Origin of the sequence: Vibrio sp. Y42_MX_L11 (assembly GCF_024181785.1) — a bacterium.
Taxonomy (GTDB): domain Bacteria; phylum Pseudomonadota; class Gammaproteobacteria; order Enterobacterales; family Vibrionaceae; genus Vibrio; species Vibrio diabolicus.
Genome location: NZ_JAMZAP010000018.1, coordinates 1 through 96238 on the forward strand (window position 1 = coordinate 1; position 96238 = coordinate 96238).

General features: G+C 45.3%; 89 protein-coding genes, 1 tRNA gene, 2 rRNA genes, 3 pseudogenes and 1 riboswitch. Of the genes and pseudogenes, 24 read left to right on the forward strand and 71 right to left on the reverse strand.

Features of this window, described 5'->3' with window-relative positions:
• Positions 1 to 573: 573 nt before the first annotated feature.
• On the forward strand, positions 574 to 1029 hold the full coding sequence (locus NL643_RS16895) for an RNA-binding protein (protein ID WP_031780357.1): 456 nt from the start codon (positions 574 to 576) through the stop codon (positions 1027 to 1029).
• On the opposite strand, the gene murI is transcribed toward NL643_RS16895, so the two are convergent.
• From murI to btuB, 3 genes are read right to left on the reverse strand one after another with little or no spacing between them, the layout of a single operon-like run.
• Entirely contained in the window at positions 992 to 1795 is an 804-nt protein-coding gene (murI, locus tag NL643_RS16900) for a glutamate racemase (RefSeq protein ID WP_046874611.1), read from the reverse strand. The genes NL643_RS16895 and murI overlap by 38 nt on opposite strands.
• A gap of 40 nt (positions 1796 to 1835) precedes the next feature.
• Positions 1836 to 2519 carry an adenine nucleotide alpha hydrolase gene (locus NL643_RS16905; protein WP_253644871.1) on the reverse strand — a complete coding sequence of 228 codons (684 nt, stop codon included), beginning with the start codon at positions 2517 to 2519 and terminating at the stop codon, positions 1836 to 1838.
• A gap of 60 nt (positions 2520 to 2579) precedes the next feature.
• Positions 2580 to 4415, reverse strand: coding sequence for a TonB-dependent vitamin B12 receptor (gene btuB / locus NL643_RS16910; RefSeq protein ID WP_253644872.1), 1836 nt, complete (start codon positions 4413 to 4415; stop codon positions 2580 to 2582).
• 55 nt (positions 4416 to 4470) lie between these two features.
• Positions 4471 to 4671: riboswitch (cobalamin riboswitch) on the reverse strand.
• Positions 4672 to 4855: 184 nt separating this feature from the next.
• Between btuB and trmA the strand changes: the two genes are divergently transcribed.
• Positions 4856 to 5965 (forward strand): tRNA (uridine(54)-C5)-methyltransferase TrmA, encoded by a 1110-nt coding sequence (gene trmA, locus NL643_RS16915; protein WP_253644873.1) that lies wholly within the window; start codon positions 4856 to 4858, stop codon positions 5963 to 5965.
• Positions 5966 to 6156: 191 nt separating this feature from the next.
• Here the strand turns inward: trmA and NL643_RS16920 are convergent, their stop codons facing one another.
• From NL643_RS16920 to NL643_RS16930, 3 genes are all read right to left on the reverse strand, one after another.
• Entirely contained in the window at positions 6157 to 7380 is a 1224-nt protein-coding gene (locus NL643_RS16920; RefSeq protein ID WP_069537229.1) for a RelA/SpoT domain-containing protein, read from the reverse strand.
• Positions 7377 to 7844 (reverse strand): Panacea domain-containing protein, encoded by a 468-nt coding sequence (locus NL643_RS16925; protein ID WP_005378671.1) that lies wholly within the window; start codon positions 7842 to 7844, stop codon positions 7377 to 7379. The genes NL643_RS16920 and NL643_RS16925 overlap by 4 nt, the downstream gene beginning before the upstream one ends.
• Positions 7845 to 8172: 328 nt before the next feature.
• Positions 8173 to 8844, reverse strand: a complete 672-nt coding sequence (locus NL643_RS16930) for a hypothetical protein (RefSeq protein WP_064376998.1) — start codon at positions 8842 to 8844, stop codon at positions 8173 to 8175.
• Between the two features lie 144 nt (positions 8845 to 8988).
• Here NL643_RS16930 and NL643_RS16935 point away from each other — a divergent pair, with 144 nt between their 5' ends.
• Together NL643_RS16935 and NL643_RS16940 are read left to right on the forward strand one after the other, a co-directional pair.
• Complete coding sequence (locus NL643_RS16935) at positions 8989 to 10005, forward strand: hypothetical protein (RefSeq protein WP_242521337.1); 1017 nt, start codon at positions 8989 to 8991, stop codon at positions 10003 to 10005.
• Positions 10006 to 10187: 182 nt separating this feature from the next.
• Positions 10188 to 10829: an inovirus Gp2 family protein gene (locus NL643_RS16940; RefSeq protein ID WP_046874607.1), complete on the forward strand. Its 642-nt coding sequence runs from the start codon at positions 10188 to 10190 to the stop codon at positions 10827 to 10829.
• A gap of 40 nt (positions 10830 to 10869) precedes the next feature.
• Here NL643_RS16940 and NL643_RS16945 read toward each other — a convergent pair whose 3' ends face one another.
• Together NL643_RS16945 and NL643_RS16950 are read right to left on the reverse strand one after the other, a co-directional pair.
• The gene (locus tag NL643_RS16945; protein WP_069537236.1) at positions 10870 to 11316 is read right to left on the reverse strand and encodes a hypothetical protein; all 447 of its coding nucleotides are present in this window, start codon (positions 11314 to 11316) and stop codon (positions 10870 to 10872) included.
• Between the two features lie 110 nt (positions 11317 to 11426).
• A complete protein-coding gene (locus tag NL643_RS16950; RefSeq protein ID WP_069537239.1) occupies positions 11427 to 12416 on the reverse strand; it encodes a GTPase family protein in 990 nt (329 codons plus the stop codon).
• 77 nt (positions 12417 to 12493) lie between these two features.
• On the opposite strand from NL643_RS16950, the gene NL643_RS16955 reads away from it, so the two are divergent.
• The gene (locus NL643_RS16955; RefSeq protein WP_005378664.1) at positions 12494 to 12715 is read left to right on the forward strand and encodes an AlpA family transcriptional regulator; all 222 of its coding nucleotides are present in this window, start codon (positions 12494 to 12496) and stop codon (positions 12713 to 12715) included.
• Here NL643_RS16955 and NL643_RS16960 read toward each other — a convergent pair.
• On the reverse strand, positions 12712 to 13680 hold the full coding sequence (locus NL643_RS16960; RefSeq protein ID WP_069537242.1) for a YafY family protein: 969 nt from the start codon (positions 13678 to 13680) through the stop codon (positions 12712 to 12714). The genes NL643_RS16955 and NL643_RS16960 overlap by 4 nt on opposite strands.
• Positions 13681 to 13860: 180 nt before the next feature.
• On the reverse strand, positions 13861 to 14112 hold the full coding sequence (locus NL643_RS16965) for a hypothetical protein (protein ID WP_004724214.1): 252 nt from the start codon (positions 14110 to 14112) through the stop codon (positions 13861 to 13863).
• Positions 14113 to 14251: 139 nt separating this feature from the next.
• On the opposite strand from NL643_RS16965, the gene NL643_RS16970 reads away from it, so the two are divergent.
• Positions 14252 to 14590 (forward strand): YkvA family protein, encoded by a 339-nt coding sequence (locus NL643_RS16970; protein WP_017821281.1) that lies wholly within the window; start codon positions 14252 to 14254, stop codon positions 14588 to 14590.
• A 7-nt stretch (positions 14591 to 14597) separates the two neighbouring features.
• On the opposite strand, the gene NL643_RS16975 is transcribed toward NL643_RS16970, so the two are convergent.
• From NL643_RS16975 to NL643_RS17030, 12 genes and pseudogenes are all read right to left on the reverse strand, one after another.
• Entirely contained in the window at positions 14598 to 15029 is a 432-nt protein-coding gene (locus NL643_RS16975; RefSeq protein WP_017821282.1) for a DUF2787 family protein, read from the reverse strand.
• A 38-nt stretch (positions 15030 to 15067) separates the two neighbouring features.
• Positions 15068 to 15517, reverse strand: a pseudogene (locus NL643_RS16980) (DUF2787 family protein).
• Complete coding sequence (gene radC, locus NL643_RS16985) at positions 15514 to 15981, reverse strand: DNA repair protein RadC (protein ID WP_253644874.1); 468 nt, start codon at positions 15979 to 15981, stop codon at positions 15514 to 15516. The pseudogene NL643_RS16980 and the gene radC overlap by 4 nt, the downstream one beginning before the upstream one ends.
• Positions 15982 to 16235: 254 nt before the next feature.
• Positions 16236 to 17137: pseudogene (locus tag NL643_RS16990) on the reverse strand (type I restriction enzyme endonuclease domain-containing protein); the annotation flags it as partial.
• Positions 17138 to 17162: 25 nt separating this feature from the next.
• Entirely contained in the window at positions 17163 to 17735 is a 573-nt protein-coding gene (locus tag NL643_RS16995; protein WP_031847719.1) for a DJ-1/PfpI family protein, read from the reverse strand.
• An 8-nt stretch (positions 17736 to 17743) separates the two neighbouring features.
• The gene (locus tag NL643_RS17000) at positions 17744 to 18400 is read right to left on the reverse strand and encodes a bifunctional 4-hydroxy-2-oxoglutarate aldolase/2-dehydro-3-deoxy-phosphogluconate aldolase (RefSeq protein WP_069537246.1); all 657 of its coding nucleotides are present in this window, start codon (positions 18398 to 18400) and stop codon (positions 17744 to 17746) included.
• Entirely contained in the window at positions 18390 to 19370 is a 981-nt protein-coding gene (locus NL643_RS17005; protein WP_052708170.1) for a sugar kinase, read from the reverse strand. Before NL643_RS17005 ends, NL643_RS17000 begins: the two co-directional genes overlap by 11 nt.
• Before the next feature lie 103 nt (positions 19371 to 19473).
• Positions 19474 to 20328 (reverse strand): tagatose bisphosphate family class II aldolase, encoded by an 855-nt coding sequence (locus tag NL643_RS17010; RefSeq protein ID WP_031847721.1) that lies wholly within the window; start codon positions 20326 to 20328, stop codon positions 19474 to 19476.
• A gap of 109 nt (positions 20329 to 20437) precedes the next feature.
• Positions 20438 to 21919, reverse strand: coding sequence for a DUF2264 domain-containing protein (locus NL643_RS17015; protein ID WP_069537248.1), 1482 nt, complete (start codon positions 21917 to 21919; stop codon positions 20438 to 20440).
• An 81-nt stretch (positions 21920 to 22000) separates the two neighbouring features.
• Positions 22001 to 23608: a sulfatase gene (locus NL643_RS17020; protein WP_069537250.1), complete on the reverse strand. Its 1608-nt coding sequence runs from the start codon at positions 23606 to 23608 to the stop codon at positions 22001 to 22003.
• A gap of 50 nt (positions 23609 to 23658) precedes the next feature.
• Positions 23659 to 24912, reverse strand: coding sequence for an anaerobic sulfatase maturase (locus NL643_RS17025; RefSeq protein ID WP_046874367.1), 1254 nt, complete (start codon positions 24910 to 24912; stop codon positions 23659 to 23661).
• Between the two features lie 252 nt (positions 24913 to 25164).
• On the reverse strand, positions 25165 to 27621 hold the full coding sequence (locus NL643_RS17030; protein ID WP_052708171.1) for a polysaccharide lyase 8 family protein: 2457 nt from the start codon (positions 27619 to 27621) through the stop codon (positions 25165 to 25167).
• 344 nt (positions 27622 to 27965) lie between these two features.
• On the opposite strand from NL643_RS17030, the gene NL643_RS17035 reads away from it, so the two are divergent.
• The gene (locus tag NL643_RS17035; RefSeq protein WP_046874368.1) at positions 27966 to 31046 is read left to right on the forward strand and encodes a chondroitinase family polysaccharide lyase; all 3081 of its coding nucleotides are present in this window, start codon (positions 27966 to 27968) and stop codon (positions 31044 to 31046) included.
• Between the two features lie 61 nt (positions 31047 to 31107).
• On the opposite strand, the gene NL643_RS17040 is transcribed toward NL643_RS17035, so the two are convergent.
• The 12 genes from NL643_RS17040 to agaR all read right to left on the reverse strand — a co-directional run bounded on the left by NL643_RS17040 (position 31108) and on the right by agaR (position 42906).
• On the reverse strand, positions 31108 to 32718 hold the full coding sequence (locus NL643_RS17040) for a sulfatase-like hydrolase/transferase (RefSeq protein WP_367651910.1): 1611 nt from the start codon (positions 32716 to 32718) through the stop codon (positions 31108 to 31110).
• Between the two features lie 230 nt (positions 32719 to 32948).
• Positions 32949 to 33998, reverse strand: a complete 1050-nt coding sequence (locus NL643_RS17045; RefSeq protein ID WP_046874369.1) for a glycoside hydrolase family 105 protein — start codon at positions 33996 to 33998, stop codon at positions 32949 to 32951.
• A 38-nt stretch (positions 33999 to 34036) separates the two neighbouring features.
• A complete protein-coding gene (kduD, locus tag NL643_RS17050; RefSeq protein WP_031847725.1) occupies positions 34037 to 34792 on the reverse strand; it encodes a 2-dehydro-3-deoxy-D-gluconate 5-dehydrogenase KduD in 756 nt (251 codons plus the stop codon).
• A gap of 84 nt (positions 34793 to 34876) precedes the next feature.
• On the reverse strand, positions 34877 to 35707 hold the full coding sequence (kduI, locus tag NL643_RS17055; protein WP_046874370.1) for a 5-dehydro-4-deoxy-D-glucuronate isomerase: 831 nt from the start codon (positions 35705 to 35707) through the stop codon (positions 34877 to 34879).
• 40 nt (positions 35708 to 35747) lie between these two features.
• Positions 35748 to 36908, reverse strand: a complete 1161-nt coding sequence (nagA, locus tag NL643_RS17060) for an N-acetylglucosamine-6-phosphate deacetylase (RefSeq protein ID WP_031847727.1) — start codon at positions 36906 to 36908, stop codon at positions 35748 to 35750.
• Positions 36909 to 36910: 2 nt separating this feature from the next.
• Positions 36911 to 37354: a PTS galactosamine/N-acetylgalactosamine transporter subunit IIA gene (agaF, locus tag NL643_RS17065; RefSeq protein ID WP_031847728.1), complete on the reverse strand. Its 444-nt coding sequence runs from the start codon at positions 37352 to 37354 to the stop codon at positions 36911 to 36913.
• A gap of 59 nt (positions 37355 to 37413) precedes the next feature.
• Positions 37414 to 38307, reverse strand: coding sequence for a PTS system mannose/fructose/sorbose family transporter subunit IID (locus tag NL643_RS17070; protein WP_031847729.1), 894 nt, complete (start codon positions 38305 to 38307; stop codon positions 37414 to 37416).
• Entirely contained in the window at positions 38297 to 39067 is a 771-nt protein-coding gene (gene agaW, locus NL643_RS17075) for a PTS N-acetylgalactosamine transporter subunit IIC (RefSeq protein ID WP_031847730.1), read from the reverse strand. Before agaW ends, NL643_RS17070 begins: the two co-directional genes overlap by 11 nt.
• 35 nt (positions 39068 to 39102) lie before the next feature.
• Positions 39103 to 39603 (reverse strand): PTS N-acetylgalactosamine transporter subunit IIB, encoded by a 501-nt coding sequence (gene agaV, locus NL643_RS17080; RefSeq protein WP_031847731.1) that lies wholly within the window; start codon positions 39601 to 39603, stop codon positions 39103 to 39105.
• Between the two features lie 15 nt (positions 39604 to 39618).
• Positions 39619 to 40782, reverse strand: a complete 1164-nt coding sequence (locus NL643_RS17085) for an SIS domain-containing protein (protein WP_031847732.1) — start codon at positions 40780 to 40782, stop codon at positions 39619 to 39621.
• A gap of 10 nt (positions 40783 to 40792) precedes the next feature.
• The gene (gene kbaZ / locus NL643_RS17090; RefSeq protein WP_069537261.1) at positions 40793 to 42079 is read right to left on the reverse strand and encodes a tagatose-bisphosphate aldolase subunit KbaZ; all 1287 of its coding nucleotides are present in this window, start codon (positions 42077 to 42079) and stop codon (positions 40793 to 40795) included.
• A gap of 53 nt (positions 42080 to 42132) precedes the next feature.
• A complete protein-coding gene (gene agaR, locus NL643_RS17095) occupies positions 42133 to 42906 on the reverse strand; it encodes a transcriptional repressor AgaR (protein ID WP_069537264.1) in 774 nt (257 codons plus the stop codon).
• A 476-nt stretch (positions 42907 to 43382) separates the two neighbouring features.
• Here agaR and NL643_RS17100 point away from each other — a divergent pair, with 476 nt between their 5' ends.
• Both NL643_RS17100 and NL643_RS17105 read left to right on the forward strand, forming a co-directional pair.
• On the forward strand, positions 43383 to 44936 hold the full coding sequence (locus tag NL643_RS17100) for a sulfatase (RefSeq protein ID WP_031847735.1): 1554 nt from the start codon (positions 43383 to 43385) through the stop codon (positions 44934 to 44936).
• A gap of 48 nt (positions 44937 to 44984) precedes the next feature.
• A complete protein-coding gene (locus NL643_RS17105) occupies positions 44985 to 45707 on the forward strand; it encodes an oligogalacturonate-specific porin KdgM family protein (RefSeq protein WP_046874375.1) in 723 nt (240 codons plus the stop codon).
• A 402-nt stretch (positions 45708 to 46109) separates the two neighbouring features.
• Here the strand turns inward: NL643_RS17105 and NL643_RS17110 are convergent, their stop codons facing one another.
• The 3 genes from NL643_RS17110 to fabR form a co-directional block, all read right to left on the reverse strand.
• The gene (locus NL643_RS17110) at positions 46110 to 47378 is read right to left on the reverse strand and encodes a site-specific integrase (RefSeq protein WP_069537265.1); all 1269 of its coding nucleotides are present in this window, start codon (positions 47376 to 47378) and stop codon (positions 46110 to 46112) included.
• A gap of 283 nt (positions 47379 to 47661) precedes the next feature.
• Positions 47662 to 48027 carry a YijD family membrane protein gene (locus NL643_RS17115; protein WP_005378634.1) on the reverse strand — a complete coding sequence of 122 codons (366 nt, stop codon included), beginning with the start codon at positions 48025 to 48027 and terminating at the stop codon, positions 47662 to 47664.
• Positions 48027 to 48668, reverse strand: a complete 642-nt coding sequence (fabR, locus tag NL643_RS17120) for an HTH-type transcriptional repressor FabR (protein WP_005378632.1) — start codon at positions 48666 to 48668, stop codon at positions 48027 to 48029. The genes NL643_RS17115 and fabR overlap by 1 nt, the downstream gene beginning before the upstream one ends.
• A 263-nt stretch (positions 48669 to 48931) precedes the next feature.
• Between fabR and sthA the strand changes: the two genes are divergently transcribed.
• The gene (sthA, locus tag NL643_RS17125; protein ID WP_005389689.1) at positions 48932 to 50362 is read left to right on the forward strand and encodes a Si-specific NAD(P)(+) transhydrogenase; all 1431 of its coding nucleotides are present in this window, start codon (positions 48932 to 48934) and stop codon (positions 50360 to 50362) included.
• A 57-nt stretch (positions 50363 to 50419) separates the two neighbouring features.
• On the opposite strand, the gene dinF is transcribed toward sthA, so the two are convergent.
• The 3 genes from dinF to lexA all read right to left on the reverse strand — a co-directional run bounded on the left by dinF (position 50420) and on the right by lexA (position 53437).
• On the reverse strand, positions 50420 to 51769 hold the full coding sequence (gene dinF, locus NL643_RS17130) for an MATE family efflux transporter DinF (RefSeq protein WP_253644875.1): 1350 nt from the start codon (positions 51767 to 51769) through the stop codon (positions 50420 to 50422).
• Between the two features lie 55 nt (positions 51770 to 51824).
• On the reverse strand, positions 51825 to 52619 hold the full coding sequence (locus tag NL643_RS17135; protein ID WP_005393777.1) for a class I SAM-dependent methyltransferase: 795 nt from the start codon (positions 52617 to 52619) through the stop codon (positions 51825 to 51827).
• 194 nt (positions 52620 to 52813) lie between these two features.
• Positions 52814 to 53437: a transcriptional repressor LexA gene (lexA, locus tag NL643_RS17140; protein ID WP_005393778.1), complete on the reverse strand. Its 624-nt coding sequence runs from the start codon at positions 53435 to 53437 to the stop codon at positions 52814 to 52816.
• 368 nt (positions 53438 to 53805) lie between these two features.
• On the opposite strand from lexA, the gene plsB reads away from it, so the two are divergent.
• On the forward strand, positions 53806 to 56232 hold the full coding sequence (gene plsB, locus NL643_RS17145) for a glycerol-3-phosphate 1-O-acyltransferase PlsB (RefSeq protein ID WP_006742756.1): 2427 nt from the start codon (positions 53806 to 53808) through the stop codon (positions 56230 to 56232).
• Between the two features lie 68 nt (positions 56233 to 56300).
• Here the strand turns inward: plsB and ubiA are convergent, their stop codons facing one another.
• Positions 56301 to 57155, reverse strand: coding sequence for a 4-hydroxybenzoate octaprenyltransferase (gene ubiA, locus NL643_RS17150; protein WP_005393780.1), 855 nt, complete (start codon positions 57153 to 57155; stop codon positions 56301 to 56303).
• Entirely contained in the window at positions 57156 to 57695 is a 540-nt protein-coding gene (locus tag NL643_RS17155) for a chorismate lyase (RefSeq protein WP_080955994.1), read from the reverse strand.
• Positions 57696 to 57856: 161 nt separating this feature from the next.
• Here NL643_RS17155 and NL643_RS17160 point away from each other — a divergent pair, with 161 nt between their 5' ends.
• Positions 57857 to 58267 carry a flagellar basal body-associated protein FliL gene (locus tag NL643_RS17160; RefSeq protein ID WP_046874381.1) on the forward strand — a complete coding sequence of 137 codons (411 nt, stop codon included), beginning with the start codon at positions 57857 to 57859 and terminating at the stop codon, positions 58265 to 58267.
• A gap of 57 nt (positions 58268 to 58324) precedes the next feature.
• Here NL643_RS17160 and glpG read toward each other — a convergent pair whose 3' ends face one another.
• The 6 genes from glpG to ftsY all read right to left on the reverse strand — a co-directional run bounded on the left by glpG (position 58325) and on the right by ftsY (position 63891).
• Positions 58325 to 59167, reverse strand: a complete 843-nt coding sequence (gene glpG, locus NL643_RS17165; protein ID WP_253644876.1) for a rhomboid family intramembrane serine protease GlpG — start codon at positions 59165 to 59167, stop codon at positions 58325 to 58327.
• Positions 59167 to 59487 carry a thiosulfate sulfurtransferase GlpE gene (gene glpE, locus NL643_RS17170; RefSeq protein ID WP_005378691.1) on the reverse strand — a complete coding sequence of 107 codons (321 nt, stop codon included), beginning with the start codon at positions 59485 to 59487 and terminating at the stop codon, positions 59167 to 59169. Before glpE ends, glpG begins: the two co-directional genes overlap by 1 nt.
• A 493-nt stretch (positions 59488 to 59980) precedes the next feature.
• Entirely contained in the window at positions 59981 to 60838 is an 858-nt protein-coding gene (gene rpoH, locus NL643_RS17175) for an RNA polymerase sigma factor RpoH (protein WP_005378693.1), read from the reverse strand.
• A 177-nt stretch (positions 60839 to 61015) separates the two neighbouring features.
• Positions 61016 to 61984 carry a permease-like cell division protein FtsX gene (gene ftsX, locus NL643_RS17180; RefSeq protein WP_005393793.1) on the reverse strand — a complete coding sequence of 323 codons (969 nt, stop codon included), beginning with the start codon at positions 61982 to 61984 and terminating at the stop codon, positions 61016 to 61018.
• Positions 61974 to 62648 (reverse strand): cell division ATP-binding protein FtsE, encoded by a 675-nt coding sequence (ftsE, locus tag NL643_RS17185; RefSeq protein WP_005393800.1) that lies wholly within the window; start codon positions 62646 to 62648, stop codon positions 61974 to 61976. Before ftsE ends, ftsX begins: the two co-directional genes overlap by 11 nt.
• 22 nt (positions 62649 to 62670) lie before the next feature.
• The gene (gene ftsY, locus NL643_RS17190; RefSeq protein WP_253644877.1) at positions 62671 to 63891 is read right to left on the reverse strand and encodes a signal recognition particle-docking protein FtsY; all 1221 of its coding nucleotides are present in this window, start codon (positions 63889 to 63891) and stop codon (positions 62671 to 62673) included.
• A 230-nt stretch (positions 63892 to 64121) separates the two neighbouring features.
• On the opposite strand from ftsY, the gene rsmD reads away from it, so the two are divergent.
• Together rsmD and NL643_RS17200 are read left to right on the forward strand one after the other, a co-directional pair.
• Positions 64122 to 64721: a 16S rRNA (guanine(966)-N(2))-methyltransferase RsmD gene (rsmD, locus tag NL643_RS17195; RefSeq protein WP_005378702.1), complete on the forward strand. Its 600-nt coding sequence runs from the start codon at positions 64122 to 64124 to the stop codon at positions 64719 to 64721.
• A gap of 25 nt (positions 64722 to 64746) precedes the next feature.
• Complete coding sequence (locus NL643_RS17200; RefSeq protein ID WP_005378704.1) at positions 64747 to 65013, forward strand: DUF1145 domain-containing protein; 267 nt, start codon at positions 64747 to 64749, stop codon at positions 65011 to 65013.
• A gap of 57 nt (positions 65014 to 65070) precedes the next feature.
• Here the strand turns inward: NL643_RS17200 and NL643_RS17205 are convergent, their stop codons facing one another.
• From NL643_RS17205 to NL643_RS17220, 4 genes are all read right to left on the reverse strand, one after another.
• Positions 65071 to 65655, reverse strand: a complete 585-nt coding sequence (locus NL643_RS17205; RefSeq protein ID WP_005393807.1) for a YhgN family NAAT transporter — start codon at positions 65653 to 65655, stop codon at positions 65071 to 65073.
• 107 nt (positions 65656 to 65762) lie between these two features.
• Positions 65763 to 65984 (reverse strand): YecH family metal-binding protein, encoded by a 222-nt coding sequence (locus tag NL643_RS17210; protein ID WP_005393809.1) that lies wholly within the window; start codon positions 65982 to 65984, stop codon positions 65763 to 65765.
• Positions 65985 to 66053: 69 nt separating this feature from the next.
• Positions 66054 to 66674 carry a lysoplasmalogenase gene (locus NL643_RS17215; RefSeq protein WP_005393811.1) on the reverse strand — a complete coding sequence of 207 codons (621 nt, stop codon included), beginning with the start codon at positions 66672 to 66674 and terminating at the stop codon, positions 66054 to 66056.
• A gap of 1082 nt (positions 66675 to 67756) precedes the next feature.
• Positions 67757 to 68125 (reverse strand): hypothetical protein, encoded by a 369-nt coding sequence (locus NL643_RS17220; RefSeq protein WP_005393815.1) that lies wholly within the window; start codon positions 68123 to 68125, stop codon positions 67757 to 67759.
• A 328-nt stretch (positions 68126 to 68453) separates the two neighbouring features.
• Here NL643_RS17220 and NL643_RS17225 point away from each other — a divergent pair, with 328 nt between their 5' ends.
• A complete protein-coding gene (locus NL643_RS17225; RefSeq protein WP_005393817.1) occupies positions 68454 to 68783 on the forward strand; it encodes a DUF2500 domain-containing protein in 330 nt (109 codons plus the stop codon).
• Here NL643_RS17225 and NL643_RS17230 read toward each other — a convergent pair.
• From NL643_RS17230 to rhtB, 7 genes are all read right to left on the reverse strand, one after another.
• Positions 68780 to 69793 carry an acyltransferase gene (locus NL643_RS17230; protein WP_085344485.1) on the reverse strand — a complete coding sequence of 338 codons (1014 nt, stop codon included), beginning with the start codon at positions 69791 to 69793 and terminating at the stop codon, positions 68780 to 68782. The genes NL643_RS17225 and NL643_RS17230 overlap by 4 nt on opposite strands.
• A 278-nt stretch (positions 69794 to 70071) precedes the next feature.
• Positions 70072 to 71289: an organoarsenical effux MFS transporter ArsJ gene (gene arsJ, locus NL643_RS17235; protein WP_253644878.1), complete on the reverse strand. Its 1218-nt coding sequence runs from the start codon at positions 71287 to 71289 to the stop codon at positions 70072 to 70074.
• A 256-nt stretch (positions 71290 to 71545) separates the two neighbouring features.
• On the reverse strand, positions 71546 to 72040 hold the full coding sequence (locus NL643_RS17240) for a cyclin-dependent kinase inhibitor 3 family protein (RefSeq protein WP_005393822.1): 495 nt from the start codon (positions 72038 to 72040) through the stop codon (positions 71546 to 71548).
• Between the two features lie 12 nt (positions 72041 to 72052).
• Positions 72053 to 73054 carry an ArsJ-associated glyceraldehyde-3-phosphate dehydrogenase gene (locus tag NL643_RS17245; protein WP_005393824.1) on the reverse strand — a complete coding sequence of 334 codons (1002 nt, stop codon included), beginning with the start codon at positions 73052 to 73054 and terminating at the stop codon, positions 72053 to 72055.
• A gap of 42 nt (positions 73055 to 73096) precedes the next feature.
• Positions 73097 to 73432, reverse strand: a complete 336-nt coding sequence (locus NL643_RS17250; RefSeq protein WP_005393826.1) for a metalloregulator ArsR/SmtB family transcription factor — start codon at positions 73430 to 73432, stop codon at positions 73097 to 73099.
• A gap of 155 nt (positions 73433 to 73587) precedes the next feature.
• Complete coding sequence (locus tag NL643_RS17255) at positions 73588 to 74811, reverse strand: EAL and HDOD domain-containing protein (RefSeq protein WP_005393827.1); 1224 nt, start codon at positions 74809 to 74811, stop codon at positions 73588 to 73590.
• Between the two features lie 25 nt (positions 74812 to 74836).
• Complete coding sequence (gene rhtB, locus NL643_RS17260; RefSeq protein WP_005393828.1) at positions 74837 to 75454, reverse strand: homoserine/homoserine lactone efflux protein; 618 nt, start codon at positions 75452 to 75454, stop codon at positions 74837 to 74839.
• A gap of 65 nt (positions 75455 to 75519) precedes the next feature.
• On the opposite strand from rhtB, the gene NL643_RS17265 reads away from it, so the two are divergent.
• Positions 75520 to 76527, forward strand: coding sequence for an alpha/beta fold hydrolase (locus NL643_RS17265; protein WP_114324080.1), 1008 nt, complete (start codon positions 75520 to 75522; stop codon positions 76525 to 76527).
• 236 nt (positions 76528 to 76763) lie between these two features.
• A complete protein-coding gene (locus NL643_RS17270) occupies positions 76764 to 77588 on the forward strand; it encodes a Cof-type HAD-IIB family hydrolase (RefSeq protein ID WP_005393831.1) in 825 nt (274 codons plus the stop codon).
• A 53-nt stretch (positions 77589 to 77641) separates the two neighbouring features.
• On the opposite strand, the gene NL643_RS17275 is transcribed toward NL643_RS17270, so the two are convergent.
• Entirely contained in the window at positions 77642 to 78112 is a 471-nt protein-coding gene (locus NL643_RS17275) for an EVE domain-containing protein (RefSeq protein WP_253644879.1), read from the reverse strand.
• 47 nt (positions 78113 to 78159) lie between these two features.
• Between NL643_RS17275 and NL643_RS17280 the strand changes: the two genes are divergently transcribed.
• On the forward strand, positions 78160 to 79710 hold the full coding sequence (locus NL643_RS17280; protein ID WP_253644880.1) for a COG3650 family protein: 1551 nt from the start codon (positions 78160 to 78162) through the stop codon (positions 79708 to 79710).
• On the forward strand, positions 79710 to 80315 hold the full coding sequence (locus tag NL643_RS17285) for a tRNA-uridine aminocarboxypropyltransferase (RefSeq protein WP_253644881.1): 606 nt from the start codon (positions 79710 to 79712) through the stop codon (positions 80313 to 80315). The genes NL643_RS17280 and NL643_RS17285 overlap by 1 nt, the downstream gene beginning before the upstream one ends.
• Before the next feature lie 84 nt (positions 80316 to 80399).
• Here the strand turns inward: NL643_RS17285 and NL643_RS17290 are convergent, their stop codons facing one another.
• From NL643_RS17290 to NL643_RS17320, 7 genes and pseudogenes are all read right to left on the reverse strand, one after another.
• A complete protein-coding gene (locus tag NL643_RS17290; protein ID WP_253644882.1) occupies positions 80400 to 82886 on the reverse strand; it encodes an EAL domain-containing protein in 2487 nt (828 codons plus the stop codon).
• Between the two features lie 138 nt (positions 82887 to 83024).
• On the reverse strand, positions 83025 to 83741 hold the full coding sequence (gene yigB, locus NL643_RS17295) for a 5-amino-6-(5-phospho-D-ribitylamino)uracil phosphatase YigB (protein WP_253644883.1): 717 nt from the start codon (positions 83739 to 83741) through the stop codon (positions 83025 to 83027).
• Positions 83742 to 83749: 8 nt separating this feature from the next.
• Positions 83750 to 84682 carry a tyrosine recombinase XerC gene (gene xerC / locus NL643_RS17300; protein WP_012841287.1) on the reverse strand — a complete coding sequence of 311 codons (933 nt, stop codon included), beginning with the start codon at positions 84680 to 84682 and terminating at the stop codon, positions 83750 to 83752.
• Complete coding sequence (locus NL643_RS17305; RefSeq protein ID WP_006743009.1) at positions 84648 to 85379, reverse strand: DUF484 family protein; 732 nt, start codon at positions 85377 to 85379, stop codon at positions 84648 to 84650. Before NL643_RS17305 ends, xerC begins: the two co-directional genes overlap by 35 nt.
• A complete protein-coding gene (gene dapF, locus NL643_RS17310; protein ID WP_006743008.1) occupies positions 85373 to 86203 on the reverse strand; it encodes a diaminopimelate epimerase in 831 nt (276 codons plus the stop codon). The genes NL643_RS17305 and dapF overlap by 7 nt, the downstream gene beginning before the upstream one ends.
• A 10-nt stretch (positions 86204 to 86213) precedes the next feature.
• Positions 86214 to 87467 (reverse strand): diaminopimelate decarboxylase, encoded by a 1254-nt coding sequence (gene lysA / locus NL643_RS17315; RefSeq protein WP_253644884.1) that lies wholly within the window; start codon positions 87465 to 87467, stop codon positions 86214 to 86216.
• A gap of 61 nt (positions 87468 to 87528) precedes the next feature.
• Positions 87529 to 87740 (reverse strand): annotated as a pseudogene (locus tag NL643_RS17320) (lipoprotein).
• Between NL643_RS17320 and cyaY the strand changes: the two are divergent.
• Positions 87720 to 88034 carry an iron donor protein CyaY gene (cyaY, locus tag NL643_RS17325; RefSeq protein WP_012841286.1) on the forward strand — a complete coding sequence of 105 codons (315 nt, stop codon included), beginning with the start codon at positions 87720 to 87722 and terminating at the stop codon, positions 88032 to 88034. The pseudogene NL643_RS17320 and the gene cyaY sit on opposite strands and share 21 nt — an antisense overlap.
• Positions 88035 to 88103: 69 nt before the next feature.
• Here cyaY and NL643_RS17330 read toward each other — a convergent pair whose 3' ends face one another.
• Positions 88104 to 90632 (reverse strand): class I adenylate cyclase, encoded by a 2529-nt coding sequence (locus NL643_RS17330; protein ID WP_253644885.1) that lies wholly within the window; start codon positions 90630 to 90632, stop codon positions 88104 to 88106.
• A 346-nt stretch (positions 90633 to 90978) separates the two neighbouring features.
• Between NL643_RS17330 and hemC the strand changes: the two genes are divergently transcribed.
• Genes hemC through NL643_RS17350 form a run of 4 tightly spaced genes read left to right on the forward strand, consistent with a single transcriptional unit; the run spans position 90979 to position 95058 of the window.
• Positions 90979 to 91917, forward strand: a complete 939-nt coding sequence (gene hemC / locus NL643_RS17335; RefSeq protein ID WP_005393847.1) for a hydroxymethylbilane synthase — start codon at positions 90979 to 90981, stop codon at positions 91915 to 91917.
• 2 nt (positions 91918 to 91919) lie between these two features.
• Positions 91920 to 92648 (forward strand): uroporphyrinogen-III synthase, encoded by a 729-nt coding sequence (locus tag NL643_RS17340; protein ID WP_053807593.1) that lies wholly within the window; start codon positions 91920 to 91922, stop codon positions 92646 to 92648.
• Positions 92649 to 92665: 17 nt separating this feature from the next.
• Positions 92666 to 93877, forward strand: a complete 1212-nt coding sequence (locus NL643_RS17345) for a uroporphyrinogen-III C-methyltransferase (RefSeq protein WP_253644886.1) — start codon at positions 92666 to 92668, stop codon at positions 93875 to 93877.
• Entirely contained in the window at positions 93877 to 95058 is a 1182-nt protein-coding gene (locus NL643_RS17350) for a heme biosynthesis protein HemY (RefSeq protein ID WP_203343720.1), read from the forward strand. The genes NL643_RS17345 and NL643_RS17350 overlap by 1 nt, the downstream gene beginning before the upstream one ends.
• A gap of 720 nt (positions 95059 to 95778) precedes the next feature.
• Here NL643_RS17350 and NL643_RS17355 read toward each other — a convergent pair.
• From NL643_RS17355 to NL643_RS17365, 3 genes are all read right to left on the reverse strand, one after another.
• Positions 95779 to 95869: transfer RNA gene (locus tag NL643_RS17355), tRNA-Ser, on the reverse strand.
• Between the two features lie 70 nt (positions 95870 to 95939).
• Positions 95940 to 96056 (reverse strand): 5S ribosomal RNA (gene rrf, locus NL643_RS17360).
• 91 nt (positions 96057 to 96147) lie between these two features.
• Positions 96148 to 96238: ribosomal RNA gene (locus NL643_RS17365) — 23S ribosomal RNA — on the reverse strand; the annotation flags it as partial.

The following is a 96238-nucleotide window of genomic DNA, read 5'->3' on the forward strand; positions in this document are numbered from 1 at the left end:
AATTTAAGATTTTGTTCGGCTCAATGAATACTGAACATTACATAAAGTAATGTTTGAATTGACTGTGCTGAATCCGAAGATTCAATGGTCACTTCGTTTCATTGAAACCTAATTTGAAACCCCTCTTTATTTAGAGAAATTTCTAATTGGATTATCATCAACGAGTGCCCACACAGATTGATAGGTTTATATTTTTAAAGAGCTTTTCTAACTTATCCAGCAACTTAGTTGCTCGTCGTTAGGGGTGCGTATCTTACTCCGCACCGTGAGAGAGTCAAGCATTTTTTCAAATTTCTTTTTCTCTCACTTCCGACTCGCTGTGTGACTTTCGTCTCACTCCGTGTCGGTGGATGCGCAGTATAGGGAGTTGAGAAATTAGTACAAGCGTTTTTTGCAAAAAAACTTTCAACAGGTCATTAGTTAGCCAAAAGCGTGATATTTGCATATTTCTTCGTCACATTTGAGACATATCACAGCAATTGGTTGGAAAAACACCAACCATATACGTAAGATTCATGTGTCTATTCTGTTAATGGACAATCGATCTCTTTATCACTATGTGTAGTAATTAAAATGACGTCTAAAAAAAATCTGATTTTATGTGCCGGGCTGGCCGTCGTTGGGGGAATCGTCTTCTCTCAAGTCACCATCCCACCAGCCTTGAGTTTTCTCATTGGTGTTATCGCTACTGCTTTTTTATTTTCATTTTCTAGCCAGACACCTTCTATTCAATCAACAGACTCGGATCCATCAACTAAAACTCTGTATGTCGGCAACCTTCCTTATAAGGCCAATGAGAGTCACGTTCGCGATTTGTTTGCTGAATATGGACAGGTCTATGCAGTACGCTTAATGAAAGATAAGCGCACTGGAAAAAGAAGAGGGTTTGGTTTTGTCGTGATGGCTGCGGCAGATGCCAAGCCAGCTATCGCTAAACTGAATGAAAAGGAATATATGGAGAGAACGCTAAAAGTGAGAATTGCGAACGATCCTAAACACCCGGATGGTGGTAAACCAGAACAGGATTAAAACCTAGCTTCTTTAAACAAATGTTCAGTGCATCTTCCTGCCAAGGAGTTGCACTGGCATAAATCGACTTACTTCCCTCTTCCGTATCCTCAATTTCATCACTTAATAGTAATGCTTTTACTCGACGTGCAATGGCTGCACCCGAATCAATTAAAGTAACGTCTCCACCCAAAGCTTGATGAATTTCCTCTTTGATTAAAGGGAAGTGAGTACAACCGAGCACCGCAACGTCTACTTTATCGCGAAGCGGAAGCAGGATTTTTGTCAGTTCGTCTAGAGAAACGCTGTTGCCTCGCAACTTCTCTTCGGCCATATCCACCAAGCGAGTTGATCCCAACAGCTCAACTGGTTTGCCTTGCGCAAAGTCTCGTATTAACTCGTGAGTATATTGGCGTGTTACTGTCGCCGGAGTGGCGATCAGCCCTACCCCTTTTGATGCCAAAAGCGATGCGGGTTTAATCGCAGGGACAACACCAACAACGGGAATCGATAGATTTTCACGTAAGGAAGGAAGCACTATGGTGCTTGCCGTATTACAAGCAATGACAACAATGTCGACTTGGTGTTCTTCGACTAATGAAGAGACCAGTTGGTTAACTCGTGAAATGAGTACCGCCTGATCGAGTTCACCATAAGGGTAAGCCTGATTATCGAATAAGTATAAGTAGTCAAGATGCGGCAATAGGCGATGTATCTCTTGGAATACAGAAAGACCACCAACACCGGAGTCAAAAACTAGGACTTTTTTCTTACTTGCTACTCGCACGAGCCTTACCTAAAGAACAGAAACGTTGCGATCATACTGCTTAGATTTGTTTTGGCAATGCTTTAGCATGGTATCTTTGATGGCTGAATCTATCTCCAGATTCTACATCTCGATTCGTCAGCTCGATATGCCCTTGAAAAGACGGCGAAGACGTGACCAATGTGTGAAATTCACCATTTTCCCCACAGGGATCAATTTGACTTGGTAATGACTCTATTAGGACTTTGTCATACCAGAGACCACACCATTCTGGAGGGAGAACACTTCCGTCGATGGTGATCAACATCGTTTGAATACCACGCTCTATGATTTCCATCGCTAGTTTTTCGCTGCTCTCCCCTAATAGAGGAAAGACGCACTCCCAGCCAGCAGGTTCAATATAGCTGCGTCGGTACTCGGCAATGCCATTGCAAAACATATCGCCAAATGCGACAGCTTCTATATTCAGACCACTACTTTGTAATGCATTAACGATGGTCGATTGATAAATGTCGTTACTCGGAAAGACTTCAGGCAGTTCGATAGTAATGAGCGGAAGCGCAAGTAAGTCTGCTTGCATTTGTACAACCTCAAGCGGAGTTGCTTGGAAAGGGACTTCTTTCCCTACGTAAGTCGTGTACAAACCGACAACTTGATAATTTGGATTCTCGTTAAGGCGCTCAAGCGTTAATGTCGAATCTTTACCACTGGACCAACTGACCACCACTTGCTTGGGTTTCGTCATTCGATTTTCCATCACAAAAATATTAAAAACCGCCCGAAGGCGGTTTGTGTTCATTCACGATTAGAATTCGTAGCCAACGTTTAGATAGTACGCTCGCTCCGCGGCAGGGTAACCTTTCGCCATCTCATACTCTTTATCAAATAGATTATCGATACGAGCGCTAATAGAGGTCGACTCATTCGGATAGTAAGTCACAGCCGTATCAACCAACGAGTAAGAAGAAAGCGTGATATCTTGTGAAGGCCAAGTGCTGTAATCCACATCTGGACGCTTACCTACATACTGATAGCTAACCGACCAGTCCACTTTATCGAAGCTCACTAAAGCGTTCCACTTATACATTTCTTTAGCGCGGCGCTGCAATTGATGCCCTTTATCGTCTTCAGCATCTTTGTAATCCGCACTCAACTGGTGCTGCACAATCCCTGTATCAAACTCAGCAACAAGCTCCACACCTTGGATATGTGTTTCACCATCGACATTCAAATATTTGTATGTGGTTGGATGGTAATCGATAAGATTCGTGATTTTATAGTCATAACCCGTTACGGACCAAAAAACGCCTTGGACATCACCGCTGAATGCTAGCTCCCAAGCATCTGACTCTTCCGGCTTAAGATCTTTCTCACCGTACGTTGGGTCATACTGTTGATATAGGTTTGGAGCCTTAAACGCAGTACCAAAAGAAGCTTTAACCCCAAACTCTGGCACAAACTGGTAACCAGCCGCTAAGCTGTAAGTGAACTCACTACCGTATTCTTCGTTATCATCCAAGCGAGCACTGCCCTCAAGCATTGCTTTATCAATACTAGTGGTTGCCATACCAAACAGAGCGCCATTGGTACGATCAAACGTTTTATTCGCACTCTTGTCTTTATAAGATTCGTTGCGCCAATCAATACCACCAGCAAACGTCGTATTGTTGTTTAGCAAGTAACTGTTGGTCCACTGGACATTTTGCTGCTCAAGTTCATCTTCAGTACCTGAGTGTTTACCTTTTGCTTGCTCATAGTTCCAAGACTTCTGTTTCTGTGCCGTTACTTGTAGTTCTGACATCACATTATCAGACTGATACTTACCGCCCAGAGTGACAGAAAGATCGTCTTTTTCTGCTTCGTAGTAACCGCGACTGCCGTAGCTGCTGTCATATTGATAAACATTTTCGTAAGCACGTAGGTTACCAAATGCAGACCACTGGTCATTGAAGTTATGCACGTAACCTAGCAGACCATTCTTTGTATCAAAGCCATGGCGATCGCCGTCATTAACTCCCGGTACAGGGCGAACGTTATAACCATCATCACTTTCACTACCAAGCGCGATATTTAGCTGGCCGCTCTCTGTGACTTTAATACCAGATGCCACACTCAATTCCTGGTAATCTAAGCTGCCTAAACCCGCACTTAACTTCGTTCCTTCTTCGTCAGCACGCGCAATGGTGATGATATTGATCACGCCACCAATCGCTTCTGAACCATAAAGTGACGCACGCGCACCACGCACGTACTCAATCCGTTGAACGTAAGTAAGTGGGATTTGGTTAAAGTCCACAGCGCCCTTCGCTGCACGCGCAAAACGTACGCCATCAACCAGTACTAGAACTTGGTCGGAACTGGTACCACGAACAAATAAAGACGCTAACTGACCACGACCACCATTTTGTGAAACTTGAATCCCCGTAAGACGGCGCAACACATCTGGTAGGGTTTTCGCTTGAATGCGATCAATGTCTTGTCGAGTAACCACTTCGACATCTGCCAACGTACGGCTTTCGGCTTGCTCAAAACGGTTTGCAGTAACAACGATGGTTTCGTCAGTGGAGGTTTCTTGGGCCTGTAGATAAGAGACAGGTGAAAGCAGCGATGCCAAAGTGATCGCCAGTGCGGATTTTCTCATTGTATTGTCCTAAATCGCGTAATTCCTTCCGAGCCCTGTCATCATGACAGTCCAGTGCTGTGGCTCAGTTGTTGGCAGGTATTCGGACTCAAGAGCACGGGTGTACCGCCTACTTGCTCGACTTCCCACATAAACTAATGCAGTGTCTGATGAGCGTTCGTTCTCTTTTACCGCTGCGCGTCAGCTCTGGATTCACACCAGATTCCCATTTCAGCCATCTAGATTGCTAGATAACACCAACTTGAGGCAAATATTATTCAGCTATTGATTATTTGTCCAGCCAATATTGCCCTTATAAGTTGTAACGTTTTGATTGATTTTGCTTTCTACTCTGTCTGTACGCACTATCTTTAAATCAATTCCAGTACAAAACTGGACATCCTATTGAGATTGAATAAAATCTGCGCTCTTAAATTGAATGCACCATAAAAGGTAAGATCATGGCTACTCTTGATGTAAATCCACAACGCTACCAAGAACAACTGGCTGAAAAAGTCGAACGTCTCACGGATATGTTCGCGCCATACAACATGCCAGAACTGGAAGTGTTTGAATCACCAGAGCAGCACTACCGCATGCGTGCTGAGTTCCGTGTTTGGCATGAAGGCGAAGATCTTTACTACATCATGTTCAACCAAGAAACTCGTGAGAAATACCGAGTTGACCAATTCCCTGCAGCAAGCCGTCTGATCAACGACCTGATGCCGCTATTGGTTGAAGCGATGAAAGACAACGACTCGCTACGTCGTAAACTGTTCCAGGTGGATTTCCTATCGACGCTAAGTGGTGAGATTCTGGTTTCACTCCTTTACCATCGCCAACTTGATGAAGAGTGGATTGAAAACGCGAAAGCCCTTAAACAGCGCTTAAATGATGAAGGCTTCAACCTAAACATCATTGGTCGTGCTCGTAAGATGAAGATTGTCCTAGACCGCGACTACGTGATCGAGAAGCTCGATGTAAATGGTCAAAGCTACATCTACCAACAAGTAGAGAACAGCTTCACTCAGCCGAACGGCAAAGTCGCAGAGAAGATGCTGGAATGGGCGGTCGACTGTACCCAAGAAAGCACTGGTGACCTACTAGAACTTTACTGTGGTAACGGTAACTTCTCGCTGGCCTTGGCACAGAATTTCGACCGCGTCCTGGCAACTGAGCTAGCAAAACCATCGGTTGTATCTGCACAGTACAACATCGCCGCCAATAAGATTGATAACGTACAAATCCTACGTCTATCAGCAGAAGAGTTTACTCAAGCAATCGAAGGTAAACGTGAATTCCGTCGTCTACAAGATGCAGGCGTGGATCTGAAGAGCTACAACTGCAATACGATTTTTGTCGATCCACCACGCTCTGGTATGGATGTCGACACTTGTAAAATGGTGCAAGGTTACGAGCGCATCATGTACATCTCTTGTAACCCTGAGACTCTAAAAGAGAACTTGGACATTCTATGCGAAACACACAACGTAACGCGTTTTGCTCTGTTTGACCAATTCCCTTATACCCACCATATGGAGTCTGGAGTGCTTCTAGAGCGCATAAAATAAGGGCCTGAACGGCTTTTATCTTTAGAAAAAAACACCCTGGGTACGGCTTGGGGTACGGGGACAATAAAGTCTAACCCTCAAGCCATCACAGGAAGCCATATTTTACACATACCAAATTCGATGACAGATTGGGCACGTTTTAACAAGCAGGATTAGATACAAGGGTCAATAACAACAAGAAAGGTTTGTATTTAACTTTCACCAGACAGCATTGCGTCTTCAAGCAGAGTGATGAATGAGGCACAATCGCCTAGATAGTTAGGGTAGGCTTCCGAAAGTTGGCCCATATTTTTTGTGGATATGAGAAGGGTATTGAGTCTCGAGGTTGCTCGTGAGTAGCTACGAGTGACTTTCTCAGCTGCGTTATAAACTGAAATTGCTTGGCTGTAATTTTCAAACTCTTCACTAAAGATCAATTCTCGTGAAGTTTCGTTAATAACTAGCAATACGTGCTCAATGGAACTATCACAGTAAGAATTAACCTTTTCAGATAAAATTTTAAAACTACTCAAGCGATTTAGCGCATTGATTTCGCGGTCCAAGACGACCAAACGCTTTGAAAAGTCTGCTTTATCGATATCACTTAGCTCTATAGCCCCTTCAGCATCAGCAATGTATTGGCTCATTATCGAAAGCAATTCTTCCCATTGAACCTGTAAACTGCTCTTGCCTTCATTTGAACTGTGAGAGTGAGTCTTAATCTTGGTACCTTCTAGGATGTCGACAATTTCCACTGTAGTAGCCCAAAGATGTTGAAGTCGAGTACGTAGCTGAGCCTCAATGTTAAAACTTTTACCACTAGCATGGTCATAGCGATAAATCACATGCAAGCTTCGGTAACCACAATCATTAGGTTTAGGACTAGTAATATAGTCATCAATATCTTTAATTCTAACTCGGCCTACCTTCTCAACTGTAAGTTGCAGTTGAGATTTCACCTTCTCCAATGAAATTAAATCCGGAAAAATCGCCCTGCAACCGCCAATATCATTCATATTGGTTACACAAGTAGCATTTGCCGTTTCACCATCAAGAGATTTACGCTGCAACTTATCTACGATTGTTTCTAAGCGCTTTAACCGTGTAACTGGTTTAACATCTATACCGAGCTCACGGCAACAGCGACCAACAAGATATGCGATAGTGTTTAATGGCTTTTCGTGTGCGGCTCGAAACTGTTGGATTGTAGCAGTAGCTGACTTGAGGTCGCCCTCTCTCTTGCGAAGCCGTCTTCCAGCTTTCTTTACTCCATTATTTGAGTACGAGAAGTCTTCAGCAGCACTTTCATTTACCGTTCTTTCTATAAAATCTTGAAAGTCCAGTTCGTAGTCGTCTTGGAAGGTTTTTGAAGCTTGTTCAGCTGTGGGGGTGTCGTCAATGTAAAAACTGACGACACTATTTTCTTTGTTACTCACAGGCTAGCTGTTCGTCCGGATTGTTTGATTTGAGTGTAATGGGCTTGAATCAAATGGTCCGGAATCACTTTTTGGTGTGTACCATCCCATACCTGATGCCATGGACTTCCTTCGCGGTGAGTTAAGTCTACAAGTTGAGGCCCCGTCAAATGGCCCAGCTTAGAGACTACATCTTTAACAATAGACTCACTTTCTTGGTCTAGTGCTACATCACATTGTTCAGTGATCACACTACTACCGTAAGATTTAAAGCGAAAGTAAACAGATGGCACCACTGGACCAAACTTCCAAGCAAATACATCATCTACGACGAGAGGACGCTGGAAGTGTGCCAATGATAAACCATGACAAACATAGGTAAGTTTTTGTAGCTGCAAATTGGAGAAGCATTTACCTTGCTCTTTCGCATGCTTGAGCAAGCTCCATGCAACGTCTACAGCACTGTATGTGTGATATGCTTTCATTTTTTATTCCAATTTCGTCCAAATAGTTTACATAATCCGGTTGATATAACGCAAAAAGTGTAAACCATCGCTGTATTTAAAGACAGTGATTTTATTAACTGTTAGATGCTAGTTCGCAAAAATAAGCAACATGTTCATGTGAATAGTCAGCGCTGACAGCGCGTTATATGCTCACATGCAGTAAGCAGACAATTTCCTTACATTAAGCACACAAAGTGTGTATTTTCACCCAAGCTGATCACTCAATAACCCGATCTCCTTCATGTTAATACTCACACCAAGCGCCTAGCCACCAGCTCTACTAGTGGTATTTATAGTGTAAAGATGCTTAGTCTTGGTCACTGTCCTTTGGCTGCATGTGAATAATTGAACGACCTTTTCTTTCTAGAGTCAGTTGTAACGGTTCATCTGCATGATGGTTAGTAGAAACATTGTCGCTTTCAGAGGGCTTGTGAAGGTTCTCTTTTTTAAGAGTCGCAATTTTTGACTCCAACTCTAAAATTTTTTTTCGAGCAGAGCCTAACTCCTTTTCTAACGTGGTATTGGCTGTAGCTTCTAGTGATAGAATTCTATCAGTTTCTTGTAACTTTCGAACTTCGAGCATTGATGTTAATGAACCATTTACAAGCTCTTCAAGAACCTTCTGCTGAGTCTGTCCCCTCTTTGTGGCTAAAGCTTGAAGATTTTGACCAAATTCTATCGTGAGTTCAAAATTATACTGTTTTTTCCCCTTCCGCTTTTGCTTTTCTCTTCTCGACCTTTTCCCCCAAGCTCCATGCATAAGTAACCAGATCTCTCTACCATCAGCTGAATTTTTACAATCTATAAAAAAATTTTGAAGCCGTTTTTTAGGTGATGCTGATAACTGAAACAACCCAAAGTAATGCTTTTCGACAATTGGATTAGTTTTGGCTTTTGCTAGATACGTATTTAACCATTTCACATGAGATTCATTGTTGAAGCTAAAACCTTCTAATGGACGTATTTTTTTCTCACTCATATCACTCTAGCTTCCAGCGTTTTCAATATAGTTGGCATCCTTCACACTATAACTATGTCTTTGGACGTAGTCCAAGGACATAGAAAGAAAAACCAAGTAATATACATACCAAAACGCCCTATAAATAAATATAAATGTGATTTTATGATTGTAAACTGGACTTTCCAAGAGAATGACAAACTAAACGCTGAAGCTAGAATGCTACTGCTGCTTATGTATTTGGATGCCGAATCGGACAATTTTTACAGAAAACCTGTTCTATATATGGCCCAAAAATACCAAGCCTCAGAACGCCTTATAAGGCGCTGTCTACGCTTATTGATAGAGGCAAAAGTTATTCTCTTGATACCTGAGAAAGAAGCACCTAGAAAACGAGGAAGACCAGTCACACGCTATCAACTTACAGGCATTGATTTTGATGAGTTGAGTAGTCAGTTTGAACAACGCCCCATCTATATGAGGAGGTGGATGAATCATCTTTGGTATAGTAATCAGCATGCTAAAGAGTTGACGCTGTCAAATCGCTTAATGCTTACCCATCTTTTAAGTGAGGCTACGGAATCTGGGATTGTTGATAGTATAAGCCTTAGAGATTTATGCAGATTTATGGGATGCACTGAACGTAAAGCTCAAGCAATGCTCAGCAAGCTTAGAAGACTTGGTTATATCAGGGGATATATCAAAGGTCTCAGCCACTCTGTTCTAAAGAAAAGAAAGTCAATAATTTTTCTGAACTTATCCATGTACGATCAAAAAAGCTACTACAGCTTTATCGCCCATTTAAAATCGTCTGGTGCGCTGAATCCCGTTTACAACCTCACAATACCTTTATTATTTCAAAAAGTTGCTGACGTAAAATGCAATAAAGAGTTTGCAGAACACATAGATTACTTTATTGAAAGTGAAATCATTAAGTTCATCAATGTCGAAGGAAAGGTTTGTATAGACATTGAGTGGTATGAGCGTGTTATACGTGAACATTTTGCCTGGGCAACACTTAAGCTTGAGAAAGAGAAAGTCAATAAGTTAATCGAATTTCTTGCTTATCGTGCATTGGACCTAGCACGTACAATCAAAGCCCTTGATGTTGTTGATGGAAAGCAATTTGCGATTGGTATCAATGAGAAAAATCAGAGACTCCTTCTCAAACGGGGGGCCTAACTTTTTATCAGAGTAACTTTTGCAAGTTTTGAAGCCACAGGAATACTTGCTGAACAAAGGCACATGGCTGGAAGGGGTGAGTGAAAAACCGTCGGTAATAATAGTATTTATATGAATCTTATCTAATTAATTACAACAACCTATCTACCTATTGAGAACACTAACCAATAGGAATGATAGAAATGAACAACAACTGTACAGACAAACGTTACATCGGCGGTATGCTACTAAGCTGCAACTCGAATAACGGCCCTCTTGACGATAACTACTTAGCCTCAATAAAACGAACTTTCGATTATGCACTAAGCCAATACTCTCGAACCCGGCTAATGCGATTTGATTTACATTACCCAGATGGTTATCCGGTTAACGAGATAACTGGCAAACAGATTACTAAGTTCCAAGAGTCCTTCAAAGCAATCATGTGTGCTTATATAAAACGTAAGAAGCACAACCGCCACTCTAAGCCACGATTTATCTGGTGCAGAGAGATCGTCACTTCAGAGTATCCTCACTATCACGTTGCTGTGTTGCTTAATGGTGATGTTTTTCAAGGAATGGGACCATACGATGATATTACGGGCGAGTACATTTCGGGGATGATAGCGAAGGCCTGGGCAAGTGCAATTGGTCTTTCGGTCGAACAAGCAAGCCGTGCGATTTACTTCCCTAACAACGGCACGTATGAAATCAACAAGCGAGGCAATGCAGAGACCTTTTACAATCAATACAATCAGGCCTTTTACCGTGTCAGCTATTTTGCAAAACTAGAAAGCAAGCTTTTTGGAAACAGAGGAAGAAACTTCGATAGTAGTCGTCATTAACAAGACAAAAAAAGAAAGGCCCCTGCGGCCTTTCTGTCATCTAATCCGTCGTATAGCGAAACTCACCTTCACTGGAGAAGACCGTTATCTCTAAGACTCGACAGCGCGTTGTGGTGACGTATCCGGTTGAATCACCGTACTTCAAGTCCACTTCAGGATAACGGTGCCATATAACACCATTCGCTTTGCTATCGCTAGATGGCTTTTTGTAATCGGGATTACTCAGATTATTGAGTAAGTCATCGGATTGGCTGTATTTATTCTTGTTTATAGTCACCTTGGGCATCTCTGGCCAAGCGACCTCACAATTGCCTCGGTTTACTTCAATACCGAAGATGGTAGAGAAGTCAAAAAGAGCAGTCACAAAGATTTTCGTTTTCATACCCCATTGAGTATTGATGTCTTTATATTCCACTTTGTAGCCTTCAGCAGACGCATTAAAGGCCAATAGCACTGACAGTGCCGTTGTAAGCACAACTGGTTTCATGAGAAGTATCCTTTGAACGGTTATTCAACGAGTTGATATTAAAAGGTAGTTGCGACAACTTATGTCGAAGAGAGGTTGGCTTTGAGAGATGTAACCGTAACGGCGCTTATCTACCAGCCAAAGAGATAGCGTAAACCGCCTAAGCATGCCCCTAGCGCACCGCCTATAATTTTGCCCAGGTGCTTGCCTGTCGTGCCAAACACACTTCCTATTTCTTCGCCGTATTGCGCACCTTGAGTCGTCGTGTCGAAGATTGCCTCCCACAAACTAAGACTGGTTTTTTTGTTGTAATCACTGGCATCGTTGTCTTTCCAATTCTCATGTCGAGGGGAAAGCGTGCGATTTGCCAGTAAGAGCCGTTTATTTTTTGGTAAACGTTCAACAATCAAATACAGCAACTTGGAAAGGTTATAGGGCCGTTGCTTGGCCAATCCATCACAGTGCCCCGCAACGTAGTAGACGGGCTTTAGATAAACCCCTGTTGCGCGTAATACGCGTCGATGAACCGAGTGCACCATGGTTTCAAGATAAGTTTTAGACACGGGTGTCGGTGTATTGCTTTCGTAGTCCCAGGATTGATTTCCTTTTAACGCATTATCGGCTTGATTAATGGCGATAATTAAACGGTGCTGTGCGTCTTCGCCTAATGCTGGAATAAGCACATCATTAATCAAGGTGATAGGTGTGCCTAAATCGCGTGAGCCACCATCAAGAATCACAAGTACCAGGTCAATCACGAAACGGTTCTGCTCATCTCTCGCTCTCAGCGTATTTTTCAATAAGCGGGCATGGCGCTTGTCTTCTTCGATGCCATCCCCCAGACCAGGACTATCCCAAAGAATGAGGTTGTTCAGACGATATTGCGTAACACCCTGCGTGTGCGGCTCACAACTGATGCCCACCTCTGCAACACTCATGTCAAAGAGAGCGTTAATCGTTGAGCTTTTTCCTGCTCCGGTGGCTCCTGTAATGAGGATGTTGAGCTCGGTGGCTCTCATTTGTTTGAGGTTATCGAGTAACTTGGTGCGAGTACGCTCATTGAGGGATGCCTGGCGTATCTCACTTTCAAGCGTAGTGAAAAGATCGTGCTGTTCGGACATAAGCGCTCCTTAGTTAGCGTCCGGAAAAATTACAACTAGCTACCTCCTTATGACGAACAAATCATGAGGATAGAAAAATGAGACTAATTCGACTAAAAGAAGTGCTGGATAATACAGGTTTGAGCCGTGCGTATATGTACAAGCTCATGGCAGAGGGTAAGTTCCCTAAATCGGTATCACTGGGTTTTCGCAGCGTGGCTTGGGTAGAAAGTGAAGTGCAAGACTGGATATTAGAAAGAGTGGCAGAACGAGATGAGCGATTGGGTTTGCCAATGCTAGAACAAGAGGCAGTGGCTTAAGCAATTTTTGTGGTGCATTCCTCTTTTGTAATGCTCCAGACCTCATCACCAAACCCGCGTAACCATCGATCGAGCTGAAGTGAGTCAATCACCGTTGCCGTCACTTGATATCCACCATCGATTAATTCCACGTGCTGATCCATCGACAGCGGCGTTTCGAGTAAGTGATAACCGCTTTCTCTGCCAATACAAAACGACAGTCGTATTTCCTCCCCTTCACCAAAGTAAAAACGCCCATCTAAATCATACCGTTCCAAGTCAAAATCAGTTGGATAAGCAAAATCAAACGTAGAGATGCTTGCTTTATGGATACGATGCAATGCCAAAGAACGTTCGTTAGTGTGACCGCGAAAACGGCACACGAGATAAAGACGGCGTCCTTGTTGCGCTAACCCCAATGGCATCACCTCTTTGCTTTTCTGCTCTAGATTGGCATTGGTATAACAAAGGGACAAATAACGATTGTGGAAGAGAGCGTAACTGACCTTCTCAAAAATCTCATTGTCGATGTGGGGAGGAAGCAACGGTACGCCCTCACTAACAAAGCGCACTTTCTTTAGCCATTGACGCTCTTTCACATTGCTGGTGGTGGGAAATAGGTGTTGCTTGGCGTCATTGAAAACCGTGCCGAGAGTTTTTATCAAGTTCACAGGGAGAAGATAACGCAGATAATTTTCCGCCAAGCTCAATAAAACCGCCTCTTGTGGACCGTGTGAGAGCAAATGGCGCGAGCGACGACTATAGCCAAAAGGCTTGTCGCGCATATCCACGTCGACATCATCAAAGAACTGAGCGATATCGGTAAGATTGCGCTGAATGGTTCGCTCTGAACGCACAATGCCCACTTCACTCAGTTGCTGCTGGATCTCTTTGGCTGTGATTTTGCGACTGTTCGGAATGCGCTTATAAATCTCAAGAACCAGCTGGATGTAATGCTGAGAGCGATTAAGCTTAGTATCGTTCATAGATGGCTTTATTTTTAAGCGCACGAGCCCTCACCCATACAAGAGACGAGTAAAGACAATGAGCTAACGAATTGATTAAAGAGAGTTTACGAGGCGCTGCGTTGACTTATGTCGCAGCAGTTTTGCAAGGAAATAAAGAAAGCAGCGGACACGGCAAAGCGCCGTGTCCACTTACCATCATTAACGGTGACGGTTCACCAAGCTTTGAATGGCATCGTCACTATAGCCACGACTTTTAAGCTCCTGGCGAGCAGCCCCAATGGCCCATGTACCGCCTGAACGATTGGCAATAGTGCGCGCTAACTGATCATCACTCTTACGAGCAGCATCCGCTTGCGCTTCTTTCATATCACCGTACGTATCAGAAGCCATCTTCGCTCCCGCTTGTGCGCCTGCTTTAGCAAGCTTTCCAACGTTGTCCCAAAATCCCATTAGGTTATCCTTCTTATTAAGTGGTCAATTCCCATGCATAGTACGAACTGGTGCGTTAACTTATGTCGTACCGGATAAGGTTTGTCTTAAAAATGAGCGAGCTAGCCAGTATCCTGAAACCTCAACAGAGGGGCCTCTCATGCAAGACACTCAACACCAAGAACATTACAGTGAGCAATCCTTTTGGGATACGCTCAAACGCTACGCCAAGAAAGCTGGTCGTGAGGTAATTGAAACGGCCTTGATCCTTTACTACTGTGCGAAAGACAGCGATACGCCACGTTGGGCGAAAACCGCAATACTGAGTGCGCTGGGTTACTTTGTCTTACCTATTGATGCCATACCCGATGTATTGGTAGGGGTTGGCTATAGTGATGACATTGGTGTGTTGATGGCGGCTTTGACTTCGGTAGGGGCGCATGTAAAACAAGAACATAAGCAAGAAGCAAAGCAACAACTGGAAGTCTGGCTAGATTGATAAAAAGTTAATGAGAAATCTGAATGTCGTCGTAACACTCCCATTCGACGTACTGAAGAAAGTTTTGCTCCCACATTTGATACAGCTCATCGATACCTGGAGAGCGAATGCTTTGCCATCCCGTGGCGACGGTAAAAGCGACTTGATTGCCAAAGTCAAAATCAATGCATCGCTCTAGCTCCGGATAATAGTTCCCCATATACGCAAAATCGGTAATGTAGAGAATATCAATCGTTTTACCATTCACAATGTTGAGGCCAATCTCAACCGGATGGTATCCCCCTTCTTCCGCGCTATAGCTTTTGTCTCGAAAATGGATAGAGAGGGCATAGCTGGTGGACTGTGTTGATTCCATCGAGGCATGACAATGTTGGTTTAATAACGTCAGAAGCTTATTAGAAACAGGCAGCACTGACGGCGTAAAATTCAGTATAGACATGGCTAGATCTCCTAAAAGTGGCCGAAGTTAAAATGTGATCATGAGTGGTGTTCATCGAAGGTTTGAATCATCGATAACTGAATGTCATCAAAGAGGGACTGAGTAAGGTGTCGAGAGAGCGCGTTCAGCCAAGTATCTAACAGCGCTTTCACTTGCGGGTGTGCGAGACTTGCTGCACCGCTATCTGGTTGATAACACCAAAGATTGAAGAGATGAAAGTAGAGTTCAGGCTCCATCTCACTCGGTTTATTTTCCGAATAAGAAAAACTCGCTAAACAGACGACCTGCTAATCTTCACTGGCCGATGTTCGACGAAATTGAATTTCAATGGGATGAAGCCCCTGCCCCGTCTGGTAATAGCGTTTTTGTCGACAGTTCAGGACCATACGTTGAGCTTGTGGAGGAATCGAATAACGTTGGACTACCAAAAGCAATGCTCGATGAAAGCCATCCAACAGTTCCAGTTCACCCGATGTTTTCTGGATCATAGTAGCCCCCTTTCTGCAAAAGAGATGGCGCTATCACCAACCACGATATGATCAAGAACTCGAATGTCCACCTGCGCCAAAGCCTCTTTAAGCCTTTGCGTAATTTGTTTATCGGCTTGGGAAGGAGTGGCATCGCCAGAAGGGTGATTGTGAGCAAAGATGAGCGCGGCGGCATTGACTTTTAAAGCCGCTTTGAGGACTTCTCGGGGATAAACACTTGCTGAATCAATTGTGCCAAAGAACAGCTCTTCAAAGGCAATAAGGCGATGCTGATTATCTAGAAACATCACCGCAAACACCTCTCTTTCATGGTGTTTTAACTTGCAAGATAAATAGGTTTTTGTTGCTTCGGGATTGCAATATTGTTCGCCTCGGAGAGCCCGTGTGGCAAGGATTTCAGCGGCCGCGTCGAGCACCTTATCTGCTGTAACAGGACCATCAAAATAGTAGTTATTTTCGCGCATAAAAAGCTCCTAAAAATGAAACCGTTGAGGTATGCACGAAGATAATATCTATCTGAAATAAATTTAATTATTACTACGATAAATGAGATGGTCAGTTTGAGATAAAAGTGCGGCAACCTATTATCTCGCATCGTTGCTGATTAAGAGAGAAATATGATCACCGATTTCTTTTTGAAAGGGTTTTCATTTATACATCATGGAAGTTATGCCTAGATATGACAAAGCAAGGCTCTCAGGCCTCGCCTTTTATTTAATCATGCCGCATACCACCCGTCACCCATTACTTCAGCTTGATCCAGAACCAGCTTAATTGCCTCTTCTGCGGCATCAGGTGGGTACTTCCAGCGACGCAATAAACGGCGTACAAGGTTGCGATTATGATATTTCTGCAAAGTCGACATAATACGGTCGGAATATTTCTTTTCCTGCACCACATCGTTTTTCATTCTTGCTTTCACTTCGTCGCGCAGCAGTTTTTCTAGCAGCTCAACAGCTAAATTCTTCTCTTTCATATTGGTAACATCTTCCAAAAACTCAGGAGAGAGCAAGCCAATATTCGGTTTATCTAAACCAACCGTTTTAAAGATATCATCCACTCCATCGGCAACCACCGCGTTATTCAGGATCTGGCGCAAAGCAGAATTACGAAATCCATCACTGCGCTTTTTATCAACTGTTGAGTGTTTTAAGAAGGCTGTCTTGATCGCTCCGTAAAAGGCGATTTCACTCTTATAACCATCAACCTCATCCAAGGTATTACACAATGAGACGGCTTTTATCAACGCAGCCATAACATCAAGGAAACGGCGTTTGCCATCACGAACTTCTTCGCCTTTGCTGTTGCGGTGTGAGAGACCTGAGATATGGTTCACGGCTCCCGGAAGCAGTTGCAGCGGTTTGGTTTCAAAATCCGGACGATAGTTGAAGATGTCACCATCAACAGGCGTGGCAAACATACCGCGAATTACGTCGATTTTTTCCATAAAGACTGCGAAAGCTTCAGCGGTATCAACGGTTGGCTTTCCCTTACCTTGGCTATTGGTATAGGTCTTCAGTGCGTTTAGTCAACAACTAAACCTCCGGGCTTATCCTTAAACACGCGGTTCACTCGCGCTATCGCCGGCATCAGGTTATGACCTTTCATTGGCTTGTCGATACAGCAAAGAGCAATACGTACAAATTTACCAATGCTCAAAATAAATATGACTTGCTTGCCAATCGACTTTTTGAGGGTCATCCGTAAGTAGTGCTTTTGCCACGGTAAAAGCAAACTCAAAGCTAACGCCAAGCCCTTTACCGCTAATAAATTTACCGTCAATCACCACTTTCTGATCCACAAAATGACCGTCTGCAAATTTCTTCTCAAGACCACCACCTGTGGTGTAGTTACGTCCCTGTAACAAGTTGTGTGCTGCAAGCACTTTTGCGCCCGATGAACATAGCGCGCAAATATATTTATCAGCGGCAATGTGGCGTTGTAAAAACTCAATCACCATAGGGTTAGCGGAAAGGTTATCTGTTCCCTTTGGCCCACCCGGCATCATCACCGCATCATAAGTGTGGTGACATTTATTCGCTAAGGTATCATCAGCACTGATCCGTGTTTCAAAGTAGGTTTGCAGCGCCGTGGTTTCCATGCACGACAACACATCCACTTTGATATCGAGGCGGCGCATGATATCGATAAATACCACCGCTTCACCCTCTTCAAAGCCATCGGCCAATAGCACAGCTACATGTTTTTCCATTGTCATCACTCCTATTAGCTTTGGCTCTGGTTAGGGCTTTGGTCTAGCAACTTACAAGTTTCACGCACATTAGCCGCAATGCTTTGCCAGTCATTCGTTGCAATTGCCGCTGTTGGTGCAATCCATGTACCGCCACAGGCAAACACTTGTGAAATGGCAAGATAATCCATCAAGTTAGTTGGCTTTACCCCACCCGTTGGCATTAATTGAATATTGCCATAAGGGCCAGTGAGTGATTTCAGCATGCTGATCCCACCTGAGGCTTCGGCAGGGAAAAACTTCATCGCTTGAACGCCCATTTCAAGCGCTTGCTCAACTTGGCTAGGGTTATTAACCCCAGGGATGATTTTAATGTCGTTATCTAAGCAGTATTTAACTGTGGTCGGATTAAAGCCCGGGCTTACGACAAAATCTGCACCAGCGGCAATTGCTGCATCAGCCTGTTCTGGTGTCAGTACAGTACCCGCACACAAGGTGATTTCTGGGTATGCCGCACGAATATTGGCAATCGCTTGGGCAGCGGCTTGAGTTCGAAACGTAATTTCAGCGGCAGGAAGGCCATTTTCCACCAGCACTTTTGCTAACGGCACTGCATCATTCGCATTTTCAATTTGAATAACAGGCATCACACGTAAATCACGTAGCGCATCTATCCATGTATTAGTTTTCATTTTCTTCACTCATCGCTGTAGTTATATGATTGATTTCTTTAGAAGGAATAATGGCGCCTTTAAATTGAATCACTTGAGCAGCTAACTGATTTCCCCAATAGCACGACTCCGCCATCTCCATACCGCGACACCATGCCGCTAAATAAGCCCCGTTAAATGAATCGCCCGCCGCCGTCGTGTCGACCACTTGCTCAACACAGTTTCCAGCGACAACGCCATGCCCTGTATGATTCGACCACATGGCACCGTCAGCACCTAGTTTCACCACAACTTGCGCAATACCCAGCTTGTGAAGGCGCTCAGCAATTTGCACTGGTGGCGTATTACTTTGTTCGAGCAACAAGTCTTCATCATCCCCTGTCACTAAGGCAATATCACTCAGTTGGTAGAGCTGATCTAACCATTGCTTAGCAATAGAGGCACTTTCCCATAAGCGTGGGCGATAGTTGGAATCCACAGCAATAGTCACTCCGCACTGCTTAACCTTGCGCAGTGCCTCAAGCAATATGGCTTTACCTTCATCGGATAAAATCGCTAAAGAGATACCCGACAAATAAATAAGATCCATGGATTTAAGCTGTTCAACCACAGCAAAAAAGCCACGGTGTTCGCACAAATAACGCGCTGCTGAATCATTTCGCCAGTAATGAAAACTACGCTCACCAAAGTCATCAATTTGAATTGCGTAAAGCCCCGGTAACTTATCTTCGGTTGTCAGCACCAAAGAAGTATCAATCCCTTCCTGTTGCCACATGGTTTGCATTTGCTGACTGTAGCTATCGCTACCTAATGCAGTAACGTAAAAAGGTGTTAAATCGTGACTAAGTCGAGAAAGGTACGTAGCGGTGTTGAGGGTATCACCGCCAAAATGTTGGGATTGAGTTTCAAATGGTTTACCACTCAGCTCAATCATACATTCGCCAATGATAGCTATTTTTTTGTGGGGAGTTGGCTGTGAATTTTTCACCATTTTTCGCCCTAAAGAATCAAAATAAAAAAGGCTATGGTATTAGTTATGGGGGAACACCAATATTCATAGCCAGGAGCATTTGGTAGTGTTTTGACCAAAAAGGTTACAGTTTGCCTTCGCTGCCACACACTCGAATTTTATCGATGACCACTTGTTTCATTGCTGCCTTACCCGGAACAATGTAGTGACGAGGATCGTTTGCTGTTGGGTTGTCTAAGAAATACTGTTTAACCGCATCAGAGAAAGCAATTTTAAGCTCAGTTCCAACGTTAACTTTGGTGATACCCAATTCAATACAACGGTGAACATCTTGATCAGGCACACCCGATGCACCGTGAAGTACTAATGGCACGTCGGTTTTGCTACGAATAATGCCAAGGCGATCAAAATCTAAACACGGCTCTTCTTTATACATGCCATGCGCGGTGCCAATGGCAATCGCTAACGAATCAATCCCTGTTTTTTCAATGAACTCAATCGCGTTATCTGGATCGGTAAATAACGTATCTTTGCTATCAACGATCAGATCGTCTTCTTGCCCACCTAAACGACCCAGTTCAGCTTCAACCGAACAATCCCAGCGGTGACAAAAAGCCACAACTTGTTTCACTAATTTGATGTTTTGTTCAAATGGAAGGTGGGAGCCATCAATCATAGCAGACTTAATACCCGCCTCTATTTTTTGGCGAATGTCTGAATAGGACTCATGGTGATCAAGGTGTAAAGCAATTGGCATTTCATAACGCTTTGCTGCTTCTTTACAAATCCCTACTAAATAATCAGTACCCGCATAAGAAAAGGTGCCCGGTGTACCAGCCAAAATCACTGGCGATTGCATTTCTGCTGCCGTTTCTACGACTACCTGTATCGTTTCTAAGTTATGAATGTTGAATGCAGGCACGGCGTAACCGCCTAACTGCGCTTTATGAAGCATTTCTCGCGATGAAACCAAAAACATATAAAACCCCAAAATACCTTCGTTAACTTTCGATTTAATCTTATTCGAAAAGCAAAGAAAGTAAATAGATCAAGATCACACTGTGCTTTCAAAGTGAAAACTTACGAAACTAAAAGAAATGAGCCATTTTCGATGTATAACAGGTGATCCCTTTACGTAATAGGTTGTTTTTTGGTCGTGATGCACGTCCTGATATCACCTCCAACACCTTATTAGGCAAGCTCTGACGCAATAAACGGCGAGATAACGGCGTTTGATCTTGGGTATAATCAGTCGTGAAAAGCACTGTCACCTCTTTCGTTTTGAAAGTACCAATCACATGCGCATCAATTGCAGGTAGACGAAAATCAAAATCCCCCTTTTCGATCTCCAATGGTTGCTCTTCGGCTTGCCATAAACCTGTTCGTCCACCCATATATAACGCAAGGTTCAACGCTCGCAGCGACCAAAAACTACTGGCGGGGCCACTATAGTTATCGACTAGGCGAGCATCATCTTCGAAAACCCCTTGGGTGGGCGCTCCCGATTTAAGTGCACCATTCGAAATGAAATATTGGAGGTTAGTCTTAAACGCTCGCTTGGCCTGCCCGATTGTGATGGCATCGGATTGATAATCTATCGCCGCCAGTAGAGGCACAGCAGCAGACAAACGGTAGCATGCGCTACGCCCAAACAATGGCAACCCCTGAGGAGTAAAGAAGTAACGATAACCCGCCACAAACTCAGACATCGCTTGACGAATAAATTGCGGGTCATAATCAGGATCTATCTGATCGATCCAATACAATGAATAGAAGAACCCCCACACATTGTAATAATCGTAATTGCCATTCGCGCCATCACGAAACCAACCATCACCGACATAAAACTCTTTGATCCTGTCGTACTTAGCCGCATCTACCCACTCTTTACCCGTAAGATCTTTTAAAACGAAACTCACGGTTAACGTGAAAAGCTGCCAGTTATTATCAAGTGTTTTCAGCGGCGGAACCTGTTCAAACCAAGTTATAATTTGAAGCTGCTGTTTAGGGTTGAGGTGTTGCCAGATATAAGACTTAGTTAACCAAAACGTGAGCGCTAAGTCAGCGCTTTCACAAATCCGCTGATCATAATCATGCAATTTGCCCCAGTACCCTTTATGGTGAGGATCTGTACCAGCAAGTAGCGCAGAACGAATAATGCCAACCACATCAATAGGTTTACCATTTAACCCCGTTAATTGTGGCGCATCACTGTCTTGGGTATACAACCAAGTTGCCAGTGTCGGCAGCACTCGGCTGACTCCTTCAATAGCATCGGTACGGGCTGTCTGTTGGCTTGGGCGCCCAGGATAATACGCATGGCTGTAATCCCAAACCGCATAATGTTCAAACGCTTCTGCGGTGTAGCTCACCAGACTTTCGCATAAGGTGCGAAGCGACGCTTCCTCGTTAGCGAAACACTTGCGAATGGTGTCATCATGCTGTTGATATGCAGATTTACGGTGACGTAACCGGATGATATTTTCTTTGAATAACTTCATATACATCGCCGCATCGGGGTGTTCATAAGGAATCGTGGGACGAGGCGTCGCAGTAATGATCTTAGACATGGTCAATCTCTTGATAATTTATCGTATTAATTCAGCAATAAAGATAAAAAAGGCCTCCTAAGAGGCCTGTGGTGGGTGTGATTACTTCGCTGAGTCAGTCAATATCTGATAGCGATCTTGCCCCCACGCAATGGGTGCTGGCTTGGTTTTGATCCAATCGTAAAAAGCCATTTTTAGTTCTTTCACTTTTTCTGGATACTGCTTCGCTAAGTTCTTAGACTCCGCTGGATCTTTGGTGTAGTTATAAAGCTCATACTCACCTTTGCCATCATCGTAATAATGCAACGACCAGTTTTGATCTTTAATCGCCCATTCACCTTTTGAATGCTTTTCAATGTAAGGGCTTGGAATGAATTCATTGGTTTCAAAAGTGATCCATTTCCAGTAGTTACTCCAAAAATCAGCATTGCTTGAATCGTAGTGCAGTGCGCGTGGACCCGCCCAGTACAGGTATGGGTGAGGCTGCTGTGGTTTCCCTTTTAGCAGCGGCATAATGTCTTTACCGTCCACTTTCATTTCTGTCGGGATCTTAATGCCAGCAGCAGCCAGTGCAGTTGGCAGAATGTCCATCGCAGAAATCATAGTATTGTCTGAACGACCTTCTGGAAGGTGCCCTTTCCAATGAGCAATGAACGGAACATGCACACCACCACGGTAACGCTGGCCTTTAAATGCGCGATCCATACCGTTCATTGGCATTGGTGATTCATGCACGGCGCCGTTATCTGAAAGGAAGAAAATCAAGGTGTTCTCGTACTCACCCATTTCTTTCAATTTAGCGATGATTTTGCCGATGCCTTCATCCGACGCATTCACATGGGCATAGTATTTATCGACTTCAACATTACCGGTATTAAAGCGCTCCATGAATTTTGCTGGCGCTGGCTGTTCCAATGGAATATGCGGCACACTAAAGGCTAAGTTGATAAAGAAAGGTTGCTTTTCTTTATCCGCTTTTTCAATAAACTGGATAGCCTCATTGGTCAGGTTATAAGTAAGGTAGCCCGGCGCTGGAATGTTTTCCCCATTACGAAATACCGTTGGCGAGTTGTAAAGCGCGGCACCAGAAACGTAGTAACTGTAAGAATAATCAAAACCTCGCTCTTCAGGACCATAGCCCGGCTCGGCGATCGAGATTTGATTGTCGTGATAGTCACGACTTTGTTCATCTTTCGGAATAAACTCTTTACGCACCTTCGCGTTATGGTATTTACCAATGTTAGCGGTGGCATACCCATTTTCATTCATTAGCGCTGGCAACAATTTGATATCGAGTGGGATACCCAATTTAGCGTCGTCATTACTATAGGTACCAAAACTATGTGGGAAGCGCCCAGTCATCATCCCCGCCCGTGAAGGGCCACAAACTGGTGTCGCCACATAGGCGTTTGTCATACGCACGCCTTCATTCGCCAACTTAGTGATATTTGGCATCGAGCGCTTAGCAGCATCATAAAGCTGATCAAAATTGCCATCGTAACGTTCAGGTACCGGACGTTTAACCAACTCTTCTTTATTGATGTTATCCATCGCAAAATCCAGCTGTGCTGAACCTAAATCATCCATCACGATCAATAACACATTGGGCTGTTCCACTTTCTCTGAGGCCTGACTCAGCGCCGGAGTAAGTGTACAAGCAGCCGCAACAAAACCAGCAAGTATGGTTTTTTTCGGCAGTAACAGATCCATTTTCCACTCCTTTATTTGGGATATAACTGTTGATTTGTAACCGAGTAAAACTAACGAGGATGTTCGCTATGCTTTAAATTTTTAAGGATCGGCATTACGCTTGCTGCGACACCACCACGTTGGATCTCTTGACTCATTAGGTGCATTGCCGGTGCTGTATGATGAAAAATACTTTGATAGGAGGAACATAAGTAATTCTGCTTATGTTTCTCACCTGAGATAGGCGTAATACGATGTTTTGGGCATCCGCCATAGCAAAGCGCATGAACATCACATTGCTGACACTGGGTCGTTAATTTGCTGTGTTTCGCTTTACCAAAGCGCTGTTGTTGTTTACTGGTCGCTAATGCTGCGATATTTGTCGTCGCAATATTGCCCAGCTTATTGGCGGGATAGACATAATGGTCGCAAGAATACATATCACCGTTCGCTTCCAAGATCATGGCTTGACCACACTCTTTGGATTGCACGCACACAGACGCTGGATACCCCATCCAAGTGGCGAGAATACTGTCGAACATCCGAACAAAAATACGTCCAACATCTTCTTTCACCCACTCATCAAACACGTCAGTCATGAACTGACCATAACCGTCTTCGGGCACAGAAAATGGGGCTAATGTTGCTGTCGGCGTTGGTGTGTAATGACCGCTGTCGGCGCTTTGACAACTAGGCTCAACTTCAACGATAGGAATGAACTGCATAAACTCGGCACCCAGTTGTTTGAGTGCATGATAAGTCTCTTTACCACGGTACCAGTTCTTATCGTTAATCACCGTGAGGGTATTGAACTCAACCTGATACTCTTTAAGTAAATCAATCGCTTGCTTTACACGTTCAAAGGTTGGTTTTCCGTTTACCGAAATACGATACTGATCGTGTACTTCCGCTACACCATCAATCGATACCCCAATCAAAAAGTTGTGCTGCTTAAAAAATGCCGCCCATTGGCGATTAATCGCAATCGCATTGGTTTGAAAACTGTTGGTAATGATTTTACCGTTGGCATACTGTGCTTGGTATTTCACAACCGATTCATAAAATGCTAGTCCCGCCAGTGTTGGTTCACCACCTTGCCACGCAAAGTCGATGGTATCGGCATCTTGAGATCGAATGTAATCACGCACATAGCGTTTTAGCATTCCATCCGACATACGCTCAGATGACATGCCCGCAGGCGTAGCCTCACCGCTATCGAGCATGGTTTCTTTTTCAAGATAGAAGCAATAGTCACACTTTAAGTTACAACGATAACTCGCAGGTTTTGCCATCATATGAAAACGGGCTTGCTGTGTAGGCTTCATCTTGACACCATTTCTCTAAATCGAAGAAGTTTTAAAATACTACGAAAGAAATCGTAAATATAAAATGACAGGAGTCACAATAAAGACCATACCAAAAGAATTTGAAAGAAAGGGAAAAGCTAAATGTCGATACAAAGCGAAAATGAAAGACATTGATAGGCGTAAATGAAAGCTAAAACACTAACTCAAGAACAAAAGTTAACGTGAAGAAGAAAGACCGATAGCACCCACTATCGGTCTCAAATACACAGTTTATCGTACAGAGAATTGGTAACTCAGCCCTTTTAACCCACTAACGTCCACCACTACTTCGTGTAGGCCATTCACTTGAACACGGTTGTGTGGATCGTTCACCACATTTACTGGACGAGCAAATTTCAAGCGCAAGCTTGTTTGTTGTTGAGTTGGATCGGCAATTGCCACTTTTTGAGTCGCTTGAGCAGCAGGTTGTATCATCACAGACATCGGATTAAACACGGTCAATTGATCAGTAATTTTTACTTCAGCATCTTGCCATGCATTCACCGCGAGCAAATCTAGCTTCTTATCTAGAATCGCATGGGCAAAAGCATCATTTTTCACCACCGTCAGCATTGGATTCTTCGTGTAACTCGCGGTTTGCTGAGTATTAGCATTAGGTAACAACACATAAGCATACTGACTTTGACTATTACCATGCTCCAATAGCGCTGTAATAAACTCACCAGTAACAGCACCTTTACGGGTACCAATATCAGACCAATTACCCTGTCGCTGTTCACGTTTCATCGCAACAGTCGTCGGATTAAAAAAGACATAACTAAGATCGCTATTTGCCAATTGGTTGTTACGAATACTCAACGAGCTTACACCTGTCACAGCACCGCTGTTTCCACTCCATGCAGCGCCATTAACCCACACACTGGTACTACCTTTAGACGCAACTTTTCGATTGGTTAATACCGTCGTCAAAGGTGCCGCTGTCGATGATACTAAATCTGAACCTAGCATCACGACTTCTTCATCAAGCATAAACCAAGACTTCTTAGCTGAAAGCGTGTCATCCCAGTTGGTAAATGCCATACCCGCAGCGCCATAATTACCAAGTTTGACAGATCCTACCCAATGCATACTAGATTTACGCCCACCTTTAATCTGGTTGCGTTGACCTTTGCACTCTTGCATGACTTGATTATCGACAGTGGTGCCCGCTAAATACTGGCTATCCACAACAGGCCAATAATCTTCATAATGATCTTGTTGTCCGTTATACAGGTATGTCATACCATCACCAGTAAACCACCCCTTACGGTTTTCACGATTCATGCACTCAAAATTACCCAGACGGCTTGAATGCATAGCTAACGCAAATACCCAACCAGGACGACGATGCACGGAGCGATCCATAGCAGGGAAATTATAATGCCCAATCAATTCAGAGCGTGGCGTCACTGAACTGCTTTGTACTATCGCCCGCGCTTTTTGGTAATTTGCAATATTTGATGGCGACGCAAAAAAGTCTTTATAAGTATCTTCTTGGATCAAAGCTTTAATCATTGATTGAAGACGCTCTTTGTATTGCACTGGCGCCCCATCGATATAGTAAAGAATAGAGCTCATTACATGATGACCAACATCGTGGTCTTGTTCGCTATTACGTGAAATTGCACGCCCATTCACAAAATCTAGCATCATGCCTTGGTACAAGAGTGGTTCATAACTTTTGACAATGATCGGATAGATTTCTTGCAATGCAGGATCATTGGCAGGCCACTTTGAACCCGCCATTAGGTTTATCTGTAACCCTAGTCCACCCAGCAACACGTTACCGTAAGTACCGTTGTAAGCAATATCACCGTGTTGAATAAAAGAACCGTCCTGATAGAAACCATCATGGCTAGTGACATACTCCAATACAGGTGGCAAACCACTAATTGCCGCATTCACTTCCGCTTCATTATTCGACAGAATACCGCGGATCAACACAACTTGAGTATTATCAGTTCTATTACCACCAGTTGATTCACGGTATCTCGGATTTGACGAATATTTCGCACCCGGCCCAACACCAAGATGGGTTGCTTTAGGGGTAAAATAACTTGTTGCTGCTAAATGATCTGTTACTAATTGCGCTGGTACATCGTCATAAATCAAAGAAAGCGTATTATGAATATCTCGTGGAATAGCAAGCTCCCAATGCCACCAATTCCCCCATTCTTTACCACCAACTTGATAGTAGTTTTGGTTAAGGAATGTCATACCATCAACAATAGCGGCCAATAGATGGGTATTCCCCGCCAATGCTCCATTACGAAGGCGATAAGCTTTCGCCATAGTAAATAAACGCTGATAAGAAGAACGAATTGCGGCTCCCAGCTTTTTCTGACCATCTGGCGTCACTTTATCAAGTACCAAATCATCCCATAGGTTTTGGCGATTCGGACCAGTATTCATTGCAGTCCATTGTTTTTGTGCACTGTTGTTCGTGCTTACTACCATTTTTTGTAGCGTTGCATCAAAAGGGGCATTCGGGTCACCTAAGAAATTCTGTGCCCAACGAGTACGTAATCGCTGAAACTCTTGTGCAACATCAGCAGTAACAGCATGAACTACAGGCTGGGATGAGGATATTGTCGTAACACCACTAAGGGATTGATCGGCATAAACCCAATTCGACGTCGACACTAAGGTTAAAGAGAGCAGCACGCTCAATGTGGAAGGTTTTATCATTTTTATCTCCGTTTATTTTCGTTATTGGCATAAGCACCCTAACAAAAGCTACAAACCGAAAAACAACAGAGTTCAAATAACCAACAATACAGCCTATAATCTTTTAAAACACATGCAAAATATCACTCTCGAAAGTCATCCTAAACTAAAATCGAAAGCACACAAGTCTAAAAATGCCAACAAAAACCAACAATGAAACACTATGAAATGTGACGATCGATCAAACAACCAAAAATGAAAACACTTGAAAGCCAGTAATAGCTCCTCACTGTGAGATCGCTCAATAAAACACCCAGAAACTTTCATTACCCTTCGTTATCAAGTAACGTAAGTAAGGAAAAACAATGAACACAACAAAATGGTGTAAACCAAGCTACCTCGCAGTGAGCTTGTTATTGGCCTTAACGGGCTGTAATAGCGAAAATGTTGAAAGCAACAAAGGCGGAGCAGGAAAAACCGAACCCGGCGGGTATATGTATTTTTTTGAACAGGGACTCCCCTCGTCGATTACAACAACGTCGATAAAGCCATTAACGATCAGCAATAAACACTTCAAAGATGGTAATAATGCTTTGCAGTGGCGTTTTAACCCTAATAGCCAATTAGTTTTCTCCCAAGATATTGGCTATAAAACCGATGACAGTGACATCACCCCCTACACTTTCATGGCGTGGATCTACAACGAAACACCATCCGATAAGTCACTGACATTTCAATTTGGCACCGATGACAACCAGCAGAGTCAATTTAGCTATGGCTTAAACTTCAAAGGATGGCGCGGTATATCAGTGCCGTTTAGGGATATGAAAGGCACGCCTAGCGCAGGCATGAACCGCTTAACCGTCACAGCTCCCGACACCGACGGCACGCTCTATTTTGATCAAGCAATGATGGCTGTTCCTGTCGATAACCGCTGGCCAACCGCCGATATCCAGCAGCCTTTTGTTAACCCTAATGTCGTTAACATGGCCAGTAAAAACTGGACGGCATTATTGATGTACGATCAAATGCTGCGCGACCAACAGCCAAGCTTTAACTACGATCTTGCCTTTGATGACAGCCAAGGTGATACCGCTGTCTTGTATCAAAACTTCGATAAACACTTAGGGGTAAATAGTCAGCAAGTCATTTCCCAACAAAAGATTGATGATAACTTAGCGAAATACCAAGCGTTTATGATCAGCCAAAACAATGATGGCAGCTATGTGGGTAAACCACTCGATCACCCCAAAAGACACAACTTCCTAAAAACAGGCATAGTGAGTGACGATACTCTGGCTATGCTCACTGACACCATGAGTATTCGGACGCTGGGTAAAACCATGCTGGAAACCGCTAAATACCTTCGCACTCAGTCACTCTCAAGCGAAAATAAAGCGGCGTTAGAAAAAGCCTTCACCGACGCAGCGCGATACGCCTTTGACCAAGGTTGGGAAGGTGGCTCTGGTTTCCAAATCATCACTCATGTTGGTTACCAGACACGGGAGTTCTTTGACGCGCTATTTCTTAGCCGCAAACTGTTGGCAAAAGAGAAGCTACTGCAACAAGCTCAGCAATCCATGATGTGGTTTAACGCGACAGGCCGCGTATACGAACAAGAAAAAGACATTAACTCTTCTAACGTGGATATTCTTAATACCCAATTGCAATGGATGACAAAGAGCTTTTTGTTACTGCCCGATCAGGCGCAGCGCCAAACCATGCTTCATCAGTTGCAGTCATGGTTAAGCACCACGCTATTAAGCTCTGATGGTTTAGGCGGTGGCTTTAAACCCGATGGCAGTGTATTCCATCACTCACAACATTACCCAGCCTATGGCAAAGATGCTTTTGGTGGCTTATCTGGGGTTATTTTTGGTTTAAGTCACAGTAACTACCAGATCTCTCAACAAGCGCATGAAAGGATCAAAGACGTCTTACTCAAAATGCGGGTTTACACCAAAGAAACTCAAACCCCGATTGTATTAAGTGGTCGTCACCCAGACGGTAAGCAAAAGATATCTGCGACCCCATTTAAGTGGATGGCACAATCTGGTGCTCCTGATCAATCCGATGCTATCGATCACGAACTTGCTGCTGCCTACGCGAACTTAACCAACAAGCCGAGCTTTGAAGGAATCCCTGCCGAAAAAGAACCGACTGGGGTATGGGCGATAAACTACGCGTCTATGGCGATCGCACGAGGCGCTAATCCTGTTGATACCACACAGTCTTGGCTTGCGACCGCCAGAGGATTTAGTCGCTATTTAGTGGGCAACGAAACCTATGCTGCCAACAACCTTTATGGACGTTACCTGCAATATGGTCAACTTGAGATCACGCCAGCCGATCTGAGCAAACGGGCGTTTAGCCATGATGGCTGGGACTGGAATCGCTACCCGGGCACAACCACGATTCAAATGCCAAATAACGAACTTCGTGCTCAGTTGAACCAATTGCCCGGGGCTGGCATTGAGGAGATGCTGTTATCTACTGAAAGCTACTCAGGTGCCAATACTCTAGGCTACGACAATGCAATGTTTGCGATGACGCTGCACGGGCATAAAAAATACCAACAGCAGAGCTTCTACGCCCATAAATCCTATTTCATCTTTGGGAATAAGGTAGTCGCGCTGGGGTCTGGCATCAAAAACGATATTGCTGAGCACGAAACCCAAACGACGTTATTCCAGCACAGTGTAAAAAACCTTGAGCCAGTCGAAATCAATGGACAACAGATTGATACGCTTGGTACCGATTCTATCTACGCCAACGACACCACTTTGCTAGACCCAGCAGGCAATCGCTACTTTGTGACCAGCAGTGCGGGACAGCAAGTTCACTTCACCTATCAAATGCAGCAATCCAATGACGAAGATGATGGCGCACCAACAACAGGTCAATTTGCGACCGCTGTGATAGAGCATGGCAAAGCACCGACCAATGGCAACTATGAGTATGCGATTAAGATCGCCGCTCAAGATGCTGTGAAACCAATCTATACAGTGCTGCAAAAAGACCAAAAACTGCACGCGGTAAGAACAGAGCAAGGTGTCGAAGGCTATGCGTTCTTTAGCCCAACAACAACCAATCAAGCGGGTTGGGTGTTGTCATCGGCAAGCGCAAGCCAAATCATGCTTCAAGCAAATCCAACTCAAGATCAATTGTCACTGAGTGTGGTTAATCCAGATCTCGCGCTCTACCAAGGGCAAGATCCTGAGCAAGTGGACGCCAATGGCGAGCAAGTCGAAGTCAGTATTTACGATAGAGATTGGCGCTTTAACCTATCGCAACCCGTCAGCAGCGAGTTTACGCTCAAAGGGCAATGGCAATTGATAGGTAGCAACGGTCAAATCTCTGTCCAATCTACTACCGAAGGAAACACCAAAGTACGTGTTACCACCAAAGACGCAAAACCTGAAAAATTCATGCTGAAAAAAGTATAAGTAAGAAAAAACCAGCAGCTATTACAGCTGCTGGTTATATTTATTAGGATCGAAGCTAGCCTCACACTTTACAAGTGGACGCTCTCGCCTTGGCGATAACCTCTCTTTTCGCTTTTTCAACTGCCGCATAATCTTGCTGCTTCTCTAACGGCCGAATATTACGTAGATAAAGATCAATTGATGAATCACCTTTATGGTGTTTATAACCAACTGGATGAGCTCGCCAACGTTGATCAATAACAGCTTCTTGAGTGAGAAATGGATCCACTTGCTCTGCCAAATAGGATTTAAACTGAGCTCGCATTTGCATTAACAGCGGATAGAACTCACTCATCTTGCTCAAATTTGTCTTTTCACCGGGATCCGTCAATAAATCATAGAGTTCTTCGTCATTATCTTCTTGATACACTATGTACTTGTATCGTTCCGTGCGCATCATTCTGCCCGGTTGAATGGTCATTTCCCGATTAGTATGCCATTGAGATACCACTTCTTGACGCCAATTTTCGACCTTTTCTCCACGTAACAGCGGCAACAGTGAGCGGCCATAAAGCTGGGCTGGCGGCGCTATTCCAACATAATCACATAATGTTGGCAATAAATCACACAAGGAAACCAACTCATTATGAGTTTGACGCGCAGTAATACCTGGACCTGAAAAGACGAGAGGTACATTCGTGGTTTCTTGATAAAACCAATTCATTTTCGTCACTAAACGATGCGCTCCCATTGAGTCACCATGATCAGAAAAAAATACGACTAATGTTTCGTCTTCAAGCCCTCGCTGACGCAAAGTCTCTAATACTTGTTCAATACACTCATCAGCCAACTGGGTATAATGATAATAAGCCTTTAAATACTGTCTAAAATTAAGTGTATTCCATTGTGTTGATTGTCTTGTTCGATTATGAGTACAGCACGAATATTGCACAGATTTAGATCGTGTCATTAAATCCGCTTCAGTGTCGAAGTTATCGGGTAATGGCGGTAACTCACCTATCCCCTCTACCTCTCCATGCTCGCCTTCAAAAGCACCAACCCAACCACAAATGTTATGGGGATTATTAAACTCTACTGCCATCATAAATGGCTTTTTACCGTCATACTGCTTTAAATACTTCACACTTTCTTCAAGGCAATAAACATCTTCTCGACTATCGTAATTGACAGGGAAAGCACTATTCGACGCTAACTCTTTTTCAACTTGCTGTGCTCGTTTAAAGCCATCTAATGAACCATAATCATGCTGCTTGCCAAAGTGAACGCATTCGTAACCAGCTTGAGTAAATATCTGACCTAATGTTGGCATCGATTGTGGAATATTAGGGCTACTATTTGCGTACACGCCTGTTTGATGTGGGAGTTTGCCCGTCCAAAATGAAGCCCGAGACGGAGCACAAAGAGGGAAAGCACAATAAGCCTCTTCAAAGCGGTGACCACGTCGGATTAAGCTATCTATAGCAGGAGTCTTTACAAACGTATTACCGTAGCCTGCCACCGCTTTTTTGGCTAATTGATCTGCTGTAATAATGAGGATGTTCTTGGGGTTAGTCGGGGTATTTAACGCAACAGGTTGGTTTGATTGTGAAAAAGCTTGCACTGGTGAAGTGGCAGCCAACGCACCACTTACCGCTGCACCTTTCATAAACCGTCTTCGTGTTATAGACATCATTTATCCTTAAATATAAATACATATAGGGTTAAATTTCAGCCACAAGTAATCATTACAGCGCTTAACTCTGAGTAGAAGAAATAACGACGCTTATATTTAATATGTTTATTAATGGCTAAATATTTATGGTAACTCTCCTTATAAATTGTCAGTCGTTATCTCCTTCTCCAATATTTAAATATAAAAAAAGCCGAGTTATAACGACTCAGCTTTAATCAAATACAAATTAATTACTCGGCAAGCTTTGCAACTTCTGTCGCCGCGAGCATAAACGCCCCAGCGCCATAATCGATATTGTGCTCAAACTTCACATCACGCGGATTAAAGGCAGGAAGTTGTACCCAGCCCATCATGCCGTTGTCGTGAATACAGCCCTGCAAAGCGGCCCATGCTTTTTCAACCGCTGGAAGGTAAGTATCACGATCAAGTTGCTCGGTATTAATCCCCCATGCTAAGCCATAACAAAACAGCGCAGTGGCACTACTTTCAGGTGCAGGGAAACTTTCAGGGTCGAGCAAACTGGTTCGCCAAAAACCATCATCTTGTTGGTATTTCACTACCTCAGCCGCAAGATTATTAAAAAGTTCAAGGTAACGACTACGTTCGCTATAGTCTTCTGGCATGCGTGCCATTAATCGCGGTACAGAGGCTAATACCCAGCCGATACCTCGGCTCCAGAACACTTTATTGCCATTCGCTTCGCGCAATTCATTGCCACTGCCATCTGGAATGTAGCGATGATCGCGATAGAACAAACCGGTCTCTGGATCAAACAAATGATCAACTGAATCCCAGTAAGCGGTGTTCATGTAATCAAGGTATTTACTGTCACCGGTTTGCTGCGACAAGGCAGCAAAGGCTGGCGGCGCCATAAATAATGAATCACACCACCACCAATCTTTACGTCCTGGCTCTGGGTTCTCAACCATCAGCTCCAACGCTTTGATCGTCGGCTCAAGGGCTTCAGGTTGATTCACCACAGGGTAAACATCAAGATATGCCTGACAACAGATGTGGTCATCGGCAAAGCGTGCATTGGGACCCGTACGGAAACCGGTGTGCAGCGCGTAATTCATCACGCCGTCGAGGTATTCAGAGTCATCGGTTGCTAGCCATGCTGCCGAGGTACAAGACCAAAATACACCTCGTTCCCAATCGGTATCTTTAATAAAGCGCGTTTTACCGCTACGGCGGATCACGCTGCGGGTTTGATTAGCCGCTTGGTAGCGATATACCCGCTTCATGGTATCGAGAATGGCTTGTTTAGTGCCTAACGTCATCTTGCTTCTCCCTTTTCCCTTTTCTTTCGCCTGCTTGCTTAACGCGCCAACCAACCACCATCAACTGCAATGGTGTAGCCGTTTACGTAATCGCTCGCAGAAGAGGCAAGGAATACTGCTGGGCCTTCTAAGTCTGCTGGCAAGCCCCAACGATTCGCAGGAATACGCTCTAGAATTGCCGCATTACGCGCTTCATCTGCACGCAGAGCCGCAGTGTTGTCGGTTGCCATATAGCCCGGTGCAATCGCATTGACATTAATGTTGTGCTCGGCAAGTTCCGTTGCCAAGGCACGGGTTAAGCCCATAACCGCTGACTTACTCGCGGTGTAAGAAGGAACGCGGATACCGCCTTGGTAAGACAGCATTGAAGCGATATTGATGATCTTGCCGCCATTGCCTTGTTTAACAAATTGCTTAGCAACCGCTTGTGATAAGAAGAACAAGGTTTTCTGGTTAATGTTGATCACATCATCCCAGTCTGATTCTGAGAATTTCAGCAGATCTTCACGACGAATGATGCCTGCGTTGTTAATCAAAATATCAACCTGCCCCATCACCTCAACCGCTTCCGCTACAATGGCTTCAAGCTTATCTTGTTCCATTAAGTTAGCCGTAATGTAGTGGAACTTACGACCCAGCGCTTCCACTTGTTGTTGGGTTTCTGGAGCTGCTTGGTGACCCACACCAACAATATCTGCGCCCGCTTTCGCCAGCCCTAACGCCATACCCTGACCAAGACCCGTATTACAGCCAGTTACGATGGCAACTTTGCCTGAAAGATCAAACATATTCATTTGGAATTCCTAATTTAAGCTGGGCGGTATAGCAAGCAATGAAAACCAATAGCTATTCGCTATACCGCTAATTGAGAGAGTGGGTTACTTCAGATCGCTCATCGCGACATGGTCCATGTCATGGAAGGTTTGGTTCTCTCCCACCATGCTCCAAATAAAGGTGTAAGCCGCTGTGCCAACCCCTGAGTGAATTGACCAGCTAGGGCTGATCACCGCTTGTTCGTTACGCATCACAATATGTCGGGTTTCTTGTGGCTCGCCCATGTAATGGAAAACGATGTTGTCGTCTTTCATGTCAAAGTACAGGTACACTTCCATGCGACGCTCATGCGTATGACAAGGCATGGTATTCCACAAACTACCCGGAGCCAGTTCAGTTAGCCCCATCAATAGCTGACATGTTGGTAATACCGCAGGATGCAGGTACTTATTGATGGTACGAACGTTGCAGTTTTCTTGGCTGCCTAGGGTTTCTGGTGAGGCATCTTCACGAGTGATTTTACGAGTTGGGTACGTCATGTGGGCTGGCGCACTGTTCACGTAAAAACGTGCTGGTTTCTGTGCCGATACACTTTCGAATTTAACCTCTTTAGCCCCTTTGCCGACGTAAATCGCTTCACGCGTACCAATCTCGTAAGTTTCACCGTCAACAATCACCAAACCCGGCTCGCCGATATTGATTGCTCCTAGTTCGCGACGCTCAAGAAAATAATCAACACCGATTTCTTTGCCGCCCTCAAGCATTAACGCTTCATCAGTCGGTACAGCACCGCCAACAATAATGCGGTCGATATGGCTATAAGTCAGATTAAGTTGACCTTCTTGAAACATATTTTCGATAAGAAACTGCTCACGAAGCCCGGCGGTATCTAATTGTTTAGCGTGTTCACTATGAATTGGTTGACGAATTTCCATGTTATACCTCGTATTCGTTTGTTTGGCAAAAAACCTGACCCTATTGGGTCACTTGTGTTTGATAGGCCCACTCACCTTTAATTAAGGTTCCTTGCACTTGTAATGTTTCATTCATCACAATCAGGCTGGCGTCCATGCCTGCGGCAATACTGCCGAGACGATGAGCAAGCCCTAGGTAATTTGCGGGAACAGACGATGCCATTTGCACCGCTTCCCATTCAGGAACATGGCAGTCGAATACCATGTTGCGTAATGCTTGATCTAAACTACAGGTACTGCCTGCAAGGGAACCGCAAGCAGTGCGAGCTGCGCCATCCGTTACCGTAATGGTCTGCGCGCCAAGTAAGTATTCACCATCGTCCAAGCCACCAGCGCGCATACAGTCTGTGATCAGCGCAATACCTTGATGACCTTTAAGGCGATAAGCCAGTTCCATCATGACGGGATTCACATGGATCCCATCAGCAATCAATTCAGCGAGCATGTTGTGATAGAGCACCGCGCCACAACATCCCGGTTCACGATGGTGTAAACCGCGCATCCCGTTAAATAAGTGTACCCCGCAATCCGCACCGCGTTGATGCGCTTCAGTCACCTGTTCAAACGTTGCATCAGTATGAGCAACTGACGGTTTAATCTTTTGCTCGGCTAACCAGCTAATCGCAGCCATTGCTCCCTCCGCCTCTGGCGCAACCGCCACGCGAAGTAATGACTCACCTGCGACTTGGTGCAGCTGCTCTAACTCAGTGATAGAAGGTGATTTCAAATACGCCGTTGGATGAGAGCCACGATGAGGCTCGGTAAAATACGGCCCTTCTAAAAAACTCCCTAACAATTCAGCGCCTTGAGACTGAGCTTGCGAAGTGAAATGACGAACTTGACCAAGCGCATTCAAAATATCGTCCCACGGCGCAGTAACCGTTGTGCCAACCCAACCGACGACACCCGTTTGAGGCAGTGCGTTGGCAATGGTTTGCAACGCCTCATCAGAGGCATCCATCACATCTGCGCCCAAGCGACCATGGATATGAATATCAATGAAACCGGGCATCAAAGATTGACCTTCAAGGCGAACAATCGGGCAATCATCAGGAAACACCGTCGTGACAGCTTCAATTTTTCCATCAGCGACAATCACTAAGGTATCTGTCTCTATGCCTTTGGGCGTAAACACCCGATCGGCGTGTAAAGCGTAACGCATAGTTATAGTCCGTCTTCGCACTCAGCCACGGGCTCTGGCTGCATCAAAGCTTCGACTTCTTTGCGCATGTCTTGCATGCACGAAGTACCAATTTCCAACAACATCGCGACCAAATCAGGTAAATTAGCGTCTTCACGCTCGAATGCTGCATTCGCAATCATTGGCAAATTAGCACCGCCAATCAGCTCAACATTCGGGGTATCCATTAGAATGGCTAGTGCACGATTACACGGTGAACCACCCGGAATATCGGTCAGAAACAAAACCCCTTCACCTGAATCTACGTCTTTCGCTGCTGCGCGAAGTTGCGCTTCTAGCTGTTCAGTCGACATTGATTCCACAAAATCAATAAACACCATTTGTTCTTGCTCGCCAGCAATAGCTTTCACTGCTGACTGCATGCCGGTGGCGAAATTAATGTGGCCTGAAACTACAATACCAATCATCTTAAAATCCTTGATAAGGGGGGATGAGTGACTCCCCCCAAGCTATCGAAACGTCTGAGTTACAAAATGCCGAGGAAGTGACCAACTACACCAGCGGCAAGCGTTGAGAAAATCAACACTGGTGGTTTCGCCCAGAAACCTGTGCCTTTCACCATTTTGAGCATGAAGAACACCAAGGCCAGCGGCAGAATGTTCGGCATGATCTTGTCGAACAAGGCGCTTTGCAGCTCTACGACCTTACCGCCGAGTTCGAGTGAGGCCGTGGTTTGCACCCGTATAAAGGTGGCCGACAGTGCCCCAATCACGAAGATACCCATGATATTGGCGGCTTTGGCGAGCTTCTCGGTGGCGTCACTCATGTTCACCATCGCAGCGGTACCCGCTTTGTAGCCCATGAACATCAAGCCAAAGTAAACCGCGAAGTGCACAATTTGGTATAGGAAGAAGAACACGAATGGACCAGCAATCGAGCCTTCCATCGCAATCGAGGCACCAAGCGCCAGAGTCAGTGGCATCAAGGTCATGTGGTCGATTGCATCACCAATACCGCCCGTTGGTCCCATACCCGCAACTTTCATCACGTTAACGGTCGATGGTTTTTCTTTGTTCTCTTCCATTGCGATAGCTGTGCCAAGCAAGAAAGTGAACAACTTAGGGCTGGCATTAAAGAACTGCAGATGGTTCTTTAATGATTTCGCGAAATCACGCTTATTATCGCCGTGGATCTTTTTCAGTGCCGGGATGATGGAATAAGCAAAACCACCCGCTTGCATACGTTCAAAGTTAAAGTTACCTTCCATGAACAGGCCACGTAACGCACAGATCCAAAGATCTTTTTTCGAAATCACTTTGCGTGGTGTGGTGTCTTCGTATGAATCAATATCATCAACCAGACTTTCCTGAACCTTGGTGTTTTTACCGGCTAAAGTGCCTGCTGTGATATCAGATGCCATCTTCGAATTCCTCTACTTGTTGGTTGTTAGAACTTCCATTGTTGCCACTGAAGAAGTAGTAAAGTGCTGCGGCTGAAGCGCCTAGAATTGCTACTGCCATAATTGGGAGCTTGAGGTACGTTGTCATCACAAAGCCAATGAAGAACACACCCGCCACTTCTTTTGACCACATGATTTTAAGTAGCATTGCGAAACCAATCGCAGGAACCATCTTGGCACCAATGCCTAGACCTTCTAGCAATACTTTCGGTGCGTTTTCATCAATCCAGCTTGCTGCGTGCTCACCGAAGTAAACAGTGATGAAAGCAACCAAGGCATACAGCAAAGAGCGTAACGAGATGGTGGTGATCAGTAGCCTGTCTATTCCTGCCGAGTCTGCACTTTCAGCAAAACGATCCGCTTTACCCATGGTGAATGCAGTCAGTGCGAAGAAGCCGATCACCAACATTTGCATCAATACCGCAATCGGCATACCCACACCCATTGCAACTTCGGCTGATTGACCTGTCATGACAGCAAAAGCAACCGCAGCAATCGTACCCATGGTGACATCAGGCGGCTGAGCACCCGCGTTCGGCACCAAGCCTAGCCAAGCCAACTCCAAGGTTGCACCAGCAATCAGACCAATTTGCATATCACCCATAATCAAGCCCACCACCGGGCCTGTAATGAGTGGACGGTGGATGTTCAACGCGACATCGTATTTATCGATACCACAGAAGAACGCCCATATTGCGACCAGCGTAGCTTCAAAAAACATGATTTATTCCTTTTTGTAGTGGGGTATGACGCGGCTTACGCCGACGTCATGGCAAGTTCAAGAACGTTAACCGGTGATTGATCTGGCGTGTTTTGCACAGTACAAGTCACACCACGAGCCACCATACGTTCAAAGGCATTAATATCTTTCTCATCGACCGAGACTGTCTTGGCGATCTGACGTTTCCCCTCATGAAAATGCATGTTGCCAACATTGCAGTGCGTTAAAGGCACACCACCTTCCACTAACCGAGCAACATCTGTAGGGTTATTACATAAGATGAAGATCTTCTGCTTCTCCGATGCCTTGTGGATCACATCGATCGTTTTTTGGATAGAAAAAAAGCGAACAGCATACTCACCACCAGCAGAGGCTTTCATTCCAGCCTGCATAAAGGCAGCATTAGGCCCCTCAGCAGCTTCATCATTGGCAACGAGGATCAAGTTAGCTTCAGTGTGCTTACCCCAAGTGATACGGATTTGACCGTGTAATAGGCGCTCATCAATTCGGGTCCAAACAATGTTAGGTGCAGTCATAAGAGTTCTTCCTGTCTACTTATTAAAATTATGAATAGTGACACCTTGAACAACTCGGTTTACCTCACCGGTAGGACAAGGGTTATCAGGGGTGCAGCCCAGCACTAATGCACGGTGGAATGCATAGAGCTGAGCGAAAATAACATATGGAAAAAGGAGCTCGATATCGGTCGCGGTTTCCATTGCAGGTACATACCAGTAATCACCTCTGGTGACTTGCTCATCAAGTTGGGCAGTAATAGCAATGACTTTGCATGCGATTTTGTCGCGTCGAAGTTCAGCGAGTAGATCGAGATCGTATTGACGGGTATATGGATTATTCGAGATATACACCACGATCAACGTTTGCTTATCCACAATGGATTTAGGTCCATGACGAAAGCCCAATGGTGACTCGTATGTCGCCACGACTTTACCTGCTGTTAGTTCGAGGAGTTTCAATGCCGATTCCTGAGCAAGCCCTTGCAAACCACCACTTCCAAGGTAAATGACGCGGCGAATATCCATGACAGCCATATTACTGATGGGTATATTATTTTCCTTGATCAGCCCCTCAGAAGATAAGGATATTCTTTCAATCTCTTTCGAATGGTCATGTTTGTGATCAAGAATCGAAAATGCCGCTATCATCATCGAAGAAAAGCTTGAAGTCATCGCGAAGGATTTATCATTGGTTTCTTCTGGCATTAACAGTGCAAAACAACGACTATCATCCAGACTCTTCTGATAAAGTTTTCCTTCACCGTTACACGTCAGTACCAAGTGATAGCAATCGCTTAAGCATTGATTAGCAAGCTCAACAGCCGTCACACTTTCCGGACTATTACCAGAGCGGGCGAATGACACCAACAGCGTCGGTAGATCTTCCGCAAAATACTGATATGGGTTTGAAACCAAATCGGTTGTTGCTACAGCTTCCACTCGGCGACCTGTTTTTTCAGCTAATGCTGGTGCTAACGCGCGCCCAGCAAAAGCCGAAGTTCCCGCCCCCGTCATGACGATACGTAAGTCGTGGTGCGCTAACACCTTGCTCATAAACGTATCGATAGCGGAAAAACACTCACTGAAAGTCGCTTGCGTTTTTCGCCAACAGGTAGGCTGTTGCTCAACTTCTTTCGCGGTCCAGACAGCTTTTAACCTGTCAAGATCTTGCTCTGAGTAGCCCAAATACTGGTTCATGTTGTACCTCTTAACCTTTAGTTTGCTTACAGGCTTTCGCGTAGCTACGAAGAACCTGCTGAATTTTGTCGAGAACCAAAGCCTGCGGCTCAGATTCAATCAGTCCAGCACGAACCGCTTGAAACTGTTCAGGCAAATACTGACTTAATAGGGGAAGTGGAATGCCTGTGCGCGATAAGTTGGTGAACAACTTTTCTTGTGCATGATGAATTTGTTCATCTGGCCAGTAATAACGAATACGGTCACTAAAGCTGTAACAACGAGCAAAGCGTTGTTGATGTTCATCACCGTGGTAATACTTATTCCAATAACCGGGCGCGCTACACATCTGCTGCTCAATCATTTCTCGCAGATTGGAACAGTGAGCTTTAGGGACAATTTCTTCTTCAATATCGCAAAGGTTAAAGAGCGCTTCTCGCATTGCGAAAGTTAACGCAGGGCCCACTTTCAAAATAGCAAAATGACCTTCAACTAAAGCTTGGTAGGCTTTATCGGTTTGGTAATCGGTAGAATGGGCTTCAAAAATCAGATGATCGTAATTATTGACAACCGTGCTCAGTGCGACGGCTTTTTCAGGGCAGAAATCAATCACACCAGTGTGGTCAAACTCCACACCTGGTTGCACTACTAAACCAAGCACTCGCGACCAGCAATCAGCGACTCCCGCCTTTTCGAAAGCAATCTTATGACACTCAATCGTTTTTACCGCCGCTTCAGGAGAGGTGACTTCCAACTCATTAAGCTCTTCTTCCGCTCCACCCGGTACCGGCACTTCAGTGCCAATCACATAGGAAAGATCGCTTGAACCAAAGGTTGAGATCGCGGTGCTTTCCGCAATTTTTGCCAATCTTGCTGCACGTTCAGCAACAATTTCATCCGATAAAGGAATAGGGTCACCAAGACAAGACATGCTGCAGTCGAGGTGAATTTTTTTGAAACCAGCCACCACATAAGCCGCAATCAAATCATCAGCGTTACGCATAGCTTCTTCAGCGTTAAGCGCCTGCCAGCGGTTAGGACCTAGATGATCACCACCTAAAATGAGCTTTTCCGTTGGGAATTGAAGTAATTCTGCTTGCTCCAATACATAGTTGCGAAAGTCGACAGGTGTCATTCCTGTATAACCGCCGAACTGATCGACCTGATTGGAGGTAGCTTCAATTAATAATAACGATTCGTCGTTCAACGCCTGCTTAAGCGCTGCTTCAATCACCAGAGGGTGAGCAGAACAAACGGCATAGATACCATTTTTATCACCTGCTTTATGGCGTTGAACGAGATTTTGAAGGGTGTTCATATACTAACTCCATAATACACATCTGAAATGCTGTTATAGAGTTAGGCGGGAAGTTACTCTTTATCGACGATAATCACTTCAACTTTCATTTCACGAAGACCCTGTACGTAGTCTTCAGGAATGTCAGAATCGGTTACTAAGATATCAATATTTCCGAATTCGCGGATCATATAACAGCTACGTTTACCAAACTTACTTGAGTCAGCAACTGCGATCACTTGTTCAGAAATTTCACACATCAAACGATTCAGACTAGCTTCCTGTTCGCTGTGTGTTGTGATACCTGCTCTTAAATCAAAGCCATCAACGCCTAAGAATACTTTATCAAAGCGGCAATTCTTTAAGCTATATTCAGCTTGTGAGCCCGAAAAAGAGAGTGCATTCTTACGAAGTACACCACCCGACATCAGAACCTCTACTCCAGGCGCTGACGCCAACTCCATTGCAACATCCAGACCATTGGTCATAACCACTACATCTTCCAGCGACTTCAAGCTGGTTGCGATTTCTCGCGTAGTCGTTCCCGAATCCAGAATTACAGTGTCACCACTTTCGATAAGTTTCGCTGCAGCCTGACCGATAAGAGATTTAACGCCAGTATTTTGGCGGCGCTTCTCATGAACAGTCAACTCAGCAATCACCCCAGTATTTGGAATGGCAGCGCCGTGTGAACGAACAACATAACCATTTTTTTCCAGCAAACTGAGATCACTACGAATAGTGACACTAGAGACATCAAACTGTGCGGCAAGGTCCTCGACACGGGCTTTTCCATCACGGTTAACCACGTTGACAATTTCCATGCGCCTTTCGACTGCACTTTTCACTTTTACCTTGTCTCCTTACGAAACCAGCGAAATCTCTTTCGCTTGATTTCGAATACAGCTTACACCTAAAAACGAAAGCAACAACACAAGAAATGAAAACTTTTGATCTCTTTCACAATCTTTCGTGTTGTTGCGTTTACTCTTACATACTCTTACGCATTTGTTCATATCATAACCCTCGTAATAGCGAATGCCAAACGTAAAGCCACAATCCAGCCTCCAACTTACACGATTTGTGTGACATATCACCGTCGGTAGCTTTCGGTCATAGCGCTAAAAAGCTTTCGATTTTTTTTTTGTGATCAATTACACAGCCATTGACATTTCGATAACTTACGATACAAAGCGATTCGCAAGTAATCGAACATTTAATTGCTTGGCTAGGTGTAAAAAATAACAAAACACAAGGGCGATGAAAGGAATACACCCTTTCATTTGTTTTTAAACATCCAATACGTTTCACTTCAGGAGAACCTATGTCTATTTCGCGACGTAGCTTACTTAAAGGCATGGCAGCCACCGGTGCTGTTGCGGCAACAGCAGGATGTGCAACATCGCCTTCCTCGTTAGCATCGAGTGAAGGGCTGGCAACGCCGAAAAAGAAACCCAATCTGCTGATCGTCTTTCCCGACGAAATGCGCGCTCACGCACTGGGCTTTATGAAGCAAGACCCATCGAGCACACCTCATTTAAACCGTTTTGCGAAACAAAGTGTGGTGCTTCGCCAAGCAGTCTCTAATTTTCCACTTTGTACCCCTTTTCGCGGCATGTTGATGACAGGGCAATACCCGTATCGCAACGGTATTCAGGGCAATAGCCATACTGCGATGCCTGGTAAATTCGGCGGGAAAGACTTTGGTATTGAGCTGAAAAAACAGACCACGACTTGGTCTGATATCTTGAAAGATCAAGGTTACAGCATGGGTTATATCGGCAAATGGCACCTTGATACGCCTGAAGCGCCTTTCGTGCCGAGTTATAACAACCCAATGGAAGGACGGTATTGGAATGATTGGACAGCGCCAGATCGCCGCCATGGTTTTGATTTCTGGTATTCATACGGTACTTACGATAGACACCTCACCCCAATGTACTGGACCAATGAAACACCGCGAGATCAACCTATTCGCGTTAATCAGTGGAGCCCTGAACATGAGGCCGATATTGCGATTAAGTACCTTCGAAACGAAAATGGCGCTTACCGTGATAACGACAAACCTTTCACGTTAGTGGTGTCGATGAACCCACCGCACTCTCCTTACGATCAAGTACCACAAAAGTATCTCGATCGCCTCGAAGGACAAACATCAAAAAGCTTAAATACCCGCCCAAATGTGCAGTGGGATAAAGAATACCTTGAGGGGTACGGACCTGAGTTCTTTAAAGAATACATGGCTATGGTAAATGGCGTTGATGAACAGTTTGGTCGTATTGTCGATGAACTGGATCGTCTTGGTCTCGAAGAAGAGACCTTAGTTGTGTTCTTCTCTGATCACGGTTGCTGCCTAGGTTCACACGGTAAACCAACCAAAAACAATCACTACGATGAATCCATGCGGATCCCTATGATGTTCCGCTGGCCTGGAAAACTGGCTCCGCGCCAAGACGATCTTCTCTTCTCGGCCCCTGATATTTACCCAACCTTGTTTGGCTTAATGGGTATGCCTGAGCTGATCCCAGATACCGTAGAAGGCACCAACTTCGCCAATACCTTGCAAGGGCTTGAAGGCGATACCAAGCCAACATCCCAGTTCTACACCTTTATGCCTTACGGCGGCCAATCTTATGGTCGTCGCGGCGTAAGAACCGATCGTTACACCTTGATGATGGATCGCAAGATAGGCAAACCGCTCACCGTGGTACTGCACGACAACCAACAAGATCCTTATCAAATGCAAAACATCGCCGAACAAAACGAAAGCCTAGTTCGTCAATTAGTAGAAGAGGAATTGATGCCTTGGCTTGAGCATACCGGTGATCCTTGGCGCCCGACAGAAGTGCCAGCCAATACAGCGAATGCTTACACCTAATTTACTCATCACAACTAGATCCAATACCAACTTAAAAATAAGGTTATTATGAACACAACAACCAAAATTATGCTTGCCTCTTTATTAGCAGCATCATCAGCACAAGCTTTTGCTAACGACTATAAAACCACGGTTGAATACCGCCACCAATATCTAGATGGTTCGGAAAAACACGCTGACCGCTTTAAAGCATTCCTAGATACAGGTAAAAACATTGGTTTTGAATTAGATGCTCGTTACTCCAACAAAGAGGGTGCGTTTGATGACATGGCAATGAATGGCTCTGAATTTTCTGCGTTTTACTACAAAAAACTCAACAAAAACATTGTCGGTCTAGCCGGTGCTTCACTGGATTTCACCTCTGCAGGTCTTGTATACGTGCCTTATGTACGCTTGAACTATGCATTTGATAATGGCTTCCGTGTCCAAGGCCGTTATAAGTGGAAACTCTGGGACTACGGTCAACAAGGTACTGACGGCAATAGCTACAATTCGAAAATCCAACAGTTCGATACATGGCTAGGCTATAAAACCGGTGATTGGGATTTCCAATACGAATTCCAATTCTGGAAAGAAATGGCCAGCAACGCGCGGCCACTATTTGATAACGGTTCAACCGACTATCTTCATAACGTGCGCGTAATGTACTCAATCAAAACAATCGATGGTGAAAACTGGCGTCCATTCGTTGAAGTTGGCCAAGTAAAACAAAGCCGCACTACAGATGAACGTCAACTACGCTACCGTATAGGCATTAAGTACACTTGGTAATCAGTCTATACTAACGCAATAAATAAGAGCCTCTCCATCAAGATAACTCATATTACTTAAGGTACTTGTAGCGGATTGTTAGTTTCTTATACAAAAAACGGTCCTTGATTGGGGCCGCTTTTTTGTATTTTGTATAGTGGTAGTGGTAGTGGTAGTGGTAGTGGTAGTGGTAGTGGATTAGTAAATTGACCCACATAGTTAGAACTCTTAGCATAAGGAATTTAGTACGTTGATAAATCTAAACACTAAGCTCGTAAGTTTAAGAAATAAAAGAGATGATAGTTAATGTTATCGATGAACAGGAGAAGGACATATAGTCTAAGAGCCATGATTATTTTTAACTCAGATAAAGAGTAACACCCCCTAACTAGTAAGAATAATCTCTAAGAATTTTACAAATGCTTAGGCAAACTTCATCGACTCTAGAGGAATGACATTGCTTGTATCTAACGCTTGCAATTTTTCTCCCCATGCTTGCAGTACCACTAACTGCTCTTCAAGGTAGTCGTGATGGTTATATACCCGCAACATACCTGGTAGCTGGTGACCAACCATCTTTTCAATCGCCACGATATCCAGCCCCATTTCGCTACAACGGCTGATAAAGGTGCGGCGTAGATCGTGTGGTGAAAAACGCTCAAAATCTTCCGGTAAATTACGTTTGATTAGCGCACGTACTGCTGCGGGTTCTTGAAGTTTATCATCCATAAGCTGAGGCCAAACAAGTTTCCATTTGCTTGGTACATTCTCACGCTGCTCTTTAAGAAGTTCCAGTAGGTAATCACTTAATGGCACTTTTCGGCTCTCCTGACTCTTGGTGTGACGTTCTTTTGAACTGGCTGGCAACAACCATACCTTCTCTTGCAAATCTACCTCACTCCAACGCATTTCAAGCACAGCACTAATACGTTGCCCACACCCGATCAAAAACTGCATTAAACGGACGTTAGAAGGCTCTGTACGCCAAGAAGGCAAACTGGTTAGCAAAGTCTTCAACTCTGAAAAGCTCAAGTTGCGCTTGGTGACTTTAGAGCCACCACCGACATCCTTGGATTTCAAATGTGGTGCTGGATGAGCACCAATCATATTCAAAGCTAGCGCATGGTTGATCACCTGATTGATAATTCTATGGCATGCACTAATCGCACCCGCTTTTCGCTGTCCATTCTCATCAACCTTTGCATCAAATACTTTATTAAGATCATGAATTCTCAACTCTTCTAGTTTGATGTGACCAAGAAATGGTTTGATATCCCGGCTATAGGTTGCCCTCGCTTGTTCTCCTCGTAGCTGCTTGGACAAACGCTTCTCGTCAAAACTGGCAAAAGCATCATCAAAAGTTTTTGCTTCCTCTTGCTCGCGCTGTTCACGTGCCAGTTCCTGCTTCGGATTTTTATTGTTTTCCAGCCAGCTCCGGTAACGCCCCGCTTCTGTTCGAGCCTGTTCAAGTGTCATCCCCGTTTCCGGTTTCAACTTAACATACCGCCCCATGGTGATTTTTTCGTGTTTGTTACCAGCCTGAAAGCGAAAGATCCAAGTCATCGTGCCCGTTGGTCGAACGCGAATATTCAATCCTTCGATTTTCTTATCTGGAATTAAATATTCCTTGCCTTGTGGCTTCAATGCTTTCAGCGTGGCATTCGTACTAATTTTATCGACTGGCTTGATCATGACTGAAAAACCTCTGTATTTCTGGGTACGGCGTGGGGTACGGGGAAAGACGAGTTTTCATTGTACGGCTAAAGACACCCTTGGACAATGAACAATTAAAATTCAATTAAAAACAACACATTAAAATGCACAGTTGGATTTTATAAGACGTTACAAGATTCAGATTTCGATTTACCCACCATATGGAAGCGGGCGTGCTATTGGAACGCAAAGCGTAACCCACGGCGTCAAATACAAAAAAGCGAGCTCAATGGCTCGCTTTTTTGTATTTGATTCGTTTTGCTTACTCCGCAGAAGTCTTCTTGCTGACAAAACCTAGCTTCTTACCAATCCATGCGAGTAAGATCATTGAAACCATGATCGCGAAGAAGTTTGAGCCTGCTTCTGGGTATTGCGCTTTAATAAACGCAGAGTGACCAAACGCACCTACGAAGAAACACGCCAAGCCAACTAATGGGATATCTTCTGATACCGGATTATTTAGGTACTCTTGGTAAAGAGCTTGTACAGCCAGTACGAGTGCAATCAATGGGAAGATTGAAAACGATACTTCACTCATGGTCAACCATGACAACAAAGCATCACCACACATACCTGCAACCAGTGCCAAAATCAGCGTTTTCTTTTCAGATTTATTTCCATTCGACATTATTCTATCCCGCCTTTTAATCGGTTACGTTCACGTTCTTTGCGATACCAATAGGCCCCTTTGGCTATCATTCGCAATTGCATGATCAATCGCTCGGCGAGTTCATCGCGCTCACGTCGATCTAAATCTAAAGCTTCAGCCCCCGAACTGAAAACCAAAGTCACAGACGCTTCTGCTTGAGTATACGCCTCTTCTCTGGTCACGCCGGTGCTCATTAAATACTCGGTTAATTCTGCCGCAAAATGCTGGATTTCTCGAGCAACAGCGGTACGAAATTCAGCAGAAGTGCCGGAGCGCTCACGCAACAACAAACGAAAAACGTTCGGACTACTTTCAATGAATTCCATAAAGGTTTCGACCGAGGTACGAATTACGCTACCTTCTTTCACAATACGTTGACGCGCCTGACGCATCAGTTGACGTAGTAGCAAACCGCCTTCATCAACCATGGTTAAGCCTAGCTCATCCATATCTTTGAAGTGACGGTAAAAAGAAGTCGGTGCAATCCCTGCCTCTCGGGCGACTTCTCGCAAGCTAAGGCTGGAAAAGCTGCGATCCGCACTTAATTGACTAAATGCCGCATCGATCAATGATCGACGTGTCTTCTCTTTTTGCTGTGCGCGGATTCCCATCGATTTCATTCTTAACTTGCTCTTTTTCTGTAGGGTACAAGAGCCTCAATATAACGCAATTTGCTCCTACGGAGAAAGATATGTTGCTTCGCTCGCTCTGAGCGCGGAGAACGTTACTATTGGCATGCATCTAATTGCAATGTTCTCGATGCAATTTATAGACATACAACATACCAAATCATCCTTTTGTTCGATTCTGCGTGATCACTTCCACTCTCTAACAGGCATTACGTGTACCAATAGAGTAAATGAGTTAAAATCGCGCTAAAGCAATGTTAAGCAAATATAACAAGGAAGGCATCATGGCGCATGTTAATCACTATGACGTGATCGTAATCGGTAGTGGCCCTGGCGGAGAAGGGGCTGCAATGGGATTAACCAAAGCGGGACTGAATGTTGCCATTGTCGAGAAAGAAAGCAGTGTCGGCGGCGGTTGTACTCACTGGGGTACTATTCCATCAAAAGCACTGCGTCATGCCGTTAGCCGCATCATTGAATTTAATAGCAACCCGCTATTTTGTCGAAACAACACCAGCGTTCATGCAACATTTTCTGACATTTTAGGTCATGCTAAATCGGTCATTGATAAGCAAACTCGACTTCGTCAGGGCTTTTATGACCGTAACTCATGCACACTTTTGTTCGGAACCGCGCGATTTATCGATAACTACTCAATTGCAGTAATGCAAAGCGACGGCACAGAAGAAATCTATTCAGCGGATAAGTTTGTCATCGCGACTGGTTCTCGTCCGTATCAGCCTAACGACGTTGATTTCTTGCATGAGCGCATCTACGACAGTGATTCCATTTTGAGCCTGAAACACGACCCTCGCCATATCATCATTTACGGTGCAGGCGTTATCGGTTGTGAATACGCTTCTATCTTCCGCGGCCTTGGAGTGAAGACTGACCTTATCAATACCCGCGACCGCTTGTTGGAGTTTTTGGATAACGAAGTGTCAGATGCGCTGTCTTACCACTTCTGGAACAGCGGTGTGGTAATTCGTAATGATGAGACCTATGAAAAAATCGAAGGCACAGAAGATGGCGTGATTATTCACCTACAATCTGGCAAGAAGATGAAGGCGGACTGTTTGTTGTATGCGAATGGTCGAACAGGTAACACCGATAAGTTGAATTTGGGTGCAGTGGGTCTGGAAGCGGATTCTCGCGGACAACTAAAAGTAAACCGTAACTACCAAACCGATATTGAGCACATTTACGCTGTAGGCGATGTCATCGGTTACCCTAGCCTTGCAAGCGCCGCTTATGACCAAGGGCGATTTGTCGCACAAGCCATTACGAAAGGTCAGGCAGAAAACTATCTGATTGATGATATTCCAACAGGTATCTACACCATCCCAGAGATTAGCTCTGTGGGTAAAACCGAGCAAGAGCTAACAGCTGCGAAAGTACCGTATGAAGTAGGACGCTCTTCGTTCAAGCATCTAGCTCGTGCACAGATCGCAGGGAAAGACATCGGCAGCTTGAAGATATTGTTCCATCGTGAAACCAAAGAAATTTTAGGGATTCACTGCTTTGGCGAACGTGCCGCGGAAATTATCCACATCGGTCAAGCCATTATGGAGCAAAAAGGCTCAGCGAATACCATCGAGTATTTCGTCAATACCACCTTCAACTATCCGACGATGGCCGAAGCGTATCGTGTCGCTGCATTGAATGGTTTGAACCGCTTGTTCTAATCTATGCTTCTTGATAGCAAACAGAAAAACAGCAGGCTTGGACCTGCTGTTTTTATATCAACATTGTGCGAGGAAGGTATCCTTACGCCATTGGTAGAGAAAGATAACCCCTAAACCAATACCCCGCATCAACATAAAGCTCGTCATTGCAAACCACAGCGCGTGATTTTCCCACTCGGCGAACAAGTAAAAGACAACGAAGAAACTGCTGGTCGCGACAAACATACTATTGCGCATGTCTTTGCCTTTGGTTGCACCGACAAAAATGCCATCCAATAGAAAGCACCACATCGACGCAAGTGGCATCACCACCAGCCAAGGTAGATACACCGCTGCTTGCTGTTGTACCGCCTCAATTGAAGTGATCATGGCGATCAACTGCGATCCCGCCAAACCAAAGAACGCGGTCAGTCCTAAGCAAATAGCCAAACTCCAAAAAAAAGTACCGACAAGCGATGCACTCAATTGTTGCCTATCTTTGGCGCCAATCGCCTTCCCAACCATGGCCTCCATTGCATAAGCAAAGCCATCCATGCCATACGAGATAATCATCAGGAAGCTCATCAGTACCGCATTTGCAGCGACAACCTCATCACCAAAGCTTGCGCCTTGGAACGTCATAAAGCTAAAAGCCGCTTGCAGACACAAAGAGCGCAAGAAAATATCGCGATTCAATTTCACGAAGCGCCCTAAACCGTGATGAGTGCTGGTTAGCAGCTTTTGAGGTGAGGGTAATTGCCTCTCTCGCCAGGTTTTCCAGACACACATGAGACCAAAGCCCATGCCTGAGTAGTCAGCAATCACCGATGCCAGCGCAGCGCCTTCTACTTTCCATCCCAAACCAATCACAAACAACAAATCGAGGGCAATATTAGTCACGTTGGTGATCATCACCATCCACATTGGGGCTTTGGAATTTTGCGTTCCGAGCAACCACCCCAACAACACAAAGTTCATTAGCGCAGCGGGGGCACTCCACACACGGATAGAGAAATATTGCATGCCGTAGTGCTTCACTTCAGCACTGGCGTCACTCCAACCAAAGATCAAATCAGCAATCGGATTATTGGCAATAAGGAAGACTAACGCAAACAGCAGCGCCATGATTGAGCCTTGCATAAACACCAAGGCAAGTTGCTTTCGGTCTTCACCTCCATAGGACTGCGCTGCCAACCCAGTGGTCGACATACGCAAAAAACCAAGCAGCCAAAATGTCACGCTGATCATGGTACTGCCCAACGCAACACCGCCCAAATACCAAGCGTGGTCTAGATGACCAATCACCGCAGCATCGACCAAACCGAGCAATGGAACAGTAATATTCGACAGCACCATAGGTATCGCTAAAGCTAAGACTTGGCGATGAACTTTTGGGTTAGATAAAGGAGAGAAGATTGAATTTGTCACAGGCACCTCATCAGTAAGATCGACGAGTGTACCTGAGCGCTTAACGACTAGCCAATTACCACTTGATGTGAACGAGGACTGGCGTGAGGCGATGCTTCAACATTGGAATCTTATTAAGCCAACGCTGCCAAGCTTTCCAACGAGAACAGAATCTATCGAATGGCGAGAAAGCTTTCACCCACTGTGCCCATGGTAACCATTGCAATATCTGTTCTGCAGGCGCTTCAAAGCCATGAGCATAACGATCAGAGCCAAGCTTTTGTCCCCACTTGGTTTCCGTTAAATCTCCTGCCAGCACCATACACAGTTCAGCAGAGACAAAATGTCGACCCAAGGTTTGAATAAATTTCGCGACTTGACGCTCTGTGCAATCGAGCAGTGCCATTTCACATAAAATGAGTACTGGTGCTTGCTCTGGAATGGCTAACGTCTCTAGCCACGACATTTCATCCACACTGCCACAGCGATGTTCATAACGTTCATTTTTGTGGAACAAGCGCTGACGCCATACCAAATTTTCCGTCACATCCAGCTCTATCCAATGGCAGCGTCCATTATCCAAACGATAAAAGCGGGTATCCAGCCCAGCTCCGACATTGATTATCCAAGCATCGGGATACTGCTGTAAGAAGTGACTAACCTGCTGGTCACAAAGCTGAGTCAGCGTCACGTGCAGCAATTGCTTCTGCGCAATATCACCACTCAAACAATCCGGCGCCATCTTACAGCTCAAACACGCTTTAGCAGCAATCGGATCGTACACCAAGCCATTGTCGACCATGCTTTCACGGCTACGCAATAACAGTGGCTTTAATAAATGGTTAGGAACTTGATGTTTAGACTGAGACATGGGCATTTCCTGCGCCAGAGAGAAAACATAGACATTGAAATAGATGATAATGAATATCAATTACATTATCAAGCTTATAAATTGCTCAAAACAAACAAGGTCAAGATGATAAGCAAGCTTTTGGAGGAAGTAGAAAAAGAGAAAAGAAGAGAAAAGACAAAACAGCCCAGATGAACTGGGCTGCTTAAATACACTTACATCCAATCGGTATTACGAATAATACCAACGGCTAAGCCTTCAATCGTAAGATGCTGAGACGTCAAGTCCACTTGGATTGGGGCAAACTCTTCATTCTCAGCATGCAGTAATATGGTTGAGCCTTTGCGCTCTAAGCGCTTTACTGTCACATCATCATCAACGCGCGCAACGACAACTTGACCGTCTCTCACGTCTTGGGTTTTATGCACAGCGAGCAAATCGCCATCCATAATCCCGATGTCTTTCATACTTTCGCCATTTACACGAAGTAAGAAATCCGCTTGCGGCTTGAACATCGCAGGGTCGACTTGGTAGTGCGCTTCTACGTGTTCCTGAGCCAATATGGGCTCACCCGCAGCAACTTGACCAATCAAAGGCAAGCCCTGTTCGTCATTAGCGGCAGAGTCATCAAGTAGGATACGAATCCCACGCGATGCACCTGGAATAATTTCAATTGCTTGCTTACGAGCAAGCGCTTTTAGGTGTTCCTCTGCGGCATTCGCAGAGCGGAAGCCAAGCTCACGCGCAATCTCTGCACGAGTTGGTGGCATTCCGGTGTCATCGATTTTACTTTTGATCAAATCGAAGACTTGTTGTTGGCGTGGCGTTAACGGCTTCATGTCTCACCTGTCTTTTTATACAGTTAACTGTGAGTATATCCAGTAAATGCTCAAATGAAAACCCAATTGGTTGTTTTTTAATTTATTTGTGGAGTGCACTTCGTTTGCTGACTAAGTTCATTATTCATGCGTTTAAAACACCGCCTTTTCAGTTAATCAAAGTAAAGCAACAACTTAGGAGTTCGACTAATTTACAGCCAATAAAATTAAAAGGTTTGACCAGTTTCTGGTATCCTTGCTGCGCTTAAATTTTATCGCCTAGGCTTATTTCTTTTGCCGTACTCATTTCTTTTTCTATAGAAGACATGCAAAGCGGACACTGAAATAAGGTTAGGCCTGTTTGAATACCTATTGAGGCTGTGAACTTTATGTCTTCTGGACAATCATTTTCACGTTCATTACTAAAACTACCTTTATCGGTACTGGTAAAGGGCACCACAATCCCATCGAACCCGATTGAAGATCTGAATATCGATCTCGCTAAGCCGATTGTATATGCCCTACCGTTCCGCTCGAACGTGGATTTGCTGACACTGCAAAAACAAGCCATGAGCCTTGGTCTACCCGACCCGCTCAGCCCGCTGGAAATCAATGGCAAAACGCTGAACCGTTTCGTCTTTATCGCTGCGCGTCCAACTGTGATGAACAACGATAATGATGTCCCAACCGATTCTGTCTCTCTGTTCACTGACTTACTGGAACTACATAAACTGGACAGTGAGTTGGATGTTCAAATGATCCCTGCAACCGTGCTTTGGGGTCGTAAGCCAGGTAAAGAAGAGAACCAAAAGCCTTACCTTCAACCGATGAATGGTCCGCAAAAAGCCAAAGCGGTAATGGCGGCAGGACGCGACTGCTTGGTTCGCTTTAGTCCCGTGGTATCTCTGCGTTATATGGCAGACTCTCACGGTACCGACAGCGCAATTGCGCACAAATTGGCTCGCGTGGCGCGTATCCACTTCTCTCGCCAAAAACTTGCGGCTTCAGGCCCAAACCTGCCACAACGCCAAGTGTTGTTTGCTCGTTTATTAAAATCTCCAGCTATTGAACTGGCGATCGCTGACGAAGCCAAGAGCAAAAATATCTCGATTGATAAGGCACGTAAAGAAGCCCACGACATCATGGATGAAATCGCCGCCGACTTCTCCTACGGTCTAGTGAAAAACGGCGACCGCATCCTGAGTTGGCTATGGACAAAGCTGTACCAAGGGTTGCACATCAATAACGCCTCGACTGTGCGTCGTTTAGCGCAAGACGGCCACGAAATTGTGTACGTTCCGTGTCACCGTAGTCACATGGACTACCTACTGTTGTCTTACGTTTTATACCATGAAGGCATGGTGCCTCCGCACATTGCGGCAGGCATTAACCTGAACTTCTTCCCGGCCGGTCCTCTTTTCCGTCGCGGTGGGGCGTTCTTTATTCGTCGTAGCTTTAAAGGTAACAAACTGTACTCAACCATTTTCCGCGAGTATCTAGCTGAGCTGTTTGCCAAAGGCTATTCAGTCGAGTACTTCAGTGAGGGTGGTCGTTCACGTACAGGTCGCTTACTGCAAGCGAAAACGGGTATGCTGGCTATGACCATCCAAGCAATGCTACGTGGTCTAAACCGCCCAGTAACACTAGTGCCGGTCTACATCGGTTACGAGCACGTAATGGAAGTAGGCACTTACGCGAAAGAGTTGCGTGGCAAACGCAAAGAGAAAGAAAACGCAGGGCTTGTACTGCGTACTCTGCGTAAACTGCGTAACTTTGGTTTGGGCTATGTGAACTTCGGTGAGCCAATTCAGCTCAACCAATACTTGAACGAGCACGCTCCTGAATGGACGAAAGACATCGACAGCATGGGTGGTAACAAACCACAATGGATGAATCCTGTGGTGAACGACCTTGCTAATAAAATGATGACGCACATCAATGATGCGGCGGCGGCAAACGCGTTGACCTTGTGTGCAACCGCACTGCTTGCTTCTCGTCAACGTGCACTTTCTCGTGACTCGCTGATCAATCAGATTGAGTGTTACTTAAAGCTACTCAAAAATAATCCGTACTCAAGCACCTCCACTATCCCTACCGAAAGTGCTGAGGAGTTGGTCGATCATGCAATTTCGCTTGATAAGTTCGTGATTGAAACCGATAGCATGGGTGACATCATTTCGCTGGATCGTAGCCAATCGATCCTGATGACCTACTACCGCAACAACATCATCCACTTGTTTGCTCTGCCATCATTAATTGCTCAGATGATCATTCGTCAGCGCAACCTCTCGGTAGAAAAGATTCAAGCGAATGTCGCGCAAATCTACCCATTCTTGAAGAAAGAGTTGTTCTTAAGCTATCAAGAAGACGAGTTGAATGAATTGGTCGTTAAAACACTGCATGAGTTTGCCGATCAGAAAATGATTAGCCTCGATGGTGATAAGCTGGAGATCAATCAGTCGAACAACCAGCCTTTGGTTCTGCTAGGTCGTACAATCACGGAAACACTGCAGCGCTACTCTATCGCGATGAACTTGCTTGTTGCTTACCCAGAGCTCGGTAAATCGGACCTAGAACAGAAGAGCCAAGATATTGCTCAACGTTTAGGACGCTTACACGGTATAAATGCGCCAGAATTCTTCGATAAAGGTGTGTTTACCGCTATGTTCAATACACTCAAACAGCAAAAATACCTCGATAACGATGGTAACTGTGACACGAAGAAAACGCAGCAATTTGCACGATTACTATTCACTCTGCTTTATCCAGAAGTGAAACTGACGATCGAAGAGAGTATTCATCAACTTCAGTCGTAACCGTTTTACCTTCTTCCAAAATAAGAAAAAAGGCATCCAATCGGATGCCTTTTTTCTTATTTCTTCGCTTACCAAAATGCGACCAATAACCCTATCGCTATCACCATGCCAACATAGTTGTTGTTGAGGAAAGCCTTAAAGCACAACTCCCGCTCACGGTGACGAATTAAGTGCTGCTGATAAACAAACAACGACGCTGCAATCAAAAGGGTCCAGTAGTAACTTTGTCCCAATTGGTAGAACTGCCCTAACCAAACCAACATCGCGAGCGTAATCAGTTGCAATACCCCAATGATGAGTTTGTCATGACGACCAAACAAAATTGCCGTCGATTTAATGCCAATCTTTAAATCATCATCGCGATCGACCATCGCATATTGAGTGTCGTACGCAATGGTCCACAAAGCGTTAATCAGAAACACAAACCAAACTATCAGTGGTAACTCCCCGGTTTGTGCAGCCCACGCCATTGGAATTGCCCAGCTAAAAGCTAAGCCTAAAAAGAGTTGTGGAATATGAGTGTAACGCTTCATAAATGGATAAATGAACGCCAACACGATGCCAGCGAAGGATAGCTGAATCGTCAACGGGTTCATGGTCAGCACTAACAAGAATGAGCTGATACCCAAAACCAAAAATAATCCAATCGCTTCTTTCGCTGTCACTTTTCCTGATGGCAGCGGGCGTTGCTTAGTACGTTTTACATGGCCGTCGACTTTGCGGTCAGCAAAATCATTAATCACGCACCCCGCGCTGCGCATTAGGAATACACCCAATACAAACACGATAAATACATCCCAACTTGGCATCCCTTGGGCTGAGATAATTAGCGCCCAAATCGTTGGCCACATCAGTAACAGTGAACCAATCGGGCGATCCATGCGCATCAGTTGCCAATATGCTTTGGCTTTTTCTGCGGACATTTACACTGTCTCCTTAGCGTAAACTGGTGAATTAGATAAGAATAACTCGGCGACCAGCATCGGTTTGTGATTCATCCACAACCTTGAGCGTCGCGCTAACAAACGTCCTTCTGGTACGGCTACCCATCCCATTTGCAAAGAGTCTCGCTCAACGTTGTCTGCGCTGAACACTGTTAGTCCTAATGGGATATCCCCTTGTTGAGCCAAATCATACTGCTGATCAACTAAGGTTGAGCGAGGAATTAATGTCCGTCCGATAACCCAGTTATCATTGTCACCACACAAAATTACCTCTCGCAGTAAGCAATCTTGTTCGGACAATAACTGGCTTTCGTCCTGTTTTAACGTCGCCGCAGTGACGATCTGATTTTGTAGCAATTCTACCGTTAATGCTTGGCAGTGTTGCTTTAAACGACGTGACAAAGACCCTTGCTCTTCAAGCCAGTGCTTGGCAAATTCATTTGGAAATTCGAATTCGTCGGGGTTTTGCCACTCTACTTCCAATAAAGAAGCAAGATAGAGTGATGTTGGCTGATTCATACTAGTATTCAATTGGAGGCTTTATGCGTACAATAAAGCAACAACTTACCGTCCATAGTAATGTATGTAACCGTAAGTTCCGTTATTTGTTATAGACGGCCCATTGTATCAAGACTGAAGCGATTCGAATATCGCGATCCAGAGAAAGAAAAGTTAGAAATATGTACAAACGTTATATAGCCCAAATTATTTTTGCGTTAACCATACTGTTCGCCGCACCAAGTTGGGCTGAAACGGAAGAAGCTGGACCTAAGTTGGCATACTTTACCCTTGAGCCTGATCTGACTACTAACTTTTACACCAAAGGCAAAAAGTTAGGTTATGTGCAAGTGCGCATCGACATCATGGTAATGAGCCAACAAGATTTATCGATTGTTGAGCATCACCAACCTTTGATTCGCGATGCAGTAATTGAATTACTGGGTAAGCAAACAGAAGATACTATTAAGTCCCTTTCTGGCCGAGAAGATCTGCGCAAAACCTTAGTGACGACCCTCAACGAAACACTTTTGCCCGAAACAGGTAAAACCATCATTGCGGATTTGTTGTTTACAAAATACCTTTACCAATAAACCCAAATCGTTTTGAACATAAAAAAGACCGCTCTGAGCGGTCTTTTCATTTCAGCTTTAGGCTTGCTGTTGGTATTTCATCTTGCCTGAATCAAACAGCGCAATCGCCATCCCCGACAGTAAACCCACTAAGTGAGCGGTGTTTGCAATCGCCATGAACGGCTGCACAAAACCAAGAACTAACCATACCAACATAAAAACGATGATTGGCTTGGGTAGCGTAAGGCCTAAATGTGGCAAGCGGTAACCCAGTATCCACAAATAGCCAAGCAGTGCATAGACCACGCCAGACAAGCCACCGAAGTTTGCCCCTTCAACATAGAATTGGCCAGCCCCAGAAAGCGCTGCTGATACTACAAAGAGTTGCAATAGCTTACCGGAACCGAGACGACGTTCGATGTCGCCCCCCAACTGCCACCACCATAGTAAGTTGAACACGATGTGAGTCACTGAAAAGTGCAGTAACGCATGGCTTAGCCATCGCCACACTTGCCATTGTTGCCCCTCAAAAGCCGGGAAGTGCAACAACTTAAACACGCCATTGCCAAAGCCAAACATTTGTAACAAGTAGATGATGGTACACACCGTCATGATCAGCAAAGTCATTGGGCCTGCTTTTGCTTTGACCATGCTCATGATACTCGGGCTAGAATAATGAAAGGTGCTCTTGCGAGTATCGGCAACGTCCCACGAGGCGGCGCTGTATTTTGAATCAGATGGGTTAGCGAGGAACTGCTTAAGTTCCGCTTCCGCTTCTATTTCATGCTGGCTATCAGTCAGCCACAGCGCAAATTGCCCGTCTCCTTCTGGCATCATCTGGATATCAATCTTGCGAGAGGCCATATAATCAATAAAGGCTTGCGCCATACGTGGATTATTTAACGTTACCAATCTCTTCATTAACTTCTCACTATCGGTAGTTCTGCTCGGTGCCAGGCTTCAAAGCCACCATCCACACTGTACACCTGTTCAAAGCCTTGGTTAACTAAATATTGTGCGGCACCTTGGCTACTAATGCCGTGGTAACACATCACCAGAATGGGTTGTTCGAACTCCACTTCATCCATAAACGCAACGATCGTATCGTTGGTTAAGTGATACGCGGACTCCGCATGCGCAACGGCAAACGATTGAGGGTCACGGATATCTACAAGCTTCGCATCACCCTGCTCGAGCAGCGCTTGCGCACCTTGTACATCGATATGCTTAAACTGATCCATTTACTTTCTCATTGTCTTATTAATATACCCAAGCAACCTCGAACCTAACGTGCTAATCAGCACCCGTGGTACAGCATAAAATCTATATTTGAAGCCGCTTGGGTATACTGCCGCTATTGTAACCTATCCAACGGCAAACTTAGACACATGGATAATCAGGCTTTTCAAAAGTGTACACATTCCAACCATTTGTGGATAAAGCTGTGAATTGCGTTGATAAAGTGTATTTGGATCTTTTGATCCACAATATGTAGTGATGATCCTGATCTAACTGTGTGTATATCTATAACTATCCCCAGATGGGAAAGTGCTTGAATCCCTTATTTTGTCCGGGTTTCGAACAGTTGATAAATAATTACTTCACAGAGTTATACACAGGTAGCACATAAAATCCGGATCGCAAACGCTATCGATTTTCGATCGACAATAAAAAAGCCGAGATCACATGATCTCGGCTTTCTATGAAAATCTTACTTTCAATTAGCAGTGGAAATTAAAATTCACCCACGGCCAATTTTAGTTTCTTCATTGCATTTTTTTCTAGCTGGCGAATACGCTCGGCAGAAACACCGAACTCATCAGCTAAGTCTTGCAATGTTGCTTTCTCATCATCTAACCAACGAGAACGCACGATGCGCTGACTACGCTCATCCAAACTCGCTAATGCATGACCCAGACGATTGTTGGTATGCATTTCCCAGTTTGCAGCTTCGATGTTGTCAGCCACATCAGACGATTTGTCTTCTAGGTACAGCATTGGCGCTGTGTAAGCGTTTGAGCTGTCGTCTTCGTCAGTTGGCATATCAAAGGTTGAATCCACCGCCGCTAAGCGTGATTCCATCTCGCGAACTTCAGAAGGCTCAACACCTAACTCACGCGCAACGGTTTCGACTTCACCGTTGTTAAACCAACCCAAGCGCTTTTTCGACTTACGCAAGTTGAAGAACAACTTACGTTGCGCTTTAGTAGTCGCAATTTTCACGATACGCCAGTTACGTAGCACGTATTCGTGGATCTCTGCTTTGATCCAGTGGACAGCAAAAGACACCAAGCGAACCCCTACTTCTGGGTTAAAACGCTTAACGGCTTTCATTAGACCGATGTTACCCTCTTGCACAAGGTCCGCCATTGGCAAACCGTAGCCAGAGTAACCACGAGCAACGTGAACAACGAATCGTAGGTGCGAAAGAATTAGACCTTTTGCAGCCTCAATCTCACCTTTGTAGTGTAATCGTTCTGCCAGCTCACGCTCTTCGTCTGCAGTCAGCATTGGGTAGCTGTTTACTGAGCGAATATAGCTATCAAGGCTATCTTGCGTGACTAGAGCCATCGGATACGCTTCTTTTGTCATTCAATTCCTCATCAATCTCTGATCTGGAGCATTACATTGCAAATTTAGCTTCGATATCTTGAACTCAAAATGAACAAGTTTCAAGAAGGGGAAGCAATTATCCATAAACATTCGGTCTAAACAAGGGATCCAGATTAGCTAGTGCTAATAAAATCCAAGTAGTAAGACCTTCATCACTTAAACTGGTTCAATTTCTTTTAAATGTCGTTGCGCAGAAAAGCGCGCCGCAATGCATCCCAAAAGACTCCCAATGATGATTAATAGCAAAGATTCATCCCAGCTTAGACCAATCAGGCGAAACTGGCTGTCGTACAACGCAGCAAGATCTTCCACCGCACTATTCATAACAATGGTCACTAAAGCCGTTACCAACCACGCGATGGTGGCACCTAATACGCCAAACCACATCCCCGTGTACAAATAAGGGCGCAAAATAAAACTGTCCGTCGCACCGATCAGTTTCATGGTTTGAATCTCTTCTTTATTCGCCAGCACATTAAATCGCAACGTGTTGCCAACGATTAAAAATACCGCACCGAGCATCAACACTGTCAGAGTAATGACAATAATACTCGCGAGAGTTTTGATCGCATCAAGACGCGCCAGCCAGTCTTCGTCAAGTCTCACATCGGTCACGTCTTGTTGTTCTCGAACGTCTTTGGCTAATGACTGAATATCACTTTTTAGCTCCGAGGCTGGCGTAATCACCAACACACCGGGTAGCGCATAGCCACTTAAAAGGCTGATAGCCTGATCGAATCCTGCATATTGACTCAAATCAGACAGACCTTGCTGTGGAGAAATATATTCTACTTCTTTTACCAAAGGCCAAGTTTCAATTTGATCTTTGAGAACCATCACACGTGCATCCGGCATGCCTTCTACTAAGTAAGCACTAACTTGCGAGGGAGATGCCACATCTTCCGCGGCACCCGCGACGTTTTTGCCCAGTAGATACAAACAAGCTGGCATAGCAAGTGCCATTGAAATAACGGCTAGGGTCAGGATATTACCTAAAGGTCGTTGCCATAAGGCGCTAAAAGAGGATTTTGCTTGTTTTGCGTGGACAGAGAAAAAACCATCGGTATTTGCACGCTTGGCACTGCGGCCTTTCCCCTTCTTTTGGGAGTGCTTGTTACCTGCCATAGTCTTCTACCTCACTTAGGAAGCCTTGGTTTAATTCAAAATGACGATACTGTGGGCGAGTGTTTACTAACCCCACATCGTGCGTGGCGAGTAAGATGGTCACTCCCGCACGATTAAATTCTTCGAACAACCGCAATACGCGATTGGATAGTTCGGGATCGAGGTTACCTGTCGGCTCATCAGCCACCAGCAACGTTGGTCGATTGACTACGGCACGAGCAATACCGACGCGTTGTTGCTCACCACCAGAGAGTTGGCTCGGCAGGCAACGAGCCTTATCAAGCAAGCCCGTTTTATCTAACGCCGCAGAAACGCGGCGTTTGATTTCGTTTTCAGAAATCGATTCGATGCGCATCGGCAGAGCGACATTGTCGTATACGCTGCGATCCATCAATAGACGATGATCTTGAAAAACAATCCCAATATTGCGGCGCAAAAAAGGGATGTCTTTGCTTGGAATACGCGTGATGTCGTGGCCATTAAAATGGATTTTCCCATCAGTTGGTCGCTCTATCGCGCAGATCAATTTCAGCAAGGTACTTTTACCAGCCCCGGAATGCCCGCCTAAAAACGCCATTTCACCGCGCCTCAGGTGAAAATCGACTTTTTGCAGTGCTTGTCGACCACCTCGGTAAGCTTTGCTTACTTGCTGAAATTTGATCACCGTTGATTTCCTCTAACTCTTTTTATTCTTTACGACTAAACAGTGCGTCAATAAACTCTTGAGTTTCAAATGGACGCAAGTCTTCGATACCTTCACCCACACCAATGTAACGAATTGGAATACCAAACTGATCAGCAATAGCGAAAATTACGCCGCCTTTCGCTGTACCATCCAGCTTAGTCAAAGTAATCCCGGTTAGAGGGGCAACATCACTGAAAAGTTTCGCTTGGCTGATGGCATTTTGCCCTGTACCTGCGTCTAGCGTTAGCATGATCTCGTGTGGTGCAGAGTCATCAATTTTCTTCATCACACGTACAATCTTACGCAGCTCTTCCATTAGGTTCGCTTTGTTCTGTAGACGACCCGCTGTATCAGCAATCACAACATCCACACCACGTGCTTTTGCCGCTTCAATCGCATCATAGATAACAGAAGCACTGTCTGCGCCAGTATGTTGAGCAATCACAGGAACATTATTACGCTCACCCCATACTTGTAGCTGTTCAACCGCCGCCGCACGGAAGGTATCGCCCGCCGCTAGCATCACTTTTTTGCCTTGAGTTTGGAACTGCTTGGCAAGCTTACCGATGGTCGTGGTTTTACCCACGCCATTTACACCAACCATTAAGATGACGTAAGGCGTTTTGTTGCTGTCGATTTCTAGTGGCTGTTCGACTTTAGAAAGAATCTCAGCCATTTCTTCTTTCAACAAACCATAAAGGGCTTCGCCGTCTTTCAGATCGCCACGTGTGGCTTTTTCTGTCAGGTTGTTGATGATTTTTGTTGTGGTATTCATGCCCACATCAGCAATAAGCAGTTGCTCTTCTAGCTCTTCAAATAAGTCCTCATCGATTTTCTTACCGCTGAATAGACCGAAGAAGCCAGCACCAATATTTGCTTTTGTTCGGCTTAGGCTACGTTTAAGACGAGCAAAAAAGCTTTCTGTTGGCTTTTCTTGTTCTTGAACACGAGGCGCGGCCGATACGACTTCTGGCTCCTCTGCTTCTGCTTCTGCTTCTGCTTCTGCTTCTGCTTCTGCTGGGGCAGCCTCCGCTTTTTTCGATTCTTCTTCAAGTTCTGGCGTTGCTTCCGCTTGCTCAGCAGCCGCGTCGGTTTGCTGCTCTTCAGAAGGCGCTTCCACTGCTTCTTCTTTTACTGTTTCTTCAGTTTTTGGTTTTGGGCTTTGTTCTTCGTCACCGAAACCTAGCCACGAAAGTAATCCGCGCTTCTTTTTTTCCGTCATCTGGGGCTATCCTAGATTGTTCTTTTATCTATTAATGACTCTTTTTTGACAAGATTATTATCTGTCTAAAAAAGGCTAATGACAAAGTTCTGAAAACTTTCCGATTAGGTAATTCTAATCTTATTAGTGTTACACTCTGTCATCTTGAATATTCTGGGCTGTATCCAAGCTCCAAGCTCACTGCTTGGGCGATTAGATATAGTATCACTTTATTAGCGGTCAAAAAATCTATGGTAAGACGTCGCCAGCAAAACTCATCACAAAAAAAGCCAACAACGGGCTTTGTTCGCATTATTAGTGGCTTATGGAGAGGCAGAAAACTTCCTGTACACGATGCTGAAGGCTTACGCCCCACGACAGATCGCGTCAAAGAAACGCTGTTTAACTGGTTAGCTCAAGATGTGCCGCAGGCAAAATGTCTCGACTTGTTTGCTGGCTCTGGCGGCTTGGGATTTGAGTCAGCTTCGCGCCAAGCAGAGCAAGTGACCATGGTTGAGCTAAACCCACAAGCTTTCCAACAGTTACAAAAGAATGTTGCCTCTCTTAACGCGAACAACATCCAAGTGGTAAATACCGACGCACTGAGTTTTTTGAAGCAACCGGGTTCTGCTCACCATGTGGTGTTTATTGACCCACCGTTTCGCAAAGGTCTATTGGATGAGACCGTGGCTCTGCTAGAACAAAATGGCTGGCTCGCGGAAGATGCGATGATTTATATTGAAACAGAAAAAGAACTCAATATTGCCGACTTACCAGAAAACTGGCAGTTACATCGAGAAAAAACAGCAGGCCAAGTGAGCTATCGTCTGTATGAACGTACCTCCGCATAACGCCTCGATTTAAAAGGATACTTAAATGAAAGCACTAATTATGCTGGCCAAAGCGGCTATCGCCTTTGTTTGGTTAGTATTGATCCTCAATATCTTTATGCCGTTTCCCGGTAATGCCGCGATTGCGCTGTACATCATGACCGCTTTTTTGTTCATCATGCACGGTTTACAAATGGCCATCTTCATTGGCGCATTTGGCGACAAAATTAAAATGAGCAGTTGGGAAAAATATTCCATCCTGATCTTTGGTATTTTTGCCCTGCTCGATATTCGTCGTAAACACATGATGTAATCGCCCAAATACTAAAAAGCCGCTCTTAAGAGCGGCTTTTTTATTGCGTTTATTCCGTCACCCAAGATAACTCTTAACACCATCCAAAAACATTTGAGTGGAGATCATCACCAGCAACAAGCCCATTAAACGCTCTACCGCTTTTAGACCACGCTCGCCCAACAAACGATTAAAGAAGCCATAAAACATTAGAATAAAAAATGTTGCGCCCCACGCAATCACAACTGATGCGGACATTTCCAACATTTTTTCTGGATGCTGTGAAGAGAGCAAAAGCAATGCTGCAATCACGGAAGGGCCCGCGATCATAGGAATGGCCATCGGAACAATAAAGGGCTCCTCACCTGCCGCCAGTCCAGTGATGCTGCCAGCGCTCGGAAAAATCATCTTAATCGCGATAATGAAGAGAATAATGCCACCTGAAATGCTGAGCGTTTCTGGCTGGACATGCAAAAAACTTAAGATGCTTTGTCCTGCAAACAGAAACAACATCAAGATCAGTAAGGCAAACAGTAGTTCACGAATCAATACCTTACGGCGACGCTTAGGATCGATGTGCTTGAGAATAGACAACACAATCGGCAAATTACCGAGAGGGTCCATGATTAGAAACAGCATGGTCGCTGCAGAAAGAATGTCCATATTCTGGCCTCACCTAAAAAATGGCGGCCAGTGTATAGCAAACTGACAACGTGAGTACATGGCTGAGGGCGAAAACAGCATATTCACCCTCGCATCATAGCCGCCGCTTAGTGATTGCAGACACGCGCCATATTGACCACAAACTTACCTTCAAGCTCACGGATTTTGTCGCGCTTGAGCAAAAATGCTAGCAATGCATCTAAGTCTAGATCATTCAGTTTACAGGTGTGAAAGCGAACGGTGTTGCCAAAGTGCTGTGCCAGCGCTTCGCGATCCATTGGCGTTTCTCGAAGTAGGTTTAGCAGCTCGTGGGCATGGATTTCACTCATTATTGACTCCAGTCATCAAGAACAATACGTCCAGTTTACTGAAATCTTCGTGAGCTGCTTTGACTTAAATTAGTAAATGATAGAGGCAACAATGAGGGCGTGGGCAAAGAAGTAGCTGCCACTTACCCACAGATAGGCGTGTTTCATCGGTTTTCGGTAACCGTGTATCGCATACGCCAACGCCGAATAGATCAAAACTAGGGTTCCGCTGAAACCGATAGCATTGGCATAGCTCGGGGCCTGCAACCAAACTTCACCCGCCGCCCAAGCAAGCTGAACCAACATCATCCCCATGATCACAACAGGAAACACCAGAGAGTCGAGTTGAGGTAGCAACAAAAAGAACGCCACGATACTCGCTGCGAGCAGTAGGGCCAACAGCCACCAGACAATCTCACCATTAAGCTGTACCCAAAATGACTTGCTGTAGCACACCTGAGCAAGCAAATACGCAGCAAAGTAAATTAGCTTGCGAGTTTTAAACGAGTGCAGCGTATCTGCCACCATAGACACAATAAGCCCACCCGCAATCCAGTAGGTATATGTTGCGGATGCGCCTTGAGTTAACACCAACACAAGAAGAAGTAGCAGAGTAAAGATTTTAAACACGAGGGATTGTGTCGGGTTAGCTTGTTTTGCTCCCAACACGGAATACACACCTGATAGCCCTATCGCCAGCCAACTCCACATGCCGTATACACCTTTTACTTAAACTCGCCGCTAGTCTAGGTAGACCAGTTTTGATGTAAAGACACAATCTGCGAAAGTTGGATCTCGCTAGCGATTCGAAACATTTTGTAACCCTCAGTCTGCACAACAATTAAGTCGATGAGCCTTAATGACGGCCATAAATATGGGGCAGAGCCCTATCCCATGAGCCAAGTTCATCAAATCACACGGCACAATAACCCGCGCTAAGTCAGGCCATTTAACTAAAAAGCAGCCCAATGGCCTTGGTAACCCATTACGTCAAAAACTGATGACTAAACCATCAGACTGTATACATCACAGGCAACAAGAATAAATAACAGACACAAAACAGAAAATCGTCTTGGTAGCGAGCTAAGATAGTAGAAACCACCGATGAACAGATTAGAACAACATGAAAAATCAAACTTAACTCAATAACAAAAACATCAAATAACGAACGTAAGCCAATGATAAATAAAGCCACATTCTCAATAACCATTGAAAACACCGACTTCATAAACCATCAAATCACTAAACACTTTTTAAGCCCATATTTTCTCATTAGATAAGAAAATTCCCCTTCCACACCTCAACTCAATGATGCACCTCCATAGCACATCTTTTTATTTTCTCAATTTTTGAGAAACACAGACAAAATCGGCAATCAACATACCAACCGAAACAAAAAACAATTTCCAACCCAACAACAAACCAAGATTGACACTTTAAAATCATACACTTAAATAAAACACGAACAACAATCACACAATACGAGCATTTTAAATACAACACAAAAAACACAGTTTCATTAGTCAAAAACACGTAAAAAAAGACAAGTTAAGTGTATTTTTTGAAAAGATTATCGAGCATATGTTGATCAAACCCCAAAAACAGTGCTATATTAAATTCATCGAGTTCATCAAAGATTAAGGGGTAGTGTTATGATTTCATCTTCTCAAAAACAAGGGCTGGTAATGATTGCAGTGGTTGTGGGTTTAATGACACTGCCAATGATGTACTAACCTACTGATTAAAAATAAAAAAGGACGCAAATGCGTCCTTTTTTATTTATCTGTGCTTTTCTACTGTATGTGTTTGGACAAGATATCCCAATGCATGTAGTAGAAACCAAGAGCGGCGAGCGTAATCAACGTCATTAGCAAAATTGCTGCACGCCAAATAAAACGAGAGCTTCTTGGCGTTAGCTCTTTTTCACAAGCGTCACATGCCGCCATAAAGCCTTTCCGATCATCCAGCTTATAATCGTCTTCGTGAACCACTTTATTACGCACAGTAGCGATAAAACGAAGCTTCGCTATCACGTCATGTGGTAAACGTTCTTCACAACTATTAATAAGTTGGTGTAACCCTTTCCCTTCTGCATGGTACTGAGTACGCAAAAGTTTTTCGATCGTTCGGGTACGCATGACTACTTTTTCAATATCTGACATCGTAACCCTCCTTACCAGACCCTTCCCGTGTTCGTTATTTTTATTCTTCTATAAATTTAGAGCTTTTTCGAGCCGTTGAGTGCAATTTTACTTTCAATTTGTGCCCTTGAGCGCATATAGCCAGACAAGTGAAAGCTGCTTAGTTCAGCTTTAGTGACGTAGCTTGCAGATGAAGCAACGATTTCATCGCGCCCCCATTGAGGTAAACCGTGAAGTGCGCCGAATAAAATTCATGTCCCTTTCATTAGATTATGAATAAGTTATCTCAACTCATCGTTTCATCAATGAGTTCTGTAGAATAGAGCTCAATGAAACATCGGAGGTTAACATGCCAATCTCACTTATTGTCGCCCTGTTCGCCCTTATTGCTTTGGGCGCATGGGTATTTTTTCGTTTCTATAGCAAGCACTATGTGGGCGAAGATGCTCCAGAACAAAGTGCACAGGTAACTATTTTAGATAAGCAAGCTATCGACATCCCAGATGCACCACCTGGCCAAGACGACCAAGAATATTGGATTTATGTCCAACGCGGTTCTATTGGCCCTAAACGAGAGTTCCAAATTGGAGTGCACTACTACCATGCACTCAACCCTGGAGATAAAGGAACGCTAACCTATCGTGGTAACAAATTCCTTCACTTCGCCATCAAACGTTAAGGCAGTAACCAACGAGTCTTGGCAGAGCGAGAAAAGAGATAGCTCATCGCCAAGGCTCCAGCTCCACTGATAATGATCCAGACTGGAATCACCCATGCGGGATGTCCGGTGTACCAACCAAACGCTTTCATCGGCCATAAGAAAATTGGGTGAAGTAAGTAAATCCCCAAGCTGTGCTGACTGATCACACTCACCACTTTTTGTACTTTTGGTGACAAGCCTTCCCCAAAGTAACGACCGATCATGAAAATCATCGAAGCCGCTAGAATGACATTCAGTGTTTTGTAAGAAAGCCAGCGTCCAACCGTGTACTTCTCCGCCTCTAAACTGTTCGTCACGACCATAGTAAATGTCACAGCCAACGCGACGAGGCCAAACCCTGTAAATAAGGTCACCATAGAGCGGTTCAAAGGCACTTTTTGAAATAGAACATAACCCAGAGGAAGGTAACCCATATAGAGCCACATTTGGTTACTCCACGGACCATCAATCTTGAACAAAAACAGCGTGCTGGTGAAAATCCAAAATGCGAGATAGGTATACAACACATTGTCATCAACGTTGCGTACCATCCATTGGAACAACGGAATCACAAAATACAGCGGTATAAAGTAATAGAAAAAACCGAGGTGATAATACGTTGCGTGAAATGGGCTATTGCTTAACACCTCTTTTACGGTTTCAAAGTCAAACCCTTGAGCCGTCCAGCCAGAGAGGTATGCATAAAACATCGACCAAATAAGAAATGGGACTAAGACTTTGCCTAAACGCCTTTTGATATAATACTTACCGTCAAATGGTCGAGTGTCACTGAGCATCAACGCTCCGGTGATCAGAATGAAAACTGGCACCGCCCAGCGGGTAACGCTATTAACGCCTACCGCCGTCAACCACTGGTCAAACGGAATCACTCCTAACTCATTTCGATAAGGGGCCAAGACGTGAATGGCGATCACTGCCACCGCAGCAAAGCAGCGCAATAAATCAAAAAACAGAACCCTTTCTCTCATACCTTTCCCTACTTTGAGTCGCTTATCGTTTATAGCATAGGGTAAATCTCAGCCAGTGAAATGGTTAACAATCTGTTTTTGCTTATTTTTAACGCAACAATGACCTACAACGGGGATTTCATCGCCACTCTAATCAATTAACGAGAACCAAACATCAGCATTCACCCTCGATGCCAAACCCACACAGTTTGATTACATCAAACGGCGCATAAGAAACAAAAATGGCTCCAAGTTGGAGCCATTTTGTACGATCTACAGATAAAAACACCGGGCAAAATTTACGCTGTGGCAACGTTAGCTTTTGGCAACTTAATCGAAATCAACGTCGTCAGCGCCAAGAAAGCAAAGGAGACCCATAAGCACGCCGCAAGACCAGCCTCTTGGTAGATCCAACCCGATAATACCGTGCCAATCAAACGTCCCATCGCATTGGCCATGTAATAGAAGCCAACATCCAGAGACACACCATCGCCTTTGGCATAGCTCACAATCAGATACGAGTGAAGTGAAGAGTTAATGGCAAACACAGCACCAAAAATCATTAACCCCACAACAATTACCAACTCAGGCTGCCAGCCGATTTGCACACCATAAGCAATACCGCCCGTAATTAACGCAAGAATTCCTGCCCATACTAATGCTGCACTACCATCAGGCACGCGACCTTGCGCTTTGCCAGTAATACGCGGCGCAAAGCCTTGCACAAACCCATAAGCAATGACCCATGCGGCTAAAAAGCCACCGACCCACAAGTGATCCCAGCCAAACACACTGCCGAGATAAATAGGCAGAGCGACCACAAACCAAACATCACGCGCCCCAAACAAGAACATACGTGCCGCAGATAAAATATTTATAGATTCAGATTTGGAGAAAATTTGGCGAAACTTAGGTTTGCTCTTTGCTTTACCCATGTCAGCTTCTATCCAGATCATGCTGCAAACAAACACCAATGCCAGCACACTCGCCATAATAAACATCGAGTTTTGGAAACCCACCCAAGACAACAACAAGCCACCGACAAAGAAACCCGCTCCTTTGAGCGCGTTCTTCGAGCCCGTCAAAATCGCCACCCATTTGTAAAGCGCGCCTTGCTGCTCGTCTGGCACTAGCGTTTTAATCGCACTCTTGGCACTCATCTTGTTGAGGTCTTTGGCAATCCCCGACAAAGCTTGTGCCGCCATCACCCAAGGAATCGTCAGCCATGCGTTGGGTACTGCCAGCATCAACAACGCAAACACTTGCATCGCTAAACCAATGTTCATGGTTTTGTTCAAGCCTAACCTTGCGCCCAACCAACCACCAATCAAATTGGTCACCACACCAAAAAATTCATAGAAAAGGAACAGTGAGGCAATAGCTAACGTGGAATAACCCAAGTCGTGAAAATAGAGCACCACCAGCATACGCAGCGCTCCGTCGGTCACGGTAAAGTTCCAATAGTTAAACGTCACTAACATGTACTGACGAATACTTTTGCTCAATTGAGAAATCATATTGACCTCTTATGTACAGCGATAGAAGCATTTAGATCATCATGTGCCAAATGCTTATTAACCTGTACACCAACCATAAGGCGATACAACCTTAGTTCGAATTCACAAACACACCGAAATTTACAAATGGACAAAGATAACCAATAAAAACAAAAACTTAAATTGAAATTTTTAGTTTTACTGCTGACCTATTTTCCATTATATAAACTGGAACATAGCTTTTGGATCATGATGTTCCAAAAGCTATTTAAGCTGATCAAGCGTCTTTCGCCACGCGTTCGATGTACTCAAGCTGCACCGGTTTTGTAAACGCACCAGGGCGAAGAGCCTGCACTTCTCGCACGATATCTTCTAACTGCCATTTCTTCTCTAGCAACAAGTGAGCCGCAAACAAACCTGTGCGACCCGAGCCGCCCATGCAGTGCATCGCGACTTTGCCACCTTGAGCAAGAATCGTATGCAGTTCCGGACTGGCTTGGTGCCACTTCGCCGCAAATTCTTCACTTGGTGCGCAGTCATCTTCAATCTCGATCTGGAACCATTTCATGCCCAGCTGCTGAGTGGTGTCACCCAAAGCCGCAACGTCTTTCGCTGCTAACTCGCTATCGTCCAATGCAGTAACGACCGCTTGAACCCCCTGCTCCTTCAACTGTTCCAACGACGCTTTCAACTCGACGCCTTTGGTACCCGGGCACGGTGTTAGGACTAATGCACCAGAGTCCAAATCTAATTGCCATGTAGGATGAGACATTATGAACTCCTGTTATGCCAGACCAACGTTACGAACCAATTCTGCGGTGCGCGTTGCGTAACCCATTTCATTGTCGTACCACGCGTAAATTTTCACCATTCGTGAGCCAACCACCATGGTGGATTGTGCATCAACGATAGTTGAGCGTTGGTCGCCTTTGTAATCGATCGACACTAACGGACGTTCCTCAAAGCCAAGAATGCCTTTTAACTCACCTTCCGACGCCTCTTTCAGCAAAGCGTTCACTTCTTCTGCTGTGGTATCGCGTTTTACATCGAAGATGATGTCGGTCAATGACGCATTCGCCAATGGTACACGTACCGCGTGGCCGTTAATCTTGCCTTTTAAGTCTGGGAAAATTTCCACAATGGCTGTCGCACTACCGGTAGTGGTCGGGATAAGACTCATGCCGCACGCACGAGCACGGCGCAGATCTTTATGTGGTGCATCCAAAATGGTTTGCGTATTGGTCAAATCGTGAATTGTCGTGAAAGAGGATTGCTCAATGCCCAACTTCTCATGAATGACTTTCACCACAGGCGCAATACAGTTTGTTGTGCATGAAGCGGCTGTCACGATACGATGTTTTTCAGGGTCGAAAATATGATCGTTCACGCCAACAACAATGTTCGCAATGCCTTCTTCTTTCACTGGCGCACTCACCACCACGCGCTTCACACCTTGATCGAGGTATTGGTCTAGGTACGAGGTTTTGCGGTGTACACCTGTCGCTTCAATCACAACATCACAGCCAGACCAGTTCACGGCGTCAATGTCACGTTGCTGAGTCGTGGCGATGCGCTTGCCATTGATGACGAGCTCATTGCCCTCAACCTGCACTTCATGGTGCCAACGACCTTGCACTGAATCGAACTCTAATAAGTGGCCAAGCGTCGCTGCATCACCTGCGACATCGTTGATTTGCACAAACTCTAACTCTGGCCAGTCGAATGCCGCTCGCAGTGCTAAACGACCAATTCGGCCAAAGCCATTAATGCCTACTTTAATTGTCATAGTTTTACCCTTTAATCTTCTACCTTGAATCTCTGTTTGCTATTAACAGCAAGCCTCACGACTTTTATCGTGCAAGCGTGTGATGTCGTCTTGGTACTCTTGCTTCAAACAGTTTGATGCCACTAAGTCTTCAATCAGCTTACGCATCCAACCTGGTAATTGCTGCGATAACTCGTAGTACACCCATTGCCCTCGGCGTTTATCCACCAAGATGCCACTGGAGCGTAACTGAGCAAGATGACGAGAAACTTTCGGCTGACTCTCTTGCAACGCAAACGCCAAATCACCCACGCAAGTTTCGCCTTCACGGGCCACCAGCATTAAACAACGTACGCGCGTTTCATCGGATAACAGCTTGAAAAACTGATGTGGAAGCATAATAAACATACCTATATATGGATATGCGTATATACTTATTTAACTCTAGGATGTCGTCAAGAGTGATCCCAGAATCGTCATAAAAGTTTCACATCGAAACAGCTAATAAAGATTGAGAGAAGAACGGTTAGAGAGAATAAAGATACGGCAGAAATTTACGCAGTTGCGACGTTTTGACTCCAGCGAACCGCTTCACCTAACGAGAGCTTGACCTCTTCCAAAGACAACCCCAACTGCGTCGTGATTTTTTCGACGCCTGACCAGTCGGCACGCTCGTAACACTCTTCCAGAGAAATCAGCGCACCATAAACCCCCTTGCGATGTAATAAGGCTTGTTGTACAGATTCGCTAAGTGGCAATTGCTTGACTAAAGATTCCACCGACAAATCAAGCATCGCATCTAAAATCGATAATAAGCCGACCATAAACCCTTGTTCGTTGAGGTGGGAAAATGGCTGATAACGCGACATTAATTGGCAGAACTGCGCTCGTTGTAATGAAAGGTGATACAGTTCTCGAGGCTTGTTACTAGAGATATACGACGCCACGACCAAGGAGACAAACTGCTTAAGATTATCCTGACCAAGGTAGATCAAGGCCTGACGAAACGAGCTGATTTCGACAGCGAGGTTTGGCGCTTGCGTATTTACAAAGCGCAATAATTTGTACGACAACGCAACATCTTGCGTAATGATGGTTTCAATACGAGTAAAGTCTGGCTCTGGTGAGCAGACTTCACGAAAAAGCTGTAGCGCTAACACTTGCTCGGGGCTCACGTATTTTGTTTGCGAAACTAATGGCTTACTAAAAAAGTAGCCTTGGAAAAACTTAAAGCCAGCCGCTTTGGCTTGCTCAAACTCTTCTGCGGTTTCAACACGTTCCGCCAAAAAGTGGTACTTGACGCGTTTAGCAAGGTGAGCTTTGACCAACGCACACGCTTTTTCCAGCCCCATTGCCATGATATCGAGTTTAACGATGTGCACGTAAGGTAAGAAGCGACGCCACTCCGGCGTTAAGGTGAAATCATCCAGCGCGATCAAATAACCTTCTCGATACAACTCGCGAATCGCATCGAGAAGATCATCGGTCGGCTGGCAAGTTTCCAGGACTTCGACGACGATTTTGTTTTTTGGCAAGCTGCGCGGTAAGCGGCGCACCAAGCTTTGATGAGGAAAATTGATAAAGCATCGCGAAGAAGCAATCACTGGGTTAGTGCCCAGTGATAGGAAATTCTCGACAATTAATCGGTATGTTGCTCGGTTTGACTCAATATGCGAAGGGTATGCGTTACTCTCCCCATCTCGAAACAACAATTCATAACCCAGCGTCTGTCTTTTGCGGTTAAAGATCGGCTGGCGAGCAACATACGTTGTATTCATGCTAAAGAAGGACCTATTAAATGGCTTATGACTTTGCAGCTGCTAATAATGCACCACAACCCATAAACATTGAACCGAAGACTTTGTTTATTTTCCCCATGATTTTATCGGAGCGAATAAAACGTCCCATTTGCGCCGCCAAGGTGGTGTAACCCAACATCACACACGCGTCGATCACAACAGTCGTAACACCAAGCACCAACAGTTGCGTCAGTTGGTCTTGTGCCGGGTCAATAAACTGTGGAAACAACGCCACCAGAAAAACAATCGATTTAGGGTTCGTCAGGTTAATCAAAATAGCTTTGTACAAGAGTGCCATGCCAGACATGTCTTTGTGGCTCTCAGCCGCCACCAAGCTGGAAGTGTCTCGCCATTTCTGGATACCCAACCAAACCAAATAAGCCGCGCCAACCCATTTAATGACAGAAAATGCCGTTGCCGATTGTGCGACCAGCGCACCAATTCCCGCCCCAACTAACGCAATGTGAATGGCCAAACCAATTTGGAGACCGATCACAGCCCCCAAAGATTTGCGAGTACCGTAACTCAAACCATTGCTGATTGAGTTCACCGTGCCAGACCCCGGAGCCAAACTAAAAACGATTGCAGTTACTACATAAGCTAACCAGACGTGGGTATCCATTGCATTTCCTCACTAATTCTTCGATGATACATCGCGTAAACAACGTATCTTCAGGTAATCGACTAATGGCTACTAACCATTCACCTTTGACTTATACTCAAGAGTCATTATTTGAGCAAGCAATTGGTGGTCCGATCGCGGCACTTTGGCAAACTCGCCAAGAAGGCTTTGTTAAAGGAACTGAGAAAAAGAACATCTACTGGTGCAAACTGACCAACCCAGAACATAAAAAAGCCGTGCTCATCGTTAATGGGCGCATTGAATCTTCCTGGAAATACCAAGAACTGTTTTACGATCTCTATCGCCAAGGCTTCGACGTCTATTCCTTTGACCACCGCGGACAAGGTTTATCAGATCGTCTATTGTCTGACTCAGATATGGGTCACGTCTATGACTTTACTGATTATATTGACGATATGGACGTGGTCGTAAACAAACACGCCCTTAGCGACTATCAGCAATGTTTCATCATTGCCCACTCCATGGGCGGCGCAATCGCTACACGTTATCTGCAAACTCACCCAGAACATCCCTTTACCGGCTTGATTCTTAGTGCGCCTATGTTTGGTATTAATCTGCCATGGTACTTATCGCCAATAGCGATTCCAGTGACACAAATTATGTCAGCGGTATCCACTTTGCCACGCTATGCACCAGGACATCAGGCCTACTTCCCTAAACCCTTTGAAGATAACCCACTCAGCCAAAGTTACGGCCGCTACCAATGGTTCCGAAATCTCTATACGGAAAAACCGGAACTGCAAGTCGGTGGACCGAGCACTCGATGGGTATGGCAAGGGCTAATGGCAGCAAAACAATGCTTTTTATTGACTCGCCAAGTCAAAGTACCGGTGCTCCTGATTCAAGCTGGGAACGATCGTATTGTCAGCAATCTGGCACAAAAACGTTTTATCGATAAATTGCGTAAAACCAACCCATATGCGGAGCTACTTTCTATCGAAGGCGCACAGCATGAGATCTTATTCGAGACCGACCAGTATCGTAATCAAGCACTCGATGCGATCTTCCGCTTTATGAATGACCCGAAATCATCGCCAAACGAAAAAACATAATAAGAACTCTAGGCGACCATTTCACGGCCATGATTAAAGAGGAAATGTCTGCACATTGATTTACCCTCTTTTTCATCCTCATTTTGACGTACACTGCTTGGGTCTGGCTGCGTTTAACCACGTAGATGCAACCGACCAAAGTTCCCCCGCATTCGGAGCAGCATGATCTAGTCAGTCTGCTGTACTCCGTTTGCAATTACCTGTTCCACACTATCCAAACCGTTTACGAGGACTTCATGAGCACATCGCTACCTTGCAAAGAGATCACTAAAATCGTTGCCTCTGATCTGGATGGCACGTTACTCGCACCAAACCATCAGCTCAGTGCTTACTCAAAAGAGACGCTAAAAGCGCTGCATGAAAAGGGTTACACCTTTGTCTTTGCAACAGGCCGTCACCACGTAGACGTTGCGAGCATCCGTCGTCAGGTCGGTATTCCGGCTTACATGATCACCTCGAACGGTGCCCGTGTGCATGACCAGGAAGATCAGTTGATGTACAGCGAGAATGTCCCTGCAGAACTGGTTCAAGGCGTGATCGACACGATCAAGCACGATCAAGAAATACTTATCCACATGTATCAAAATGACAGTTGGTTGATGAACAAAGACGACGAAACGTTGCGTGATTTCCATGACGAATTCACATACGTCTTATTCGATGAAGACCAAGCGCCAACTGACGGTATTGCGAAAATCTTCTTCACCCATCCGGCACAAGATCACGAACGCTTGGTGGTGTTTGAAAACAAACTACGTGAACAATTTGGCGATAAGCTGAATATTGCGTTTTCAACACCATGGTGCTTGGAAGTAATGAGTGCAGGTGTGTCTAAAGGCCATGCTCTTGAAGCGGTAGCGAAAAAGCTCGGCCTCACGTTAGAAAATTGCGTGGCATTTGGTGATGGCATGAATGACGTAGAAATGCTGTCGATGGCAGGTAAAGGATTGGTCATGGGCACATCACACGAGAAAGTGATGAAAGCATTGCCAAATAACGAAGTGATTGGCAGCAATGCAGAAGATGCGGTTGCACACTACCTACAAGATCACTTGCTGTAAGCTGCAATACTCCAAACAATAACAAAGGGCTGCACATTCGCAGCCCTTTTCTTTTATCGCTGACTTGGCAACTTCTCTTTGCCAAGGATCGCTTCCCACTCTTCTTCTGTCACTGGCATGATCGACAAGCGATTTCCACGTTTCACCAATGGCATGTTCTCAAGTTCTGGCATCGCTTTCATCACCGATAACGGAATCACTCGCGCCGTTTTACGCACGAATTCGACATCCACCATAATCCAACGCGGGTTGTCTGGGTCTGACTTTGGGTCGAAATAATCACTTTCAGGATCGAACTGGAAATGATCGGGATAGGCTTCTCTCACGACTTTAGCAATACCGGCAACGCCAACATTCTTGCAAGAAGAGTGATAAATCAGGACGAAATCGCCCACCTTCACTTGGTCACGCATCATATTACGCGCCTGATAATTACGAACTCCCTCCCAACATGAAACCTTTTGGGCTCGAAGCGTGTCAATAGAAAAGGTATCTGGTTCAGTTTTAAATAACCAATATGCCATAATGCCATCCGATGCCGATTGAGTAACAATAATGAGGAAGATATAACATGAAGGCTTTGAAAAACCCAGTGGCGCTTGCCACTCTGCTGGTTCTGCAAGCATGTAGTTCGCAGCCGCCAAAATCTGGCGCTGCCGACCCAACTTCTCCACCAGCCACCTTAGATAAGCCTGACACCATTCAACCTCAAACCTTTATGCTACGTGGAAAAGTGATCGTCGGTCACGAGAGTCAATACATCATGCCTTGTGGCAGCGACAAGCAATATTGGTTACAACTGTCACCACAGCAAATGCAACGAGCAATTCAGTTAAATAACGAGCCTTACCAGACCATGTATGGCGAGGTTATCGGCCATCTCAACCCACCGGGCATCGATGGGTTCTCTGCCGATTTCGATGCTAACTTTGTCGTGGAACAAGTGAACTTCCTCACAACGGAAAATCCAAACCGTTGTCAGCAACCAAACAAACCAACTCGCGTGTTTGGTAATGAGCCTTCTTGGTCGGCAAGCTTTGAGGCTAATGGACTGACATTCCAGCAAATCGGCAAACAAACCAAAAAATTAGCGATTAAGAGCAGTCAACTTCAACCTCGCCAGCGCACATATCAACTACAAGATGGTGAACTTCGCCTAACAGAAAACCTCTGCTCAGATACGATGAGTGATTCTTTGTATGGCTGGAAAGCGACGCTAAAACATGATGGCGACACTTATCAAGGTTGTGGTACGGCTGCAAACGTGGACGCTACGCTTAGCTGGGCCAATACCTATGTCGCGACTTCAACCCAATCACAAGGTTTTGAGGTGCAAATGACCTTAAACCCAGACCACAGCGCCACAACAAAATACAGTTACGCCAATGGGCAGGCACCGTTAATCGAGCGTGGGTACTGGCAACAATTAAGTCCGTCTCAGGTTCAAGTCGTCATGACGCATCATCAACAACAAAGACTGATGTCAGAGCGACTGTTTACGCGAGAAGGCAATCAGCTCAAAGCGACCAAAGAAAAAGTCGGTAACTTGGTATACCCAATCGCCGATGGTGGTTTAGTGCTTTACCCTGCCACCACTCGTGATGAGGGCATGATGCAACCAGCCGAGAAACGCGCCAACAAGCCCATCAGCAGTGCAGACGTACCTTCTAGTGCGGAGTTTGACTCAAAAGTAGATGCCGCCGTGCGCAACTACTTCTTCATTCACCAAACCAACCCCAACAACAACCAGTACCGTTGGCTAACTTATGACCTCAACGGCGATGGTAACGAAGAGCTATTAGTACAGCTGGATTGGTGTGGTTCCGGTGGCTGTACATTGCTGATCTTTGAACATCACGAAAAAGAGTGGCGCTTCAATAGCCGCATCACACTGGTACAAAGCCCGATTATGCTCGGCCAACAAACCTCCCATGGTTGGCGAGATCTGATTTTTAATGTCAGCGGTGGCGGATCTAAGGCGGCTCAACACGTGATGCAATACACTGGGGTTAGCTATCCACTCAACCCAAGCATGGCACCAACGGCAACGCCAAACCAAATCAGTGGCGTGCGTCTGTTCTCGGATGGGGTTAGCCCTGTGCGCGAAGGAGTTCGTCTGTAATGTCGCAACCGTGTCCAAATTGTGGTTTTCAATTCAACTGTATGTGCTCACTGGTGCCGAAACTTACCAGCGAGCACAACATCTTGCTGTTGATGCATCCGAATGAACTGACGCGTGATACTAATACCGGCCAGCTACTAGAGCAGTGCCAACTCAATATTGAGCGAGTAACCTGGGACCGAAAACAACCACCAGCAGACTTGCTCGCTCGATTAGCTGATCCGTCGCTGTATCCAGTGCTTCTATTCCCAAGTGAAGAAAGCGTCACACTCGAACATGTGGCGCTCCAAAGCCAGCAACAAACCAAAAATCCGCTGTTTATTATTTTGGACGCTACCTGGCAAGAGGCGCGCAAGATGATCAACAAGAGCCGTTGGTTAGAAAGTATCCCTACTATGGCGCTGTCTACATCGGCAGACTCGCAATATCAGCTGCGACGCAACCAACAACAAGGTAACTTGTGCACGTTTGAAGTCGCCGCATATTTACTCGGACAACTAGGCGAGCAAAATAACCAGCAAAAAATGCTCACATTCTTTGCTCACTACCTTGCACTATTTCAAGCCGAAAAAAGTGGACACGCCCTCAAGCAATCACCGAGCTAACTCAACTAAAACCGAATGGCTCAAAATAAAAAAACGCAGCCAAGGCTGCGTTTTTTTATTGGAATGGTTTCACGTGAAACACAACTAAAACAAACGCGTAGGTTCACCCAAGTAGTAGCCTTGCAGATAGTCGACGCCCATATCCTGCGCGATTTTGCACACCTCTCGATTGTGGACAAACTCCGCCACCGTCTCCGCGTTAAACACCTGACATAAACGCACCAACTGAGAAGCTATTTTGCGCTGCTTTAAGTCTTTATCGATATCACGAATCAAGCTGCCATCGAGCTTTATGACTTCCGGCTCCAGCTTTAGGATTTCATCAATATTGGAATAGCCTGAGCCAAAATCATCAACAATGATACGCGCTCCTAAGCTTCTGAAATGACTGCATACTTCGATCATTCGACCGTAGTCTTTGATTTGCTCAGATTCCAACACTTCCAAACCAATTCGCCTAGGGTCATTGAGCTGACAAATTTCATGCTCTAAAAGCATTAAAGTTTTATCACTAAGCAAATCTTGCGGCGACAAGTTAATAGAAAAGTCACCTTGCGTATCTCGCATGTAATGTAACGTAGAATGGATCATGTGCCGACTCAATCGAGTATAAAGATGCGTATCGGAAATAATAGGCAGGAAGCGCCCTGGCGCAATCACCGTTCCATCCTCCTCCAAAATGCGAACCAAACATTCTTGGCTTGCCAATTTATGGCTATCCGCATGCACTATCGGCTGGCTATAGGTGATGATGTTCTGTTTGAGAATGGCTTTACTGACGCAACTCAACCATCCAAGTTGCTCTTTACGTACATCCTCACTGACTTCGATGTCTTTCGCATTGCAGATATGGGTATTACTGCGCACACCGGAACGCCTCGCTTCAATGCCTTTAAGCAATAGCTCATCTGCAGAAGCTGATGGAAAATCTCGACGACTCACTAAGCCACCGCACAGCGAGATAGAAAGATAATCTATTTCGCGCAGACCAATTGGCTCAAAATTAGTTTGCTCTACCGCGTCGGCAAAACGAGTAAAGTGCTGTTTGATGGTTTCGCTGCTTTGGTCAGCTTTAAATATGAACGCCCACTCACCAACCCCAATACTATAAAGCTGCAAAGCCGTTGGCATGCCAAAACGCTTTCGCAGTCGATTCGTAAAATGCATTGAGAGGTCTTTAAGTAGCTGATCCCCTACTCTATAACCGTATTTTTCATTGATATGGCTGAAGTTAAGTAGCTTTAGAGTCAGCAAGTGCTCATCCAAATCGATGCTACTCAGCCGCTCTTGCAGCGCGACTCGGTTTTGTAATCCAGTGCGACTATCTCGCCGATAGCTTTCTTGTAACTTGCGCGTTTGGCGATCGAGTTGATACCCCATATGCGCGTTCATATGGTTGAGGTCGCCAATCGCATTTCGAATCAAGCTAAACAATGGTGAAATAGAGGAGCTAACGGGCGACTTAGGCAAGTTCAATGCTTGTACTTCGTCTCCCTCTCGCATCGCTAAATACGTCAGACTGTGATGAAGAATTTCTGGCTGTCCAATACCGCCATGCAGTTCCCCCATACAATAACTACCAAACGTCGTCGCGATATCTTTGAAGGCTTGGACTTCGTCGCTGCTGTCAATAAAGTCTAACCGTGACGCGCAGTTAAAAATCATCACGACTTCAGGTTGGTGCATGGCTAACTCAACCACACCATGTCGCACCTGTTCGAGCGTTAATGAGGGGTGGTTATAGCAAAATTGTACTTCGTCACCAAGACACCAAGGCCTGTCGAAACTCATACTGCCATCAGCGTGCAGCTCCGTTACCGTGCAAACTTCCTTGCGCCCCAAACTTTCTCGATACAAAGGAAAGCTGAGCAACTGACTCAGCGTCACATCATGGCCATCCGCCAAGTAACGCTTGTATACGTCCAACGCTTTCTGTTCACCTAAGCAATACAAGCGCGTTCCTTTTGCATGGGTGACTTTATGTGGCATGCCAATCGGGTTCCATTCCGAATACGCATCCGTCCATAACTTCAATGTATCACTGTGCAAAGCTACGGCGACCACGGCATTATCGTAAACTCGGTTTTGATATAGCACCCAACAGCCATCATCAATACTTTGCGCCAACCCTCCAGAGATCACGACTTCTTCACTGGCGAAGGTTTGAAACAAGGGATAGTCACGTCGTTCAATTTGCACAGCAAAGCTGAGGATCACTTGCGAATTGTGCTGCAACAGAAGCGAGCGTTTGAGCTCTCCACCATCAATATCGGGGGAGTAAGAGTAGGTTTGGACGGCAGAAGTAAGCGTGGTTTGTTCGAACTCAGTCACACTGATCAGGCAGCCAGAGGTAAATATCTCCCCCTCCAGAATGACATTACGCGTACTATGCCCCATGACATGAGCATTCGGCAGCAACAATAAAACAGCGTCCGAAAGTGTGGTCGCAAAGTCGCGTGATTGAGTCGACAATATTTGCACCAAATATTGTTTACTTGAAGAGAACTGAGAAGTGACTAAAAAGTCATTTAACTGACTGACATCATGAACCAGTTTTGAAAAAGCTCGCATGCACCTACCACTGCCGTAACACTATCTTCACCACGACGTGTGGCGTTACTCTTTTTACTTAATAGTGCATAATTTACGTGGCTTTACGCTGCTTTTCTAGACACAAAATGAGATTAGAATGGATTAATGCGAAAGCAATTAAAAAAGTGTGAGTAACGGCTGCAAACTATTGATTTCAATATCAGGTAAAGTACGTGTTTTTGAATGGTTAATGACATTTTTATTCATATCATTAAACCAACAGGCTGCAAAACCAGCCAACTTTGCACCATGAACATCCGTGGTTAGGTGATCACCGACATGCAGAATATTCTCTGCTGGAATATCTAAGAACCGTTTCGCCTTAGTAAACATATCGGTGGCGGGTTTCGCTACCCCATCAGGCCCCGCTTTGAGCACACATTGAAAATACGGCGTTAAGCCAATTTTATCTAAATCGACGTTGCCGTTTGTGATCGCCACGAGCGGAACTCGCTCTCCCAATTGTGTCAAAACATCTAAGCTTGATTGGGGCACTTCAAACTGACTGCGCCAATCCAAAGCGAGCTGCACACCCTCTTCAGCTGCGGCTTGAGCTTGCGCTTCATCATAGCCAACTGAAAGAAAACCATGCTTTAGCTGCACTAAACGCCAAAGCGTCACATCGCTTCTGAGATCCGGTCTCTGCTGGAGCACATGTTTTTTTACCTGCATCCAATCAGCCTTATCCATGTGCGCCACGGCAGGATGCGTTTGCTGCAACCAAGCCAGCAACTCACGCTCCATACGGATAATCACCGGGTAATTGTCATACAGCGTGTCATCAAGATCGAAGGTCATGGCCTTAATGGGCTCAATACGGCGATAAAATTTCATACTTCGGCTCACTCCCCGTTCTTTTTACGTGCGCGTGGGTGGGCTTGGTCGTAGGCTTGCGCTAAATGTTGGAAATCCAAGTGCGTGTAGATTTGGGTCGTCGAAATGTTCTCGTGCCCTAAAAGCTCTTGCACCGCACGTAAGTTATTGCTGGATTCGAGCATATGTGTCGCAAACGAGTGACGCAATTTATGCGGACTAATATGGCTCGCCACAGACTGTTTCTGTCCCCATTCTGCCATACGTTTTTGCACGCTACGGTGCGAAATACGCGTTCCGAGTTTAGACACAAACAAGGCGGGTTCACCTGGTGCAGCAAGATCGCCCCTGACTTTCAACCACTTGGCAACCCATTCAGTTGCCATGCCAGAGAATGGAACTTTACGTTCTTTGTCGCCTTTACCGATAACACGAAGCTCGCCACTGCGCAGTTGTACATCACGTACATCCACACTCACCAACTCAGCCAAACGCAAGCCAGCACCGTACATCAGCTCCATCATGGCACGATCACGCACAGCCAACGGGTCGTCTTCGTTGACCTCAAGCAGTTGGCTCACTTCATCAACATCGAGGTTTTTCGGCAACGGGCGCTTTTTACGTGGCGCTGAAACCCCTTTGGCAGGGTTAGCTGACATCTCGCCACGCAGAATAAGGAAATCGAAAAAGCTACGCAGCGATGAGAGGCGCGTCGCCAAACTGCTGGCTTTCATGCCTTCCCGCATGCCCTTACCTGCTAATTGGCGCACCCAGCCTGCATCCACTTGAGACCAATCTTTAAGTCCCATTTCAGCCAAGTGCTGCGCCATGGTTTCTAGCTGCTGTTTGTAATTGCGTTGAGTATGTAGGCTGAGCCCCTTTTCGCTTCGTAAGAATTCATAGAAGCGCTCAAGAGGCTTTTGCAGACTATTTGGCAGAGGAGTGTTGGGAGTTGTCGTCATCGTAACTTTGCCATACCAATGTTTGAGCGAGATGTGCCACTACTAATGATAGGTGACGCAAAAACAAGGTATCCATATCTGGTTGAAAATGGCCGCCATCTTCACTAGAAAAAGCAAGCACGCCCAGTGTTTGCTGTTTCACGAGCGGCAGTACCACATAGGACCCCATTTCCGGCACATCCATATTGCCAAACAAAGCTTCACGATCCACTTTACGCAGACGCCCTAAGTACGCGTCTTTGCCATTTAAGTGAGTGGTCGCAAAACGTTGATAACTTTCCTTACTCAATTGAATCGATGCGTCGCATTGACTAAACAATCGAACAAACGCGCGTAAGCCCAGTGCTTTAGCTTTCTCTTCAATAGAATGAATGACTTGTTTAAAGTCACCACACTTTAGAATCTGCCCCTGCAAATCCATAAATTCGTAAAAGGTGCGATCGTTGTTCGCCGCAAGCGACATCAGTGTGGTGATCTCTTCCTCTAACTCTTCAATGCGCTGACGTTGGCGATTCATTTGTATGTGCACCAAAGACACCGCACCCAAGTCTGAGTGTGGGAAAGATAGACGATCCACAAGCTCCGGACGCTGCACAAAAAAATCGGGATGATCTTTGAGGTACTCGGCCACCACTTCAGCCGTTAAGGCATCTGCTTCTACTTGAGACAAACCGTTTCCTTTTTCTTCTACTAGCAAGACAATTGACCATCAAATACATGCGTTGTAGGTCCGGTCATAAACAACGGCTTACCCGGACCTTGCCACGCAATTCGCAGTTCACCACCTGGTAGAGAAACCTTAACGTTTTCATCCAGCAGACCCTGAAGAATCCCTACCGCTACCGCCGCGCAAGCGCCGCTACCACAAGCTTGTGTTTCACCTGCGCCTCGCTCGTAAACTCGAAGACGAATATGGTCACGACTCACCACCTGCATAAAGCCAGCGTTGACGCGCTCTGGAAAACGCTCGTGCGACTCAAGCAGCGGGCCTAATGTATCGACATCAGCAGTATCCACGTCATCGACCACCGTCACCACATGCGGGTTACCCATGCTTACCGCGCCACAGAACAACGTTTTTTCACCAGCGCGCATGATGTAGGTTTTCTCTTTTTGCTTGGCTTTGAAAGGAATTTTGTTCGGCTCAAACTCTGGCACACCCATGTTGACCGTCACTTCTCCATCATCTTCGATGTTGAGAATCATCTTTCCTTTTTTGGTGCTCACGCTGATGCTGTATTTATTGGTCAACCCTTTCAAGCGAACAAAGCGCGCGAAGCAGCGCGCGCCATTCCCGCACTGCTCAACTTCACTACCATCGGCATTGAAAATCCGATAATGGAAATCAGTTTCAGGGTCGTAAGGGGCTTCTACCACGAGCAATTGGTCAAAACCAACGCCGGTATGACGATCCGCCAAACGGCGGATCAGGTCTTGCGAGAAAAACACGTTCTGGGTAATACAGTCGACGACCATGAAGTCGTTGCCCAAACCGTGCATTTTGGAAAAGTGGAAATGCATTTGTTGTGTGTTACTCCGGTAGAATCTGTTCCAGCTGCCACAAACTGGTCAGCTCCTCACGCTGGCGAACTAAGTGGCTTTGTTTACCATCCACCATTACTTCTGCCGCTCGGGTACGAGTATTGTAGTTCGAAGACATCACAAAACCATAGGCACCTGCTGAACGAACCGCGAGTAGATCACCTTCTTGCAAAACGAGTGCGCGATCTTTACCCAAGAAGTCGCCGGTTTCACAAATAGGGCCAACCAAATCGTAAGTCTGTGCTTCACCCGTGCGTGGCGAAACTGGCACGATATCTTGCCATGCTTGGTATAGTGCAGGACGCATCAAGTCGTTCATTGCCGCATCGATGATGGCAAAGTTCTTGTGCTCAGTATGTTTTAAAAACTCAACACGCGTTAGCAAGATACCTGCATTCGCAGCAATTGCTCGGCCCGGCTCAAAAATCAGCTCCAAGTCTTGGTTATTTTCAAGACGACCAAGTAACGCTTTGGCGTAATCTGAAGGCTGAGGTGGTAATTCATCACGATAGACCACACCCAAACCACCGCCGACATCAAGGTGACGAATGTTAATGCCTTGCGCTTTTAAATCATCAATCAGGGCTAATAAACGGTCTGTCGCGTCGATAAATGGGTCGATATTGGTGAGCTGAGAACCAATGTGGCAGTCGATGCCTTGCACATTCAAGTTCGGCAGGCTTTGCGCGAATTTATAAACATCTGGCGCACGATCAAACGCAATGCCGAATTTATTGTCGCGAAGACCAGTCGAAATGTAAGGGTGTGTTTTCGCGTCGACATCTGGATTGATACGCAGAGAAATTGGCGCAATCACACCAAGCTCACCCGCAACCTTATTCAAACGTTCTAGCTCGGGCTCAGATTCAACGTTGAAACATTTGATACCCAGCTCAAGAGCACGCTTCATTTCTGCAGGTGTTTTCCCAACACCAGAGAAAACGACTTTCTTCGGATCACCGCCTGCGGCAATCACACGCTCAAGTTCACCACCTGATACGATATCAAAGCCCGAACCCAAACGCGCCAGTGCGTTCAATACGCCTAGGTTTGAGTTCGCTTTCACCGCGTAGCAAACTAGATGAGGATGTTGACCCACAGCACTATCAAACGCCTTCCAGTGGCGCTCTAGCGTGGCTCGAGAATATACGTAAAGAGGAGTGCCATATTGCTCTGCAAGAGCTTGAAGTGGGACGTCTTCGGCCCAAAGCTGGCCATCATCCTGATAGTTGAAGTAATCCAAAATTCGCTTCCCTTATTTTATTCGACTGCTGAACCCTAATTTCACCCTAAGGCGCGGTTATTTATTGTGATTGCTCATTCTGTTGAGTGTCATCTGGAATGTATAGTGAGCCAGACTGGCCACATCCCGCTAACGTCGCGGCAACCATCACAAACAACACAGTAACTAATTTTTTCATTTCGCATATCGTGATTATTGAATCAATGCCCCCTATAATCGCACCACACTCAGGAAAAGCAATAGGATAGACGGATGAACGATACTGAATTTCATCAACTGGTGGATGCACAGATGCAAATCATCGAAGAATCCATCGATGATTCAGGCGCAGACATTGATTACGAAGTCACTGGCAACGTAATGACATTGGAATTTGAAGACCGCAGCCAAATCATCATTAACCGCCAAGAGCCGATGCATGAGATCTGGCTAGCGTCCAAATCTGGTGGTTTCCACTTCAAGCTTATTGAAGATAAATGGACCTGCTCAAAAACGGGCATGGAGCTATTTGAAATGGTGAAGCAAGAGTGTGAAAAGCACGCGGGCGAAGCCATTGATTGGGCATAATGTCCGTCAATCGTCACCAAAACAAAAAGAGCACCGAAGTGCTCTTTTTGTTTATTGATACGGGTTTAATTACGCGTTCACCGCTTTCGTCGGACGATGCGGCGAGCAACCATCATTACGATAAGGGATGATATAAGCATTGCCCTCTTCAGGATGGATAATCTGGTAGTACTGCGGCAGGTTAAAGTTGATAAATTTCGACGCAACACGACTGTCATCTTTTACGGATGTGTAAAAGCTGTTCACAGACGAAATCATCTCGTCTTTAGAGCCACTGAATTGGTGATACACTTCAACTTGGTTTGACTCATCCAACACATAAATATTGAAGCCATCTTCATTATCTTCAAAGAAGAATTGCACCAGACCTTCACTGGCAAAACCATCCACCGCTTCTGGCATTTGATACTCTTGCTCACGATCGAGCATTAATAGCGGCGAGCCTTTAAGTTTGTTAGTAGAAATGCTGCGATAGAAATCAATGGAGTTTTCTAACTTCTGCACCGACACACCACGACGTTCAAAGAACAGCCCGTAAGTTTGGTTACCGAGGCGCATCGCTTTAAAGCGGCGACGTTTTTCTTGCTCTACTGGCTTCAAGCGTAAGTCGATACATTCCGCTAAAAGCTGGTAGACCATATTACGCATCACACCACGCATGTTCTTCGCATAACAGAACACATCCACCGATTCTGGTGGCAACGCGTCTTGGTGCATTTTGCCCAGAATAGTTTTCAGTGCGTCCAGCATCGCCGTTTCCCCTTTGAAATGCAGCGTACGCACTTCATGCCAGGAGTTACGGTAAACCAAGTCGACACTGCCGACTAAGTTTCTATGTTCCGGACCAAAACTGAAGATATCGGTATTTTTCACATCCACTTTCAGTGAACGGCCCGAAAGCTCTGACGTAGGATCATTTTCAAAGTTGATGAACATCGCTAGCTGGCTGATCTCACATGGGCTCGCTAATGCCTGCATCGTCGGACGGCGCTTACGCAGCGCAAAGGTATTTCGTAAGTCGCTCACCATTTGGTAGAACTTATCGATATCCAGTTGTGCTTCACGCACCACCGCGTGCAAACGAGTCGACTCGGTGATTAAACCATTAAAGAATGCCCAAGAGACTAACTTGCTTAAGTATTCATGATGTTCTAAGTATGGCTGCCCCAAAATGCGGTGCGCAATCAGAGGTTGTTTATAGAGATACCAACCAGACTTGTTCACACCACCATCTTTCACTTCGATGAAGCTTAAATCCGGTTCATGCAAATCAGGGGAAATCTGCGGGTTGAGCAACGTCACTTTGCCCGGCAATACTTCAAAAGCGGCGTAAAGCTTACGAGCCAAAATACTGATGTCTTGCGGGCTGATAGCGGAGGTAATGTCGTTGCGACGCGCAAATTGAATCAAATTACGGTAGCTCTGCATCAACGCATCCAGCAACGCATGATGCACCACTTTTACCTGTTCAACTTTCCAGTTGCGGCGATCATCGAGCTCAGCAACAACGCTGGCATCCCAATCCCATTTTGCAATCATGTCGCTCAGCGCTTCACGGCGCCAAGCCACTGAACCGACATCCGGTTCACGCGACAACTTTTCATGGGTTTTGAGATAGAAGCAACGGCGCACCAAATCCAAACGAGTGTCGTCTTGGATTCGCTCTAAATAGCGAGTCACTTTTTCCAGCATTAAGTAGTATGCATCCATGCCATAGAGGTCTGGCTCATGGGCAAAGAAACGACGCTTGGTGTCGATGCTTAACAGTTGCGTATGTGGGTATTCCCACGAATAAGCTTCAAGCAGAATGGCTTTTAATACCGATTTGTAGGGAGAATCGATACTTTTGTATAGCTGCCACAAGTTCGAGCCGAAGTACTCTTCAGCAGGAATGCGGTTCAATTTGCCAAAGTCGATCCATTCACTACAGTCGATGTAACCATCACTGCATAATTGAGAAACGTACTCGTCGTAACACTCTTCCATTTCTGGCGGCACTATTTGCCATAATAAACGCTGTCCAGCAATACGCACCGCGCTGCGATAGAATTCATCAAGCAAAAGTAAGTGCTGAGATGAGCCACAGTTATCACCTGTCATCTCTTCAGAATGGTTGCTTCTAAAGCGTTCTTCATCCATTAAGAAGAAGTTCGCCTCCACCCCTTGGCTTTGTGCCCAGTCGGTGATCAGCAAGCATTTATTGGTCAGCAATTCTCGCTCGTCACAATCCATATCTGGCGAAATACACACCCAAATATCTAAATCACTAGAAGTACTTTGACCAATTGATGAGGTACTACCCATGGTGTATAAGCCCAAGATAGCCGGCTTCTCAGCCGTTTTAAGTGGCTGACCAATCGCAAGTTGAATGTCATCAATGAATTGCTGCTGAATGCTATTTAGCGCCAGCCCATGCACACCAAACGGGACATCGGCATCGTAATAGCCAGGAATCACAGGATGGTTGTAGTTCAACAAGGCAGGAATCAAGTGGAAGACTTGCTGGCTTTGCGAATCCATAAGCGCCAGCGCGCGATCAACTCGCTGCTGATTCAAATTATCTAGTCGCTGAATGATTTTTTGGGTGTAAGCCTGCAAGGGGAATTCCTTGGTTGAACAATCACGAAAATCTGCTGACGTTTTAAACCAAAACGGCCTAAAAACGTGATCAATTTAACACTTCTATTGGTGCGGGTAAAGTTTCACGCCCACGCACCACTCAGGATGCAAAACCATACTTTAGTCACAAAATTAATCGCGCGGTAGTGTCGCTCTTATTACCTATTACTAATAATAGTCCTTAGTTTAATTGAGAATCCAGTCACACTATTTTCATAACGTCATGTAATTCCATTCATAGCTCTCAGAGATAACGAACTAACAGTAAGCATTTCTTGATGAGAATGGTAGGATAAACCCAAATCCAAACAGCATTGAGAAGATCATGACACAATCCACACCTATTCGCATTGCAACTCGAAAAAGCCCTCTTGCTTTATGGCAAGCTTACTTTGTCAAAGACGCCCTTCAAGCCGCTCACCCTGGTTTGGAAGTCGAGTTAGTAACCATGGTGACCAAAGGTGACGTGATTTTAGATACACCGCTAGCAAAAGTTGGCGGCAAAGGCTTATTCGTAAAAGAGCTTGAAGTCGCAATGCTAGAAGGCCGTGCAGACCTTGCCGTTCACTCAATGAAGGACGTGCCCGTCGATTTCCCGGAAGGTCTTGGCCTCGTGACCATTTGTGAACGTGAAGACCCTCGTGATGCTTTCGTTTCCAATACCTATAGCAACATTGATGAACTCCCTCAAGGTGCAGTGGTTGGTACTTGCAGTTTGCGCCGTCAATGCCAACTGAAAGAATATCGTCCAGATATCATCATTAAAGAGCTTCGCGGTAATGTGGGCACTCGCCTTGGTAAACTAGATGCAGGTGAATACGATGCGATCATTCTTGCTGCGGCAGGCCTTAAACGATTGAAGCTTGAAGAGCGCATTCGTAGCTTTATCGAGCCAGAGCAATCATTACCTGCGGTTGGCCAAGGTGCTGTCGGTATTGAGTGCCGCCTTGACGATGAAAGGCTGCTTAAGCTACTTGAGCCACTTAACCACCAAGACACTGTAGACCGCGTTTTGTGTGAGCGCGCAATGAACCTGACGCTAGAAGGCGGCTGTCAGGTACCTATCGGCAGCTATGCCCTGCTAGATGGCGATAACATTTGGCTACGCGCATTAGTTGGCGAACCAGATGGCAGCGAAATTGTTCGTGGTGAAATCCGTGGCCATCGTAAAGACGGCGAAACGTTAGGAGTGCAGTTAGCCAATGAACTACTGGATAACGGCGCTCGTGAAATCCTAACTAAGCTGTACGCAGATCACGAATAATCATGGCAGTGTTGGTCACTCGGCCGGGAGAGCAAGGCAGCGCGCTTTGCTCTCTGCTCGAAAGGCACGGCATTTCCGCATATCACCATCCTCTGATCGACATTGTCGCCGATCTCACGGACACGCACCTCTCTAAACACCTGCATCAAGCTCAAATTGTTATCGCTGTTAGTCGACATGCCGTGCAATGTGCACAGCAAATCATAGCCAGCAACGAGACATCATGGCCGAAACAAGCCATTTACCTTGCCGTTGGTCAAAAAACAGCACACTATTTAAGCAAATGTACCCAACAGAAAGTACACTATCCCCAAGTCAGTGATAGTGAACATTTATTGCGACTGCCAGAGCTCAATAATGTGGCCCAACAACAGGTTCTTATCCTTCGTGGGAACGGTGGAAGAGAGCTGATCAAAGATGCATTGGTGAGACGTGGCGCAAAAGTTCACTATAGTGAGACTTACAAGAGAGAATTCATCCCATTCGATCCAGTAAGCTGTGTCTCACTATGGAAAACCCTACAAATTGACCAGATCATCGTCACCAGTGGTGAGCAACTGGATTATTTGTGCAGCCAATTGACGTCAGAGCAATTGACTTGGCTTAATCAACAAGAGTTGTATATCCCCAGTCAGCGTATCGCTGACATCGCACTTCAAAGGGGGTTCACTCGGGTGAGATGCACGGGAAGCGCATCCAACCAGGAATTACTGGCGGCTCTCCAGCCCTAGCTACACAGGATATAGGCATGACAAGTAAAAATAACGACCAAAAAAATAACGATAAAAACCTTTCCGAAGAAACCTCATCGGCACCGCTAGCCGAAAAAAGCACATCGCAGCAGGATGCGGCCCCTAAAAAAGAACAGCCAAAAGTGGCCGAGCCCCCAAAAACAGCCGAGCCAACCAAAGTCGAATTTGAAGAAAAACAAGGTAAGCGCGGAGTTAAACTAGGCACAGTCGCTATCATCTTATCGATTATTTTTGGCGGTGGCCTCGCATACAAGCTGCATCAGCAGCAAGCCGATTACCAAGCGCAGATCGCCCAACTAAAAAGTCAGCTAGAAAGCACTCAAGCTTCCATGAAGCAAGAGCTCAGCCGGGTACAAGAAGAAACCATCGAGAAAGCAACGACCGTGACACACAAAGCGGAAGTGGTACTTGGACAGCAACAGAAGAGCATTGAAAGCTTACAGCTTGCCGTTGCCGATGTGAAAGGTCGCCGACCAAACGACTGGCTACTTGCTGAAGCCGATTACCTCGTCAAATTAGCAGGTCGTAAACTGTTCTTAGAGCATGACGTAGAAAGCGCAACTCAACTAATGGAAAGTGCTGATCAACGCATTGCAGCACTGAATGACCCTAGCCTCGTCAAACTACGCAAAGCAATGGCGAACGATATCACCAAACTTCGTACTATCCCGCTGATTGACCGTGATGGATTGGTACTACGCTTAACTGCTCTGCAACAGCAAGTAGACAAGCTACCTCTCGCCAATGCACTACTCCCAGAAGCAGAAGCCGTAGAGAACACTGAAGTGTCAGAAGATATTGCAAACTGGCAAGATAACTTAATGACATCTCTGAAAGACTTTTCAGAAAACTTCATTACCTTCCGCACGCGCGATGGTAACGTCATTCCACTGCTTTCTCCTGAGCAACACTTTTACCTAAAAGAAAACATCAAAGCCAAATTGGAGACCGCAATAAAAGCGGTGTACCAAGAGCAAGGTGAAATTTACACCACGTCTCTAAAAACGGCCGACAAATGGGCATTAGCTTTCTTCAACCAAGACGATAATTCCGTTAAAGAGTTCAACAAAACTGTTAACCAGTTAAGCCAGCAAAACATTCAAGTGGAATACCCAACGAAACTGCAAAGTCAGTCTCAACTATCAGATGTCATCCGTGAGCGCCTACGTCGCGAAGTCACAACGATGACAGGTATGGAGGATAAGTAATGTTTCGTCTTATTTTCCTATTTGTTGTACTAGGTGCAGGACTATTTGTTGGCACTCAATTTTCTGGTCAGCAAGGCTATGTACTCATCTCCATCGCTGAGAAAACGATCGAGATGAGCGTAACGACATTGGTCGTATTCGTTATCGCAGCACTCGCAGGTCTTTTTCTACTTGAATACCTAATTAAAAAGCTAGTTTACGCAAGTTCTACAACATGGAACTACTTCAGTGTGCGCAAAATGCGCCATTCCCGTCGATACACCAATGAAGGCATTATTAAACTCCTTGAAGGAGACTGGAAAGGTGCCGAGAAAAAAGTGACTCGTTGGGCGAATCATCACGATATGCCGCTACTTTGTTACTTAGTCGCATCTGAAGCTGCACAAGGTCAAGGTGATAAAGCAAAACGTGATCACTACCTGGAGCTAGCAAGCCAGCAAGAGAATGCTCATCTTGCAGTAGAGCTAACTCGTGCTAAACAGTTTATTCGCGATAACGAGTTCGAGGCTGCTTTCGATACTTTGCAATCGTTAAAAGGTCAGTATGCGAGTAATTCGATTGTATTGAACTTGCTGAAAACAACGTACATGCAGCTAAAATTGTGGCAACCTCTTATTGACCTCTTGCCACAACTCACCAAAGCAAAACTCATCACGGAAGAAGAACACGCAGAGCTGATTCAAAAGGCGCAATGCGGCTTACTCCATGAAGTAGCGCAACAACAGGGTAGCGAAGGGCTTATTTCTCATTGGAATAGCCTTGCACGCAAAGTAAAACAAGACACACACCTAGTCGCCTGTTTTGCTCGTGAGTTGATAGCCCGGAAAGCAGATGCTGAAGCCTTTACTGTGCTAAAAGAAGCATTGAAAAAACAACCGGCTCCTGAGCTTTATCAACTACTGCCAGATCTAAACCTGCCAGATATCCACCCTGTCGTGGTTTTCTTAGAGGGAGTAGTGAAGAAAGAGCCAGAGAACGCCGCAGCGCATAGCGCATTAGCGCACTTCTACTTCCGTCAAGAGAAGTGGCAAGAAGCCCAAGACCACTTCGAGATCGCCTTAAAGCTTCGCTCTGACGTCTCTGATTATGCATTCCTAGCAGATACACTAGAGAAGCAGAATCTAACTAAAGCCGCTCACGAAGTCTCTCGTAAAGCTCTCACGCTCGTCCAGAACGACTAAGTAGCGGTCATCTAACCAAGCCGGCAGTTTAATGTCGGCTTTTTTATTGCCTGTCACTCATCAACACTACACAAACCTGCAATATCCACTAGAGCTAATGCCCTTCAATCGCCTAAACCTCATTGAGAGCCTCATCGCTTCCAGCAGCACTCCATTAAGCCCAATAAAACCCTCTAAAAAAATAGCTTGCACACTTTCTTCAAGGCGAACAACCAAATATAAGTTTCTAGGAAGGAGCTCTACTAACAAAATATAGGTAACTTGAAATAGTGCAGGAAGCAAAATAGGTACATAAGCTCCGATACTCTCCATTATCTTCAATGAAGGGCTGTCCTATACAATGCTTAGAGAGTGTTTATTGTACCAACTAGGGCAAGATAGCGAAGAGCCATTAGGTAACACTAAGAGCGCTAACGCACGTAACATCGAGTAAAGAGTAAAAACAAGTCTCTTGTTAACAGAAACACTTCACCCTTAGAGGTAGGAATGCCAATACTCAGACTTGATGGCTCTCGTTAGAAGATAAAGTTATAGACTTCTGTCGCTGCACAACCCGTGGATAACGAGAACGCGCTTAAAGCAAGGCTTCTCAAGTGACATAGTGCAGGGATACCTAGTCCGGGGATACGATCAGCTAAGGGATTGATTCCAGTCCTTAACGAATTTCCAAGCGTCAGAAACGAAGAAAGCCTCGCTATTTCTAGCGAGGCTTCTGAATAGTGGCGGAGAGATAGGGATTTGAACCCTAGATACGCTATTAACGTATGCCGGTTTTCAAGACCGGTGCTTTCAACCACTCAGCCATCTCTCCACAAATTGTCATCAACAGATTAGTACACCGATGATGTTGTTACTTGTCTATGCAAATAACGATATTTAAAGCCTGGCGATGTCCTACTCTCACATGGGGAAGCCCCACACTACCATCGGCGCTATTTCGTTTCACTTCTGAGTTCGGCATGGAAGTCAGGTGGGTCCAAAACGCTATGGTCGCCAAGCAAATTCTTTAATCTGGAAAGCTGTGTTTAATTCTCGTTCTTACACATTCAACGTTCTTAGTTGAGTCCATCAAAACCCCTTGGGTGTTGTATGGTTAAGCCTCACGGGCAATTAGTACAGGTTAGCTCAACGCCTCACAACGCTTACACACCCTGCCTATCAACGTCGTAGTCTACGACAA

Bases quoted from the DNA above. Each gene is read 5' to 3' on its own strand.
- NL643_RS16895 (WP_031780357.1), top strand. From the start codon at position 574: ATGACGTCTAAAAAAAATCTGATTTTATGTGCCGGGCTGGCCGTCGTT.
- NL643_RS16905 (WP_253644871.1), bottom strand. From the start codon at position 2,519: ATGACGAAACCCAAGCAAGTGGTGGTCAGTTGGTCCAGTGGTAAAGAT.
- btuB (WP_253644872.1), bottom strand. From the start codon at position 4,415: ATGAGAAAATCCGCACTGGCGATCACTTTGGCATCGCTGCTTTCACCT.
- trmA (WP_253644873.1), top strand. From the start codon at position 4,856: ATGGCTACTCTTGATGTAAATCCACAACGCTACCAAGAACAACTGGCT.
- NL643_RS16925 (WP_005378671.1), bottom strand. From the start codon at position 7,844: ATGAAAGCATATCACACATACAGTGCTGTAGACGTTGCATGGAGCTTG.
- NL643_RS16930 (WP_064376998.1), bottom strand. From the start codon at position 8,844: ATGAGTGAGAAAAAAATACGTCCATTAGAAGGTTTTAGCTTCAACAAT.
- NL643_RS16935 (WP_242521337.1), top strand. From the start codon at position 8,989: ATGATTGTAAACTGGACTTTCCAAGAGAATGACAAACTAAACGCTGAA.
- NL643_RS16940 (WP_046874607.1), top strand. From the start codon at position 10,188: ATGAACAACAACTGTACAGACAAACGTTACATCGGCGGTATGCTACTA.
- NL643_RS16945 (WP_069537236.1), bottom strand. From the start codon at position 11,316: ATGAAACCAGTTGTGCTTACAACGGCACTGTCAGTGCTATTGGCCTTT.
- NL643_RS16950 (WP_069537239.1), bottom strand. From the start codon at position 12,416: ATGTCCGAACAGCACGATCTTTTCACTACGCTTGAAAGTGAGATACGC.
- NL643_RS16955 (WP_005378664.1), top strand. From the start codon at position 12,494: ATGAGACTAATTCGACTAAAAGAAGTGCTGGATAATACAGGTTTGAGC.
- NL643_RS16960 (WP_069537242.1), bottom strand. From the start codon at position 13,680: ATGAACGATACTAAGCTTAATCGCTCTCAGCATTACATCCAGCTGGTT.
- NL643_RS16965 (WP_004724214.1), bottom strand. From the start codon at position 14,112: ATGGGATTTTGGGACAACGTTGGAAAGCTTGCTAAAGCAGGCGCACAA.
- NL643_RS16970 (WP_017821281.1), top strand. From the start codon at position 14,252: ATGCAAGACACTCAACACCAAGAACATTACAGTGAGCAATCCTTTTGG.
- NL643_RS16975 (WP_017821282.1), bottom strand. From the start codon at position 15,029: ATGTCTATACTGAATTTTACGCCGTCAGTGCTGCCTGTTTCTAATAAG.
- radC (WP_253644874.1), bottom strand. From the start codon at position 15,981: ATGCGCGAAAATAACTACTATTTTGATGGTCCTGTTACAGCAGATAAG.
- NL643_RS16995 (WP_031847719.1), bottom strand. From the start codon at position 17,735: ATGACAATGGAAAAACATGTAGCTGTGCTATTGGCCGATGGCTTTGAA.
- NL643_RS17000 (WP_069537246.1), bottom strand. From the start codon at position 18,400: ATGAAAACTAATACATGGATAGATGCGCTACGTGATTTACGTGTGATG.
- NL643_RS17005 (WP_052708170.1), bottom strand. From the start codon at position 19,370: ATGGTGAAAAATTCACAGCCAACTCCCCACAAAAAAATAGCTATCATT.
- NL643_RS17010 (WP_031847721.1), bottom strand. From the start codon at position 20,328: ATGTTTTTGGTTTCATCGCGAGAAATGCTTCATAAAGCGCAGTTAGGC.
- NL643_RS17015 (WP_069537248.1), bottom strand. From the start codon at position 21,919: ATGTCTAAGATCATTACTGCGACGCCTCGTCCCACGATTCCTTATGAA.
- NL643_RS17020 (WP_069537250.1), bottom strand. From the start codon at position 23,608: ATGGATCTGTTACTGCCGAAAAAAACCATACTTGCTGGTTTTGTTGCG.
- NL643_RS17025 (WP_046874367.1), bottom strand. From the start codon at position 24,912: ATGAAGCCTACACAGCAAGCCCGTTTTCATATGATGGCAAAACCTGCG.
- NL643_RS17030 (WP_052708171.1), bottom strand. From the start codon at position 27,621: ATGATAAAACCTTCCACATTGAGCGTGCTGCTCTCTTTAACCTTAGTG.
- NL643_RS17035 (WP_046874368.1), top strand. From the start codon at position 27,966: ATGAACACAACAAAATGGTGTAAACCAAGCTACCTCGCAGTGAGCTTG.
- NL643_RS17040 (WP_367651910.1), bottom strand. From the start codon at position 32,718: ATGATGTCTATAACACGAAGACGGTTTATGAAAGGTGCAGCGGTAAGT.
- NL643_RS17045 (WP_046874369.1), bottom strand. From the start codon at position 33,998: ATGACGTTAGGCACTAAACAAGCCATTCTCGATACCATGAAGCGGGTA.
- kduD (WP_031847725.1), bottom strand. From the start codon at position 34,792: ATGAATATGTTTGATCTTTCAGGCAAAGTTGCCATCGTAACTGGCTGT.
- kduI (WP_046874370.1), bottom strand. From the start codon at position 35,707: ATGGAAATTCGTCAACCAATTCATAGTGAACACGCTAAACAATTAGAT.
- nagA (WP_031847727.1), bottom strand. From the start codon at position 36,908: ATGCGTTACGCTTTACACGCCGATCGGGTGTTTACGCCCAAAGGCATA.
- agaF (WP_031847728.1), bottom strand. From the start codon at position 37,354: ATGATTGGTATTGTAGTTTCAGGCCACATTAATTTCGCCACCGGCATG.
- NL643_RS17070 (WP_031847729.1), bottom strand. From the start codon at position 38,307: ATGGCATCTGATATCACAGCAGGCACTTTAGCCGGTAAAAACACCAAG.
- agaW (WP_031847730.1), bottom strand. From the start codon at position 39,067: ATGTTTTTTGAAGCTACGCTGGTCGCAATATGGGCGTTCTTCTGTGGT.
- agaV (WP_031847731.1), bottom strand. From the start codon at position 39,603: ATGACTGCACCTAACATTGTTTGGACCCGAATTGATGAGCGCCTATTA.
- NL643_RS17085 (WP_031847732.1), bottom strand. From the start codon at position 40,782: ATGAACCAGTATTTGGGCTACTCAGAGCAAGATCTTGACAGGTTAAAA.
- kbaZ (WP_069537261.1), bottom strand. From the start codon at position 42,079: ATGAACACCCTTCAAAATCTCGTTCAACGCCATAAAGCAGGTGATAAA.
- NL643_RS17100 (WP_031847735.1), top strand. From the start codon at position 43,383: ATGTCTATTTCGCGACGTAGCTTACTTAAAGGCATGGCAGCCACCGGT.
- NL643_RS17105 (WP_046874375.1), top strand. From the start codon at position 44,985: ATGAACACAACAACCAAAATTATGCTTGCCTCTTTATTAGCAGCATCA.
- NL643_RS17110 (WP_069537265.1), bottom strand. From the start codon at position 47,378: ATGATCAAGCCAGTCGATAAAATTAGTACGAATGCCACGCTGAAAGCA.
- NL643_RS17115 (WP_005378634.1), bottom strand. From the start codon at position 48,027: ATGTCGAATGGAAATAAATCTGAAAAGAAAACGCTGATTTTGGCACTG.
- fabR (WP_005378632.1), bottom strand. From the start codon at position 48,668: ATGAAATCGATGGGAATCCGCGCACAGCAAAAAGAGAAGACACGTCGA.
- sthA (WP_005389689.1), top strand. From the start codon at position 48,932: ATGTTAAGCAAATATAACAAGGAAGGCATCATGGCGCATGTTAATCAC.
- NL643_RS17135 (WP_005393777.1), bottom strand. From the start codon at position 52,619: ATGTCTCAGTCTAAACATCAAGTTCCTAACCATTTATTAAAGCCACTG.
- lexA (WP_005393778.1), bottom strand. From the start codon at position 53,437: ATGAAGCCGTTAACGCCACGCCAACAACAAGTCTTCGATTTGATCAAA.
- plsB (WP_006742756.1), top strand. From the start codon at position 53,806: ATGTCTTCTGGACAATCATTTTCACGTTCATTACTAAAACTACCTTTA.
- ubiA (WP_005393780.1), bottom strand. From the start codon at position 57,155: ATGTCCGCAGAAAAAGCCAAAGCATATTGGCAACTGATGCGCATGGAT.
- NL643_RS17155 (WP_080955994.1), bottom strand. From the start codon at position 57,695: ATGAATCAGCCAACATCACTCTATCTTGCTTCTTTATTGGAAGTAGAG.
- NL643_RS17160 (WP_046874381.1), top strand. From the start codon at position 57,857: ATGTACAAACGTTATATAGCCCAAATTATTTTTGCGTTAACCATACTG.
- glpG (WP_253644876.1), bottom strand. From the start codon at position 59,167: ATGAAGAGATTGGTAACGTTAAATAATCCACGTATGGCGCAAGCCTTT.
- glpE (WP_005378691.1), bottom strand. From the start codon at position 59,487: ATGGATCAGTTTAAGCATATCGATGTACAAGGTGCGCAAGCGCTGCTC.
- rpoH (WP_005378693.1), bottom strand. From the start codon at position 60,838: ATGACAAAAGAAGCGTATCCGATGGCTCTAGTCACGCAAGATAGCCTT.
- ftsX (WP_005393793.1), bottom strand. From the start codon at position 61,984: ATGGCAGGTAACAAGCACTCCCAAAAGAAGGGGAAAGGCCGCAGTGCC.
- ftsY (WP_253644877.1), bottom strand. From the start codon at position 63,891: ATGACGGAAAAAAAGAAGCGCGGATTACTTTCGTGGCTAGGTTTCGGT.
- rsmD (WP_005378702.1), top strand. From the start codon at position 64,122: ATGGTAAGACGTCGCCAGCAAAACTCATCACAAAAAAAGCCAACAACG.
- NL643_RS17200 (WP_005378704.1), top strand. From the start codon at position 64,747: ATGAAAGCACTAATTATGCTGGCCAAAGCGGCTATCGCCTTTGTTTGG.
- NL643_RS17205 (WP_005393807.1), bottom strand. From the start codon at position 65,655: ATGGACATTCTTTCTGCAGCGACCATGCTGTTTCTAATCATGGACCCT.
- NL643_RS17210 (WP_005393809.1), bottom strand. From the start codon at position 65,984: ATGAGTGAAATCCATGCCCACGAGCTGCTAAACCTACTTCGAGAAACG.
- NL643_RS17215 (WP_005393811.1), bottom strand. From the start codon at position 66,674: ATGTGGAGTTGGCTGGCGATAGGGCTATCAGGTGTGTATTCCGTGTTG.
- NL643_RS17220 (WP_005393815.1), bottom strand. From the start codon at position 68,125: ATGTCAGATATTGAAAAAGTAGTCATGCGTACCCGAACGATCGAAAAA.
- NL643_RS17225 (WP_005393817.1), top strand. From the start codon at position 68,454: ATGCCAATCTCACTTATTGTCGCCCTGTTCGCCCTTATTGCTTTGGGC.
- NL643_RS17230 (WP_085344485.1), bottom strand. From the start codon at position 69,793: ATGAGAGAAAGGGTTCTGTTTTTTGATTTATTGCGCTGCTTTGCTGCG.
- arsJ (WP_253644878.1), bottom strand. From the start codon at position 71,289: ATGATTTCTCAATTGAGCAAAAGTATTCGTCAGTACATGTTAGTGACG.
- NL643_RS17240 (WP_005393822.1), bottom strand. From the start codon at position 72,040: ATGTCTCATCCTACATGGCAATTAGATTTGGACTCTGGTGCATTAGTC.
- NL643_RS17245 (WP_005393824.1), bottom strand. From the start codon at position 73,054: ATGACAATTAAAGTAGGCATTAATGGCTTTGGCCGAATTGGTCGTTTA.
- NL643_RS17250 (WP_005393826.1), bottom strand. From the start codon at position 73,432: ATGCTTCCACATCAGTTTTTCAAGCTGTTATCCGATGAAACGCGCGTA.
- NL643_RS17255 (WP_005393827.1), bottom strand. From the start codon at position 74,811: ATGAATACAACGTATGTTGCTCGCCAGCCGATCTTTAACCGCAAAAGA.
- rhtB (WP_005393828.1), bottom strand. From the start codon at position 75,454: ATGGATACCCACGTCTGGTTAGCTTATGTAGTAACTGCAATCGTTTTT.
- NL643_RS17265 (WP_114324080.1), top strand. From the start codon at position 75,520: ATGGCTACTAACCATTCACCTTTGACTTATACTCAAGAGTCATTATTT.
- NL643_RS17270 (WP_005393831.1), top strand. From the start codon at position 76,764: ATGAGCACATCGCTACCTTGCAAAGAGATCACTAAAATCGTTGCCTCT.
- NL643_RS17275 (WP_253644879.1), bottom strand. From the start codon at position 78,112: ATGGCATATTGGTTATTTAAAACTGAACCAGATACCTTTTCTATTGAC.
- NL643_RS17280 (WP_253644880.1), top strand. From the start codon at position 78,160: ATGAAGGCTTTGAAAAACCCAGTGGCGCTTGCCACTCTGCTGGTTCTG.
- NL643_RS17285 (WP_253644881.1), top strand. From the start codon at position 79,710: ATGTCGCAACCGTGTCCAAATTGTGGTTTTCAATTCAACTGTATGTGC.
- NL643_RS17290 (WP_253644882.1), bottom strand. From the start codon at position 82,886: ATGCGAGCTTTTTCAAAACTGGTTCATGATGTCAGTCAGTTAAATGAC.
- yigB (WP_253644883.1), bottom strand. From the start codon at position 83,741: ATGAAATTTTATCGCCGTATTGAGCCCATTAAGGCCATGACCTTCGAT.
- xerC (WP_012841287.1), bottom strand. From the start codon at position 84,682: ATGACGACAACTCCCAACACTCCTCTGCCAAATAGTCTGCAAAAGCCT.
- dapF (WP_006743008.1), bottom strand. From the start codon at position 86,203: ATGCATTTCCACTTTTCCAAAATGCACGGTTTGGGCAACGACTTCATG.
- cyaY (WP_012841286.1), top strand. From the start codon at position 87,720: ATGAACGATACTGAATTTCATCAACTGGTGGATGCACAGATGCAAATC.
- hemC (WP_005393847.1), top strand. From the start codon at position 90,979: ATGACACAATCCACACCTATTCGCATTGCAACTCGAAAAAGCCCTCTT.
- NL643_RS17340 (WP_053807593.1), top strand. From the start codon at position 91,920: ATGGCAGTGTTGGTCACTCGGCCGGGAGAGCAAGGCAGCGCGCTTTGC.
- NL643_RS17345 (WP_253644886.1), top strand. From the start codon at position 92,666: ATGACAAGTAAAAATAACGACCAAAAAAATAACGATAAAAACCTTTCC.
- NL643_RS17350 (WP_203343720.1), top strand. From the start codon at position 93,877: ATGTTTCGTCTTATTTTCCTATTTGTTGTACTAGGTGCAGGACTATTT.